This window comes from Thalassobacillus sp. C254 (assembly GCF_001310615.1).
The window spans coordinates 1-98,960 of the sequence record NZ_BAXQ01000014.1; the positions used below are offsets into that span (position 1 = coordinate 1).

Below are 98,960 nucleotides of genomic sequence, written 5' to 3' on the forward strand. Positions count from 1 at the left end.
AGGCTTTCCAATATTCCACAGTAGCTCAGTGGTAGAGCTATCGGCTGTTAACCGATCGGTCGCAGGTTCGAATCCTGCCTGTGGAGCCACGGAGAGCTGTCCGAGTGGCCGAAGGAGCACGATTGGAAATCGTGTAGGCGGTTTAAACCCGTCTCGAGGGTTCGAATCCCTCGCTCTCCGCCATTTTGGATATTATATATAGTGGCCCGTTGGTCAAGTGGTTAAGACACCGCCCTTTCACGGCGGTAACACGGGTTCGAATCCCGTACGGGTCACCACTTATTTGGAGGATTAGCTCAGCTGGGAGAGCACCTGCCTTACAAGCAGGGGGTCGGCAGTTCGATCCTGTCATCCTCCACCATATTTTTTAATAATATCGCGGGATAGAGCAGTCTGGTAGCTCGTCGGCTCATAACCCGGAGGTCGGAGGTTCAAATCCCCCTCCCGCAACCAAAATAATTCCCGCTACTACGTCGAGAGACCTCAGCGGCAAGGGAATATCAATAGTACCCGCCAGGGTGCAACCAATTAAGTTTTGCTGCAACGTTGAGTAAGCGTCAAAGCAAAAAAACATGAGTAGTACTCGAAAGAGTGCAACCAAAATAATTCCCGCTACTACGTCGAGAGACCTCAGCGGCAAGGGAATATCAATAGTACCCGCCAGGGTACAACCAATAATTCTCATATCTATATTTATAATATCGCGGGATAGAGCAGTCTGGTAGCTCGTCGGGCTCATAACCCGGAGGTCGGAGGTTCAAATCCTCCTCCCGCAACCAATTAAGTTTTTGCTACGACGTCGGATAAGCGTCAAAGCAAAAAAACATGAGTAGTACTCGGAAGAGTGCAACCAAAATAATTCCCGCAACTACGTCGAGAAACATCAGCGGAAAGGGAATATCAGTGGTACCCGCCAGGGTGCAACCAATTAAGTTTTTGCTGCGACGTCGAATAAGCGTCAAAGCAAAAAACATATGAATGCAAACAATTTAATAGGGGCCTGTGGTGTAGCGGTTAACATGCCTGCCTGTCACGCAGGAGATCGCGGGTTCGATCCCCGTCAGGCCCGCCATTTAAGGCTCGATAGCTCAGTCGGTAGAGCAGTGGACTGAAAATCCACGTGTCGGCGGTTCGATTCCGTCTCGAGCCACCACTTTCATAGTAGGCCGGTCTAGCTCAATTGGTAGAGCAACTGACTTGTAATCAGTAGGTTGGGGGTTCAAGTCCTCTGGCCGGCACCATTTTTACTATAAGCATACTGGAAACCAACTGATCGAAGAAATCATAGGTTAGCCAATTATAGTAAATCTACCAAGAAATACACTTGACGATAAAGTAAATGTTTTGTAATATATTTATTGTCCCTTTTGGAGGGGTAGCGAAGTTGGCCAAACGCGGCAGACTGTAAATCTGCTCCCTCTGGGTTCGGCGGTTCGAGTCCGTCCCCCTCCACCATCTATTTAATAGGGGTATAGTTTAATGGTAAAACGAAGGTCTCCAAAACCTTTGATGTGGGTTCGATTCCTACTACCCCTGCCATTATCTTACTCATATGGCGGTTGTGGCGAAGTGGTTAACGCACCGGATTGTGGCTCCGGCACTCGTGGGTTCGATTCCCATCAATCGCCCCATAGATTTTGGGCTATAGCCAAGCGGTAAGGCAGCGGATTTTGATTCCGTCATGCGCTGGTTCGAATCCAGCTAGCCCAGCCATGTCGCGGAAGTAGTTCAGTGGTAGAACACCACCTTGCCAAGGTGGGGGTCGCGGGTTCGAATCCCGTCTTCCGCTCCATATTCATATTGTATAGTCCTTGTGCATATAATGAAAACATGCACATGGCGGCATAGCCAAGTGGTAAGGCACGGGTCTGCAAAACCCTTATTCCCCGGTTCGAATCCGGGTGCCGCCTCCAACTTAGGTAACAGCTGCCGGGGTGGTGGAATTGGCAGACACACAGGACTTAAAATCCTGCGGTTGGTTTCAACCGTGCCGGTTCGAGTCCGGCCCTCGGCACCATTTATTTAACTGAATATGTATATTAAGCCGGTGTGGCGGAATTGGCAGACGCGCACGACTCAAAATCGTGTTCCTTATGGAGTGTCGGTTCGACCCGACCACCGGTACCATACATATTACATAACTCTTTAATTCAAGGCTTCTCACAATAGTGGGAAGTCTTTTTTTGTGTCCCGGCGTGTCTGGCAGCTATGTGGTGAAAGTCCACTTTGGGCTTGGTAATGGGAACCGTTAGCGAATGGGAAGGGTGTTCGGGGCGACCCGGAATCTGAAGAAAGCCGGACGTAATCACACGCGGTAACGAACAGAAACAGGATACAAGGCTGAAGCGGAAAGGATGAGTTTGCACAACAAGATAAAATCCTACATTGCCCGAACTCCGCACAGTAAATACCGCACCCACGGGTGGAAAGCGGTCAGACTTACCCGGGGAGGTCTTATCAGGGTTTCTACGAAGGAGAAATTCCTTACAGGGATAACGATGCCAGCGATTCAACAGAGACCATAGTAGTCACATACACTTCGTAACGAAGGGTCGAACAATAAGAATCACTGACAAGCTTGGAGGTGTGGAGAATGCAACGAGCAAAGACAACATCGAAAGATGGATGCCTGCGGGAGGGTACGCTGGAAGCGAAGAGTAATGCTTGAGTGTGCAGTGTTCTTCGCGGCTTGGTTGCATACCATGGGGGATCTCCAGGATGATGAACTATGTTCATAATATCTCCCAGTGGGTGAGAAGAAGGATCAGACAGTTAATCTGAAAAAGGTGGAAGAAAGTGAAAACCAGATATCGAAGTTTGATCAAGCTGAAAGTTCCCAGAGATAAGGCATGGGAATGGGCTAATACCCGCAAGCTACTGGAGAATATCAAAGTCCTTTACTCTACATTGTGCCATCACAAAAGAAGCCCTGCAAAAAGCAGGACTTCTAAACATGGAAGCTTTCTATAAGAAAATGCATGAAAGGTATCATTCAACTTATTGAACCGCCGTATACGAGATCCGTATTTACGGTGGTGTGATAGGATAGAGAGGCAAATCCTCCTCCTACTGTTTCATTTGAATCCATTTTAAACGTTTCAAAGTGAATCATTAAGTGTAGCAAGTGGATGGTAACTGGTATAACACCCCATAACTAAAATGAGAATATATAAATTTTTATGTGAGGAAATCTAACATCTGGAGACCCTGAAAAATAGGCAAATGTGTATTTTTATATATAATTATTCTAAAAAATATCAAATGTTTTGTTTAAAGTGTACAATGACTTTCGTTTTCCTCCCCAGTATTATGAACACTAATCAAGGACAACAACATTAGAATTCTACTGGGGGATATAGAAATGAATACAGAAAGTGAAACAAAAAAGTGAAACAAAAAGAAAAAAAGTTTCAGATGCCGCACATCTATGTTATATTATTCATTCTTATGGCTCTTGCAGCTATTTCAACACATCTCATTCCCGCTGGTGAGTTTGAACGGATCACTGGACCGGAGGGAAGGGAGTCTATCGATCCAGATTCGTATACTCAGGTAGATGCATCACCTGCTGGTCTTGAGGAGTTCATGCTCGCCATACCAAGAGGATTAGTGGAAGCAGGAGAAGTAGTGTTCTTTACTCTTATTATTGGCGGCATGTTTATGGTTCTTCGTAAAACCGGTATAATTGAAATAGGTGTAAATAAGCTGACAACAGCTTTTTCAACGAAAAGTACTGCAGTAATTCCAGTTCTAATGATCGCTTTTGCTGCCGTCTGCGGAGTTATCGGGACACAGGAGCTAAGCTTAGTGTATGTTCCAGTTATTATTCCGCTTTTAATAGCTTTAGGCTATGATTCTATGGTTGCAGCCGCAGTAGCTCTTATAGCAACGACTGCTGGGTTTATGACTGGATTTCTTAATCCAATTAATACTGGGCTTGGACAGCAAATAGCGGAAGTTCCTTTATATTCAGGCATAGAGCTTCGGCTGATTGCTCTTGTAGTTATCTTAGGAGTGGGAATTATCTATGTCATTCGTTATGCTAAAAAGGTACAAGCCAATCCAGAAAGCAGTCTGGTCTATGACGAAGATAGAGAAAAACGTGAAATTTACTCAAATCCAGATGAATCAAAAAGTAGAAGATTTACTCCAAGGCAGAAAGCAGCTGGTGTCTTTTTAATTGGCTTTTTTGCCATTCTGATATATGGAGTCATTGCTCAAGGTTGGTTCATGCTGGAAATGTCAGGCCTTTTCATTGTTATGGGAATTGTGGTAGGTATGGCAGCCGGTTTAACAGCAGCTCAGGTTTGTGAAGGCTTTAATCAAGGATTTCGCGAGGTATTAGTGGGAGCAATTATCGTTGGAGTCGCCAGATCAGTCGCAGTTGTTATGGAGGACGGCCAGGTGATGGACACGCTCATTTATAACTTAGGAGCAGTGGTAGGTCAATTTCCTGGAACCTTAAGCGCAATGGGGATGTTTATGTCGCAACTGCTGTTTAACTTCCTCGTACCTTCTGGCAGCGGTCAGGCTCTGGTAACGATGCCTATTATGGCTCCTCTTTCTGATATGATTGGGGTGACCAGACAAACGGCTGTACTTGCCTTCCAATTTGGCGATGGCTTAGGAAACATTCTTTTTCCTACTTCAGGTTATTTTATGGCTACTCTTGTTCTGGCAGGGGTAAGCTGGCATAAGTGGGTAAAGTTCTATTTTCCTTTATTCTTAATATGGGCCGCGATTGCAGCTGTATTTCTCATTATCGCCCAAGTCATTCAATGGCAGTAACCTTACGCCCTAGAAAGAAAGAACAGCCTTTTTGATAGATTATTAAAAAATTATATTAAAACCCGTTCCTGATTATAGGAACGGGTTTGTTTTTATTTACTGTTAATTACTTTAATAGTCTGTGGTCCGGCAACGCATCGACTTTCAACTTGTTGGCTTTTTGGAAGCTCTTCACTGCCGCTTCTGTGGCAGGACCGAATTTCCCGTCAGCACCTCTTGTGTTAAAGCCAAGACTGGTCAGTTTCTGCTGAAGCTTTTTCACTTCGCTTCCGCTGCTTCCTTTTCTTAGTGTACCGCTTTTAATCTGAGTGGAAGTGGATGGAGACTTATTGACGGTTTTACTCTGGTTTGCTAAAAGGTTTTTCGTCTGAGTGCCTACAACCCCATCGGCTTTGAGCTTATTAGCCTTCTGGAACTTTTTCACAGCATCCTCGGTTCCTTTTCCAAATATGCCATCTGCAGAAACCTTGTAACCTGCAGCACTCAACTGTCGTTGAATTTCTTTTACTGCTTCTCCTTTGCTTCCTCGTTTAAGTGTTCCGCTTGTAGTGCCTCCTGGACTGGAAGGGCTGCTGTTTCCATTTATTTTGTACCCATTATTCTTTGCAATTGTATCAAAAGACTGGCTGGATGTAGTAATGACAACAGGAGTGTTTACTTTTACCCGGCTGAAAAGCCATTCCACTTCATTGTTATGCATTCTGACACAGCCTGCGCTTGCATAAGTACCAATGGAAGAGGGATTGTTATTTCCGTGGATGGCATATGTGTTTCCGTTGGTTCCTCTGGCGTTAAGGCCAATCCAGCGCTTTCCTAAAGGGTTTTTTGGATCGCCGCCGGCAATATTGCTTTATAATACGGGCGGTTCACAATTTTATTGACTACTTTGTGTTTTCCTTCAGGTGTTAAATTAGAACTCCGTCCGGTAGCTACACTGAACGTCCGGACTAATTTGTTGCTTTCATAAAATGCGAGCTGATTCGTTGCTTTGTTAATGACAATCATTTGACCAGTAGATGCTGATGTAGTTGGAACTTGCCACAGTAAAAACAGAAGTCCAACCAGTATGCAGGCGAGAACCTTTTTCAACCTACACCCCTCTTTTCCTATTTAATAACCACACGTCAATGTATGCATAAAGGCAGATAGAATTGTCATTTTACTAAAATAAAATAAAAACTATATAAAGAACAAAAGCATAAAAGTCACAAGGAAGGATTCTTCTGTCATTAAGGGGCGTTCGATTTAGGAAAATGAAGGGATTGATTCATGGTAGCTGCTCCTTTCTAAGGGTGATTCTATCACTTTTGTTCTACAACAAGAACTGAACAAGTTCATTATATGGCACAATATGAGCAATTTCAATGAAAAAAATAAGTTAAAAATCTAGTGGTTTTTGCAAAAAATTACAAGGCGCAGCGGGGATTTTAGCTTATTATGGTTATTAAAAAGAAAAAAGAAGAATCCTGAAAGCATGAAACGAGACCCAGCCTCTAATGAAAGGAGGCTGGGTCATTTATATTACATCTATGTTACAAATGAGAGTGGTGCCAGGCACCCTACATTGGGTAATTTTTATGTTTTTGGTTACTCTATGAAGACTTGATAATTCTTTTATGGAAGGAGTTCATGTTATGAAGCAAAAAACCGGTGGTTGATTGCGTTGTCTGCTGTATTTATACACCTCTCCATTGGATCTATTTATGCGTACAGTGTGTTCCAAACCCCCTTGTATGAGGAACTGGGCTGGGGCGGGGCAACAGTGACGATAGCCTTTACGCTGGCCATCTTTTTCCTTGGCATTTCAGCTGCCTTTTTTGGAAGGTTTGTTGAAAAACGTGGTCCCAGGGTATCGGCCTTTTTAGCAGCTGTTCTATTTGGTGCAGGCTTAATTGGCGCAGGATTTTCCATAGGAATCGGATCGTTATATGGCTTTTATTTTACCTACGGGATCCTTGGAGGGATCGGTCTTGGCATTGGATACATCTCTCCGGTGTCTACTCTGGTGAAATGGTTTCCTGACAGAAGGGGGCTTGCTACAGGGATGGCGGTGTTTGGTTTTGGAGCAGGCTCTTTAATTGCCAGTCCAGTAGCTGCAAGGCTCATTGAAGGAATGGGGGTGGCCAATACTCTGTACCTGTTAGGAGCTGTTTATTTTGTTTTGATGTCTCTGGGCGCATGGTACATTGCCCGGCCTCCAGAGGATTGGATGCCTGCAGCAGCTAAAGAGAAAAAAGACGACGGCGAGGTTGAAAAAAGAGAAGATCTGGCTCAGTTAACAGCTAATGAAGCCATAAAAACAAAACGTTTCTGGCTGCTATGGTGGATGATGCTTATAAATATATCCGCAGGAATCATGTTAATTGCTGTGGCTTCACCTATGGCTCAGGAGTTAGTTGGAATGACGGCTATGGCAGCTGCTACTGTAGTTGGGGTTATGGGGCTCTTTAATGGTGGTGGTCGTATTATTTGGTCTACTCTTTCGGATTATATCGGGAGGCCTAATATATTCTTAATTTTCTTCGGTGTTCAGCTGGTTTCCTTTATGATCCTGCCATGGTGGGTAATGCTCTTATCTTCCAGATTTTAATGTACCTTATTGTTTCTATATACGGAGGAGGCTTTGCCACACTGCCGGCATTTATAGGTGACATGTTTGGTACAAAACAGCTTGGAGCCATACACGGTTATCTCCTGACTTCATGGGCAGTGGCGGGTGTTGTAGGCCCTATGATTGTTTCATTTATAAGGGAAGCGACAAACGCTTATACTACGACCTTCTATGTCTTTGCTTTTTTAATTGCAACTGCTCTTGGTACAGCCTTTTTGATCAAGCGGGATATTCAAGGAATTCAGAAAGAAAAGCTGAAATTAGCAAATCAGAGCTGATAGCTTTCATTGTATAATGCAAAAAAAACAGGGAAATATTTTACTAAGAAATTGTTGGAAAGCAGGTGATGAGACTGGACAGTCAGACTTTTTCCATACAAATCAACGGTGAAGAGTTTACGGCAAAACCAGGCCAGTCAATCTTTGAGGCAGCAAAGTACGGAGATCTGTATATTCCTGCCATTTGCTCCTCACAGCCTGATTTAGGCTTTGGAGTTATTGAAACATGTGATACATGTTTTGTTGAAGTAAACGGAGAACTGAAACGTTCCTGTTCGACAGAAGCAGCACCTGGAATGGTGGTTAAAACGGTCTCTGAAAAGGCAAAGGAAGCTCAGGAAGAAGGTATGCAGCGAATCCTTAAAAACCATGAGCTGTATTGCACAGTATGTGATAACAACAATGGTAACTGTGTAGTGCACAATACAGCAGAATATTTAGAAATTGAACACCAAAAGTATGAATTTAAACCAAAACCTTATCCTCCTGATAATTCACATCCTATGTACCGGTATGAGCCTGACCAGTGTATCCTTTGCGGCCTTTGTGTAGAAGCTTGCCAGGACTTACAGGTGAGTGAAGTGCTTAGCATTGACTGGAAGCGGGAAACCCCACGTGTCATTTGGGATAATGACGTTCCCATTGATCAATCGTCTTGTGTGTCGTGTGGTCATTGTGTCACTGTCTGTCCATGTAATGCATTGATGGAAAAATCAATGCTCGGGGAAGCTGGATATATGACAGGGATGCCAAAGGATGTTCTTGGCCCGCTTATTGAAACAACCAAAGAGGTAGAGCCGGGATATCAAGAGATCTTTACAATGTCAAACATTGAAGCAACGATGCGTGAGGATCGGATAAAACGCACCAAAACAGTTTGCACCTACTGCGGGGTAGGTTGCAGCTTTGAAGTATGGACGAAGGAAAGAGATATTTTAAAAATCCAGCCTCAGCCTGATGCACCTGTCAACGGTATTTCGACGTGTGTTAAAGGAAAATGGGGATGGGATTTTGTAAACAGTGAAGAGAGGCTTACCAAGCCTTTGATTCGAAAAGAAGGAAAGTTTGTAGAAGCTACCTGGAATGAAGCATTAACGCTCATTGCTTCTAAATTTACTGAATTAAAGGACACGTATGGCCCAGATTCCATGGGGTTCATTGCCTCCTCTAAATGTTCGAATGAAGAAAATTACCTTTTTCAAAAGCTTGCCCGCGGGGTAATGGGCACAAATAATGTAGATAACTGTTCCAGGTACTGTCAGTCCCCGGCGACAGCGGGACTTATGAGGACAGTTGGGTACGGAGGGGATGCAGGAACCATAGAGGATCTTAAGACGACTGACTTAGTCTTTGTAATTGGAGCAAATCCTGCTGAATCACACCCTGTTCTTGCAACGAGGATAAAAAGAGCCCATAAGCTTCATGGGCAGAAATTGATTGTCGCTGATTTAAGAAAACATGAATTAGCTCAGATGGCAGATCAATTTCTCCATCCTGTTCCATCTTCAGATTTAATATGGATCTCTGCGGTGACAAAGTACATCATCGATCAGGCTGGGCGGATGATGACTTTATCAAGAACAGGGTTAATAATTTTGACGAATACGTCGATTCTTTAGACAAGTATACGTTAGAATATGCTGAACAAGAAACCGGATTAAAGAAAGAGGAGCTTATTGAATTAGCGACTACGATCAATGAGGCTGAAACGATGTGCATATGCTGGGCGATGGGGGTTACACAGCATATTGGAGGCACTGAAACGAGTACAGCCATCTCGAACCTTTTGTTAGTAACCGGAAATTACGGCAAGCCAGGTACAGGGGCTTATCCGTTGCGAGGACATAATAACGTTCAAGGAGCCTGCGATTTTGGGACGATGCCGGCTTGGATGCCAGGTTATGAGCCTGTGGAAAATGAAGAAATAAGAGCAAGGTATGAAAAGGCATGGGGTGTTTCACTGCCTCGAAAACCAGGTTTAAACAACCATCAAATTGTTGAAACCATTCACAGTGGGAAAGTAAAAGGAATGTATTTATTTGGTGAAGAGATGGGTCTGGTTGATGCCAATATTAATCACGTCCATGCCGCTTTTGAAAAGCTTGAGTTCTTTGTAGTCCAGGATGTCTTCTTCTCCAAAACGGCCGAGTTTGCAGATGTTGTTTTGCCTGCTGCTCCCAGCCTTGAGAAGGACGGAACATTTACGAACACGGAACGAAGAATCCAGCGTTTTCATAAAGTTTTTGAACCTCTTGGTGACAGTCAGCCAGACTGGAAAATATTCCAGGCCATTGCTAATCGTTTAGGGGCTAAGTGGAATTATAAGCACCCAAGCGAAATCATGGATGAGGCAGCAAGTCTGGCACCGCTTTTTGCCGGAGTGAGCTATGAGCGGCTTGAGAAATGGAACAGCCAGCTTTGGCCTGTCCAAAAAAGTGGAGAAAGTACACCTCTTTTGTACACTGAGAAATTTCCATTTGCAGACGGGAAAGCGAAGCTCTATCCTGTGGAATGGAGAAAGCCTTATGTGCCCGACGAAAAAGAGTATGATTTACATTTAAATAACGGAAGATTGCTTGAGCATTTTCATGAAGGGAACTTAACGTACAGGTCTAAGAGTATTACTCACAAAGTTCCTCAGCCTTGGCTTGAAGTGTCTCCGGAACTGGCAGAAGAACGCGGAATAAAAACGGGAGCCCTTGTTAAATTAACGTCCCCGTATGGCGAAGTGAAGATAAGAGTCTGGGTGACCGAGCATGTCTCTGGGAAAGAGCTGTATCTGCCGATGAATACAACGGATGAAATGGAAGCCGTAAACATGCTGACGAGCAGCTACCATGATAAAGTGACTCATACTCCAAACTATAAGGAAATGAGTGTCAAAATGGAGGTCATTGAAGCGGATGGGGAGTCTCCGCTCCCACGGCATAATTACAGGTTTGGTAACCGCCAGCCGCAGTTTGGAGTAAAAGTGGAAGACAAGTGGTCAAGGGACGACTTTACCCCGATTGCTGATCTTATTGAAGGAGAGGGGATGAATGATGGCCAAACAGATCACGCAAATTGAAAAGCATAATCCAAGTCAGGCAGAAGAAAGAGAAGAAGCAATCAGAACACTTGTGGACATGACAGCTGATAATCATGAGTCACTCATGCTTCTTCTGGAGGTTATTAAAGAAGTTAAGGATGCAGAAGTGTTAGATATGGCACGGGGATTTTTGAGAACCCGGGATAAAATTGGTGCTATTGCCGTAGAACAGATTAATCAGCCGAATGTGCACCGCGTGGTACAGGCAGGAACCCAGGCTTTTCAATTTTTAGGTAAAGTGGACCCGAAGGATATGGAGATATTACTTGCAGGGGTTGCTAATGGTCTTGACCGCACAAGTAAAGGGATAGAAAGCGATGAGAAGCTCTCCCTCTGGGGAATGGCAAAATCATTGAGAGATCCTGATATCAATGCTTCTATGCAAACGATGTTCGGTTTCTTAAAAGGAATGGGAGAGGCGTTGAACAACCATAAACCTGAAGCTGATCGATAAGAGGAAGAGAGCTACGATCCCACTCTCCCTGTGTTTTTCATACTTGTAGGTAAGGAGAAGTCACAATGGAAACCCAAAAGCTTGTCATAAATAATTTGAGCAATCAAGAGGATGCCCTGAAAGTGGAAAATATTCTTAGAGATGTTTGGGGCATAAGAAAAGTCAATGTAGATGTGGATAAGCAGGAAGCGGTATTTTCATATGATGAAAAAGCAGCATCATACATCGATTTTCAGCAGGCCGTTGTTGATGCTGGCTATAGAGTGGAAGGCGACGAAGGGTCTTAGAAAAACATACTTCTGAGGAGGTGCACGCCGATGCCACGGGTGTGCGAAATATGCGGCAGACGTGAGGAAGAAAGAATGGAAGAAGCAGCAGATCACGAACTTCTTGATGTATGCCACTCTTGTGCAAAAGATTTTCAGCAGCCTCATCCGGTAAGTGACTCGTAAACAAAGAAAGGACTGCACCCCACCTATAAGTTGGGGTGCTTTTATTATGTAATGATGGATGAAAAATCCACAAGAAAGTGGGACTTTGGTATAATGGCGTAAATGAATACTAAAGGGTGACTAATGGTGGATGCAAATACAGTAACCTTGCTTATTTCCCTGCTGTCTTTAACTATATCAGGGGGAGTAGCTGTTATTACATACCGGTATAATAATATCACAATAAGAAATGAGGCCAGAGTAGAACATAATAAGTTAATGCTTGAAATTGACAAGATGTACATAGAGGATCCGGATTTATGGAGTATTTATGACGATCATCCTATTTCGCAGCATATAGAAAAAACCCCGTTAAGAAAAGGAAAAAAAGAGGCTTTTATTTATTATTATATTAACTTCTTTGACATCATTTTTGATTTTTACCACAAAAAGATCTACAAGAATAAGAACGACAAAGAAGATTGGGAATCCTGGGTAGCTTTTATCAAACACTTTTTTAAAGGCTGCTCTCTGGCCAGAGGGATGTTTAAAGATTCCGCTGCATGGTATGACAAAGAATTTGCTGCCTTTGTATTATCTGTAATAAACGAAGTAGAAGAAGAGGAAAAAACAATCGCTGTAGATTGGAGCAATAAACATGACCCGGCATAATAACGGTGAAATGGTAACACCAGAAAAAGAAGACATAAATGAAATGTTAGAGCTGAACTATAAAATTTACCCAAAAGAGTGGCACGTTTCAAAAGAGTATGTCCTTTCTATTATGGAAAGAAACCCTTTTGTTTACAGGGTGTATAAAGAGAATAAACAGGTTAAAGGGATTCACAGTTTATTCCCTCTTCCCAAAACGGTGTACGAACAGGTCCTGACCGGTGAAATATCGGAAAAGAGCTTATGCGAACATATTATAGATTACAAGAAACCAGGTGATGTATATCTTTACTTGATTTCTATTATCGTTGATATTCATAGTCAAAAGGCAAAGGAATATACGAAACACCTTTTGTATGATATGGTTTCACAGCTTCATTGGATTGAGAAACAGGACCAGAACATTAAAGAGATTGGAGCTATTGCCATTTCAAAGGATGGAGAAAGGATATTACAACGTATAGGATTTTCCCACAGCCATTCAATGAAAGAGGAAGGAATATCCTACCCGGTCTTTCGATCTTCCAAAGAAAGCATTTTACAAGCTATTACTCTATAAGAAGCCAGCCTGAAGTAACATCAGGCTGGCTTTCTTTTGTTTCCCTGACTTAGACAACCACAGAGGTCCAAAGCTCTAGTCATATAAAAGTTTTTTACGGAACCTGCTTCAGAATCTAAAGCAGCAATACCGGCGGAATAACAACGGTCAGCCTGGTTTATTGGGCAGCTGATCATGGTATAATGGAGAGGGTGTCTTAACAAGCCGCACAATTAGCGGTCTGATTAGACCCCTCGATTTTTTTGGTCTTATTGTAAAAAAATGAGAGAAAACGTAAATGCTGTATAGTAATAAAAAAGGTTGAACGTTAAGGGATGCAAGACTCCTGCAAACGATAGCAGAAAAGAACCCTGCAGGGGGTTGTTCCCGAAGAGTCTTCATGCATTTTCGGCAAAGAAAACAGTGAATGGATATGAAGTGAAGGCGAAATGGCTGTCGCACTTGTACCTTTGGTGAAAGAGAGCTTCCATGCCATCGTTTAAAAAAGAGGCTGCCCAAAAAGCTTATGGGACAGCCTCTTCATAAATGAAGGTAGGACTACTCTAAGAGAAACCATTCAGCATCACCGCTATGAAGCTGGGTGAACATTTTTGCCAGAGAGCTTAACATCTCATTGGCTTCTGCAGACGCATCGACGGCCGAAGGTAAGCAATATGTAACGCATTTGCAGTGGTATTGTCTACTTTCGTTCTTGCCGAGTCTACAATAGGACTGCCAAAGGGCCCTTGAGCATCAGCGGAGACAAGGCGGCCTTGTAAGGAATTTTCCCGGCCGTTTCAGGCTTTATAACTTTCGCCTTCATTACCAAGGCGTAATATGATAGAATCTTGAAGTTGGTCCAAATTATAAATTCCAAATGGGATTTCATATTGCAGAGAAAAGAAATTATTTAGATCCACTGCTGAGTTTATAAAGCCCATTTTCTGTTTTCGCCCTACTTTTCGAAAGAGGCTTCATGAGACGGCCTATACCTGCCGGGATCAATGCCAAGAGTCTTGAATACCTTTCTCCATTCTTTCACGCCTTGATACCTGGTTACAGAGTCGTTTTCTAAATCAACCTGAATTTTTCCTGAAAAAACTCGAGCCGCCCTTTTAACATTTTAGGGGACTCATCAACCACAATATCTTTATAGGTAAGGATACCGATTTTAAAATCAGGCACTCGTTTTTTGATGTCCTGGTGAATAGATATGTTCATTGCCTTCCTCCTCTTGCATTTATTTGTTGCTTAGTTTATCACAACTTAGTCCAGGCCGCCTATACAAGTGCTTTATTGAGATAGGAGTGAGAAGAATGGCAGATGCCCAGTTGAAAGAAGAAATTATTGCATATAGTAAAAAGATTGGAATTGATAAGATTGGCTTTGCTTCTGCAAATCCCTTCTTATCCTTAAAAGACAGGTTGTTAAAGCAGCAGGAGCTTGGATATCAATCTGGATTTGAAGAACCGGATATCTATAAACGAACTCACCCTGATATGGTTCTCCCGGAAGCTAAAACAATCATAGCAATTGCTTTGGCCTACCCATCAAAAATGAAAAACCCTCCAAAAAGCAAAAAAGGCGACCGACGAGGCGTGTTTTGCCGTGCTTCCTGGGGGAGGATTATCATAGAGTATTGAAAAACAGATTAGAAAAGCTGCAGGAATTTATCCAGGAAAAAGCTCCGGCCGCCAGGATGAAATCAATGGTAGACACTGGGGAATTATCTGACCGGGCTGTGGCAGAGCGGGCCGGCATAGGATGGAGCGGAAAGAACTGCGCCATTATTACTCCGGAATTTGGCTCTTATGTTTATTTAGGAGAAATGATCACTACATTATCCCTTCCTCCTGATCAGCCAGTTACTGATCAATGCGGTTCTTGTAATAAATGTGTAGAGGCTTGCCCGACAGGGGCGTTAGTTCAAGGAGGCCAGCTTGACTCTAATAAATGTATTGCTTATCTGACACAAACAAAAGACTTTTTACCGGATCAATATAGGAAAAAGCTTGGCAATAGACTTTATGGCTGTGACACATGCCAACAGGTTTGCCCAGAAAATAAAGGGATCGATTATCATCATCAAGAAGAGTTTGAACCAGATCCTGAAATCGTTAAGCCGAAACTCATTCCCTTGCTTCAAATCAGCAATAAAGAATTTAAGAGAAAGTTTGGTCCAATTGCTGGTTCTTGGAGAGGGAAGAAACCTATACAGAGAAATGCTATTATTGCTTTAGGCCATTTTAAAGAAGAAAAGGCTGTAGACGATTTAGGGAAATTGCTTATTGATGATCCTCGTCCAGTCATTCGTGGCACTGCTGCCTGGGCATTAGGTGAAATAAATAATAGAGAGTCCAGAGATTATCTTAATCAGGCGCTTAAACAAGAAATCGACAGCAATGTAAAAAAAGAAGTTGATAATGCCCTAAAATAAGCTAATATAGCATAAAATAGCTTTGGAAAGTTCCATAATAATTATGTAGTATTAAGGACAAGAATGGCATGGAAGGATGTGGTATCTGTGTCTGAGAAGCGATCAGTCTTCTATTCAGAGATGGACAGTTTCATAGGTCCAATAACGCTTGTAGGTACCAATCAGGGGGTTTGCATGCTCCAATATGGGTCTGCCGAACACTCTCTCCCCTTGGTTAAAACATGGTTGAAGAAAAAGAATTTAAAAGTCGACCTGCTTCAACAAAACAATGAAGCTCTTCAGACGGTTGTTACCCAGCTGGAAGAATATTTTTCAGGTGAAAGAAATACATTTGATGTTGAGATAGATCTCTATGGAACTAAATTTCAAAGGCTTGTGTGGGAAGCGTTGAATGCTATTCCATACGGCCAAACAAAATCTTATAAACAAGTAGCTTTGGAAATAGGAGCCCCGAAAGCCGTCAGAGCGATAGGGGCAGCAAACAACCAAAACCCACTCCCTATTATCCTGCCATGTCATCGCGTAGTAGGAAGCAACGGGGCGATGGTTGGTTACGGAGGAGGCCTTCGCAAAAAAGAGCAGTTATTAGTGTTGGAAGGAGCCTTGCAGAAAGTTTCCTCTTAAACCTGTAAGAATAAGAGGACAGCACTACGACTGACTAAATGCTTAGACCTAAAAAAGAAGTGGCTGTGCGCAAAAGCTTTGCTTTTGAGACAGTCTCTTTTTTTGTCTTCCTGTCTTCAAAGAGGGTGCATTTTTATCTATGAGAGGTTAACAAGTGTGATAAAGTGATATAAAGTATTTCGATAAATGAACCATGTACTTTGTCTTTTGTTGAAGGTGGGAACTTCGATGAGAAAGGTTTTTTCATTTATGAAGCCATACCGGCTGGCAGCTTTTGTTGCTTTGCTGTTAATGCTTATAGAACTTGGGGTTGAATTGGTACAGCCTTTTTTAATTTCACGAATTATTGATGATGGCATTATGGAAGGGGATCTTTCTGTTGTTCTTCAATGGGGAGGGGTCATGGTGGGCCTTTCTCTAGTTGCTTTTACTGCAGGTATTATCAACTCCTTTTACGCCGCTCATGTCAGCCAGAGTACTGGACATGACATTCGTAAAGCCATATATACAAAAGTCCAATCCTTTTCATTTTCTACGTTTAGCCTTTTTCCAACCTCTTCCCTGGTGACAAGAATGACCAACGATATTACTCAATTGCAAAATGTAATATTTATGTGTCTTCGAATCATGCTGCGAGCTCCTTTGTTAGTACTCGGAAGCATAACTATGATTTTTATTGTAAATGCTCAATTAGGGATAATCTTTGCAATTACTGTTCCTATACTTCTTATATTTTTAATAGGAGTCATGAAAAAAGCGGGGTCACTATTTAAAATAGTCCAGGAACGATTGGATAAAGTCAACAATGTAATGTATGAAAGTTTAGCGGGGATCAGGGTCATTAAAGCGTTTTTACGGAGAACACATGAGATTAATCGATTTATACACGCCAGTGACGAACTTCGGGCGAAGGTAATTAAAGCCCTTCGCCTGACAGAAATCGCCATGCCCGTCATTCTTCTGCTTATCAATGGCAGTGTCTTGTTTGTCCTATGGTATGGAACAATTGAGGTGAATGCAGGAGGGGCTACGGTAGGGGAGGTTGTTGCCATTGTTAATTACGCGGCTAGAATGACAGGAGCCCTTTCTATTTTTACGATGATTATTATGATGTTTTCACGAGCCCGGGCATCAGCAAGCCGAGTTGCGGAAGTATTGGAATCTGAAAAAAATGAGGTAGAAACCGGTAAGGACGAGCCTACGGAAATCGGCCGTGGAGAAATAGAGTTTCAACAAGTTTCCTTTCGTTATCCTGAAAGCAGGGATTCCGTGTTGGAGAACCTTTCCTTTGTGATCAAAGGAGGGGAAAAGGCTGCCATTTTAGGAGCCACAGGTTCAGGGAAAACCTCCTTGTTCCAGTTGATTCCCAGGTTATATGAACCAGAACAAGGCTCTGTACTTATAGATGGAAAAGACATAAGGCAAATGGATTCGTCCCTTTTAAGGAATAACATAGGGTATGTTCCTCAGGAGGCCCTCCTTTTTACCGGGACGATTAAAGAAAATATTGCATGGGGCAAAGAAAATGCTTCTTTGGAAGAAATTAAGGAAGCGGCAAGGAAAGCTCAAATACATGAAACGATATTATCCCTGCCACATCAATACGACACCATCTTAGGTCAAAAGGGTGTTAATTTATCAGGCGGCCAAAAGCAGCGCCTTTCCATAGCAAGAGCTCTTATTAGAAAGCCTAGAATTCTGTTGCTCGATGATAGTACGAGTGCCTTGGATGTGAAAACGGAGATGAAGCTGTTGCAGGAGCTGGATGACTTATCATGTACAGTGTTAATGATCACTCAGAAAATAAGCACTACCATGGAGCTGACACGATTTTACTTCTTGATGAAGGACAGCTGACTGCCAAAGGAACGCATGAAGAATTAATGAGCATGTCTTCTTTATATTATCGTATAAACAAGTCCCAGGCGGGAAAGGAGGCTTAGCACATGTTTTCTAAACTTAAGGAGCCTTTTTCATACGAAAAACGAGCACTTAGCCATGGTAATAAAAATGCTTTAGTAAAGAAGCGTCCTCAAGCTGATAATTGGAAAGATACGTTAAAAAGAATCTGGTTATATCTCTCTTACCGGAAAGGGAAGCTTTTTTTCGTATTATTTCTTGTATTGCTAAGTTCTGCTTTTGCACTTCTGGGGCCATTTATGATTGGAATGGCTATTGACAATTATGTGGTTACAGGTGACCTGGGGGCTTTACGTTCTTTCCTTATTGGCCTTGTTTTTGTCTACCTCATCCATTCGGGCTCACTCCTTCTTCAAAACTTTTTAATGGCAGGGATTGCCCAGCAGACAGTATATACAATGAGAACCGACTTGTTCACTCATCTTCACAGCCTCCCTATCCCTTTCTTTGACAAAAAACAGCACGGTGAGTTGATGAGCAGGGTTACCAATGATATGGAAAATGTAAGTAACACTCTTAATAGCTCAGTCATTCAAATTTTTTCAAGCCTGCTAACACTTATTGGCACAATTAGTGTCATGCTATGGCTTAGTCCCCTTCTGACTTTGATTACCTGCTCATTGTACCGGCAATGGTATACGGGATGAAATGGATCACAAAACGGACAGGAAGGTTATTTAAAGAGCAGCAACGTGATCTTGGGGATGTGAATGGGTATATTGAAGAAACCATGTCCGGGCATAGCATCGTAAAGACTTTTTCTCTTGAAAAACGAGTGATTGACTCATTTATGGAGAAAAACGGGCGTTTACGCCAGTCTGGTTTCTGGGCTCAAACGATTTCCGGCTTTATTCCAAAGCTGATGAATATGCTGAATAATCTCAGCTTTGCCGTCATTGCAGGGGTGGGAGGTATTCTTGCTTTGCAGGGTGTGATAACCATCGGGGTAATCGTAATTTTTGCAGAATATGCAAGACAGTTTACCCGGCCACTAAATGACCTTGCAAACCAAGTAAACACCCTTTTATCTGCAATTGCAGGGGCGGAGCGTGTTTTTGAAGTGATGGATGAAAAAGATGAAAGAAGTGATGAAAAAGGGGCGGCAGTATTGTCAGAAGTGAAAGGGAGATTACCTTTTCAAACGTATCCTTTGCTTATGAAAGGGATGAACAGACGCTGACTGAGGTTACCTTTACCGCTCATGCAGGTGAGACTATAGCATTTGTCGGGCCGACAGGAGCCGGAAAGACAACAATAATAAATCTGTTATCTCGCTTTTATGATCCAGACAAAGGGGAAATTCAGTTGGATGGCCGGAATATGGCTCACATAAAAAGAGAAAGCGTGAGAAGCCATATGGCGTTTGTATTACAGGATTCTTTTTTGTTTCAAGGGACCATCAGGGAAAATATACGGTATGGAAACCTTTCTGCTTCAGATGAAGAGGTTGAACGAGCCGCCAGACTTGCTAACGCTGATGGATTCATACAGAAGTTCCTGAGAAATATGAGACAACCTTAAAACAAAACGGTCAGGGCATCAGTCAGGGGCAGAAACAGTTACTCTCTATTGCCAGGGCGATTTTGGCAGACCCAGCCATTTTAATTTTGGATGAAGCGACGAGCAGCATAGATACTGTCACTGAAATCAAAATACAAGAAGCACTGCAAAGGCTGATGAAGGGACGAACCAGCTTTGTTATCGCCCACCGCTTAAATACAATCAGGCAGGCAGACCAGATTATTGTGCTTCAACATGGAAAAATAACAGAAAAAGGTTCACACGAAGAATTAATGAATAATAAAGGTTTTTATGCTGAGCTGCAGGCAGGGCAGACAAAGGAACAAGCAGTCTAGTATGATTTCTTATTCGTATCCGATCACCCTCCTTCATATCTTTAAAGGAGGAGGATGATAGTGTGAGAGAATGGGAGTCCACATTAACTGAACATAGTGATCAACTGTTAGCTTACATGGTAGCTGGGGACACGAAAAGACAAAAAACATTGATAAGTAAATTAGAAAATCAAGAACTTGCAGCTTTGAGAAGGGGAGAGGAGCGCAACAGCAAGAGAAAGGCTGAACGAGTAAAAGGCAGCGGTGAGATTCTGCCTTACAGGGTATTTTCAAAGAGCGGGGAGAAGGCTGTAGATTACTTGTTTGTGACTTCATTTCTCATTCGTTTAAAGAAAGATTTTTACATGGAAGAAATCATGCAAAAGAGAAGAGCCACTTTTGATGGGAAGAAACTGCTGGAAGATAAAATTATTAGTGTACCGTATTTGTTTGAAAATAATGATTCTCCTTCCCGTTTTTTTTCACAAGAGAGACGCTCCTTTCAATATGATCGAAGAGAAGCAATTCGCTATGCTGAACGATGGTGGAATGATTACAATCCTCAATATGAAAAATTCACAGATAATTGTACAAATTTTATTTCCCAATGTTTACGAGCTGGGAATGCTCCTATGAGAGGGTACCCTAACCGGTCACAAGCTGGTGGTATCAAAATAACAACTGGAGTTACAGCTGGTCTGTGGCTCACTCAATGAGGTGGTACTTAAGCGGGTCAACCCAGGGTTTGTCAGCTTCCGAGGCAGAGAGGCAGAAGATCTCGAGGCTGGCGATGTGATTTGTTATGATTTTAACGGGGATGGGCGCTGGCAGCATACAACCATTGTTACGGCTAAAGATGCAAATAATGAACCGCTGGTAAATGCCCAGACAACAAATAGCAGAATGAGATACTGGCATATGAGGATTCAACAGCCTGGACGCCTAACGTAAAATATAAGTTTTTCCGCATCGGGGTGTGACACTGTCAGCCTTTTCTTGTGTCTTTTTTAAGTACTGAGCGGGGAATAGGAAGGGCGGGAGTAATATGATATAATATCCCATGTTATTGAAGAAACGAGGTGCAAATAGCCATGGCAATCCATGTCGTTTTATATCAGCCAGAAATTCCTGCTAACACCGGCAATATTGCAAGAACCTGCGCGGGGACTAATACGTCTCTTCATTTAATCAGGCCATTAGGTTCTCTACCGATGATAAAATGTTAAAAAGAGCAGGTTGTGATTATTGGCCGAATGTTAAGATTAATTATTATGATGCTATTGAAGAATTGCTTGAAAGCTATCCAGAAGGAAATTTTTTCTTTGTGGAAACTATTGGGACAAAAACATACAGTGACTTTGACTATACTGATCCAGCAGAGGATTATTTTTTTGTCTTTGGAAAGGAAACGACAGGACTTCCTGGTGAAATCACAGATAAGTATAAAGAACAATGTCTTCGTATTCCCCAGACAGATAAAGTAAGGTCATTAAACCTTTCAAATACGGCTGCTATTTTAGTGTATGAGGCAATGCGCCAGCAAGGGTTTAAAGGGTTGTCTTAAAATAAAAAAGGAGCTTTTTTGAGGAAAAAAGCTCCTTTTTCTTAATTCTTATTCATACTCACTGGCTGTGTGGCTTCTCTTCTACACCTGCTGTCAGGATGGAAACGAGGAACGCTACACAAACACCAAGAATTAAGACTAGTCCCATTGTGAAAGCCTCCTTTGTTGGTGGATGGATAGTCTAACCTATATTATAGACGAAAATACAATCAATGTGAATGTTCAATGCTTTCGATTTTGTGGCAATTCAAATCCCATGTATAATAAAGGTATGATACATATTTAGGAGGGATAGCAAATGTACGTAGTTATGAATGAGCTTCACGTGCCTAAAGAAGCAAAGGATGCAATGAAGGGGCGTTTTGCCCAAAGTGCTGAAAACATGAAGAAGGTTCCTGGATGTCTTGAATATTTATTCCTCGATAATGAAAACCCGGATGGGAAGCTGGTTGTGTTTACGAAATGGGAGACAAAAGAGCATTTCGAGGATTGGAAAAACAGCGATGCCTTTAAGAATGCCCACAAAGAAAAAAGAGAGTCTAAAGAAAAAAGCCCGGCTTCAGGCAGTGAACTGAATGCTTATGAGGTTGTTTACCAGACGTGAGAATAGGAAGATCAACAGAAAAATCTGTTGATCTTTTTTTATGCTTGCTATGATTAGAAAGAGTATACTAATATAGAATTCTTTAGGAGTCATCAATGAAAAATACATATATCACAAGCCACTTTCCTTTGTTTTCAATCCTGTTGTTCAGCTGCTCACTTGCTATATATACGGAAGGCCTCATCACAGGGTGGTTAAATGAGATCGGGCTGTACAGAGGAATGATGGAATTCTTCTCTGAAGCAGGAATCAAAGGCACACTTCTCTTTTTATTTCTTTTGTTTTATTTTATGGTCTTTTCAGCGTTGAAATTAATCTCCGATACACTTATTCAGCTGTCTCTATTATTTTTTTCAAACGATCAGGAAGGGGAGGACCTTTACAAAATTAGAAAGGGTTCCTGGATTTTTCTCATTGCAAGTGGCCTATCACTGTTTTTCATAGCTATGCCGGAAGTCATTATCATGTTATTTATTTCAGCTTCAGTTATTTACTTTACTTTTTTTGTGTATAAAATCAGCGGTTCCCTTTCTTTTAGTCGAATGACAGGGGTCATCTTCTTCCATCTTATGTTCTGGTCCTCATTCAGCTTGGTTGTTATCTATACCTGCACTGTTTTATATAATAGTTTTATCGCAAGCCTGCCGATATGACGTCTAAGAGGCCGGGACCAATTTTCCCGCAGGCGTCTCGTAATTTTGAACAGGTTCTCACATTGTGTATGCAAAATGGGTACCTTCCGATAAAGTTACATCACCTCAACAAAACGCTCGCCGTAGATCTCGTTTGTTTCTGTTTCCGAAAGCACTCCCGGCGGTGACTTAAGAAAGTATATCGCCTGGACGCATAACCAGAAAGGCTTGAATCCAAATATAAGGCACCAATTATCAAGAGAAGATAATTGGTGCCTAATTTACTTAAATGAAACAGCTTTGTCCTAGCCTCATGTAATTATTACATTTGTAGCTTAATGATGGCAGCAATATTTCGCGAGAGGTCTTCTAAGTAGTGTTCTCCGTGCTTCATCGCATCGTCCAGTGAAATAGGGCCAGGCACGAGGCTGAATGCAGCATCAATTCCACGGTCTAACACTGGTTCATATCCGTGCTCAAGCTTGCCGCACAAAGCTACAACATAACAACCATGTTTCTTTGCGGCTTGTGCTACTCCTATTGGAGTTTTTCCGTATATGGTCTGGCTGTCAATTTTCCCTTCTCCTGTGATCACTAAATCGGCGTCTTTCACTCTATCATGAAAGGAGGTTTCTTGGAGAGCAATGGTCACACCAGACTCTAACTCTGCCTGAAGACATGCAAGCAGACCAGCTCCTAAGCCCCCTGCAGCCCCGGCACCTGGAATGTCTGAAACAGGCTTACCAGTGCTGGTTTCCAGTATCATTCCAAAATTCTTTAAAGCTTCATCCAGTTCTTCTACCATTTCTCCTGTGGCTCCCTTTTGAGGGCCGTAGACAGCACTAGCTCCTTTTGGACCAGTCAAAGGGTTGGTTACATCACAAGCCACAGTAATGTTAACATGTTTTAATCTTGGATCCAGACCTTCCAAATCAAGGCGGGTAAGCTTCTTTAAAGCAGCTCCTCCTTCTTCGATCTCATTGTCTTTATAATCCAGCAGCTTTCCGCCCAGGGCCTTGATCATCCCGGCTCCGCCATCATTTGTAGCACTGCCTCCAATTCCAATAATAATTTTAGAAACATTATGGTCTAACGCAGCTTTAATTAATTCTCCAGTTCCGTATGTAGAAGTAGTAAGAGGGTTTCTTTCCTCAGCCGGAACAAGTGAAAGACCTGATGCTTCAGCCATTTCCATAATTGCAGTTTCCTTGTCGCCTGACACAGCATAGGAGGCCATCACTTTTTGTCCCATAGGGCCAGTAACCTCAGTAGTGTAAATCTTTCCGTTCAGAGCGTCGGCAAGTGATTGCGTTGTCCCTTCACCGCCATCAGCCATAGGGATTTTATCAATGACAATGTCCTTTTCAAAGACTTGCTGAAACCCTTTTTCAATGGCAGTAGCGGCCTCTTGTGCTGTCATGCATTCTTTGAACGAATCCGGTGCAATGACTACTTTTACCATGTGGATCACTCCTTTTCTAAAATAAGCGAAATACTCCAGATATTGATGGGGAGGTCGAATCAACAAGGCTTTCCTAGGCCATCACTTTAAGTACGATTGGAATTTCCCTGCTGACATCCCCGTTTATGAGGGGTTTCTCTATCTCTAGGGTAACCGTTTACAAAGTAACTTTCATTAGGCAACTGAATAGAGAAAAGTGAAAAATAAAGGATTTTATCGTGCAGCCGCACAAAAGCGGGCCTTTTTTTAGAAAAGAAATTTACCTACTGCGAGACACTGTTCTCATCGATTAATGCGAATAGCAGGCTCACTTTAAGTTCAAACAGGTCATTGATTAATTTAGGGTTTTTTCCAGTTATGTTTTGTATTTTTTCAAGACGATAGGCAAGGGTGTTCCTATGTATATAAAGTCGTTCTGCCGTTTTCATCATCTCACCGTTTTCCTCAATAAAGGCGAATAAAGTTTTATGCAACTCATCACCGTTTTCATTTAATAAAACCTTTTGATAATTTTGTATCAAGGGGAAAGATTCTTTAGGGAAATTTTGATAAAATCCATAGCACATGGCCTCTGTATGTAAGGATTCCATTGTCCATACCGTGCTCCATTTCTTTAAGGCGGCAGCTGTGTTATTGAGCAAACGAGCAACCTCAAAGGAGTGGCGCCATCCTTTATAACCGTACTCAGCAGGCCCGCATGAAGCTGTTACTCCCTGAAAGGATGAGGAAGACAGCCAGTGATTTATTTCCTTTCTCGCTGAATCAGCTGCTTTTGTGCTTCCTTTTCTTAAAAAAATTAACTCTGATGTATATAAGGGAATGAATTCGTCTCCTTCTTCTGCAATACGTTGCTCGAGCCAGTTTTTGAAGGTTCTAGACTGACGAGAGGGTAATGAAAATAAAAACACAGTTCCATAAGCATGTATATTAATTCCTAAAGACCGCGCTCTCTCTTCTACAAAGGTGTCATCTGTCTCAGTACCCAGCAATAAATGGGAAAGAGTACTTTCTTTGACACTTTTATCACTTTGAATCTCTTGCGCTAAAGCAGCGTGTTCTAATGTTAACTCGGCACCCATCTGTACCAGCTGGGCAAACCCTCTTATTTCTTCGGGTTCACCCGTTAAACCGATGACACCGACGATGGTCCCCTGAAATCTGATTGGAAGATTTATACCCGGGAGAGTACCATCTAATTCATCAATTTCTTTTCTGGAAAATTCAATAGCAGTTTGTTTTCGGATGACCTTTTGTGCTCCTTCATGAACCTGGTTCAGGCGTTTTGGTTCACCTGAGCCAATGATCCTTCCTTCTCTATCCATGATGTTCACATTACAATCAATAATACCCATTGTCCTTTGGACAATCTCAGAGGCAAGCTCTTTATTTAACATATTATCCACCTTCCGTTTATAAAAGCCGTAGCGGCTTTATTGGATCTGACTCATAATACTGCGCCAGACAGCCAGGTGAGTTCCTTCCGAGCTTAAGGGCTGGATAGAACCAGGTTGATCTTTGCCTATCCACACACCAGTTGTATAGGCTTCATTATAACCAACGAACCAAAGGTCATGGTAACTATTGGTGGTCCCTGTTTTTCCGCCAGCCAAATGAGACCCATAGGATGCGTTTCTTCCTGTTCCTTCTTTTATCACGTTTTGGAGAAGGACTCTCATCTTTTCATTTGTCTCTGTGCTCCACATTTTCGTTTCTTTGTGAGGCCACTCAAGGAGTATATTCCCGTCATAATCAGTGACTTTGTGAATTCCTCGCGGGGGAGTGTATATGCCATTATTAGAAAAAGTAGTATACGCTCTAGTCAGCTCTAAAGGGGTAACACCTTGATTTAAACCTCCTAACACAGAGGGATAGGAATAATCATCCTCTGTGACTTTAGAGAAAGAAAAAGGTTCTAGGTAGGAAAAGGCAGTTTCAAGGCCAGTTCTTTCTGCCAATCTTAAAGCTGCTGTATTAATGGAGTGGGTAAACGCATGGTTCAAAGAGACATGTCCATATGACGCTCCGCCAAAGTTGCGGGGACAGTATCCCTGGGCACAAAACCGGCCGCCGTTGACTAAACTATTAATGGATGCCCCGTGCTCTTCGATATAAGGAGCAAAAGAGAGAAGAGGCTTGATTGCTGAGCCTGGCTGGCGGTATGCCTGGAAGCCTCTGTGGAAATCATATTTCTTATAGTTCTTTCCACCGGAAACTGCTACAATGTTGTGATTTTGATGATCAACCACCACAGCCGTTCCTTCGGCTTCACGTGCACCCAAATGACTTGATAAGGCGTGGTTAACCTGATCTTGTATAGAGGGTTGAAGATTGGTTTCAATTTTCAGTCCTGAACGCAGCCACTCCATTGTACGTCCTTGAAGTTCTCTTTCTATTTCAATTCTTTCTTCTCCTTCTGCATTGGTAAGTCTTTTGGTAAATCCTTCGGTTTCTGCAATCAGCTCTTTAAGCTCATATTCTATGTAGGTGACGTATGAAGGGTATTGATCCACTCGGTCCTTCACCTGAAGAACAACCTCAGCTGCTATTGCGCTGTCTTTCTTTTCTTCACTGATACTTTCGTATTCTGTCATTTTTTCAAGGACCCATTCCTGGCGCTGTTTCGTATTTTCAAAGTTAGTTAAAGGATTATAGAATGTAGGATTGGCCGGAATACCGGTGAGAAAAGCTATCTCGTTTACAGCAAGCTCCTGGCTCGGTTTATCAAAGTAAAATTCACTGGCAGTTTCAATGCCGTACACTCCATTGCCAAAATAAATTGTATTTAAGTAGAGTTCCAGTATGTCTTCCTTGCTGTATTCCTGTTCCATTTGATAAGCGTATAACACTTCTTTGAGCTTTCTATTATAGGATTGTGAGTGATCCAAGAATAAATTTCGGGCGAGCTGCTGTGTGATTGTGCTGGCCCCTTGTTCAATGGATTGAGATTGAACGTTAGTTACAAAAGCTCTGACCACAGAGGACATATCGAGGCCTTGGTGTTCATAGAAGTGTCGGTCTTCTGTTGCCAGAAAAGCGTGTTTAAACATAATCGGTATCTCACCATGAGGAAGATATTTTCTTTTCTCTTCCCCGGCAATCTCTGAAATAAGATCGCCATTTGTATCATACATATAGCTAATATTCATTAACTCCACATCAGTGACATCAATTTCCTCTGCTAAAACTGCTGGAAATGGACGAATACTTTTTGCTTCATCAATCACGTGCAAAAATACAACAATAAATATTGCAACAAAAAGAAAAATGACTGTATAGCCGGTTGCAACTCTCATGCTCGCGTTCCTTCTTTCTACCTGTGTCTGAATGCAGAAACTGGTTAATGAACCTTTATTTTACCATGAATCACCAGACTGGATTCTATTTTCTTTATCCAGTGTGGCTGGCTGCTCAGGAGGTCCAAGCTGGTAAAGAAATACGGCAACGATATTGCCAGTAGTGCTGGAAACCATTGAATATCAGGAGTCGGACCCTAAATTTATTAAAGGAATAAACAGAGACAGGTTATCTTTTTCATAAGACCGCATAAAAATGAGTAACAGAACAACATAGGCGGAGGTCAAACGTTCCGGCCTGCGCCCCCCTTTGCAGCCAGCAAAATTTTAGAAGTTTAAGAAAGGGAGGCTTTTATCAGGTGGACATTTTAAATAAAATTCGTAACTCCAGGGAAGAAGAAGAGAAGCTTAAGTGGAGAGGTACATTTGCGGAGTATTTAGATATTTTAAAAGAGAACCCTCACGTTGCCCAAACTGCTCATTCACGGGTGTATAATATGATAAAAGACGCTGGGATTGAGGAAATAGATGGCAAAAAACATTATAACTTTTTTAAAGGAGAAATCTTCGGGGTTGAAGATTCCCTTGAGAAACTGGTAGAAGAATATTTTCATTCAGCTGCTAGAAGGCTTGACGTAAGAAAGAGAATACTTCTTCTTATGGGGCCGGTCAGCGGGGGGAAATCCACGCTGGTAACAATGCTGAAAAGAGGATTGGAAAAGTATTCTCATACGGATCCAGGAGCCGTCTATGCAATTTCCGGGTGTCCGATGCACGAGGATCCCCTTCATTTGATTCCTCACCATTTACGTGAAGATTTTTTTAAAGAGTATGGAATCAGAATAGAAGGCAATTTGTCCCCTCTCAATTTAATGAGGCTTGAGAAAGAATACGGGGGCCATATTGAAGATGTAATAGTCGAAAGAATCTTTTTATCAGAAGATAAAAGGGTGGGAATAGGAACGTTCAGTCCGTCTGATCCCAAGTCTCAGGATATTGCAGATTTAACTGGAAGCATAGACTTTTCCACGATCGCAGAATATGGTTCAGAATCCGATCCCCGTGCCTACCGATTTGACGGAGAACTTAATAAAGCAAACAGAGGTATGATGGAGTTTCAGGAAATGCTGAAGTGTGATGAGAAATTTTTGTGGCATTTGCTTTCTTTAACGCAGGAAGGGAATTTCAAGGCGGGAAGATTTGCGTTAATAAGCGCAGATGAGCTGATTGTTGCCCATACGAACGAAGCAGAGTATAAGTCCTTTATAGCCAATAAAAAGAATGAAGCACTTCACTCCCGTATTATTGTAATGAATATTCCTTATAACTTAAAGGTGACTGAAGAAGAGAGAATTTATAAGAAAATGATTGAAGAAAGCGACTTGTCTCACGTTCATATTGCTCCTCATGCTTTGCGGACTGCAGCCATATTTACTATCCTGACAAGGCTGAAAGATCCGAAAAAGCAAGGTGTGGACTTAGTTAAGAAAATGCGTTTATACGATGGAGAGGATGTTGAAGGCTTTAACGAACAGGATATCGAGGAGTTAAGAAAAGAGCATCAAGACGAAGGAATGAATGGAATCGACCCACGTTATGTGATTAACCGGATTTCTTCTGCGTTGATCAGAAAGGAGATCTCATCGATCAATGCCCTGGATGTTCTTCGTTCCTTAAAGGATGGGTTAAGCCAGCATGCTTCTATATCTCAGGAAGATAAAGAAAGATATATGGACTTCATATCTATTGCAAGAAAGCAATACGACGAAATTGCGAAAAAAGAAGTTCAGAAAGCATTTGTCTATTCCTATGAAGAGTCAGCGAAGACGCTTATGGATAACTACCTTGATAACGTAGAAGCCTACTGCAATAAGAATAAACTTCGGGATCCACTTACCGGTGAAGAAATGAATCCAGATGAGAAGCTGATGCGTTCCATTGAAGAGCAGATTGGGATTTCAGAAAATGCGAAAAGAGCGTTCAGGGAAGAAATCCTTATTCGGATATCAGCCTATGCCCGCAAAGGAAAGAAATTTGACTATAATTCTCACGAACGTTTGCGCGAAGCTATTCAAAAGAAACTATTTGCTGACTTAAAAGACGTTGTGAAAATTACTACCTCCACAAAAACGCCGGATGAGTCACAGTTGAAAAAGATTAATAGTGTCATAGAACGGTTAATTGATGAGCATGGATATAATTCTGTCTCTGCAAACGAACTGCTTAGATATGTGGGTAGTTTATTGAATCGTTAAATGTTAACAAAGCCTCTTGTACCCTGTGAAGGTACAAGAGCTTTTAGGTATTCCTGTTTTTTACCTTTCTAAATACTGGAGATAGGGAACCAGGAAAAAACGGCGCATGGAGTCTGCAAAAGGGTTGTTATACTGCAATGGAAAAAAGTAGTGGTCTTCGTTTATGGTTTCTGTACTGGAGGGAAAGGTTTTGTGTATAATAAATTCTCTTCCCTCTTCCCCTACAGTAAGGGGGATAATTTCAAATTCTTCCTCAAATATCGGCTTTGTAACTTCTTCTTCTTCCCCGTCATTAGCAAAGGAGATAAGGAGGTCGGTGTCACTGTCCTCATTGGATGCTTCTTCCTGCTGTCCTTGTGAGGTCTGTGGTCCAAGGATCGTTCCATCTTGAAAATTCAAGTCTATGTCACTTTTCAGAAGGCCCGCATAAAATGTCTGCTTAAAACCATGCTCCATTTCAACCCCATTTTGATTTGTGATAGAAGGGGCAACGTATAAGTTGTAGAGCTTATTTGGTGCATAGCCTCCTTCAGGGGGAAGAATTTTCACCTCTCTGTTGTTTGCTAAAAGAATAACTGTATCTACTGGATTATTGTCATCGTCAACTATGTAAACAGTTTCATTATTAATAGCAGAAGAAACAACTGGTGAACTAAAATCAATGTTCCAGATTTTGTTTTCTTTAATTTCTACCGGCGGTCTGTGTTCTTTAAAAACATAGGAATCCATAACTTCAAATAATTGTACATCTTCAATCTCTTCATCCGTTACTGGCAGCTCCACCGCTGCCTGAGGATATGTAGTTACCTGTAAAGGATTCGTCGCGGGATCAGCAAAGTGAAGAGAATAATACAAATGTAACGTTTCATCATTTATTTCATAATTTTCAATAGTAATCTGATAGCCCAGGCTGGTTTTGGCTGCCATGTTAAAGTTACATTATTTCCCTTAAGTTCATACTGAACAAAAGCAGGTTCTGCGTCGGCAGATGTCTCACTTTTGGCTGCAGTAGAAGAAGAGCACAAATGAAACACAGAAAGAGTAAATAAAAAGACTATAAATAAGTGCTTCATACTCCTCACTCCTCGCTTAATATCCCTTTGTAAAATGAATTCTGGATCTAGTAAAATAAGAAAAGATAATAATGCTTTGGGATAAAAATACTTATCAACTATTATATGCTAGTCAAAATATGTGAAAATGTCAAAGGTAGAACCTCTAATATTTACCCGTTTACATAGTTTGTAAACCACATTCTACGAAAACCATTTATTTCCTTCTTTTTTCTTGACCGATCTATAAAAAGGTTTAAAGGAGAAGCACACTGATGATTTTCTCTTTCTGCCTTCAAAACAAAATAAGATTTTTACTGAAGAAAAAAGGGTACATTCTTATAAGTTTTACGTAAAGAATACATAAGTTTACCCCTGTGAAATTTTAATTGTTTATCAAAACATTGAGTGGTAAAGTTAAGGGAAGAAATGGAGGAGTCGTTATGAGCAGTGTAGCAAGAGAGGTATTAGACTGGGTCAAAACGTTCGCTATTGTTATACTCATCGTGTTAATTGTAAGAACCTTTTTCTTCGCCAACTACATGGTCCATGGAGAGTCAATGATGCCGACCATACAAAGTGGAGAGAGGTTAATCATAAATAAAATAGGTTACGAATTTTCTGAGCCAACTCGCTTTGATTTGGTGGTTTTTCATGCTACAGAAGATAGCGATTATATTAAAAGAGTGATTGGTCTTCCAGGAGATGAACTAAGAGTGGAAGATGATATTCTGTATATCAATGGTGAGGCTTATGATGAAGAATACTTAGACGATTGGCGTGCCGGGTTTGAAGGGGAGACATACACCCCGGACTTCACGCTTGAAGAGCTGACTGGCCAAATAGAGGTTCCGGAAAACCATATCTTTGTTCTTGGAGATAACAGAAGAAACAGCCTGGACAGCAGGCAATTAGGATTTATCCCTTTTGAGGATGTAGTCGGCAAGGCAAATGTACGTTACTGGCCGGTAAGTGAATTTTCTTTTGTACGATAAAAAAACAGTTTTAAAATGGAAAAAAATAAAAGGTCAGTAAAGGATGGTCCTCACCAACGGTGGGGACTATTTTTTTCAGCTTTTCCTTGATACCGGGCTGTGTTCCCAATGCAGCTTATCTTATCTGGCAGAAACACCCTTATGCTCTGGACAGGTCTTCTTTACAGCGAGACTAAAGGATAAAAGCTTCATATCCAATTGAAAAAGGAAGCTTGTCTTGAGGAAATTATCTGAAATTTTAGCAACTCTCTTGTCTCTCTGCATAGGATAAAGTAAACCCTTTAAATGACATAATCGCTTTAGTGTATGAATCAAACTCATTTGTTGTGACCAGTTCAAATGAAAAAGTAAGGAGGGCGTAAGATGGGAAAAGAAAAAAGGCATAATTTTGTTGTATCTCAAGAAAATTGGTCCTCCATCGCAAAGGCCATCAAGACCAAAGGCGGCACCAGGAAAAAGTACAAGAGGCCATTAAGAAAAATCTTCCAGACCTTGTCAGTGAAGAAAATATCATTATGTCCAATGGGAGGGAAGTGGTCAGGATACCGATCCGCTCCCTTGATGAATACAAGATCCGTTATAACTATGATAAAAACAAACATGTTGGCCAGGGCGATGGAGATAGTGAAGTAGGGGATGTTGTAGCGCGTGAACCAGGAAGCGGCCAGAAAGCTCCCGGCAAGGGAGAACAGGCCGGTGACCAGGCTGGGGAAGATTACTATGAAGCAGAGGTTTCCATTGTGGAACTGGAAAACCTGCTTTTCAGTGAAATGGAATTACCGAACCTTCAAGAAAAAGAAGAGGATAATATCATTATAGAAGACATTGAATTTAATGATATTAGGAAACAAGGGCTCATGGGGAATATTGATAAAAGAAGGACTATTTTATCTGCAATTAAACGAAACGCTATGGATGGGAAACCCGGCATCAACCCGATCCATAACGATGATCTTCGTTTTAAGACGTGGAATGAGAAAATCCGGCCTGAATCCAAGGCAGTGGTCATAGCGATGATGGATACTTCAGGTTCGATGGGAAGATGGGAAAAGTTTATGGCTCGAAGTTTCTTTTTCTGGATGGCAAGGTTTTTACGAACTAAGTATGAAACTGTGGAAATTGAATTTATTGCCCATCATACAGAAGCAAAAATAGTGACCGAAGATGATTTCTTTTCAAAAGGGGAGAGTGGAGGAACTATTTGTTCTTCAGCTTACAGAAAAGCCTTGGAAGTAATCGACCAGAAATACAATCCGGAGCGCTACAATATCTATCCTTTTCACTTCTCCGATGGAGACAACTTAACCTCCGACAATGCCCGATGCCTTAATCACATCCAGGAACTCATGGAGCTATCGAGTATGGTAGGATACGCAGAAGTTAACCAGTACCACCGTCACTCTACATTGATGAGTTCATACAAGAACATTGAAGATGAACGTTTCAGGTATTTTATTTTGAAGCAAAAAGGAGATATATTCGAGGCTTTAAAATGGTTCTTTAGAAAAGAAGAAAATGAGCTGTATGCTTAAAGAAGGGGGGCTGTTCACCTTGAGCAGCCCTTCTTTTTCATGGAAACAAACTGGAGAAATTCTTGATTTATTTTTCATTCAATGAACAGTCTGTTGAATAAGAATGATACAAATTTTTTTAAAGAAATGTCAGTAAAACGTTTACATGAAAGAAAAAAAGAGATATAATTGCATACGTATTCAAAAAACTGACTTTTTTGAAGAATCGACAACATTGAAGGTGCAATGTTACTGCTTAATACTTATAACTAATGTAAATGAAAAGTAATCGAATAATCAGGGAGTCATTTTTTGTCACTTTTGAATGCGTATTCAAAAGTGTTGAGGATGCAGTAGCATGAAAGAGACGTGACCAACTCTCAAATTGCAAAAAAGTCGGGCAGTAATAATAAACTATATAAATTGAGGAGTGACACTTACATGGCAACGTTTATTAAAAAGGGAAAAAGCGAACAAGAAATCCAGGAAGCAGATACAAAAGTCCAGGAAGCAGTCAGCGGCATTATTAAAAATATAGAAGAAAACGGTGACTCTGCTGTCCGCGAACTATCTGAAAAATTTGATAAGTGGTCTCCAGAGAGTTTTCGTCTATCAGAGGAAGATATCCAAAAGGTAATTGAATCAGTCCCTGAACAAGTTAAAGAGGATATTAAATTTGCCCAGGAACAGATTAAAAATTTTGCAGAACACCAGAAGGATTCTATTAAAGATATTGAGGTAGAAACAAGACCGGGAGTATTTTTGGGTCATAAAAATATACCTGTTAACAGCGTAGGGTGCTATATTCCAGGCGGACGTTACCCAATGGTTGCTTCTTCTCACATGAGTATTTTGACAGCCAAGGTTGCGGGAGTGAAAAGAGTGATTGCCTGCACTCCTCCAGCACAGGGAGAAATTCCAGTATCCACCGTGTATGCTATGCACATGGCTGGTGCTGATGAAATTTATATTCTGGGCGGCGTACAAGCGATGACAGCGATGTCTGTGGGGACGGAAACAATCGACCCTGTAGACATGATTGTAGGACCAGGGAATGCGTTTGTTGCAGAAGCAAAGCGACAGCTTTATGGCCGTGTTGGAATTGATTTATTTGCAGGCCCTACTGAAACGTTGGTAATAGCTGATGAAACATCTGATGCTGAAATCGTAGCAACAGATTTACTGGGACAAGCTGAACATGGTCCGACATCTCCTAGTGCTTTGATCACTACGTCAAGAAAACTTGCTGAAGAGCTTGAGGACGAAATTCAGCGACAGTTAAAAGTACTTCCAACAGCGGATGTGGCAGAAGTGGCATGGAGAGATAATGGTACGATCATTCTAGTTGACAGTCTTGAAGAGGCTGTAGTGGAAGCCGATAAACTTGCCTATGAGCATGTAGAGGTACTGACAGAGGATCCAAATTACTTCCTGGAAAATTTAACGAACTTTGGCGGACTGTTCCTTGGACCAGAAACAAATGTAGCTTACGGGGATAAAGTAATCGGTACAAACCATACACTTCCAACCAAAAAGGCTGCCAGATATACTGGCGGATTATGGGTAGGGAAATTCCTTAAAAACTGCACGTATCAGCGTGTGACTCCAGAAGCCACTGTGGAAATCGGCGAATACGCAGAGCGTCTGTGTGAATTAGAAGGATTTATGGGCCATAAAGAGCAGGCTTCCTTGCGTGTCAGAAGATATGGAAATAAGCAATAATGAAAAAGGATCAGTAAATTTGGTATAATTCTCTCTGTCGACGGTAGTCAGGAGGAGAGAAAAGTGAGTAATGGAAGTAATAAAAAAGTAACTGCTACAGATGTTGCTCGTCTTGCAGGCGTCTCTCAATCTAGTGTTTCCAGAGCTTTTAGCAAGAGTTCGAGCGTATCAAAAACGAAAAAAGCACGAATATTAGAAGCTGCGGAGAAACTTGGGTATCAGCTAATGCCTTTGCAAGGGGACTTACTACGAATAAATCAAGAATCATTGGAATTGTTATGAGGAATGTTGGGAACCCCTTTTATCCGGAAGTACTTGAAAAGTTCTATAATAAGCTTTCGGAGAGAGGTACCAGCTTCTCTTCATTAACTCAGAGAACAATGAAATTAAAGAAGACGAAATCAGCCAGCTTATTGAATACAGCGTCGAAGGGGTAATCATTACTGATGCCCTTCTCGCTTCTTCAGCGGTGCAAAGGTTTTTAAGAAACGGGATATCAGTTGTGTTATTTAATCGTTATATCTACTTTTCTGGCTGCAGCGCAGTATATTGTGATAACTATTCAGCTGCAAAGAAAATAGGCTCATATTTGCTTGAAAAGGGCCACCAAAAGCCTGCATTTATTTCAGGCCCTACGAATACTTCTACAACTATAGACCGGGAGAAAGGTTTTAAGGAAGCCTTACTGAGGGGGAATTGTAACTTTTCCTTCTGAAGATGGAAATTATTCCTATGAAGGCGGTTTTGACGCAGCAATCAGGTTGTTGAAAGACAATCCAGCTGTTGATTCAATTTTTTGTGCCAATGATGTATCAGCTTTTGGAGCTATGGATGCGATTAAAAAAATGGGATACAGGATCCCAGAGGATATATCCATAATTGGTTTTGATAACGTAAAAACGTCCGGATGGGCTTCTTATGAATTAACAACTTGGCTTCAGCCAGTTGATGAAATGGTTGAACATTCTATCAAGCTGTTACTTGAAGAGGAAAATAAAAGCAGTGATCAGCCTATCATGAAAGGACTGCAAGGAAGCCTTGTAGAAAGAAATTCAGTAAGAGACAGAAATAACGGATGAAAAAGCAGCATCAATTATGATGCTGTTTTTTTCTGAAATGAATATGCTGTTCAACAAAAGAAGGGGCAACGTTAAACATGTCAGGTGTCCACATAGAACCAAAACGAGTGTGAGGAGTACAAATTTGTATAGTAAATTGAACTCTTTCAATTGTAAGAGTATTCCCCCTTCACCGTGCACAAACGCTCTTTCTTGACTCAAAAAACAGGATGAGGTATCGTTACTAACGAACGTTAGTTTCCCGTGCTGGACATTAAGGGGAAAGGAGAGAGAAAAGCAATGAGAATAGATGAAATTAAAGAGGCTGCAAGGGCCTTGTTTGCTGAACACGGGTACAATGGAACAAGTTTGGCAGACATTGCTGACCAAGTCGGTATTAAAAAGCCATCCCTGTATAATCACTTTTCAAGCAAAAAAGAATTGTTCTTAGTAATTGTAGAAGATGTTTTCACGTCTTACATTACCTATGTCCATGACTCTCTCTCCGCTCTTGGGGAAAGCAACGTAGAAGACAAATTAAAGCAAGTGTTATATTCCACATGCCAATTTTTAAGCAGTCATGATGTAGGTGTTCTTTATATGCGCGTATTAATGTTTCCTCCAAAGGAATTGGAGAACGAAATTAAAACACGCTTTTTAAGATGTGAGGGAGTAACAGACGACTTATTTAATAACCTGATAATTGAAGGTATTTCCAATAAAGAAATAAGAGAAGGTCCTGTAGATACGTATTTAAAAGCGTACTATTGCTTAGTGGACGGTGTAGCAACAGAAATGTTTATATATGAGACTTCCAAAGTGAAAGAAAAAGTGGAGGCTTCCTGGGAAATTTTTTGGCAAGGAATCACAGCATGAGAGCAGGTGGGATAAATGTTAGAAGTGATAGGCTGGTACTTTAGTATATTCATAATGGCTGCTACTCCTTGGCTTGAAATGCTTGTGGTTATCCCTATAGGAATAGGAGCAGGATTGAACCCTGTCGCTGTAGGATTTATTGCGTTTCTGGGAAATGCCATTCCTGTGTTTCTTCTTCTGTATAAGTTTCATTGGCTTACAAACAACCGATGGTATCTTGCGTGGAAGAAGAAGAGGGAACTGAACAAACAAAGAAAGAACGAACAAATAAATGAGGAAAAGCTTCAAAAGAAGCAAGCCAGAAAAGAAAGAATGCAAAGGATATTCGAAAAGTATGGGCTGGCTGGGCTCGCCATTACAGGCCCGGCGATTACGGGGATCCATCTTGCGACTTTGTTTGCGATGGCTTTCAAAGCAAATAAAACGAAAATAGCTCTGTGGATGAATGCAAGTTTGGCATTATGGGCTGCTGGAATGACCGTTGCATCTTTTTATGGAATTGAATGGATGATGTCATGGTTCGGATAATCCATCCGAACTTTTTTATTTACTGAGTTAGACGAGAAGACTTCCAGCTTCGGATTTTTCCTTCCTGTAGAGGTTCTGACAGTTATCTTTCTATGTAAATAAAAGAATTAAAAGACTCCTTAGTGGATGGCCCATTAAGGAGTCTGGTTTGGTTTAATAAGTGGTGGCTGGTCGGGATGACAGGATTTGAACCTGCGACTCCAGACACCCCATGCCTGTGCTCTACCAAGCTGAGCTACATCCCGCCTTACATTTATATTGTAATATGGAAACGAAGCATTGACAACGCCTCCACCAAAAAAGTATGCATGATCAGCTACATTCGCAAAGCGAACACAGCTTTTTCTTTTTTCTTTGCTTCAAGCATTAGATCGATATTTGTATCGGGCAAAAGGTCTATAAAAGAATGAAAATCTTCATCGCTTATATAATTGGCATGAGAGGTATCAACTTGATGAGCTTTACCAGAACTAATATGCATTTTAGGACGGATGCTCTTATCCTTCCAAGTTAAAAATACGTCTTCAATGTAGCTCCTCGTCTCATTTTCCCCAGGTGGATTGCAACGGTGATGGTGAATATCAAAGCAAGCGGGTACCTTAAGATGGTTGGAGACTTCTAGTACATCTTCAATGTGGTATGTTTTATCGTCATTTTCGAGACGAAGGCTTTCTTTAACAAAAGGGCTTACTTTATCAAAGTTGGTGATAAATCTTTCTTTGGCAGATTCTTTATCTCCATATCCGCCCCCAATATGAAGAATCATATCCGTTCCTCCGCAAAGAGAGAGTAAGTGCCCGTGATACTCAAGATCCGAGACAGCATTTTCCACAATATTGTCTTTGGGTGAATTTAACACAGTATATTGTCCTGGATGCACACTTAAACGCATATTATGCTTTTGCTGAAGTTTTTTAATAGAGGAGGCAGCGGCTAAGATATCATCATCTTTCCACCATTCCCATTCCAAAAGGGGATGACTGCCAAACGGGACAATATCACTGCTGATACGAAAGAAAGTAATATTTTCTGTAATATTCCATTCCAATACTCGTTGGAGTTCTTTGAAATTGTGAAGTGCCAGCTCTTTTACCTTTTCTTCTCCTTCTGTTTTCATTGTTTGCAGCCGGCACGTTCTAAACCGGCTTGGCAGAGTCAAGTTTTGGCAAGGGTATCCAAGCCTCATAGCTGTGCCTCCTCCTCTCTTATGTAGACAGTAGACAGTTATCCCCAATGTTTCGTCATAAATTCATCTCTTCCTGATTTTGCACGGTCTTCTTTATACTCTTTAGGATTTTTCTTGTGGAACTTCTGATGATAGTCCTCTGCAGGATAAAAGGTTGCTGCAGGGAGTATAGGGGTTACTACAGGCTTGGAAAAACGACCGCTTGTTTCAATTTTCTTTCTTGACAGTTCGGCTAGTTCTTTTTGCTTTTCATTATGGTAAAAGACTGCAGGCCTGTATTGAGGACCACGGTCATGAAATTGCCCTCCATTGTCTGTCGGGTCAACCTGGGGCCAGTATATATCCAATAGTTTTTCATAAGGGAAAATAGTTGGGTCGTAAGTGATCTGAACAGCTTCATAATGGCCGGTGGTTCCGGTTTTAACCTGTTCGTATGTTGGATTTTCTTTATGTCCTCCGGTATAGCCGGAAACGACTTCAATTATGCCGTCCATTTCTTCAAATGGCTTAACCATGCACCAAAAGCATCCTCCGGCAAAGGTGGCTTTTTCTATTGTGGAATTTACAGCTTGATCCCCCACAAGTCTCACGTCCTTTCATCAATCAGTAGAATAACATTATAACAGGTGCATGAAAAACGAGGAAAGGAAGAGTGTTGAGAAGATAGGAAAGGAAGCAATTCAGTATATAGAGTGGAGGGGAAGGGAGGAGGGACGGATTTTGTCGAATTAAGTCAGTTGACCGGAAAGTTATCGATTTTGACCCAATTAGTGAGAGAATTGACCCAATTAATGATGAAATTGACCCAAATAGCAACAAAATTGACCCAAATAACGACAGAACGACCCAATTCCTAACTGAATTGACCCGAAAAGCTGCCATCTGGACCGAAAAATCACACTAAACATACGAATGATTAACAATAGGGGGCACTACAATGCTAAGTTTATCAATAAAGGGCTGCCCCTTTGACAAGCCTGACGTAGACTTAGGGAACAGCCCTTCCAGATTTTATCCGTTTACTACCATACCGCCGTTTAAGTGGAGAACCTGTCCTGACATGAATGAGGAATCTTCACTTGCCAGGTACACGTAAGCAGGAGCGAGCTCTGCTGGCTGACCTGGACGGTCCATTTCCGTATTGCCGCCAAATTTGTCCACATGATCCTCATCAAAGGTAGCAGGGATTAGTGGTGTCCAAACAGGTCCAGGGGCTACACCGTTCACTCTGATCCCTTTTTTGGCTAATGAAACAGCCATTGAACGAGTAAATGAGGTAACGGCCCCCTTTGTTGCAGAGTAGTCGATTAACCCGGGTTGCCTCGATAAGCTACGACAGATGTCGTATTGATGATTGAACTTCCTTCTTTTAAGTGAGGAAGAGCTGCTTTTGTCAAATAAAACATGGAGAATATATTCGTTTGAAAGGTCTGCTCCATGTCATCAAGGTCGATTTCCTCTAAGCCGTCTTTAGGATGCTGTTCTGCCGCATTATTTACCAGGATATCCAGCTTTCCGAACTCATTGATCGTGTCATCAATCAGTCTTTGACAATGGGAGCGGTCCCCCACATGACCTGGGATGAGAACAGCTTTTTGACCAATTTCTTCTACACGATTTTTGGTTTCTTCAGCGTCCTTGTGCTCATCTAAATAAGAAATCACCATGTCAGCACCTTCCTTGGCAAAAGCAATGGCTGTTGCCCGGCCAATGCCGCTGTCTCCGCCTGTAATTAAAGCAACCTTGCCTTTCAGCTTGCCGGCTGGTTTGTAATCTTTTTCTTCCGGATAAGGCTGAGGTTCCATTTCAGATTCAATACCTGGCTGACGATCCTGATGCTGAGGGGGTTGAATATCAGGTTGTTCTTCATAAGCGTGGTCAGGCTGATTTGGTTTTTTTGACAAGAAACACACCTCCAAGAATAATTCGTATGAGACTAGTTTTTTCTACCCGCAAAGGATAGTTTTAAACATATACTTTGAAGACAGAAAAACGGTAGGAGGCACTTCCTTTATCTACAGGCAGGCTAATATGCGTAAAGAATTGAGGAAGAGAATGTGTTCAGATGAAATAAACCTTAGCCTTCGAGAGAATAAATAAGGAAAAGATTGCTTTTTTACTTTAATGTTGTAAAAGGTTGAATTAAAAAGTTTGAAAAGTTAAAATAAAGACCTGTGAAATAATACATAAAGGGTGAGAGAGATGAATAGTTTGGAAAGGACGAGTAATTTTTTCAGCAAATATTTTGCAGTGTTTGTTATTCTCATTGCACTTATTGCTTTTGCTGTGCCAGAAGGCTTTGTCTGGATTGCTCCATATATTACAATTCTTCTTGGAATTATAATGTTTGGCATGGGCTTGACGATGAGGGTGTCAGATTTTGCGGTAGTGGCTAAAAAACCTCTGCCGGTATTTGTTGGAATAGTTGCACAATTTGTTATTATGCCGCTGGTTGCTTTTGGGTTAGCCATAGCTTTGCAGCTTCCTCCTGAACTTGCAGCGGGGCTTGTTTTAGTAGGAGCGTGTCCTGGCGGCACGGCATCCAACGTAATGGTTTATCTGGCAAAAGGTGATGTGCCAGTGTCGGTTGCCATGACTTCCGTTTCTACAATGCTGGCTCCTTTTTTGACGCCGTTCATTTTATTGGTTCTTGCAGGGGAATGGCTTCCTGTTGATGCAGGTGCAATGTTTATGTCAATTATCCAGGTTATTATCATACCTATTGCATTAGGTATCCTTGTTAGGCGTTTTATGCCTGAAACAGTAGAAAAGGGAACAGCCGCCCTCCCCATTGTTTCCATCGTTGCGATTCTGGCTATCGTTGCAGCTGTCATTGGAGCAAACACAGAGAACTTGATAACTTCCGGCCTTGCTATATTTGCAGCTGTCATCCTGCATAATGGTTTTGGTTATTTGCTTGGGTATGCAACAGCGAAAGTCTGCGGTCTGGATGAGACAAAAAGAAGAGCGATTTCAATTGAAGTGGGCATGCAGAATTCAGGCCTTGGAGCTACACTCGCTACCGTGCATTTTACACCGCTTGCTGCTTTGCCAAGTGCCATCTTTTCCGTTTGGCATAATATTTCCGGACCGGCTCTCGTATCCTTTTGGTCAGGATCCAAGAAAAAGACCAGTAAGGACAGTGAGGGGATGGATATAAAATCCTAAAAGGAAAGAACGCAGATCCTGCGTTCTTTTTATATAGAGCAAATAATCATGAAGGCAAGGCCCTTTTTTAGAGAATACTATTTTTCTTTTCGACAAAAAATGAGAATAATAGGTATTTAAAAGAGGAGATACATAAAAAACATTGAAATAGTAGAGAAACTCTAGTTATTTGATTTACATAAAATAGATACGTAGGAGACGGCCCCATGAATGGTATCGAAATCTCAGCCTTAGGAACGTTACTGGGCCTTGGGCTGACTATTTTTTTCATTATAAAAAAAGTAAGTCCCGCTTATGCAATGATGATAGGAGCTTTATTTGCAGGCATAGCAGGAGGAATAACAATTGAAGACACTGTACTGGTAATGATAGACGGTGCAGGTGGGATGACTGGTGTAGTGTTAAGAGTACTGGCAGCCGGAGTGTTGGCAGGGGTGCTGATAGAATCGGGAGCTGCCCGGACAATAGCTGAGCAAATTTTTAACCGATTAGGGGTATCCAAAGCCTTGCTCGCTATTGCTGGGGCCATGATGGTTCTGACAGGTGTTGGTGTGTTTATAGGGGTTGCTGTCTTAACTGTGGCTCCGATAGCATTATCCATTGCCCACAAAGCCAACCTTTCGAAAATGGCTGTACTTCTTGCTATCACATGCGGAGGAAAGGCCGGAAACATTATATCTCCCAACCCTAACACGATTGCAGTAGCTGATGCATTTCAGCTTCCTCTGACGACAGTGATGTTTGCCGGGATTGTGCCCGCTTTAGGGGGATATGGATAACCTATATCATCGCCAGGCATCTTCAGCATAAAGGGAGAAGGTAGACAAGAAGGAGACAGAAAAAGTGAATACCTCTGAGCTCCCTTCACTGACGGCTTCTTTGTCAGGGCCTGCAGCAGCTATTGGTCTTCTTCTCCTTCAGCTTATTCGGTATTGCGATAGACCCTTTGTTTGCTTTACCGGCAGGGGGAGCAATTGGAGCATTTATGATGAAAAAGGGAAAAGACCTGAATCATTTTGCACATGAAGGACTTAAAAGAATGAGCGGGGTTGCCATCCTTTTGATTGGCACAGGGACGCTGGCAGGTATTATCGCTCACTCTGAACTGATAGAGATAATTATTACCGGTATTGATCAATTAGGGATGCCTGCTTATATGCTTGCTCCCGTAGCGGGGATGAGCATGTCTGTCGCAACAGGCTCTACTTCGGCAGCGGCAGCTGTAGCCGGAAATGTGTTTGCTCCATCAATACTGGAGCTGGGAGTGCATCCTTTGGCAGGGGCAGCTATGCTTCATGCCGGAGCCGGGATGTTTGATAATATGCCACAAGGCACGCTTTTTCATATTTCCAGAGCTGCAGTGGATATGTCATTAAAAGAAAGATTTCAGCTGCTTCCGTATGAATTTTTAGTCGGGGGAGTGATTACGTTGATATCAACATTATTGTTTGGGGTGATGGGACACATCTTTTTAACGTAATGTAATAGGTATAGAATGACAGATGAGTTTTGTTCTTTTCTCTTTATTTAATAAGGGGCGTCTCTACAATCCTATTTACTAGTGAGTCGATATTTTGTAAATCAGTCTATGTATGGCATAAGTTTAGATATTGTATTAGTTCATCAAAAAAGACAAGCGATAAGCTTGTCTTTTTATTGAGAAGGGTGACTATACGGTAGTGGATCGAAGCCCCATATTTCAGCTGCATATTCAGAGATTGTCCGGTCACTGGAAAACTTGCCCGAGTGAGCAATATTGGTAATGCTCATCTGCATCCATTTACTTCGGTTACGGTAGGTCTGATCTACAAGTTCCTGTGCTTCCTCATAGCTGTCAAAGTCCTTCAAAACAAAGTACTCATCATTATTTGAAAGGATGTTATAGTAAATATCTTTAAACTCCATTTCATCGGAACCAAAGAATCCATTGATCAATTGATCCATGACTGTACGAATTCGGTCATCTGTGTTGTAAATATCTCTTGCAACATATCCACCGTGGTTGTAATAATGAAGAACTTCATCAGCACTGAGGCCGAAAATAAAGCTGTTCTCTTTTCCAACCATATCTTTAATTTCAATGTTTGCCCCATCAAGAGTCCCTAGAGTCAGGGCCCCGTTCATCATTAATTTCATGTTGCCCGTGCCGGATGCTTCTTTGCTTGCTGTAGAAATTTGTTCACTTACATCAGCTGCCGGAATGATCTTTTCAGCCAGGCTTACACTGTAATTCTCCATAAAGACGACCTTGATTTTATTTTTAATCAATGGATCACTATTGATCATGTCCGCCACAGAGATAATGAGTTTGATTACCTGCTTAGCGAAGTGATACCCGGGAGCAGCTTTTGCTCCGAAAATAAATGTACGGGGTGTAATATCAAGAGACGGGTTTTCTCTTAAAGTATTATAAAGATAAATAATATGGAAGATATTTAAAAGCTGTCGTTTGTACCCATGAAGTCGTTTAATATGAACATCAAAAATGGAATGGTCATCAACTATGATTCCTGTTTGATCTCTAATGATCTTGGCAAATTGTTGTTTGTTGTATCGTTTTACGCTATCAATCTTCTCTTGAAAGGATTTATCATCTACGTAGCGAAGAAGCCCAATCAGATTTTTCGGGTGCTCAATCCATTTATCACCGATTGCTTCACTTATGGCAGCTGAAAGCTCTGGGTTGGCATGAAGAAGCCAGCGTCTATGTGTGATGCCGTTTGTTTTGTTGTTAAATTTTTGCGGATAGAGAGAATAGAACATTTTCATCTCTTTTTTCTTTAAAATATCTGTATGGATCTTAGCAACACCATTGACGCTGAAACTTCCTACGATGGCAAGATGAGCCATTCTTATCGTATCGTAAGCGATAATGGCAAGTTCAGGTATTTGGTCCCGGAGTTCAGGGTGGTCAAACCATAGACCTTTACAGAAACGTTCATTGATTTCATCTATAATCATAAAAATACGAGGGAGAAGATCTCTTACCATTTCAGTCGGCCATGTTTCCAGTGCTTCACTCAAGGTTGTATGGTTGGTATAGGCAACTGTTTTCCTCGTTATTTCCCATGCTTCCTCCCAGGTTAATCCTTCTTCATCCAGCAAAATCCTCATGAGTTCCGGAACGACCAAGCTCGGGTGCGTATCGTTTATTTGTATCTTTATTTTTTCTGGCAAAGAGGATAGGGGCAGGCCAAGCTTCTTTTTATAAGAACGGAGGATACTTTTTAAGCCGGCGGCCACCAGGAAATATTGCTGCTTTAAGCGCAATACTTTGCCTTCAAAATGAGAGTCGTCAGGGTATAGAAATTCGGATATTTGTTCGATTGACCTTTTGTATTCAAGGTAGTTATAGTAGTCAGTCCTATCGCTTCCAAAAAAATTAAAGTCATCCGATGAAGACTCTGCGCTCCACAGCCGGAGTGTATTTACGGTTTTGTTCTGATATCCTACAATGGGAACGTCATAGGGGACGGCCAGTACAGTTTCATAATCTTTATGGTGGAATGTTAATTTGCCGTTATTGTCATTCATCTCAACGGTTCCGCCAAAACGCACCTCTACCGCCTGCTCTCCACGTCTGGTCTCCCAGGCGTAATCTTCTTTCAGCCAGTAATCAGGCAGTTCTACCTGGTGACCGTTAACAAAACGCTGGCGAAACAACCCATACTTATAACGTATCCCGCAGCCGTGGCCCGGCAGCTCAAGGGAAGCAAGGGAATCCAGGAAGCAAGCGGCTAATCTGCCAAGTCCGCCATTTCCTAACCCAGCATCATGTTCTTGAGAGTAAATTTCTTCAGGCACAAAATCTAATTCCTGCAAAGCTTCATTGCAAACATCAAGGAGACCTAGGTTAAGAAGATTATTCTCAATTAAACGTCCAAGTAAAAACTCCATAGAAAAATAGTAACTTGTCGTTCTTGCTGTTTTTTATATGTTTGAGTGGTGCGTGTCCAATTTTTACTGACCTGTTCTTTTACAAGAGTACTTAAAGCCACATAGATATCACGTTCTGTTGCTTGGTCAAAAGGAATTCCTAATGTCGTTTCGAGTCTGTCAACAATGGCTTCTTTCATGCTTTCAGCCGTCATAATCATTGGAAGGCTCCACTCCTTTTTTTCTGTTTCTTTATTGGCTGGCAACGAGTGACGAATAGAGATAAATATATTGATGGGCTGAATCTTTCCAGTCATATTGACTGTGATATACGTTTGTAAGCAGGGTTTGTCGTTTTTCAGGAACAGCATAAACTGTTAAAGCATACTTAATTGTATTAAACATGTCATGGGCATTATAGTTGCGGAAGGTGAAACCATTTCCCTCTCCGGTGTATTCATTGAATGAAGCAACAGTATCTTTTAAACCTCCTATCTCCCGGACAATAGGGATCGTTTCATATTGCAGCGCAATAAGCTGTCCTAAACCGCATGGTTCAAAGAGAGACGGCATAAGAAAGAAATCAGAACCTGCATAAATCTGATGAGCTAACCCTTCATCAAAGTAAAGATTAGCAGAAATTTTGTCCGGATAGAGATAAGCTGCATGGGAAAAACCATCCTCAAGCTCCTTCTCGCCAGTGCCAAGTACTACAATCTGAACGTCCTGTTCCATTAATTCGGGCATCATATGAAGAACGAGAGGAAGACCTTTTTGTTCCACCAGGCGCGAAACAATGCCTATGACAGGTATATCCTTGTTTACTGGAAGGTCCAGCTTTCGTTGAAGAGCCTCTTTATTGGTCTGTTTTGCGTCTGGATCCTGCTTATAGGGAGCTTCCAAATAGGGATCTGACTCAGGATTATAAGCTTCACCGTCTATGCCGTTAATGATTCCTTCTACATCCTCTTGCCGGTCGCGAAGGATAGAGTCCAGCCCTTCACCGAAGTAAGGATACTGGATTTCTTTGGCATATGAGGGACTGACTGTAGTAATTTTGTCTGCGTGGAAGAGAGCGGCTTTCATACAATTGAGCATCCCGTTCCATTCAAAACCAAAGAGGTGTTCTCCAGGAAGATTTAACATGTCATGAAACATATCAATCCCCATGACTCCCTGGTATTTCAAGTTATGTATCGTAAAAACTGTTTTTATCCCCGGTACGCTGAAGGATATTAAACAGGGCGATAGCAAGGCCTGCCTGCCAGTCATGACCATGGACAATATCAGGAGTAAAGTCAGTAAGGGACAGACATTCTATGACAGCTCTGCTGAAATAAACGAACCTCTCGCCATCATCGTAATATCCATAATACCCGTTTCTGCCAAAATAGTATCCGTTGTAGATAAAATAGTAGGTGATGCTGTCATGAGTTAATTTATAAAGAGTTGCTTTTTGATTTCTCCAGCCGACTGGGACGGTAGCAGATCCAACTTTTTCCATTCGTTCTTTCCATTCATCTGCTATATCCTCATATAAAGGAAGAATCACCCGCACGTCTGCACGGTGATTCTTTTTTAGTTCTTGAGGAAGGGAGCCGATGACATCTGCAAGTCCCCCGGTTTTAGCGAATGGGGTACATTCTGAAGCGACAAATAAAACGTTCATTGTAAGGGAACTCCTCTCTGATATTTATTACGATAGTTTTATAACGTTTTGCTTTTGGCAACAACAAAAGGCTGCTCTGAGCCGCCGATTAATGTTCGTTCCGTTGAAACCGCTGCGTCCTTATCTAAAATGACATTTTCTAAGTGTACTCCTTCTTTGACCTTGCATTTCTGCATGATGATAGAATTTTTGACCTTTGCCCCTTTTTCAACTCTGACGCCCCGGAACAAAATGCTGTTCTCTACTTCTCCATCGATTTTGCAGCCATTGGCAATTAATGAATTGCTGATTGAGGAAGAGGGCGAGTACTCAGCGGGTGGTTCGTCTTTTACTTTTGTGTATATTAATTGATCTCCGTAAAAAAGGTTTTGATAGACCTCTGGGTTTAAAAGTTTCATATTATGCTTATAAAAACTTTCCACAGAATTAATGATTGCTGCATATCCATCGAACACGTAAGACTGGACATGGAGACGGTCTAAGTTCCGTTTAATTCCGTCAAGGAAGAAGCTGCTTTTTCGTAGGCAATGCACTCATCGACCAGGCTCAAAAGCAAACGTTTCCCAATGATATACATGCCAGAAAAAACATGAGAATTATTTTGGTCATGAGTTATATCCGTAACCCAGCCCTGTTCATCTGTTTCGAGCTTCAAGCAGGGGGCGTGTTCAGGTTCTCTTTGTTCAAATTGCTTGCTGATCAGGGTGACATCAGCTTCTGTTTCTAAATGATGCCTGAAGGCCTTTTGAACATCCACGTTGCCAATGAACTGGCTTCCGCTGATTAATACATACTGAGCATGCCCTCCCCGGTATAGGAAGTCTCTGTTATTGTGGAAATGCTGAAGATCTCCTCTGGAAATATCGGAGGGATCATTCCAGTCTGGGGGAAGAATAAACAGCCCGCCTCTTTTTCGGTCTAAATCCCACTCTCCACCTGTGCCTAAATGATCCATAAGAGAACGGTATTTATACCGGGTGAACAAAGCCACATCATGGATTTGGCTATTAACCATATTGGAGAGAACAAAGTCGATGAGCCTGTACCGGCCGCCGAAAGGAACAGCGGCCCCGCACCTGAAATAAGTTAACTCCTGCAAAAAATCGTGTTCATGATCTAAATTTATAATGCCCATCATGCGTTCCATCTGCGAGCCTCCTAACGAATGTCAATGTATGAATGTTTAATATCCAATCATTACTTATTTACTGACCGCAAAATCTTCAAGCATCGTGTCTTTATCTATGACTCTTAACTCTTCATTTGGGCCTGACTGAATCGTGCAGTTATCAGGGATAATCGTTCCCTCTTTTATAATAGCCCTTTCAATTTTTACATTCTTGCCTATCTTTACGTTTGGCATAATAACAGAGTGCTCAATCGTTGAGTTATGGCCAGCTTGTACGCCATGGAATAAGATGGAGTGGTGGACCTTTCCGTATATTTGACACCCTTCATTTACAAGGCTGCTCGTAACCTGCGCACCAGGACCGACGTAGTGAGGAGCTGATTGTGATTGACTGAATAAATCCGCCAGTTGTAGTCCGTTAACTGAAGAGATGGACTTTCTTTAAGTAAGTCCATATTGGCTTCCCAGTAGCTGTTAATAGTTCCAACGTCCTTCCAATAACCCTTAAATGGGAAGGCAAAGAGTCGCTTTTGATCTCTCAGCATCGCCGGAATAATGTCTTTTCCAAAGTCATGGCTGGAAACCTCGCTTTTTGCATCGTCCAATAAATATTGTTTCAGGACACTCCAGGTAAAGATATAAATTCCCATAGAAGCAAGATTATTTTTAGGCACAGCAGGTTTTTCCTGGAATTCAGTTACTGAGTAATCGCTCGCCGTGTTCATAATCCCAAAGCGGGAAGCTTCTTCCATGGCACCTCTATTACGGAAATAGACGTATCAGCATTCATTTCCTTGTGAAAATCAAGCATGGCTGCATAATTCATCTTGTAAATATGGTCTCCTGAAATAACCAGAATGTATTGAGGGTTAAATTGCTCGATAAACTGGATATTTTGATAAATCGCATCAGCTGTTCCTTTATACCATTCCCCTGCTTCACCTTTTCCTGTAAAAGGAGGAAGCACAGAAACTCCGCCGTGCTTTCTATCCATATCCCATGGTCTCCCGATGCCCAAATGCTTGTTTAATTCCAAAGGTTCATATTGGGTGAGGACTCCGACTGTATCAATGTTAGAATTTGTGCAATTACTTAATGTGAAATCTATAATGCGGTATTTCCCGCCAAAATAAACGGCTGGTTTTGCCGTATCTTTCGTGAGAAGTCCTAATCTTTTTCCTTCTCCTCCTGCTAAGAGCATTCCGACACATTCTTTTTTCATTGTTCTTCCTCCCTTGCTTGTTCCCCCTCGGGAAAGCGCCTGTATACAGTGATGGCTAGAGGAGGTATTTTCAACGATATATATTGATCTTGGCCGTTCCAATGTTCAGGAACAGTAAAGTGGGGGGCTGAGCTCGTTTGCCGGAACCTCCGAAAGCTTCAGAGTCAGAGTTGAATATTTCCTTATAGGTGCCTGGTTTAGGCACTCCTACGCGGTAGTCATATCGCACCACAGGTGTAAAGTTGCATACAATAAGAAGTTCATCCTCAGGATCAAATCCTTTTCTTACGAAGGAAATAATGCTTTGCTCGTAATCATTGGCGTTAATCCAAAAAAATCCTTCACCTTCGTGGTCTTTTTCAAACAATGCTTTTTCTTCACGGTAAAAGTGATTCAGCTCTTTTACATAACGATGGACTTTATTGTGCAGAGGATAGTCTAAAAGGTTCCAATCCAGGTCATCTAAATCTTTCCATTCATCATATTGGCCCAGTTCGCCTCCCATAAAGAGTAATTTTTTTCCAGGGTGGGTCATCATATAGCCGTAAAGCAATCTGAGCTGAGCAAACTGCTGCCATTGGTCACCTGGCATTTTATTAAGAAGGGAACGTTTCCCATGGACCACTTCATCATGAGATAAAGGTAAAATATAATTCTCTGAAAAGGCATACATTAAAGAGAAAGTAATGAGTGAGTGATTCCACTTTCGATGGACGGGGTCCATCTCCATATATTCAAGCATGTCATTCATCCAGCCCATGTTCCATTTGAAATTAAAGCCAAGCCCGCCAACATGAATAGGGGAGCTGACAAGAGGCCAGGAAGTACTTTCTTCAGCCATCATTAATGCATGAGGCTGGTATTTAAAAACCGTTTCATTCAGCTTACGTAAAAAAGCAATGGCTTCAAGGTTCTCTTCTCCACCGTACGTGTTATAAATCTTTTCTTCTCCATCATGCTTATCAAAATTTAAATAGAGCATGTTAGCTACTGCGTCCACTCTCAATCCGTCGATGTGGAACTCCTTCATCCAGAAAACAGCGTTGGATATAAGAAAACTCTGAATTTCAGGCTTACCAAAATCAAAGGTTAATGTCCCCCACGAAAGCTTTTCAGCCTTCCTTGAATCTTCATATTCAAATACGGGACCGCCATCAAAGAGCCGAAGACCGTGACTGTCTTTACAAAAATGGCCAGGTACCCAGTCCATAATGACACCAATTTGATGCTTATGGCACGTATCAACAAAGTAACGGAAGTCATCAGGAGAGCCAAACCTGCTTGTGACAGAGAAGTACCCTGTAATTTGATAGCCCCATGAACGATCATATGGATGTTCTGCTAAAGGAAGAAGTTCGATATGGGTGAACCCCATGTCCTTCACATATGGGACCAGAGTTTCAGCAAGCTCCCGGTAGGAATAAAGAGTTCCATCATCTTTGCGTTTCCACGTACCTAAATGCACTTCATAGACTAGAAGAGGGGAGTCATAAGGCGCTTGCTTCTCTCTTTCTGAAAGCCACTCCTGATCACTCCATTTATAGGTGGATGGAGCTGGTGCTACTGAGGCAGTGGCAGGCCGAACTTCGGAAGTGAAAGCATAAGGATCTGCTTTTAATAATGTTTCGTCGTAAGAAGTGGTGATTTTGTACTTGTAGGATGTACCAGCTTCAATGGAAGTGAAAAAGCCAGCCCATACTCCCTGGTCATTAATCCGGTGAAGGGGATAATCATCCCCGTTCCAATAGTTGAATTCTCCCACCACACTCACCTGTTTTGCATGAGGAGCCCAGACAACAAAGCGGTACCCAGATTCTCCGTTAAGTACCAAGTGATGGCAGCCAAATGTCTCGTAGCTTTGAAAAAAAGTTCCTTGGTGAAATAAATACAAATCGTGTTCAGAAATCCCTAAATTATCCATTGCAATCCCCCTGGTGAAATGAAAAAGTTACTGGCTGTCAACTACAGAGCCGTTTTGAGTTAGTATAAGTTTCTCTTTCATAGAGAAATAAACCTTCTAACTGCTTAGAAAACTTTGCGAAGTTTTTTGACAAATTTTTTCTGCAAAACGCGTAAAATATTTATATGCAGGGTACATGATTATATGATTCTTACAAAACACTGCATTCTCACTACATGCACCTGAAATAATAGGGTAGATAATAAAGTGCAAACAAAAAGCGTAGTGTTTAACTATATTATTTATTACATCGGCCTAGAACATTTGTCGGACGTGGAAAACAGGCAAAACAACCTGAGACTCAACAAGGAAAGTGCTTAGTCATTTCATTCCCTGTCCAATCAGCAGAAAAAAGATTATTTTTGTTGAAAAGGTTGTAGTTTTGTCGCATTTTTTAACCCGGAAAATTACTATTACGTGATTTAGTAAAAAGGGTCTTGTTAACATCAAGGAAATCCTGCTGTTTTTAGCAAAGGGTTTGATATTATCAGTGGTTCTCGTTATAATAGAACTAAGTTAATAAAACGGTCGGAGTTACAGAGAGACCACAATACCCTGCTACGCAACAGCAGGTGTATTGTGGTCTTTTTTATTCCTAATTCTGACAATAGAAAAAGGAGAGATACCTATGAAACAATCACGGTTTTCTGCCATATCTAGAACAGAGCGGTTAGAAGAAATGTCAGGTAGGGAGCTAGACTTGCTTGTCATCGGCGGTGGGATTACTGGTGCAGGCATAGCCCTTGATACAGCTGCCAGAGGAATAGATGTAGGTTTGATTGAAATGCAGGATTTTGCTGAAGGAACGTCAAGTCGGTCTACAAAACTAGTACACGGAGGGCTTCGCTACTTAAAACAATTTGAAGTGAAGCTTGTGGCTGAGGTGGGAAAAGAAAGAGCAATTGTCTATGAAAATGCTCCCCATGTTACAACTCCTGAATGGATGCTGCTTCCTATCATTGAAAACGGCACCTTTGGTAAATTCTCAACATCTCTTGGTTTAAAAGTTTATGATACCCTTGCACGAGTAAAAAAGAGTGAAAAGCGTTACATGTTAAATAAAGAGGAAACGTTAAAAAAAGAACCGTTATTATTAAAGGATAAAGTAAAAGGCGGCGGTGTTTACGTAGAATATCGCACTGATGATGCCCGCTTAACATTAGAAACGATAAAGAAGGCAAATGATTTAGGTGCCAACCTGTGAACCATGCGAAAGCAGAATCATTTATTTACAAAGGAAGTAAAGCAGTGGGAGTAAATGTTAAAGACCTGGTTAACGACAAAACCTATGAAATTTATGCCAAGCATATTGTAAGCGCGGCGGGTCCCTGGGTCGATGAGTTAAGGGAAAAAGATGGCTCCAAAAAGGGGAAACAGCTTCATTTAACAAAAGGTGTTCACCTGGTGTTTGACCGGGAAAGGTTCCCGCTTCAGCAAGCTGTTTACTTTGATACGCCTGACGGAAGAATGGTCTTTGCCATCCCCCGGGACAAAAAGGCGTATGTAGGCACGACTGATACGGTATATAAAGGAGATATTGCTAGTCCAAGAATGACCGAAGAAGACCGGGACTATCTTCTTCAGGCAGCAAATGAGATGTTTCCTGAAGTGAACCTGTCAGCAGAAGACGTGGAATCTAGCTGGGCAGGTCTCCGTCCGCTTATTTATGAAGAAGGCAAGAATGCTTCTGAAATCTCCCGAAAAGATGAGGTGTTTATCTCTGAGTCTGGATTAATATCCATTGCAGGGGGAAAGTTGACAGGGTATCGGAAGATGGCAGAACGAATTGCTGATATTGTTACCGAAAAGCTTAACATTCACGCCCCGTGCCCGACTGAACATATAAAACTATCAGGCGGGGATGTAGGTGGAAGCGCAGGGTTTGATCGTTTTATTGAAGAAAATCAAGCTAAGGGACTATCACTTGGATTATCCGAAGAAGAGGCAAGGGAGATCGTACGTTTTTATGGATCAAATGCTCCCCGTCTTTTTGAACTAGTGGAAGAACAAGGGGAGATTGCAAAGGAATATGGACTGCCTCTTCACATAGCTGGGAAACTTCTGTATGCTCTTCAGGATGAAATGGCAGTGACTCCACTTGACTTCTTTAATCGCAGAACAGCTTATTTGTATTTTGGAATGGAACAGTTAATCGCTTATAAGGAGAAGGTCGCTGCTTTTATGAAAGATCACTTACGTTGGACAGAGGAGCAAGAAAGACGATTTACTAGAGTGCTAGAAGAAGAAATAAAGTGGGCTCAGGTACCCTTAGGAAAGGAATCCGGTCCTGAAGCAAAAAAAGTGGTGTGATAATCAACGAAGGAACAGGCTGCCTGTTCCTTTTTTGTGAGAAAAAATTGCTTTTTTCCCTGTAATTTGAGAGAACTCACCCCAGAACACGTTGGGAAAAAGAGAAATTTGACGAACCACATCTATAAATGTTGGAGGAAAAAAGAAGGAAAAAGAAAAACTTTTCTATAAAAATAATAATGTACATGATACTCTAAAAATGGAAGAGATAGTAAGCTTTACTACTGGAAAGAGACGAGGAGGAAAGGTATGGTTTGGAAGAAACATTATGAACGCTGGAGTTCATTTGAAGGCTTAGATCAAGATTTAAAGGACCTGCTGAAAGAAATAACCAAAGACGAAAAAGCGACGGAGGATTGCTTTTATAAATATCTGGAATTCGGTACAGGCGGGATGCGGGGAGAAATTGGCCTGGTACTAACCGTATGAATAAGTATACGATCCGCAGAGCAGCCGAAGGACTGGCAAGATATATTGAAGAAGCAGGAAAAGAAGCAAAAGAGCGCGGAGTAGTGATCGCTTTTGATTCCCGCCACCGCTCACCCGAGTTTGCTTTGGAAACAGCATTAACCCTTGGGGCTCATAATATTAAATCTTACATATTCGAAGAGTTAAGGCCTACTCCAGAACTTTCCTATGCAGTAAGACATCTCCGTGCGTTTGGAGGAGTAGTGATTACAGCGAGCCATAACCCGCCGGAATACAATGGTTTTAAAGTATATGGCGAGGATGGGGGCCAGTTCCCTCCAGGGCCGGCAGAGGACTTAATTACAAAAGTAGAGGAAGTAGAAGATGAGTTGCAAATACCTGCTGCAAGCCAGGAAGAATTAAAAGCAAGTGGTCTTCTGACAGTGATTGGAGAAGAAATCGATGAGGCTTACAATAAAGAGCTCCAAACCATTGTAGTAAATCCGGATCTAACAAAAAAAGAGGGTAAAGACGTTACCATTGTGTTTACTCCGCTCCATGGTACAGCGAATCTCCCGGTTGTACGGGCCCTGGAAACGAGTGGTTTTACAGATGTGCACATTGTAAAAGAACAGGAACTTCCAGATCCTGAATTCTCTACTGTAAAGAGTCCTAATCCTGAGGAAGAAGCAGCTTTTGAGCTGGCTATCGAAGAAGGAGAGAAGACAGGGGCAGATGTCCTTATTGCTACAGATCCCGATGCAGACAGGGTGGGAGTGGCTGTCCGGAACAATGACGGGAAGTATCAAGTATTAACGGGTAACCAAACCGGAGCTCTTATGTTGGAATATCTTTTATCTCAGAAAAAAGCAAACGGAGTTCTTCCGGCAAACGGCGTCGTGTTAAAAACGATCGTAACTTCGGAAGTCGGACGCGCTGTAGCAGACGCTTACGGACTGACAACCATTGACACTCTTACCGGCTTTAAATTTATCGGCGAGAAGATTAAACAATATGAAGAGTCAGGAGAGTATTCATTTCAGTTTGGATACGAAGAATCCTATGGATATTTAGTCGGATCATTCGTTCGTGATAAAGATGCAGTCCAAGCTGCCTTGTTAGCCGCAGAAATTACTTTATGGTACAAGAAACAAGGGTTAACGTTATATGAAGGGTTGATGAACTTATTCAGCCGTTATGGATATTACCTGGAAGGTCTTGAATCTCTTACTCTCAAGGGGAAAGAGGGAGTCGAAAAAATCGAAGAAATCATTAAAGACTTTCGCAAGTCTCCTCCTCGGACAGCTGGTGGAAAGCAGGTTGTCACAGTAGAGGATTACAAAACAAGCGAAAGAAGCTGGCTGGAGGGCAGCCAGCGTGAAGTGATTGAACTGCCTGTTTCTAATGTATTAAAATATTTCAGAGAAGATGGCTCCTGGTTTTGTGTGCGGCCTTCAGGAACCGAACCAAAGGTTAAATTTTATTTTGGGGTTCGTGAGGAAAGCATGGAAGAAGCCGAGCGAGAACTTGCCTTGCTGAAAGCAGATGTGATGGGAAAAGTAAATCAACTGGTTTAATAATGAAATAATAGAGGAAGAAGCATAGCCTGCATCTGCGGACCTATGCTTCTTTTTAACGCAAGGCTTGTTTACCGTACTTGGGAACGGCCTATAACCTGCATTAATATTTAACTTCAAAACTGTTTTCGTGATCTATTTCTTTTGCTTCATTAATATCAAGATGATCTACCTTGGAAAAAGAATTACCTTCAGCCAGGGAATCAATAAACTCCTCCATATTTTTATTATCCCCCTCAGCTTTTAGTTCAACGGTTCCATCGGAATTATTTTTCACCCACCCAAAGACATTTTTCTTGTTCGCTTCTTGTCTGGTGAAATCTCTAAATCCGACTCCTTGCACTTTTCCATGGACAATAATATGTTTTTTCAACTATCCCACCTCCTGAAAATCTCATACCTTTTTAAAATGAAGACGAAACCACGGGTCTTCTTCAGGGTTATTGATGGTCTCCGATACCACATGAGACTGTCCCTCTTCATCAGTGGCGAGCAGCTTCCGTACTTGTCCTGATAGGCAGGATAAATATACCCCTCTTTAAACAATAACCTGGGAGGATAAATTTCGACGAAATCATACCCCAGGTGTTTACATACGTTTTTTTGGCATTTCACAAGCTCCATATTTATCACCTTTTGGATGTTATTTTATCTATACCTTTCCCAATGGTGTAGAAATAAAAGAGGGATAGGTTTTTTGAAAGGAACCTGTCTATACGTTTTAAGAGGTGACGCATAGAGTGGTAACAGTACGAGGAAAGGAGGGAGACTATGAGCATTCACAGAAAGCATAGGGATGACAGAGTTGACGATCAAGTACAGGCAGTCAGTACTGGCAGAAACAAACTGGATAACGAAAATTTTATTAAAGATAAAAACTATAACGTGGCAGAAGCAGTGATTAAAAACAGCGGAAACTCTTATGTAAATGTTCACGTAGATGCTGAATCCTTTGCTAAAGGCCGTGCTAAGTCTTTTGCAGATGCAGACGCTAAGCAGGCACAAGAAACAGGATTTCAGGATGGGAGAAGAAAAAGATAATAAATGATGACGGGAGGTAATCACAATGAGATTGCTTCCCTTGCCTTTACATTTGAATAAGGGGGACGTTGAAATGGAGAAAAAGCCTTTCCCGGTTCAGCATGTTTCCAGTGTAGACCGCAGTGGGAACTCAGATGTTGACGTAACCGTTAATATTGATACATCATCTCTGGCATATGCCTACGCGTGCCTGCTTTATGCAGAAGGGAAACTTACCAGAAAGCAGCTGGATACCATGGTAGAAGAAATGGATAGAATCTATCAAAAAAAGGAGCATAAGCAAAAGTTCTTACCCTCTTCACAAGAATATGGAAAACAAAAAGATGCCTGGTGGTTTGTATAACATGAAAGATAAAGCTCCCAAGCTCTGCTGTCTGCCTGACAAACGTAACCGTCAGCAGTAAGCAAAGATTGGGAGCCTTTTCCGTTAATTAAATTCCATCATTTTAATTCTTCTTTGAATATAAACTTTACCGGCAGTCTCTCTCATTTCATCCCAGTCTTCAAAAATAGTTGTCTCTCCAATATATTCATTCCACTTCTCAGTTTCTGTAAGTTTATTAAACTCCTCTTCAGATTCGAATACAAAGCCGCTTTGGGCAATGAATACTTCAAAAGAGGAAACAGAAGTATATTGTTTCATAAAACTTTGGTCAAAGAGGTCAGTGATAGTTACGGTATTTTCTCTGCTTATTTCTTCGATCTTTTCTGCAGTTCGTCCGATGCAGAATGATTTTCCTTCACGACCCTCACTCCTTCAATAATATATAAATTAAAAATAACACAAGAAAGCCGCTTTTAAAATAAAGGATTATGTGAACTCGTTTTTGAAAACTATCCTTGTGAAGGCCGAAATAAAATCAGACTGAGAGAAAAAGGCTTACGCACTACTCCTTCAGAAAATAGGTGTCAGCAAACCTCCCATATTTCTACATGAAAAAAACTTTTATATATAATATATTAGAGGAATATAGTGGAAATGAACATAAAAAGAAAAGCGGTCAAATACTCTCTTAATAAGTGGGTAATTGACTTTTCGATAAAGGGGTAGTGTGGATCATGGAAGCAGCTGTTATGGTTCAAATGGAAGAAAAGATGTATTATGATAAGCTTCTTACAATTGTTAGAGAAGCAAATCAATTTCAAAGCTATATTGTGTTTGAAATGAATGGTATGGTTATTAATGGAAAAAGCCTGATAAGTGTCAGCACCTTTTTAAAGCAGAAGAATCAAATGACGGTAAGAGCAGTTGGAAACGATGCAAAGGATGCTGTGGAAGCAATAAAAAAGTTAATATAAAAAATCGCCTGGTTATTTTTCAGGCGGTTTTTAGTTTGTGTTTGTGTAATTGAGGGAAATTACATATACATAAACTAATGTCCAGGTTTGTTTCTTGCTCAATGTAAATGCGGGTAAATCTAAGAAGCAAGGACAAGAGTTACTATTAATAGGGGCCAGGCCTATGGACAACAAAAGCCGCAAAAGGTCAAATCCGTAATGAGAGTCACTCTCTCGATTGCGATAACAAACATAAGGAGAGATGATATGTATACCAAGCAAGCAGAATATGACCGGTTATTTACGATAGGAGAACAGGTGTTATATAAAGGAGAAGCAGCTCAGGTTACCGCAGAATATAAGCACGCCGTTTGTATTGAATTTGTTCATTATCCAATTGCAGAGAAAAAAGAAGAATTTCCTGACCCGCGAGTAGTTATTAAAAAAGATGCCTGCGAAAGAACATAACATTTGATAAATAAACATATCGTACAGTATAACCAGGATTAAACTCCCGGTTATTTTTTTTGTTTACATAAAGCTGATGCCTGAATGTATGTGTCCCTTGTACTTCCAAGCGTGGCACTTAAAGTTATTTTGGTATATAATAATCTCGCTTCACCTAAAGAGGCCAATTAACATGAACGGGAATGGTGGATAGATGGAAGAAAAAGTATTTCATTTGGCTTTTCACCACTTAGTAAAAATGATTACACCGGAATTAAAACAGACTATAACATTTAAAGTAGACTCTTCGATAAATACTCAGGCAGCGGCGATCCGCTCAAAGGAAAATCACTATGAAATTAACGTGAATTCAAAAAAAGTGGTAGAAAATTATAAAAAAGTTATCGTCTCTCATGGAATAAGGCTCGCTCAATTTAAAACCTATGTTTATATCATACTTCTTCATGAATTAGGTCACTGTACGAAACAAAAAACAGGAAGACCCTTTAAAAAATTTTATAAAGGATCACAAAGAGGCTCTAAATGTTGGTGATAAAGTTCGTTATGTAAAGTCTTTAGATTTGTTTATCAATGAATACATAAAGGAGGAAAAAAGGGCATGGGAGTGGGCCATAAATCATACCCCCGAAGCTGTCTGTGAAAAACAAACAGTCGAGAATTTAGCAAGGATTTTCGTTGAAGCATCGGCTTATAGGAAAAATGAATGGAAAAAAGATAGAGTTTCTTTTTTTCATAGATTTTATTGAGTAACAGCTGAATCAATCGCTGAGAGTTTGTTTAGGGAAGGATAAGGGGAAAGGTTACCAACACTTTAGAAAAGGGGAGTAAAAATGCTCGAAGAGGTAGATCTTTCTCTTAAAATGGATGATGAAGTCTACAAAACGGAATTAAAAAAAGAGCAAATGAAATTACTAGCCCTGCAAAGAGCACTGGTTGAGCATAAGTTAGGCTGTATAATCGTATTTGAAGGCTGGGATGCAGCGGGAAAAGGCAGTGCCATAAAACGAGTTGTAGAAAAGATAGATCCTAGAGGGTTAGAAGTTCATGCTACTGCAGCACCTAACTTGGAAGAAAAGCAGCACCATTACCTTCAACGGTTTCTTGACAGAATGCCTAAATACGAGAAAATCGGAATATTTGATCGATCATGGTACGGACGTGTGCTTGTAGAAAGAGTGGAAGAGTTGGCTGAAGAAGAAGAATGGACAAGAGCTTATGACCAAATTAATCAAATGGAAAAAATATTTGCTCAAGAAGATTTTTTCATTATTAAATTCTGGTTTCATATTTCTAAGGAAGAACAGTTAAAGCGGTTTAGGGAAAGGCAGAATAACCCTTTAAAGCGCTGGAAAATAACAGAGGAAGATTGGCGTAACAGAGAAAAGTGGGATGAGTATAAAATAGCAGTGGAAGATATGCTTTACAAAACGGATACAAAACATGCTCCTTGGCATATTATTGAAGGCGAGGATAAAAACTTTGCCAGGGTAAAAACCTTAAAAACAATCATAGCGACAATCGAAGAAGGGTGTAAAGGGCGGGAGATTGACTTAGATCAATATTTTTAAATATTACCTCATAAAACTTTTAAGAGGAAAGCAAAAGAAAAAGGGACTCATGAGAGTCTCTTTTTATGGGGAAATGAAAGGTTATTTGATTCTAGAAGTTTCTTGCTGCTCCAGCCATTTTACAAAATGAGAACCGTGGAAGACTGAGTTAGCTTCTTTTAAGAAAGTCATCAGGTCTGCTAGAAACTTTTGTTCTGATTCGCCCTTATTAGCGTATTCCTGGATAAAGTCGTTAAACCGATGGGTTTTACCAGCTGATTCTTCGCGTAACTTTTCCCCTTGATTTGTTAAAGTTACATAAGAAACTCGTAAATCATTTGCTTTCTTTTCTGTTTTGACAAGCTCTTTGCTTTTCAGTCTTTTCATGATTTGCATCACAGTGGAAAGGTCCCATAAACCGACTTCTGCTACACGTGACATTGTACATCTTCCTTCTATGTGAAGGATCCACAGGATATGCTGCTCTGCTAGCGTAATTCCTATTTCCTGTGCTGACTTTTGCCAGTCTTCTTCGATAACTTTATAAGCTCCCCTAAATAGATTTAAGTATGTATGAAAATTCTGTTGTGCTTCATTCATACAAAGTCCCCCTCTTATATTTATGTAATGGGTTTGGAAATCTTCAACACCTGGAAGTAATTCGTTTAATAAAAACATGATATCAAACTTACAGGAAATCTAGTAGCATTTAACATTATTTTGTAGAGAAATGCAGTTCTTTTAATAATATTTCCGTTACATACGTAATTACAGGTTGTGTACCACAATTTTAAAAGAAAAAATTCATTTACGGTAAATTTATGTTTTAAAGCGAGGAAGTCAGGTAATGTAAGTGGTTAGTGCAAAGTGTTGTGGAGGTGCAAGCCATGGAGGGAGTCTCTGTTCACACTCTTCTAGAAGCATACCGCTTAGCCTGTGAAAATGAGTTAGAGGAAGAGTTTTTAAAATTGTTAGAAGAAGAAATAAGAAAAAGAGGAGAAGAAATCCCTATAACTGAAAAAGAAAATAGATAATGAAACTGAAAGAGAGGGAAATAATATAAACCTCTCTATTTTTGTGTCCCAAAAAGGATTATAATCCGTGTTGTAAGTCGTTATAATAGTGATTACCTAAAGCAGGAAATGAAACAGGAAGCGGTGGGAAAAAGGAAATGAACGAAACGATAGTGATAGATTGGATGACAGAAAAAGACTGGGAACAGGTAAGGACCATATACGAAGAGGGAATTGCAACCGGAAATGCAACTTTTGAAACAAATGCACCCGCGTGGGAGAAGTGGGATGAAAAACATGCTAGAGAATGTCGACTGGTCGTACGCAGCGCCACTGCCATCCTTGGCTGGGCTGCCTTAACGCCGGTTTCAAATAGGAATGTATATGCCGGGGTAGCAGAAGTAAGTATTTATATAAGTAAAAAGAGTAAAGGCATGGGAGTAGGAAGCAGACTTTTGGCTGCTTTAATTGCAGAGAGTGAAAAGCAAGGGTACTGGACTCTTCAGTCCGGAATCTTTCCTGAAAATACTGCCAGTCTCAGGCTGCATAAGAAACATGGTTTTCGTGAAGTAGGCAGGCGGGAGCGTATCGGGAAAATGAACGGAGTCTGGCGGGATACAGTACTATTGGAGAGGCGAAGCGTAAAGATAGGCATGGATGATGAAATATAATAATTACAGGTTCATACGTAATTAATTGATCGTGAAAAGGAATCCAACGTAAAAAGGCCAGCAATCCTACTTATGCTGGCCTAGTGGGTATCCCACATCTTCTTTCTTTAAATCAATTTATTAATAACATTGGTAAAAATACAGCAGTGATTCATAAAACAACAAAAGCCCTTCCTACTCTTTCGTCCTTGCGGCTCCAATGACCGCTCCAGTGTGATTTGGTCTACAACCATACTTGTTCTTGTTACACATAATTATAAATTGGGTATCCAGCGTGAGAAGTGAAAATTAGAGGCTAATGATGTGGGAGTAAACAAATACCTCCTGTTAGAGGGTGAGGTGGTATTCGATCTATTATACCGTGAAAGAATTTAAAAAGCAATGTTGTTATTTCATGGAGGTTTTACGTAGAATCATTTTTCTTTGTACTCTAAGCAAATCGGTCTGCAAAAAACATGGAAACCATTTTAGTTGACTGACCCTTGCCAGATTACAGCAACAGTGTTATGGTGTTTATGTTGATATAAACACCATAACATACAGGGGGAGTTAACATGGATTTTGCGACATTGCTGTGGGCATATATTCTGGTATTTGTATTATCTGCTATTCCTTTTTTTGAAGCTTATGCGGTTATACCTCTTGCGATCATAGCTGGTTTATCGACTGTACCATCCATTGTCATTGGTTTAGCTGGAAATCTGTTGACAGTGCTTCTTTTAGTCCTGTTTATTGAACAAATTAAAGCATGGAGGAAGAAACGCAAAGGAGTGGAACAAGAGCAGCAGCAAAGCAAAAGGCACAAGAGAGCACAGAAGCTCTGGCAAAGATACGGGCTTCCTGGCTTGGCTGTCATCGGGCCGCTTTTTGTCGGCAGTCATCTTACTGCTTTTATGTGTGTGACTCTTGGAGGCTCAAAACAAAAAACGGTTTATTGGGTGTTAGGAAGCATTTCTCTCTGGAGTATTGTTTTTTCCGTTTTGGCTTATTATGGAATTGATCTTTTAGGAAATCAGGAAAATGGCTTTATTAGAGGTTTTTTTGAATAATTACAGGTCAGAGAGATATGAAGAGAAAGGAGAGGTTAGGATGATAGGGCAAGCCTTCTGGCTGGTGAGAAAGGAATTGAAACATAACCTATGGGCATTTGTTTTTACCCTTGTTTTCACCGCTCTCTGTGGCGTCGTAACGATGTTTTTTCTCAACCAGCTGGCAAGAAATGAATTTGTTACGGAAGCTGGGAATATCAATGGCATCCTGCTTGATGTTATATTTGTAGGGATGACTCCATCTTTAGCAGCCCTATACATGTCAAGTCCATACTTAAGCTTTCGGACAGTTAAAGAGGATCCCTTTAACAAAAAGATGGCATTGCTTAGAGCTCTGCCCATTCCGGTAAGTGTACTTACACTGAGCAGAACCCTTGCTATGGTAATAATCTTAACGGTCATGTCTATTGTTTTTTACCTCATTATAACAGTAGGGTTATCGAATGAGTTTTTCACATACATAACGAGGCAAGAATTTATTCTATTTATTCTTTTTTGGTTTGGCTATGCCTTATTGTTAGGGGGATGGAATCCCTTTGTAGAATATGGTTTAAACGGCATCATGCTCTATCTTTCACCCTATATTTTTTTACTTGTTTTATTGATCGCTATTATAATAATTTCCGTTTTTACAGGCCGTGGATTTGTCGAGTGGAGTTTTTTGTTAATAAGGGAGTATGGATGGATAGCAGCTTTATTTTCTTTAGGGGCAGGAGCAGCAGGAGTGGTTTTCTGGAACCAGCTTCTTAAACAGCGCCTGCTGAAAAAAGATTTCTTATAATATCTGAGGGAGGAGGCATTATGAAATTACCGATACGTGTTTCTGAGGAGAGCAGGGAGCCTCTTTACCATCAAATTGAAACTCAACTTCAATCGTTAATTGTCAGTGGTAAATTGCCTCCAGGAACTCCTCTTCCATCGATTAGAGCCCTGGCCAGTGAACTTTCCTGCAGTGTCATCACAACAAGGAAAGCATATCAAAATCTTGAAGGCAGAGCCTTGATCAAAACCATACAGGGAAAAGGCACATTTGTAAAAGAAGTAGAGAAGCAAAGAAAAGAAGATACCAAACAGCAACTAATAGTATCTGCCTTTCTAAAGGCGGTTGAACAAGCTGACCAAGTAGGCTCTACTCAAGCTGAAATGAAAAGCCTTTTTAATCAAGCGCTTCTCCAATACTTTGATAATAAAATCAATAAGAGTAAAGGGGGAAAGGAAGATGAGTGATCATTTAGTGGTAGAGCTAAATAATGTAAAAAAATCATTTAAGAAATTCACCCTAGGACCAGTGAATTTAACTTTGGAAAAAGGGTTCTCACTTGGTATAGCAGGAGCTAATGGTTCTGGAAAAAGCACACTGTTTCGTCTCTTAGTGAATATTCTTCAGGCTGATGAAGGTACTATCCATTTTTTCGGGAAATTCGCTGCAGCAAGTGAAAGTCAACATAAACAAAACATAGGGTTTTCGGGAGAATTAGTAGAGGCGTTCTCTCACTTGACGATTAAAGAACTGGCTTCCTATATTTCTTATTGGTACCCACATTGGATCATGAAAAGTACTCTTATTTCCTCCGCAGATATCTCATTGATGAAAAAGAAAAGTTTGGGAAATGCTCAAAAGGAACAAAGAAAAAGGTGGAATTTATTTTCAGTCTTTGCCATAACCCAGATTTGCTATTACTTGATGAGCCATCGGCAGGAGTGGATATCAGTTCACAAAAAAAGATGAAAGAAGACCTTGTCGCTTTTATGGAAGGTGAAGGAAAGTGTCTTGTAATAGCTACACATAATGTGGCTGAAATCGAATCCCTTTGTGACTTTATAGCAGTTCTTCATAATGGCAGTCTTCTTTATCACGACAACAAAGACAGCTTTTATGAAAATTGGGCATGGCTTTGGGTCGATAACGTGCCAGAGAGCATTCTAAAACACCCGAATATCCTCAAGATTACACACTCTTCCCCGATACAAATTCTTACAGACAATGTACAAGTAATTGAAAGTGAGCTTCTGCAAGAAAGTACAACACCATCACAGATTCAAAGGCTGTCCATTGAAGAGCTTATTGAATATTTTTCCGAGAATGAGTGCACGTAGGAAACTAGCGAATAGAGAGTGGATTAATCTAAAACCTCCCGTTATTCATGGTGTTTAATGACTGCAGATTATGGTTATATGATTTGTACAACTCCCTTACAAAGAAAGGAGTCATGTTTCGTGCAGAGATATAATCTAGAGAACATCAAGGTGCAGGACGAACCAGAGTTAAAGTTTAGTTCAGCCCATGCAGTCGTTAGAGAATCAGGTGAGCATAAGTCCTGGGAAGTAGTTGTTAACTCTGAGTCCTCTGAGAGATTAGAGAAATTAAAGAACAACGATGAAAAAATTACAGTAGAAATGACCGAAGAAAATGGAAGAGTGTTACGAGGAGACTGTTATGTGACTGAGGCTTCAGAAGGGTCTGAGGTTACCAGTTATTACCTTTCTGGTGAAGGGCAACTTCAAGGAGCATTATAAGAAGGAAAAGAGGATGTCCCTATAGGGGCATCTTTTTTTATAAAAAAGCAATTGTTGATTTTTGATTAATAAAGTCGCGAAGCGGTGTCTTCGGAAGGGGGTGCCCGAGTAAACCGAGACAACACATGGGCGTGGCATAGAGACCGTGAATGAGAATGAAGTGAAGCATGAAAGGATGTTATCCTGTACCTTAGGTGCAAGCGAGCAACCTTTAACAAAATCAGCAATGACTTTATGTGGACTGAGGAGCTGATGTATAAGTGAAAACTACACAAGTAATATCTTAAATCCTTGAATAGTGATAGTATATTGTTGACTTGACTGTAAAATAAGCCGTTAAGGTTTTGGCGTATTAACAATTTTAAATTATTGTATTATACTAAAAATCGTAATCATTACGATTGTAGGATGACAATTATACGAATTAAAACTACTAAATAGGAGAAAAAGGGAATGGCACAGCGAGAAGCAGGGATCCATAAGGAGGAGCAAAATGAAAAAATATTGTTTATTGCCGTTGGCTTTTTTAATTTTTATGAGCGGATGTGCAGCAAACGAAGGTGAAGATCTGCAGCAAGGTCATGGAAAGGAACCAGACGATAAATCGATTACTTTGATGTTCAGCTTTGGTTCAGAAACTCTGGACCCTCATTTGGACTGGGTTCCTGTAAGAGCAGGAATCACAGAAACTCTGGTTAAAATTAACGAAGACCTTGAACTAGAACCATGGCTTGCGGAGTCATGGGAGCAAGTCGACGACAATACCTGGGAGTTTAAGATTAAAGAGGATATTACCTTTCATGATGGAGCCCAACTGGATGCTCAAGCCGCGGCTGATTCCTTAGAAAGAGCTTTTGAAGTTAATCCATCTATAGAAGCTGCGCTACATATTGAAGAAGTGGAAGCCACAGACCAAACATTGGTCATTCATACTACGCAGCCCAACCCAATGCTTGTATCTGAATTAGTGAACCCGAATACTGCAATTACGCAAGTGCAGACTGAGGAAGATATAAAAACCAGGCCGGTTGGCACGGGACCATTTAAAGTGAATGATTTTGAGCCTAATAATTCAGTTCATCTAATTCGTTTTCATGAGTACTGGGATGGAAAAGCCAAAGTGGAGGAAGCTTATTTTACTTTTAATGAAGATAATAATGTTAGAGGCATGTCCCTTCAAACAAATGAAGCAGATATCGCGTATCATCTATCACCTGAAAGCCTGGATCCTATTGAACAGGACGAAAATTTATCGGTCCATTCTGTTCCCAGTATGAGGACTCATTTTTTAATGTATCAATTTAACAATCCTTTGCTTCAAGACCAGACAGTGAGAGAAGCATTGGACTTGCTAATTGATAGAGAGAGTGCAGCTAATGACATTATGACCGGCCATGCGGATACTGCAAGCAGTCCATTTCATCCTTCCTATTCTTTCGGTGTGTATAATGAAACAGTTCACTCTTTAAACGATGCAGAGAGCTTATTACAAGATGACGGATGGCAACAAAATGAGGAAGGAATTCTGGAAAAAGAAGGACAGGTTCTTGACTTTACTTTAATTACCTATGGAGGGCGTCCGGAGCTTCCTCTAATTGCTCAAATCCTGCAAGGAGAAGCTTCAAAAATAGGGATTAATATTGAGATTCAAATGGTGGAAAATGTGGATGCTACTTAGAAGAAAATGATGATTGGGACTTGGCGACTTATAGTAACCTTACAGCCCGAGAGGCGATGGCGGGTACTTTTTAAATGCAGCATGATGCCTGACGGAGCCTTAAATTCAGGAAATGTAGAGGACCAGGAGCTAATTGATTTGATAGAAGAGTTAAATAAGACTACTGATGAAGAGGCGAGGAAAAAGCTGGTCAAACAAGCTGTTTCTGTTATTGAAGCAAATACTCTTCAATCTTACATTATCCATCCAAATATTGTTGTCGGTGTAAATGATAGGGTGAAGAATTGGGAACCCGGCTCTGAAGAATATTATATGTTAAACAATGAGCTGGAAGTGGAATAAATGACGAGATTTATTGTCTCTCGCCTTTTACAAACAGGTTTGGTTCTCTTCATTTTGACTGTTATAACTTTTATCTTAATGAAACTGGCCCCGGGAGACCCAGTACGTTCCATCCTCAGAGTTGAGGAAGTCGCAATCACGCGAGAACAGGAGGAGGCGTTAAGAAATGAATTACTTCTTGACCAGCCCTTTTTACAGTATTTCGCCTGGCTGAAAGGGATTTTCCAGTTTGATCTTGGGACTTCCCATTCTTTGAATGTTCCGGTGATAGAGGTATTGTTGGGAAGACTTCCCAATACCCTTTTATTAACTGCAGGCGGATTATTGGTCATGATGGTTATTGCATGCGTTTTAGGAGTAGGATCTGCTTATTTCTATAACCGCCCTTTTGACCATATAAGCCGGATTTTCGCTTTATTAGGTGCTTCTCTTCCTTCTTTCTGGCTTGGACTCCTTTTAATACAATGGTTTTCGTTACATCTTGGCTGGCTGCTTCATCAGGGAGCAGCAGCCTTTTGCACCTTATCCTGCCCTCTCTTACGTTAGGAATTGGAATGTCAGCTGTGTATGCACGGCTTTTGAGGTCAAGCTTAGTGGAGGAATACTCACAGCCTCATATCCAGGCTGCACGAGCTAAAGGCATGACGAAATGGACACTCTTAACCAGGCATTCTATGAAAGCTGCTGTAGTCCCTGTTTTATCAATGTTTGGGTTAAGTATAGGAAGCCTGCTTGGCGGCACAGTCGTAGTAGAGACAGTATTTTCATGGCCGGGGATTGGCAGCATGATAATAGAAGCGATTTTAAGAAGAGATTACCCGCTGATTCAAGGATACATACTACTTACAGGTGTATTTGTCATAACGGCTAACTTTATTGCCGATATCATTATGTCTATGTTGGATCCGAGAATCAGGATGGGGGAGGAGAGCTTTAGAAAATGAAGGATAAAATCACCAAAGGAGTCCTCTTCCGGCTCGGAGTGTTTTTTTTAGCAGGATTAGGGGTGTTAATGATCATCGGTGTATTTGTTTTTACTAATGAATCCCTTCACCCTGATATGAGTCAACGATTTCTTGCGCCAAGCAGAGAATATCCTTTTGGAACCGATCATTTAGGAAGGTGTATTTTTTCTCGTATAGCTGAAGGCGGTTTACTTACTCTTCAAGTAAGCACCTTAAGTTTGGCAGGAACTGTCTTCATTGGAGTACCGTTAGTTGATCAGTGCTTATGCCGGAGGGAAGATAGATACAGTTATTATGAGGATTGTTGACGGTTTTGCTATCCTGCCCGATTTTATATTAGCGATTGTGATTGCAGGATTGTTAGGACCCAGTTTACAAAATGTACTTATTGCCATTGTCGCAGTAAAGTGGGTTCAATACGCAAGGCTGACAAGAGGAACAATTCTTTCGGAAAAACAAAAGGAATATATTCTCTCGGCAAGATCCATAGGGTGCAGACATGTAAGAGTACTGTGGAAACATCTTCTTCCTGCTGTTGTTCCGCAAACGATCACATTAGCTTCTTTAGATATGGGAAAGATTATTTTAATTATTGCATCGCTCTCTTATTTAGGTCTCGGTGCCCAGCCTCCTATTCCTGAATGGGGAGCCATGCTTAACGATGCACGCCCTTATTTTCAAACAGAACCTTTGTTGATGATCATTCCTGGCACAATGATTTTTTTAACAGTTTTAAGCTTTAATTTAATAGGAGACGGTCTTCGTGAATCGTTAAAAATTAATAGCCTTTGACGCGAGAGAAGGGGTAAATACTATGAGTGAAATTGCTTCTGGCAAGATATCTCATAAGCAATACATCATGCTGGCGCTGCCTTTAACGTTAGCTACCATTTCCACACCTCTTCTTGGCGCCGTTGATACGGCAGTGGTTGGCTATTTGGCTGATCCCTCCTACCTGGGGGGAGTAGCTGTTGGAACGCTTATCTTTAACACCTTATACTGGCTTTTCGGTTTTTTACGTGTGAGTACCTCTGGCTTTACTGCCCAGGCTGCTGGAGCCGGTAACAACAGGGATATTTCCTTACATTTCATAAGACCCGCTCTTTTGGCAGCAGCCATAGGTTTCCTGTTCATTCTGTTTCAGTGGCCGATTCGTGAAGGAGCAATGTTTTTCATTCAGCCGCCTGAAAGTGTTGCTGCCCAGGGAATAAGCTACTTTGACATTCGAATATGGGGCGCACCTTTTGCCTTACTGAACTTTGTCATACTAGGATGGCTGATTGGCCAATCCAAAGTGAAATTCACCCTTGGTTTGCAATTTGGCTGTAACCTGCTGAATATGATCCTGGATGTCCTTTTTGTTTATTCCTTTCAAATGGGTGCTGCGGGGTGGGTTTAGCAACCTTGCTGTCAGAGGTACTTGCTGTTGTGATTGGTTTGCTTTTTATCCTAAAGTACACCGGTCTTCATATTCGTATTTTAAAAGATGTAGAAGCATTAAGTGTGAAACCAATGATGAAAATGTTAAAAGTAAATAAAGATTTATTTATTCGCACTGCCTGTCTCTTGACTGTGTTTGCTATATTTACATCAACAGGAGCTTCCATGGGCGAGAATGTCCTGGCAGCGAATGCCATTCTCTTTCAAATTCATTTAATAATGGCTTATTTTTTTGATGGGCTGGCGAACGCAAGCAGTATTCTGTCGGGAAAGGCAGTGGGAGCCAGGGACGAACAATTGTTTAACAAAACATTATACATGGGTTGTTTATGGTCAACCCTGCTTGCTGTTTTATTAACCATTGGAATGGCTGTAGGGGGCTCTTCAATTATTTCATTGTTTACAAACATATCAGAGGTACAAGAAATAGCAGTGTTATATGGCGGTTGGATCGTTTGGTTTCCTATTGCCTCATTTGCCAGCTGCAATTGTACGGATTTTATATAGGGACGACGCAGGCAGCCCCCGTCCGAAATTCACTTATTATTTCTCTTATCGTGTTTCTGTTGTGTGTTTGGGTAACCGTTCCTTTGTGGGGGAATCATGGTTTATGGCTTTCGTTTCTTTTATTTACAGTCACTCGTTCAATGACGCTGTGGATTTTTTTCCCGCAAATCAGACAGAGGGTTTTTAGAAAAGAATCACCTAAGGTGCTTCACATGACATAAACTATTATAGATAGGTTACTTTAGTGAGAGCTCTACGCTCTCTTTTTTTTGATTATTTTCATCACTAAAGAAAAGAACTATTCAATATTAGAGCGGACTGGACTGAAGAAAAGATTCTTGGATTATTCCAATTGAAACTGACAAAAAATGAAACAATGACTGATTTTGTTGAATTCCGCAACCTGGTAAAATAGTATAATATACATGGACAACACTACGTTTTTAATAGGAGCTAAAATATGTTTCAAAATATAGAAGAATGTGTAAAAGACCTGGAAAAAAGCGGACAACTTGTAAGAATTAAAGAAGAAGTGGACCCCTACCTTGAAATGGCGGCTATCCATCTAAAGGTGCATGAAGCAGGGGGACCTGCTTTGTTGTTTGAAAACGTAAAAGGAACGAAGTATCAGGCAGCCTCTAACTTATTTGGGACGGTGGAAAGAAGCAAGTTTATCTTTCGCGATACGCTGGAGGCTACACAAAACGTAATCGCAATGCGGAATGACCCTATGAATGTGTTGAAAAATCCATTCAACACATTGGCACAGGGCTGGCAGGCTCAAAAGCACTTCCGCAGAAAAGATCAAGCAAAAAGGGAATGGAGGAATTTGACGAAATCCAAATTTCAGATCTTCCGATGATTCATCACTGGCCAGACGACGGAGGGGCATTTGTCACTCTCCCACAAGTCTATAGTGAAGACCCTGAAAAACCAGGCATCATGAACGCTAACCTTGGGATGTACCGAGTACAGCTGAGCGGGAATGATTATGAAATGAATAAGGAAATTGGTCTTCATTACCAAATTCACCGTGGAATTGGTGTCCATCAGGAGAAAGCGAACAGACTGGGTGTTCCGTTAAAAGTCAGCATCTTTATTGGCGGCCCGCTGCCCACACCTTATCATCCGTCATGCCTCTTCCTGAAGGCTGAGTGAAATGACGTTTGCAGGCCTTCTTTCTGGCCGGAGATTTCGGTACAGCTATGTCGATGGGTATTGCATCAGTCATGATGCTGATTTTGTTATCACCGGGGAAATTCACCCGGAAGACACAAAGCCTGAGGGGCCATTTGGAGACCATTTAGGTTACTATAGCCTCGTGCATCCTTTTCCAGTCATGAAGGTACACAAGGTATACGCAAAGAAAAAAGCGGTATGGCCATTTACAGTCGTAGGCCGACCGCCCCAGGAAGATACTGCATTTGGCGATTTAATTCATGAATTGACTGGCGAAGCTGTGACACAGGAGATTCCTGGTGTAAAGGAGGTTCATGCGGTAGATGCTGCAGGCGTTCATCCTTTATTATTTGCTGTCGGCAGTGAACGGTACACTCCTTACCAAAAAGTGAAACAGCCAGCAGAACTTCTTACGATTGCTAACCGCATTCTAGGCACAGGACAGCTCAGTCTGGCCAAGTATTTATTTATCAGTGGCGATGAAAAAAGAGAATTAGAAACTCGCAGAGAATCAGAGTTTCTTGCCTATATGTTAGAAAGAATTGACTTGCAAAGAGACCTTCATTTTCAAACCAACACAACAATTGACACCCTCGACTATTCAGGTACTGGTCTGAATACAGGAAGCAAGGTGGTGATTGCTGCCTATGGCGACAAGAAAAGAGACTTGTGTACACAAGTCCCTCAACCGCTGAAGGAGACTAAGGGATTTGTAAATCCTTTATTGGTTATGCCTGGAGTCATAGCCATTCAGGGTCCTGCTTTTTCAAGTTATGAAACTGCAGAAAAGGAAATGCAACAGTTTACTGCAGCGATTGAAAAGCATGATTCGGTTCTTACTTCACCTATGATCATCGTGTGTGATGATAGTGAATTTGTCAGCCATACGATTAGTAATTTCTTATGGGTAACGTTTACAAGGAGCAATCCTTCTCATGATATTTATGGGACAAACAGCACTTATAAACATAAGCATTGGGGATGCGACAGCATGATCATCGATGCTCGCCGCAAGCCTCATCACGCTCCACCTCTTATTCCTGATCCCTCAGTGGAGCAAAGGATCCAGAGGTTTTTTGAAAAGGGTGCCAGCTTAGAGAAAGTAAAGGTGGATTGACGACGATCCCCTTCACCGGTACAACAGGAGGAGTTTGTACTGCCAGGTTACATGCCGTCATGTAAGGCTGCCTCCGATTTCCTGGACCCCTTTTGCGTGTTTTTCTGGACGAAAGAAGGTCGCGAGTCCTCTCATGGGCTGCGGTCTTCTTTATGTTCTGTGGGAAATCTCCCTTAATTTGCGACTATAACCTGCAGAAAAAATCATGGGCAGCGTTCATAGAGAATAGTTTACACCTGCAAGCTTTTGAACAGGGAGTCCTTGTTTTTTGACGGTTATTTCTAACACCTCATAAAAAACAGAGAAAAGGAGTGATAGTATGCCGAAAGTATTTAAAGTACCCTACAAAGGGCACGAAGTGAAAGTGGAAAATAGGTGGTTTGCTGGAGAAAAGCTATATATTAATGGCCAGCTTCAAGACGAAAATGTTGGTTTGGCGTTAAGGGCGACATTGAGAGGAAAAATACCTTCTGAAGGTGGGAATGGTGAGGAGATTAAAGTTGTGCTTGGAGGTATTATGAAAATAAAGTGCCGGATTTTTGCTGATCATGTGTTGATATACCCTCGCAGCATTTTACGACTGACAGGTAAATGAAGGAGGGGAAGTCGTCCGCAAGAGCTCAAAGGGGGATAGATTGAGTAATAAATATTACGTGTTTTATTTTCTACTTATAGGAGTTATTGCTGTTTTTACAGGAGAAATTGTAACATTTTTGATGCTTGGGTTTATTCTACTGGCTTTACAAAATATAAATTCGACCTTAATCAAAATACATAGAACATTAAATGAAACAACCAATAAATAGGGGGACATATGATCCATTGATGCTTTGCCAAAATGAATTCAGGGTATGTATAAAAAAGCGGGTGTTAAGTGGGAACTACTTCTTCCGGGAGGGAGGTACTTATGAAAGACAACTCTTCTATAGAGACGAACCGGCAACAAAGAGAAGAAACTGAAGAAGAGACCAAACGTTTAGGGCTTGTGTCTTCTCCCGAGCTTCCAGAGGAAATTGCGAATTCAGTGTCTGAGGATTTGCCGGATCTTTTTTCGCGATATGTGGATGATCGAGTTTCCTGGGAGGTTGAAGTGGTAGCGGATCCTTTAACAGGAGTGGCAGGTGATTCGCTGAAAATCCTGGATGAAACAGAACGCTGCAAACAAGAGGAAGGATGGGAGTATGCTGTTTGTATTACAGATCTCCCTATTTTTCATAATAGGCGTCTCGTCGTAGCAGATGCGAGTGTAAAGCGTAATGTAGCAATGATTTCTCTTCCTTCTCTTGGAGCAACGCCAATGAAAAGAAGAGTCCGTGAAGCGATTATCCAGCTTGCCAATGAAATGTACCATGGCAGCTCTGAACAGGCTCGCAGTAGCCAAGAAAAGCAGACAAAAAAGAGAGACAGTGAGGATGACAGTCAGAATATACGGGGACAGGGTGCTAAACAACTGATGGGACAGCGTCTGGCCGAGCGGTTGTCACCGATTAAGAGAAAAACATATGACGAAGACTCAGAATTTGATGTACGCTTTCTCGTAGACTCAAAGATCAGCGGGAGCATCAGAATGACTTCAGGAATGGTTCTTGCAAACAGGCCCTGGACCATCTTTCCATCCTTTAAAAGAGTTGTGGCAGGAGCTTTTGCCACAGGAGCCTACGGCTGATCTTTCCTACCTTGTGGCTTCTTAGCGGTGCATACGGGACTCCTAGATTTATGATTCTTATGATTACTGCAATGAGTGCTATGGTTATTTGGATCATTGTTGCTCATCATCTCTGGGAAACGGTTAAAGAGGGAAGTTCTCGATATCTGGTAAGGTTATATAACGTTGCAACGGCACTTACTCTTATTGTAGGGGTTCTCTTTTATTACTCCGTCCTTTTTCTTCTCTTTTTAATAGCTGTATCGATATTTGTGCCGGCAGGATTGCTTGAATCTGAGCTAGGTCATGAGGTATCTTTTGCTGACTATGTTTCCTTGGCCTGGCTGACAACATCGATTGCTACAGTAGTAGGGGCAGTTGGAGCGGGCCTTGAAAGTGAAGAAACAGTGCTCAAAACCACTTATGGATACCGACAGAGAAGAAGAAAAGAATGGCAGAAACAACAAGAAAAAGAAAGCAAATAATAATGCCAGCAGTGAGTAGTAAACTGCTGGTATTTTTTATATATGATCACTTGTATTTTTAGATAAATTGAATGGTTTCATGACAGATGAAGGGTGAATGCAGTCATGACAAGAGAGTCTTTCTTTTTATTTTACATCATATAGAAACCATCTCACTCGTTAGTCGTATAACATATGAACAGGGGGTTACATAGAGTATGATTGCTTCGCTTATTATTATTGGAGTGTTTATTGTGCTTGGGATTATTCTGTTGAATGGCAAAGGTTCCTTCCTGATTGCTGGTTTTAATACGTTGCCCAAGGAAGAAAAGGAAAAATATGATACGACGGCTTTGTGCAAATTTATGGGGAAAATGATGATTGCGCTTTCATTTAGCATGTCTCTTTGGGTTTTCAGTGAAGCATTAAAGGTAAGATGGTTATTTATTATTGGTGTTGTTCTCTTTATCAGTCTCGTTTTCTTTACCCTTTTTTACGTTAATACAGGTGACAGGTTCAAGAAAGAGAACCATTGATTAAGTAAAAAAGATGCAAAGGAAAAGGTGAAAAGTAAAATGGAGGTATCTGACCGTTGGGCTCTGAAACAAAAATAAAGTCTGTTAATGTAAGGGAAGTAACAGTAAAAAGAAAATACATAGTAAGTCCACCAAGTACCAAACTCTAAGTAAATTTATCGCTGATATTATTAAGTGAAAAGGGAAAGAGGGGAAGAACTAGTGAACGTAAATGATATGAAAATCAAAATGTCTGTAGAGGGGAAGAATGGGATTTCTTTTTTGCTTTCTGGCTTAGGGGTATGGGCTGCCATAACCCTCATATTTGTACTGCCCCTGGATTTATATCACAAAAATATTTTGATGCTGTTGTCTACTGGATTGATGTTTCCCCTATCTATAGCTATCTCAAAAGGATTAAAAGCAGATTGGAAGTTTCTAAATAACCCGTTAGGTGATCTGGGAGTTTATTTCAATGTAGGACAATTTCTTTATTTTCCTATCATTTTCTGGGCTTTTGCACATAACCCTTCTATGATGGTTACCTTTTTTTGCAGTTATTACAGGTGCACACTTTTTCCCTTATGGCTGGTTATATGATTCCAAACCTTTCTATGTTCTATCACCAATCATGTCAATTACGCCAATAGTTATTGGATGGAATATAAATGAAGGAGCTTTATGGTATGTTCCTTTGACATTTGCCATTCTATTAGCTTTACTTATTTTCCTGCTTATTAAGGATTACAAGAAAAAAGAGTTGCTCCTTCAGGAAGAACCTTCCATTTAGATGGGTACTCCTGCAAAGCTATACTTTTGTTCAGAGATCCTTTATTATTATAATAGTGAAAATAGTCTGATTGTCGTCCATTTTATTAAAGTGGACGTTTTTTGAGAAGAAATCTCAAATTTAGGGTTATCATATTCCAGCTGTTCTTTAAAGTGAACCACCAAAATTAGGAGGATTTATCATTGCATTTAAAGGAAGTGCCAACGGAAGTACTGCTTGCTGCTTATCGTTCTGCTCAGCATTACGAATTAGATGAGGATTTTTTGAATATTTTAAAAAGCCATATTAGAGAAAGAGAAGCAGAGACAGTCATTGACATGGAAGAAGAGATGAGTTTGCGGTAACTACATAAATATTTACTGAGAAAAGTGTTTTTGTTCACTCAAAAACGCTTTTTTTGCTTTGTCATTTCCTGTAAGAAAACCATGGTATACACATGCAACTTGTTTATTTCAACAAATCAAAGGTTAGAGGGGAGGGAAATACTCCTCAATTGTGGTGCTGCTTGGAGGAGATACCTAAGCAGATATAGTAGGACTTCGAAGCGATAGAAAATCATCACGCTGGAGATATAGGAAAACATTTTTTATTTTCTCTCAATGTTGTTTATAATATTAGCTTTAGTGAAAAGTTACATAGAAAGGTTAAAAGCCACGTCTAATAAGTTGGAGTGAAATTAATTGAGTATGGAAAATAAGATTGCGGGTTACGTAGGCAGGATGATTAGAAACCATTTTGGAAAGGGACCTAAATCAGTCTATGTTACAATTTCTTATCCCTACATCACTATATATTTAGAAGACTTCCTTGGCCAAAATGGAAAATGTTTTACTCAGGAAAAACGATCAAATGACCGTTTTACACATTCGGGAAAAGTTGATGGCCGCACTCTTACCGGAAATTAAGACATTTGTCTATGGGATTACTGATCTTGAAGTCTACGACTTTTATTATGATTGGAATCTGGATAATAGAACAGGAATGTTCATGGGGACGTTGGCAAAAAACGAAGAAGCAGAAAGCATCAGTCAAGACTTTCAAAAAAAGAGTTACTGGAACAAGAAGTGATAGCTGTGAGTAATGAAGTACAGAAACCCCTGAGAGAATATATTCAGCGCAAGTCAACGACCTTTCATTTCTGGTGATAAGGGAAGGTATTCTACTCCCTATTGAAAAAGAAATGATCTTCTTAGGGTTTGGAGAGGATTTAAAGGTAGCAAAACGAAGATTGGAAAAAAGAAACCTTCACGAAGGACACCGCTTTGAAAAAATATTAAATAAAAAAATTAGTGATATATTTGTGGACTGGGAAACAGAACTGGATAAAAGCATAACTACATTCATTATTGATTCTAAACAATAACATGTCGCGAGGAGCAGCTAAACCAAAGAAAATCCTTCTTTGGTTTTTTTGCTCCAACCCCTTTATTAGAGTGCTATATACCTTTGAGCTGGTAAATGATTTTTAGCGTAGAGATGAGTATAAAATAATCCCGGGTTGTGTGCTGGCAAAACTTAATTTCTTGTCGAAATGACCCAACAGGTTGAAGTCTGACTACGATCAGAGCCGTAAAAAGGTGAGGACGGCTTATTTCCAGGTTCAAAAATGAATACAAGCCACTGAGTTAACAAAAATGACAAATTTCCAACTTGCACAAAAGAGAAGTGTAGCGTATAAAGAATAATAGATTAATGAAAATGTTTGAAATTTAGTTTAATCTAGATCTATTTTTTCTTAGTAAATTGTTGGAATTTTTAAACGTGTTCCTTGGATGTTGTCGAATAAATCAGTTACAACAGGGTTTGATTAATTATTGTTTACTGAAAATTAAACATATATTTATAAAACCAATTGAATTTATAGGAATAATAGAGATATAATAAGAAATAATCATTTCTTCTTTGTTTAGAAAAAGAGGATTATGTCGAACTCAGTCATTTTACATACAATGACACATAATAAGTTAATTCCTTTGTGAGGTGGGTTTTGTTGCAATTTCAGGTAATGAACAGTCCGTTTACTCAGGAGCAGGCAGAGCTCCTCAATCGTTTACTGCCATCATTAACAGAAGCTCAAAAGGTGTGGCTGAGCGGGTATTTAACAGCCACTAGTCAGTCAGCAGCGACAGCTGAAGCACCAGAGGCGCCGGCACCACTGGCTCCAGAGGCGTCCCAGGCTGTCAGTGAAGCACCGCCAATTTCTAAAGAAGTGACTATTCTTTACGGCTCTCAAACCGGGAATGCTCAAAGCTTGGCGGATAATGCCGGAAAAACACTTGAAGGTAAAGGTTTTGAAGTAACTGTCTCTTCCATGAGCGACTTTAAACCGAAGAATCTAAAGAAGGTTGAAAACCTTCTTATCATAGTAAGTACACACGGAGAAGGCGAGCCGCCGGATAATGCAATTTCCTTTCATGAGTTTCTTCATGGACGCCGTGCTCCGAAGCTTGACGACTTGAGATTTTCAGTACTGGCCCTTGGAGATACGTCATACGAATTTTTCTGTCAGACAGGAAAAGAGTTTGATCAGCGTCTTCAGGACCTTGGCGGCACACGTCTATATGACCGAGTGGATTGCGACCTTGACTTTGATGAACCGGCTGCTGAGTGGCTCGAAGGAGTCATTGCAGGTTTAAATCAAGGACAGGGCGGCAGCATTGAAGCTACTCCTTCCGCAACAGCTGCAGCACCGCAGGCTGTTGAAACGAATTACTCCAGGTCAAATCCGTTTCAGGCAGAAGTGCTGGAAAACATTAATTTAAATGGCCGCGGTTCTAATAAAGAAACAAGACATCTGGAATTGTCTCTTGAAGGCTCTGGGCTTGTTTACGAACCAGGAGACAGCTAGGGGTATATCCTGTCAATGATCCTGCTCTTGTTAGTGAGCTTTTAGAAGAACTGAAATGGAATCCTGACGAGACAGTGGAAGTAAAAGGGGAAAATCTAACGCTCAAAGAAGCCCTTACTAAGAACTTTGAAATTACAGTGTTGTCAAAGCCGCTTCTTGAAAAAGCAACTGGCTTTTCTGATAATGAGAACTTGAATGAGCTTTTAGCTCCTGGAAATGAAGACAAAGCAAAAGAATATATTAATGGCCGCGACTTATTAGACTTAGTCCGTGACTTTGGACCATGGAATGCATCTCCTCAAGAGTTTGTATCGATCTTACGGAAAATTCCAGCCCGTTTGTACTCTATTTCAAGCAGCTTGAACGCATACCCAGATGAAGTGCATCTGACAATTGGCGCTGTTCGTTATGAAGCCCACGGGCGTGAGAGAAACGGCGTATGCTCTATTTTATGCTCCGAGCGTCTCCAGCCGGGAGACACTGTTCCGGTTTACGTTCAGAATAACCAAAACTTCAAGCTGCCAGAGAACCCGGAAACGCCTATCATTATGGTGGGACCTGGGACAGGCATTGCGCCTTTCCGCTCCTTTATGCAGGAAAGAGAAGAAATCGGTGCGGAAGGAAAGTCCTGGGTATTCTTTGGAGAACAGCACTTTGTTACGGATTTCCTTTATCAGACTGAATGGCAAAATTGGCTGAGTGAGGGAGTATTAACAAAGATGGATGTAGCATTTTCACGGGATACCGATGAAAAAGTATACGTTCAACACCGGATGCTTGAAAACAGCAAAGAATTGTTCCAATGGCTTCAAGAAGGGGCAGTGTTCTATGTGTGCGGAGATGAGAAAAAGATGGCTCACGACGTCCATAGTACACTCATTGAAATCATTGAAAAAGAAGGCGGTATGAGCGTGAAAAAGCGGAAGAGTACCTGGCCGATATGCAGCAGCAAAAACGTTATCAACGAGATGTATATTGATTTGGGATTGAAGGGAGTAATATCAACATGGTGAACGATAGATTAAAAGCACCAGACGGACCGCCAAGTGATGTGGAACGTATTAAGGAAGAAAGCAACTATTTACGCGGAACATTAAAAGAGACAATGCTGGATCGCATAAGTGCAGGGATCTCAGATGATGATAATCGTTTAATGAAGTTTCATGGGAGCTATCTGCAAGATGACAGAGACTTAAGAAATGAGCGTCAGAAACAAAAGCTTGAACCTGCTTATCAATTTATGCTTCGGGTAAGAACTCCTGGGGGAGTTTCTACACCAAACCAGTGGCTGGTTATGGATGAGCTGGCTCAGAAATACGGGAACGGCACATTGAAGCTTACGACTCGCCAGGCGTTTCAAATGCACGGTATTTTAAAGTGGAACATGAAAAATACGATTCAGGCATCCATAATTCATTACTGGATACCATTGCAGCCTGTGGTGACGTAAATCGTAATGTGATGTGTAACCCAAACCCTTATCAATCTGAAATTCATTCAGAGGTCTTTGAATGGTCCAAAAAGCTGAGTGATGATTTACTGCCGCGAACGCGAGCGTATCATGAGTTGTGGCTGGACGAAGAAATGGTAGCCGGCACGCCAGACGTGGAAGAAGAAACAGAGCCAATGTATGGTCCTTTGTATTTGCCAAGGAAATTCAAAATTGGTGTAGCTGTACCTCCTTCTAACGATGTTGATATCTTTTCTCAAGATTTAGGCTATATTGCAATCGTAGAAGATGGAAAGCTCATTGGATTTAATGTAGCAATTGGCGGAGGCCTTGGGATGACTCATGGCGATACAGAAACTTATCCCCAGGTTGCTAAAGTGATTGGCTTTTGTACACCTGAGCAGATTTACGATGTAGCAGAAAAGATTATTACCATTCAGCGTGATTATGGTAATCGTTCCGTCCGTAAGAATGCACGCTTTAAATACACAGTTGACCGTCTTGGTCTTGATACCGTAGTTGAAGAGCTTGAAAATCGTCTTGGATGGAGCCTGGAAGAGGCAAAGCCTTATTCCTTTGACCATAACGGAGATCGTTACGGCTGGGTGAAAGGTATCAGAGGAAGATGGCACTTCACGTTGTATGTAGAAGGCGGGCGCATCGCTGATTATGAAGATTACAAGCTGATGACCGGTCTACGTGAAATTGCGAAAGTCCACAGAGGCGATTTCCGCCTTACGGCTAACCAGAATCTTGTCATTGCGGACGTCTCCAGCCAGAAAAAGAAAGAAATTAATGAGTTGATTGAGCAATATGGTTTAACAGAAGGAAAGCATTATACTGCACTCCGTCGAAGTTCAATGGCGTGTGTAGCCATGCCGACCTGTGGATTGGCTATGGCTGAGGCAGAGCGTTACTTACCTTCTATGATCGATAAAATTGATGAAATTGTGGATGAAAATGGTCTTCGCGATGAAGAGATCACCATCCGGATGACCGGCTGTCCAAACAGCTGCGGCCGTCCTACCCTTGCAGAAATAGGATTTATCGGTAAGGCACCAGGAAAGTACAATATGTACCTAGGTGCAGCCTTTGACGGCAGCCGCTTAAACAAAATGTACCGGGAAAATATCGGGGAAGAAGAAATTCTAAGTGAGTTGAGAGTACTTCTTTCAAGGTATGCTAAAGAACGCAGTGAAGGCGAGCATTTTGGTGATTTTGTGATTAGAGCAGGCGTTATTGAAGCAGTGACCGATGGCACGAACTTTCATGCTTAATTAGAATTAATCAAGGTCCTTATTCTCTATACAAAAGAGTATAAGGGACCTTTTTTGTAAAGGAAGATGGTATTTATTAATAGTACTTTTCCTCAATTATCGTCTTCCTTTCTCTGATAAGACCGTAAGCAAGCATACCAAAGCCTGTGATAACGAGCAGAAGTTCAATAATAAAAGCTTCCGGGCCATATGTAAGACGATGAAGATGAAATATCCAATGTATGACGATAATATCAAACGTCGCAAAAAAGCCTGAGGCAATGAGGACACCATGGAAAAAAGAAGGCGGAAAGAAACGCCAGGAGATAAAATAAAAAAGCAATGTGACTGCTCCGGCAAAAGCCAAAACCCCCAGCCTTTCTCCCGTCGTTTGGGCAGGAAACCCAAAAGCTTGAGCCTGATATTGATGAAACAGCAAGTCTACAAAAAAAACACCAAAGAAGTAACTGATGAAGCGAGTCAACATGGTACCTCCTTTCTCTTGTTACTATTTACCTGTGCTTACATTTAATTTTCACATCCCCCTTAAATCTTTTCTTTATCTTTTCCGGCAATCCTTCATGCATTTCGATCACTTACCTGAATATGGATTGATCCTCTGGCAGGAACATGAAATAATGTTTTGAACAAAAGAAGAAATACTATTTGATAACCTGATAACAGGCTTTGTCCGGCAGTGAAATACAACGATGATAAATGTCTACGCGTGGTATATACTGGACGACATTTACAATCTTCATGACACCAAAAAGGCTGCCCCGTTAATGGGACAGCCGCAGAAGACACTAATCTATTTTTACTAACTCTACAGGTCCGTGGTCATCACAGTGGTCGCCATGTACATGGTGCAGACGTCCATTGACAAGAAAGTCATAGTGATCGCCATGAGGAACAACCTCGTGACCGCAGTCATCATTGTGAGTACATCCGCAGTTCATGGGGGCACATTCGTCAGGGTTACTTTCTGTTACTGAAATTTTACATTCGTCCCAGTGGCCGTTGTGCTCGCGATGAAGGTGACCGTCATGAACATAATCAATATGGTCACCATGTTTAATTTTAGTGTGCCCGCAAGACAAGCTGTGCTCGTGGGAATGTTTTTCATGAACAGAGTGATCGTGCGCCATTCCTATTACCTCCTTTTTATTATTATTTCACCTTTTTAAACTCATTATCCGAAACAGACGAACATAAAACTTTAGATTGGGATAAGAGAAGATGGACAAGGCAAGGAATCAATGATACGATTTACTAAAATTATACATGCAATGGAAATAGGTGCAAGGCAAATACTGCCTGCTTAATAGGGAAGTCCGGTGAAACTCCGGCACGGACCCGCCACTGTAAGGGGGCCAATGTAATGATTGGCTTTCTCGAGTAATCTCACTGGGTAACACCGGGAAGGGACGAGAGGATAACCCCCAAGTCAGGAGACCTGCCTATTTCAACATCACTGTTGACCTACGGGAATTAGGGAGGTGGTTAGATGCTGCACCAAAGTGTGCCTTCACTTGAATATACCCTTAATAGGCGTGACAAGCCTTCCAGATATATTTGATGAGAAGTAAGCGTTTCTAACCCGATCCCCGGGGTAGAACCGCTTATTTTTTTGGTAAAGGAGTGGTTGCAGTTAATGAAAAAAGTACACAAGTAACACGCTTTGGTATGAAGAGGAAAGAAATCTTTACAAAAAGAGGAAGTGTCCTTATAATTCAAAATATAAATCGTAATAATTACTATTTATGATTACTGAGGAGGAGAAATAAAATGAAGTGGAGCAAAACATATCCGTTGTCTTTTTTATTGACCGGAACTCTTATTATGGCAGCATGTGGAGCAGAGGGCGATACTGAAACCGGAGCTGCTGAAGCGGAGGCTGATTCTTTGTCCCAGGATGAAGCAGTGGTCATTGAGAACAATGGGGAAGAACTTACATTTGAAGAAGCACCCCAGCGTGCAGTGACATTAAACCAGCACGTAACAGAAGTTATGCTCGCTCTAGGGCTTGAAGACCATATGGCAGGGACTGCATATTTAGATGACGGCATACATCCTGAATACCAGGATGCCTATGAGAGTGTACCTGTTTTGGCAGATCAATACCCTTCCCAGGAGCCTTTTTTAAATGTTGAACCTGATTTTGCTTACGCAGGATGGGAAAGTGCTTTTACAGAGGACAATATAGGAACCTTTACTCAGCTCCTTGAGTACGGGATCACCCCTTATCTTCATGAGTCTTCTTCAATGATTGGCCCGACGCTTGATGATGTATATCAGGATATTACTAATATAGGCCAGATATTTAGAGTGGAAGAAAGAGCTGAGGAATTAATCTCTGCTATGGATCAGCGGATTGCTGACGTTCAATCGCAAATAGACCCGGATACAGATGATCCTTTAAGGTATTTGTATATGATAGCGGGGAACAAGAGCCAATGACTGGCAGTCAATTTTTATGACAAACTTAATTGAAATGGCAGGCGGGACTAACATATTCTCTGATGCTTTGGACCAAAACTGGGGGAACGTAAGCTGGGAAGCGGTGATTGAGGAGGACCCTGAATGGATCGTTATTGTTGATTACGGGGAAACAACAGCAGAGCAGAAAAAAGAATTTTTGTTATCATATGATGCCTTGGAAAGTGTGACAGCAATACAAGAAGAGAATTTTGTAGTCGTTCCCTTATCTGCTGCTGCTGAAGGAGTCAGAGCTCCTGAAGCGTTTGAGTTGATGGCAGAAGGATTTTACCCGGATATAGCTAACGAAAATTAGGGGACTTTCTTATGAGCGGTATAGCAAAAACTTATGAGACCACCCCTTTACCAGGGAAAGATAAAATGGAGGAGAAACAGCTAAAAAGGAATAAAGTTACCTACATGCTTTGGCTCAGCGGTCTTCTAGGATTACTGTTGATATCGATAACTGCAGGGGTAATGCTGGGACCAGTTGCTATTTCCCCTGAAGCAGTATGGGGAATCATTGTTTCGAAGGTTCCGTTTGTGAATGCATGGATCACATCCGAGTGGACTCCTGCTCATGATCACATCGTTTGGGATATCCGCTTGCCCAGAGTGCTTTTGGGCGCTGTTGTAGGAGCAGGACTCTCAATTGTAGGTGTGGCTATCCAGGCCCTTGTTCGAAACTCCCTGGCCGACCCTTTTATTCTCGGTGTGTCTTCAGGTGCTTCTGTTGGAGCTACCTTGGTGATTCTGTTTGGAGCTTTCAGTGTATTTGGCCAATATGCTCTTTCACTTGCTGCGTTTTTAGGAGCATTAGTTTCCATTGTTCTGGTTTTTTTGTTAGCGCAAGTAAATAAACGAATTTCTACTGCGAGGCTCCTTCTAGCCGGCATAGCCATTTCTATGATATTGAGTGCAGTGACGAGCTTCATTGTTATTTCTGCGCCTAGAGAAGAAGGAATTCGAAGCGCTCTTTACTGGTTGATGGGCAGTTTAGCCGGAGGAACCTGGGGGAACCTGTGGATTCCTTTAGCTTCTCTTGTTATTGTGTTTCTTTTTCTTTGGTTTCAATCACGTTCATTAAATCTTCTCCTTATGGGAGAGGAGACGGCAGCTACGTTAGGGATGAATATTGATCAATTCCGAAAGATCCTTTTAGTTATTACTGCTCTTCTTACTGGGGTTTTGGTAGCTGTCAGTGGAGCCATTGGCTTTGTAGGGTTAATGATTCCCCATATTGTGAGGCTGCTTATCGGCTCAGACCATAAAAGGGTGCTGCCGGTCAGTGCTTTGCTTGGAGCTGTATTTCTAATATGGGCTGATATTGGAGCAAGGCTGATTGCTGCACCGGAGGAAATGCCTATAGGTATTCTAACCGCCTTATGCGGAGGACCGTTTTTTATTTGGCTCTTGCGAAGAAGTACATACTCGTTTGGGAGTGAATCATAATGCATGTAAAAGTAGAAGATCTTTCAAAAGATTTATCAGGTGAAAAAATACTGCAAAATATTAATTTACATGTAGATACAAATGAATTTGTCGGGATTGTGGGACCTAACGGCAGCGGGAAATCTACGATGTTAAAAAGCATTTATCGGCACCTTAAGCCTGACTTTGGCGTTGTGGAAGTAAACGGTGAAAATATATATAATTGGACGGCTAAAAAAACGGCGAAACATATGGCCGTTGTCAGCAGGAGTCAAGTGTTCCGTTTGATTTTTCGGTAAAAGAAATGGTACTTATGGGCAGATCCCCTCACAAACGTTTTCTGGACAGAGATAACATAGAGGATGAAAAAATTGCAGAAAAAGCATTATCAGAAGTGGGGATGCTTTCGTTTTCCAGAAGAAGCTTCGCCTCGTTATCAGGTGGGGAAAAACAAAGGGTTATAATAGCCAGAGCGTTAACACAAGAGGCTGATGTCCTTGTTTTGGATGAGCCGACGAATCATCTCGATATCCAGCACCAGCTGCAAATATTAGATCTGGTTAAGCGTTTAAAGCAGACGGTAATAGGAGCTTTACATGACTTAAACCTGGCTGCAGCATACTGCGATAAGATCTACGTGCTTAACCATGGGGAGATCTATGCATCAGGAACCCCACAGGATGTATTAACCACTGAGCTAATGAGAGAAATTTTCGGCGTTGAAACTGTAGTAATGGAGCACCCCATAACCAAGAAACTTGCTATTACTTATTTATCTGAAGGGATGCATTCTTAACAAAGGGGGCAATTTATTTATGGCGACTTGGAATTTATCAGAAACTTCCCACCACATTCTGATTTGTAACGGGGGAAGCTGTATGAAGCAGGGTGGAGAAGAAGTTACTTTAGCAATCAGGGAAGCAATTAAGGACCTTGGAATAGACGACATGGTTCATACGACAAGAACACGGTGTAATGGAAGATGTGAGGACGCTTGTGTGGTCATTGTTTACCCAGAAGGTATATGGTATCAAGGTATTAGTAGACAAACAGGAAAAGAAATTATAACAAAGCATATACAGGAAAAAACGATTTTGGAAGACTCATTAGCTTATCAATATAGTGATGGTGGTTTCTTGCGGCAGCAAGAAGCACCAGTAGGGATATACAAAAGAGATATAAGATGAAAAGGCTACCTGTAAATATACAGGTGAACCGTTTTCTTCTGTCCGTATTGTGGCTAGAGAAGCAGATTTTATGAGAGCTTATAAAGGATTTGCATCTTGGGAAGACGGACAGGAGTTTGTTTAAAATAATAACGGCTCAAAGTCGTTTTTTTCACTTTTATAGAAAAGGAATAAGTAACGGGGAACGCCACTCATAATAAACTTGTAAGAAGCCTTTCTTTATATCGTGAAGTTGGGTCTCTTAACAATATGGTCCTCCCTTTTGGTAAAAGGGAGGCTTTTTTTGAAAGCATATTTAGTTACGTTAGGAGCTCTGATGCTCTGCTTTACCTGTTTTTTCAGGAGCAAAAGAGCCGGTTGCAAAGGTCAGGAGAAATCCCCCAAAAAGCAGTGTGCCTAATACAAGGATGGATGGCAGGTATCCAGCGGTCTTCAAGAGATATGCTGAAAGGATGGGCCCCAGGCTTGCCCCAAGGAAAAGGACGAAGGCATTAAAAGATATCGCGCTGCCTTTTGCCGGGCCAGCAAGTTGGCTAATCAGAGAAATCACCACAGGGGTGACAATGGCAATGCCGGCTGTAAACGCCACGCTCGTTATAATAATCAGCGGAAGAGACGGACTGACACTCAAAGCCAGCAGTCCAGCGGAAGCAAGTCCTAAACCAGCTCTAAGAACAGTAAGAACCCCAATATTCTGGGCGATTCGCCCGGCAAATGGAGCAAGAAGCATGTCCAGGATTCCAGCTGCCCGTATGGATAAAATCTGCTGATCAGATAAACTGAATTCTGACCTTAAGTAGGTTCCCAGCACAGAGTACATACCGATAAGAGAAAGGAGGAGCATGAAAGTAATAGAAAAAGCGCTTATGAACTGTTTATGTTTTATAAATGTAAACATATACTTATATGTTGCTAGTATACTTTCTTCTTTTCTTTCAGTAATGTCTTTAGGCAGGAGTGTGATAACGAGTATAGTGCTTATGAAATAAATTCCACCAAGAATGAAAAAAATTGAGTGCCAGCCGTAATATTCATTTATCACTCCGCTTACTACCTGACCGATGATTCCGGCCATTAGAAGCCCGGAGCTTATATATCCTACAGTAGTCAGCCTCTTTTGCGGCGGGAACATTTCACCAGCGTAAACTAAAGAAATTGGAGCAAAAGCTGCAGCTGCTAGTCCTTGAATGCCCCTTAATAAGACCAACACATAAAAGCTCTCTATAAAGCCTAAGGTAATAGTGACTGCTGTTAATATACTAATGCTTGAGACCAAAAAAACCTTTCTGCCGTAGCGATCGGACAAAGGGCCGTAAAGAAGGCATCCAATGGCATAGCAAAGAGAAAAAGAACTGCCGATCCAGGCTGCCTGAGTCAAGCTTACACCAAAGGTATGAGACAGGTCATGTTCTAAAGGGATCGTTAGATACATGCTCGATAAGATAACCAGGCCGCACCAGAACAATATAAAAGTGGAAATGAATTGTTTGGAAGATTCATTGATATAGGACAAGGACATAAGTTGACTCCTTTCACAGTTTACCAGTCTTTTAGGCCAGCAAGTCGGGATAAGAAAACATGAGTATTATTAGTATGGCAGGAAAGAAGGAAAAAGTGGAAGGGAAAGTCTGTGAATGCGATAGGGTCAACAATGTTCTCCAATAAAAAAAGCATTCCGAAGAATGCTTTTTCACTAATTTACGATAAACGTTCAATTTCAATTTCAGTACCGTCTGCAAAAGTGATTTCAAGGCCGAAGTCATTAATCTCTTCTGGAACAAGTCCAAAAATAGCTAACACCTCATCAGCAATTTGAGCCTCGCTCATTTGACTGGAAACATTCAATTGCGCCAGCATTTCCTCCATATGCTGTACAGCCCAGTCACCGCCTTGATCAGCTTCTTCTCCATGTTCGTGCTCCACTTTTGCATCTACATCATTGGTGGTTCGTTTATATTCCCATTCTACTTCATCGTCGTATATCGTTCTAACCTCAAGGTCAAATTCCCGAATGTTATCAACGTTCGTTTGAAAAGCTTGACCACCGAAGTTGTCTTGTGCATTCATGCCGGTCTGATTTCCAGCCTGGTTTCCGGCTTGGTTTCCTCCTTGACCTGCTGCATCGCCTCCATTACATCCTGTACTCATAAAAGTTAACATTACAGCTAGAAAGAAAACGGCACCACGGGTGAATTTCTTCAATGTCATCGCTCCTTTGGCATATTTATACTTTTAGAGTGTCTAGAAATTAATAAATTATGCTCACAAAAGGAGGATGAGGAAAATATAGCTGGGGTGCCAGGCACTGAAAAGAGGAGGAGAGCCTAAATCAATGGAAACCCTTGTTATATAGGGGAAGTATCATTACAAATGTTACAAACCTAGATGGGGTGCCAGGCACCCCCCTATTCGTTTCGTCCTGCTTCGATCAGTAAAAAGGTAGCGGTTATGATGTGCATAATCATTCCCACAAACGGAATCCATGCTATGCAGGAGGTGACAATCCCCAAAATATGTCCTGTTTTCTTTCTGCCTTCATTCGTTGTGATCACTAACGCTACGATATGTAATGCAAGCATAATTAATAATGGTACCCAATAGAATCCTAAAACGATCGTTGCCCCGAGAATGGGAAAGCCAAGCAATGCTTCTAATCCTCCTGCTACCCACTTTAATACTCTACCTGCCATTCCAACACCTCCTTTTCTGCTTTTTCCATTATACTCACAGCACTTATTGTATTTAAACAAAATGAGTTTGGCCTTTTATCAGATTTATGAACAGGTAAGGAGCAATATGTTTTTAAGTAGCTTCCAATACAGCAAGAGGGCATCAATTTTTTAACAACTTGTTATGAGCAGAAGACAACACAAGTGATGATCAGTCCTATATGATAAAAAGGAAGGGACGTCAAAGTAAGAATAATACTTATTGATTGGTGTTGAACAAAGTGGGCTTAGAATTATTATTTGTCTTTGTTATCGTTGTGATTGGGGGATTTATTCAGGGGGCCAGCGGTTTTGGCTTTGGATTAGTTGCTATGGGATTCTTGCCGCTTTTTCTTACGTTAAAAGAAAGCACGCTGATTGTTATTGCGTTACTATTTGTGGCTTCGTTGAGCATTGTTCGAAAAATGTATCAGTACATAGAACTGAAGGGTCTTCTACTTATTATCCTTCCTGCGATGGCAGGAAGGGTGTTCTCTTTTTTTATTTTGACAGCTTACGGAGATATGGATGTGTTGAAACAGGTGCTTGGTTTCTTTTTGATTGGAATGGTTATTTACTTACTTCTTAAAAAGAAAGCCTCTCCTTCTGCAGAAATGAAGCTAGTGACACCGTTGGTACTTGGATTTTTAGGTGGGTTTATTGGCGGGATTTTTGCAGTAGGAGGCCCATTTTTTGTATTTTACTTTTTTGATGCTTTACCAGGACAAGTATAAATACAATGCCAATCTGCAAGTCACTGTAGTCATAACAAGTTTATTTACCCTGCTCCTCCACGGCCTGAATGGTGATTTTGATGTTTCGCTGTTTGGGTATATTTTGGCAGGAATTCTGGGAGTGTTTTTAGGAACAGCACTAGGATTAAAGTGGTTTGAAAACCTTCCTGCTGCTTTTATCAAAAACCTTGCATGATAATGGTTTTGCTGGCAGCCATTAATTTAATCCTGTTTAGTTAAGAACACTTTAATAGGGTACAGTATATGTGCCAAAAAAGGACAGAAACTGTACCTATTATCCATTAACTATTTGTCCGAAAAGGGGAGATTTTTTAATTAACATTCAAACATTCATTTGAATATAATCATGTAATATAATATTATTGTAACAATCAAATTAATATTTGAATGATAGGTGGGAGACATATGACACCAAAGGATCAATGTGAAATATTTTGTTATGACGAGGAAAAAGTCAACAGATTAAAAGAAACAATTATAGCTGAAGATATGCAACATATGGCTCGAATGTTTAAGGCGCTTGCTGATGACACAAGAATGAAGATTGCTTATTCCCTGAGTCAGGAAGACGAATTATGTGTTTGTGATGTGGCCCATATCATTGGAGCTACCACCGCCACGGCTTCTCATCACCTCAGGCTCTTACGTAATATGGGGCTGGCAAAATACCGAAAAGAAGGCAAATTAGTATTTTACTCCTTGGATGACGATCATATTAAACAATTGATCCTCATCGCCTATGAACATAAGCAAGAAGAAAAAGGTGAGTGATATGGCTGAAAAAAAGACTTACAATGTTCAAGGATTTACCTGAACTGACTGTGCTGCTCAGTTTGAGCAGAATGTAAAGAAGCTGCCAAGCGTAAAGGACGCCAAAATAAATTTTGGAGCTTCAAAAATTACAGTGTACGGTAACCCTTCTATAGAAGAAGTAGAAAAAGCAGGGGCTTTTGAAAACTTGAGGGTAGTGCATGAAAATGAACAACTGACCCGTATTCCCTTATGGAAAAACCAGGGGGCAGTAAAAACGATTATCTCAGGGATATTACTCATTCTAGGATTGATATTGTACCTCGTGATGGATGATGAAACTCTTCTGCCAGTCATAGCTTTTGCTTCTTCCATTCTTATTGGGGGATACAGCTTGTTCATCCAGGGTTTTAAAAACCTTGTCCGACTTCGCTTTGACATGAAAACGTTAATGACAGTAGCTATCCTTGGTGCTGCAGCAATTGGGGAATGGGCAGAAGGAGCAGCCGTAGTATTTTTCTTTGCGATCAGTGAATGGCTGGAGATGTATTCAATGGATAAAGCCCGTCAGTCTATTCGGTCACTAATGGGTATTGCCCCCAATACTGCCACCATTCTACGAAACGGACAGGAGATTGAAATTCCTGTGGGAGAAATAGTGATTGGGGATATAATGATCGTGAAGCCAGGGCAGAAAATTGCTATGGACGGTATTGTGGTAAATGGATATTCCTCTGTCAACCAGGCGGCTATTACAGGTGAATCGATACCCGTTACAAAAGAGATTGATAGTGAAGTCTTTGCCGGAACATTAAATGAAGAAGGGCTTCTGGAAATCAAAGTCACCAAGAGAAGCGAAGATACAACGATCGCAAGAATTATTCACATGGTAGAAGAAGCTCAATCAGAACGTGCGCCTTCACAGGCTTTTGTTGATCGATTTGCCAAATATTACACACCAGCTGTGATGGCAGTGGCTCTAGTGATGGTTACGGTTCCTCCGCTGCTGTTTGGCGGGAACTGGAGCGAGTGGGTCTACCGAGGGCTGGCACTGCTTGTTGTCGCATGTCCATGTGCTTTAGTTATCTCTACCCCTGTTTCTATTGTGACGGCTATTGGAAATGCAGCCAGAAACGGTGTGTTGATTAAAGGCGGAGTCTACTTGGAGGAAGCAGGTGCGTTATCTGCTATAGCTTTTGATAAAACAGGCACATTAACAAAGGGAATACCAGAGGTAACAGACATTATTCCTTTACAAAAAGAAAATACGACAGATTGGTTTACAATTACCGCAGCCATTGAAAAAGGGTCTAAACACCCGTTAGCTGCTGCCATTGTTAGAAAGGCAGAGGAAAATGAGAGAGAACATTCTCCGTATGAATTGGCTGACTTTACATCTGTGACAGGTAGAGGCATTCAAGCATCAGTAAACGGTCAAATATTTTACGTAGGAAGCCCGGAGTTTATAATGGAGCAGGTTTCACCGTTATCTGAGACTGCAATGAAAAAGGTTAAACAGCTGCAGGAAGCAGGAAAAACAGTTATCGTTACTGCTGATAAATCCACTGTCCTTGGACTGATAGCTGTCCGCGATGAAGTTCGTGAAGGGAGCCGTGAGATTATAAGGTCACTGCATCGCCTGGGAGTAAAGAACACAATCATGCTGACAGGTGATAATTCTTTAACTGCGAATTCAATTGGAGGGCAACTAGGTATCACAAAAGTTCAAGCAGAATTACTTCCACAAGGAAAGCTAGAAGTTGTAAAACAGCTGAAGGAAGAACAGCAGAAGGTAGCCATGATAGGAGATGGAGTAAATGATGCCCCTGCTTTAGCTGCTTCCACAGTGGGAATCGCCATGGGAGGGGCAGGCACTGATACTGCTCTTGAAACAGCAGATATTGTATTAATGGCTGATGATATCAGCAAATTGCCGTTCACTATTCAACTCAGCAGAAAAACTATACAAATTATAAAGCAGAATATTGCATTTTCTATTGGTATAAAGCTTATTGCCATGGCATTCATTATTGCTGGCTGGCTGCCTCTGTGGCTGGCGATTTTAGCAGACGTAGGTGCCACTCTTCTTGTGACATTAAATGGTATGAGGCTGACCAGAATAAAAGTTAACAAGTAATTTTCCTCCTAGTAGAACGGTAACTAGGAGGTTTTTGTCATGATGCAGAGGGAATCTCTAATTATAAAATGATTCATGGAAAAGAAGTAAGAGGATAAGTTTATTATAATAACGAAATAAGGAACGATGGAGAATAGATTTTTATCCTTGCTTCACTTTTTGATGATGGCTACTTCATGAAGAGTATCAAGAGTTTTGATTATTGCTTGGTTCAATTTGAAAAGGGAATAAGTTTACAACTGAAAAGTTGGAAGGTTTAAGGCAGCTGCATGTCGCACATCACATGCATGCGCTACAAGGAGGCATTTAATTCCTTGCTTGAAGCAAGAGAGGAGTGGTAAGAGAAAGGTGATTTCGCCGACTGTGATTCTTTCTAATATCGTCGTCAATCGTATTGAAAGGAAATACCTTGCTCACTTGCCGTGACTTTGCGGACAAACGGTGAATACCTGTATAAGAGGGCCGTAATCCTTAGAAAGAAATTATTTTATATATCGTATTCAGAAAAAACAAATAAATAGGTCTGACATCAAGTATAATGGACAGGAAAAGAAATAAGAAACAAAGGAAATCCTCTTTTTCCCACCCTACGTAAAAAGGAGAGAAGACGATGAGAGAAAAGTGGACAAAAGCTGCTTGTCAAGCCATTGAAGAAGCTCTTTCCCACCCACCGTTTTTTCAAGACTCCTTGCGATGCGGAGTGGTCAGTTGTCGTCTGTCAGAAGGGTACAGGCAGACCTACGTGGATGTCTTTATTAAAGAGCGCCACATGATCCGCGTGGTTCTTTGCGAACGAGAAAAAAAGGTTACCCATGTCATGCGGGCAAGCACGATGGAAAAAGTGCCCGAATCCCTTTGCCGAGTGATCAAAACCCGCTTACCAAATCTTGTTTGGGGATCGTCCAACCCTTCAAAAGAAGCCAGTTAACAGGAGGGATATTATGAAAAAGAGAGAGAGAAAGCGTAGTCTAATGTATCCACTCTTTGAGCAAAGGAGTAAAGAAATAGATAATGACCCGAAATACCTGAAATGGCAAAAAAAAATGAGGAAACTAGAAAAGAAACTGAAGAAGAGACCATGGTGGTAAGGTCCTGAATCGAATGATCAGGATCATTTTTTTGTGCTTCCTGAGGCACCACGGAAAAGTCGAACGAGGGGGCCTCTCTACCTTGTATTATTCAGCTCTTAAAGGGCTCTGCTAGAATGTTTTTTGTCATGCCTGTCTTTGACAAATCATAAAGATAAAAGAAGACGCATGATTAAGGGGGCGCCTAAGAATGACCGATGAATTTAAGGATTTAAATCGGGCGATTGAGGAAATTACGGAGATCGCAGAAGGATTCGGGCTTGATTTCTACCCAATGAGATATGAAATTTGTCCAGCGGATATCATTTATACATTTGGAGCATACGGTATGCCGACGAGGTACAACCACTGGAGCTTTGGGAAGCAATTTCATAAAATGAAGCTTCAGTATGATTTGGGACTAAGCAAGATTTATGAGTTAGTCATTAACTCAAATCCATGCTACGCTTTCTTGCTAGGAAGCAACAGCCTGATCCAAAACAAGCTGATTGTCGCTCACGTGCTGGCACATTGTGATTTCTTTAAAAATAATGCCAGGTTTGCAAACACCCGCCGTGACATGGTGGAGAGTATGAGTGCCACTGCAGAACGAATCTCTAACTATGAAATGATTCACGGTAAGGAAGAAGTGGAAACATTCTTGGATGCAGTCTTGGCGATCCAAGAGCATATTGACCCAAGCTTGGTTCGACCAAAGTTGTCCTGGTCCCTTGACGATGTGTATGAGATAGATGAAGATGAGCCAAAGGAAAGAAATACTCCATACGATGATTTATGGAAAATGGATGTGAAAAAGAAAGAAGAACCGCAACGCAAACGTAAAAAAGCTTTCCCTCCACAGCCGGAAAAGGATATTCTTCTTTTTATTGAAGAATACAGCCGAGAACTAGAACCATGGCAGCGTGACATCTTAACCATGATGCGGGAAGAGATGCTTTATTTCTGGCCGCAGCTTGAAACAAAAATCATGAACGAAGGCTGGGCTTCGTACTGGCATGCAGGATACTCAGAGAGATGGACTTAACATCCGATGAAAGTGTGGAATTTGCAAAGCTTAATGCTGGAGTGGTTCAGCCATCTAAAACCTCAATCAATCCCTACTACTTGGGGCTGAAGATTTTTGAAGACATCGAGGAGCGTTATAATAACCCAACCGAAGAATGATGCAGCGAGGAGTGGAAAAGGGAAGCGGACGAGAAAAAATGTATGAGGTAAGAGAAGTAGAGTCTGATATTTCCTTTATCCGCAACTACTTAACAAAAGAGCTGGTAACGAGAGAGGATATGTACTTGTTCCAGAAAAAAGGAAAAGAGTATAAGATCATCGATAAAGAATGGAAGGAAGTGCGTGACCAGCTCATCTCATCTAGAGTAAACGGCGGCTTCCCTTATCTGACAGTAACTGATGGAGATTACCTCAAAGCTGGGGAGTTATTTATCACCCATCACTTTGAAGACACAGAGCTTGATGTGAAATATTTGGAAAAAGTACTTCCTTACCTATATCAACTTTGGGGACGTCCAGTGCATATTGAGACAGTTGTTAATGAGAAAGATACCGTTTTTACGTATGATGGAAGAAGAGTGCACAGAAGGTATTTATAACTCATGTTAACCGAGCTCAGGTCAATGACCGTACCGATGATTCGGCTGTTCAGACGGTGAAAATCAACGGAAAAGGTGGTATGGCAAGGCTTTTCTCCACCCACCCTGATCTTGATGAAAGAATTGCGCGTCTTGAAGAGAGATAATAGTAAATGTAAAAAGCTGGTCTATCTACTTTGTAGATAAGACCAGCTTTTTTTGAGGCAGGTATTGTTTTTTCTGTTATCTCATGTGCCAGAGCCAATTAATTAAGGAGTATACGGGTAATGAGAGCCGTGAAGAACAATTTTCAGGTCGCCATCATTATTTCTTGTATGAGCGAAATTGTATTCTACTTCAACAGGTTCTCCTCCATCAGCTGGTGTAAAATAATACACACCCATACTTAGAGCTGTATTTCCTTCAATTATAACTCCTTCATTTTCCCACTGTACATCTGTCCAAGGTGCAATGGCAAAACCATCATCCTCTGGATACGCTTCATTTCCTCCTATGAAATAAGACAACGCTCCTTCAAAGGTGTCGCGGAAACGTTCCTCACTAGCTAAAGTTGGTTTGAAAAGGACATCGCCGGTATCATAACCATAGAAACGTTCGATATGCTCAGAAGCAGCGGCTTCATAGTCTTCACCCTCGCTGTATACTTCTCCGATATGAACAATTCCTTCTCCCCAGCTTTCCTGAAATTCCAAAACTTCCTCCTCAGTGATCTCCTGTACTACTTCTTCCTCCGCTGATTCACCCTCTACTGGTTCAGTAGAAGAATCTGTTGAACATGCAGCTAACATTGCAGTGAAAGATACTGCTCCCACTACGCTTCCAATTCTTTTTAATTTGATAATAATAATAACTCCTCTTCTACATTATGTATCTATTTTTTCCTACAAATGGGATTATAATTCCTTTATAGTGAATTGTCAATATAATCCTCAGTGCATATAGATACAGGAGAAAGTGGTAAGGATACCGTCTTTACGGATGGTTGGAAAAGAGTGCTCCAGAATATTTATGCACAAAAAACCCACGAGAGAGGAAGGGCTTTCCTTATAGATAACTAGATGAAGGTTTGACTTTACTAAAATAACCTATTTACAGACATTATTCCTTTCGAGGTTTTTTTAAGTATTTCTATTTCTAGAAGTGAATAGTAACAGCTGAGTAATGATAGCCAAAATAGGAAGTTCCAATAACGGTCCTATTACTAATGTTAAAGCGATTAAGGTTGATCTGGAAAGGCGGTCATAGCAATTGCTAAAGCAATTGGCGAATTTCTTGCTAGAGTAGTTAAGCTTAAACTTGCTCTGTCGGAGTTTGAAAACCTCATTACCTTTCCAATTCTTTGACCGACAAAGAAATTTACTATGAAAAATAATAGAATAGGAATAATAATTTTCCACATTACATCTAAATTATCAAGAAGTAATTGGCCTTGTGAAGCAAACATAGCAACGATTGCAAGGCTTAGAAAAATGATAGGTAACACGCTGAGAGTGGATATAAGGTTATCCCTTACCTGTTGCCTTTTTCTCAAGAACATCTTTGTTAGAAGAGACAAAATTAGTGGCATGAATAAAACAACCAAGATGCTTTCAATGAGAAAAGAAAGTTCTATAACCCCTGTTGTTCCTCCAAATATAAGAAGATAAACAGGAAGCAAAATGACTTGGAGAATTAAGTTTAGAGGTAAGATGGCCGTTGATAACGCAACATTTCCTTTTGCCACCCCTGTAAAGATCAAGTACCAGTCAGTGCATGGTGTAACCATAAGCATAATAAATCCAAGAAATAATGCTGGGTTATCACCTAAAAATACCATTGCCAGAAGCCATGCCAGGATGGGGGTCCAGACAAAGTTTATAATCACTGAAGTATATGTAAACCTAATGTCTTTAAAAGCTTTTTTAATTCTTCCATAGGAATTTGTAAAAAAGTAATATAAAGCATGGCTACTAGTAAAGGAACAATAAAGCTTTCCGCATTAGCTCTTATTAACTCTGTTTGTCCTATACCTATTCCAATCAATACTGCTAAGAAAATAATAAAAGTATATAGTTTTTCTAATAAGTTCATTGGGTATCACAGCCTGCTAAAGAATAATTTTTGAATGACGTAATTTTATCATAGTTTAACTGTTCAGTAAGTTTTCCTTATTTGTATCAGCTTTGGGGGGAGGCCAGGCATTAAAACGGTGGTAATGGTTACGCAGTGCAATTTAAGAAAGTCAGCCTGTAAACGTAGGCTTTCAAACGGTTAGATGGTACATAAAGAGGGAATATACTGTTAAAAATTCAGAGTATGTAACTTACTATTCAGAGGGTGCATTGTTATGTTGACAAGTAACTTTATTAGTGACTATATGGTACTATTCATTGGGTTGATTTTGGCTTTGGGTGTAATTGTCACTAAGTTTTCAAGCCGGTTAGGAATCCCATCCCTCATCTTTTTTATTGGCTTAGGGATGGCTTCTGGTACAGATGGAATTGGTTTCATTGATTTAACTGACGTAGAGTATGTTCAAGTCATAGGGATTGTGGCCCTTGTAATTATTCTATTTGAGGGAGGCATTCATACCAATTGGTCTACTGTACGACCCGTGATTGGTACCGCCATTTCCTTGGCCACCGTAACTGTGCTTCTTACATCAGTGATTCTTGCTTTTTTTGCTTATTGGATTCTAGATCTGACTTTGTTTGAAGCTTTCTTGCTGGGAGCCTTGGTTGGTTCCACGGATGCTGCCGCCGTATTTGCCACATTAAAAGGAAAAAACATAAAAGCCCGGTTAGGTGCAGCCATGGAAGGGGAATCAGGTGCCAACGACCCTATGGCTGTGTTTTTAACCTTGGCAGCGATTGAACTCATTACCATAGAAAACAATGATTACTTGTTTATGATAGGAGCATTTTTCTGGCAAATGCTCTTTGGGGTTGTTTTAGGCCTGGTTTTGGGAAAAGGGGCATCTCTTCTCATTAACCGTATTAATATTGATATAAGTGGTATGTATCCCATTTTTGCCATTTCATTTGCCTTTATTACTTATAGTGCAGCAGAATTTTCCCAGGCCAGTGGGTTACTTGCTGTATATGTATCGGCATTAGTAATTGGAAACTCTGAACTCGCGTATCGGTACACCATTTCACGTTTTCAGGAAGGTCTGGCTTGGATGGCTCAAATTGTTATGTTTGTGATCTTAGGCCTCTTGGCTTCTCCACAGGATATTTTCTCCTGGTATGTCATTTGGACCGGCCTTCTTCTATCCATTTGTTTAATGTTTGTTGCCCGGCCTGTTGCAGTATTTATATCTACCATAGG

Annotated in this window: 84 protein-coding genes, 18 tRNA genes, 22 pseudogenes and 1 riboswitch; of the genes and pseudogenes, 96 read left to right on the forward strand and 28 right to left on the reverse strand. The window is 41.1% G+C overall.

Going from position 1 to position 98,960, the window contains the following annotated elements:
• The first annotated feature begins 14 nt into the window (after positions 1 to 14).
• The 18 genes from JCM19033_RS13340 to JCM19033_RS13425 all read left to right on the forward strand — a co-directional run bounded on the left by JCM19033_RS13340 (position 15) and on the right by JCM19033_RS13425 (position 4,788).
• Positions 15 to 89 (forward strand) — tRNA-Asn (locus tag JCM19033_RS13340).
• 1 nt (position 90) lies between these two features.
• Positions 91 to 183: transfer RNA gene (locus JCM19033_RS13345), tRNA-Ser, on the forward strand.
• Between the two features lie 20 nt (positions 184 to 203).
• Positions 204 to 278 (forward strand) — tRNA-Glu (locus JCM19033_RS13350).
• Between the two features lie 7 nt (positions 279 to 285).
• Positions 286 to 361 (forward strand) — tRNA-Val (locus tag JCM19033_RS13355).
• A 16-nt stretch (positions 362 to 377) separates the two neighbouring features.
• Positions 378 to 453, forward strand: a tRNA-Met gene (locus JCM19033_RS13360).
• A 249-nt stretch (positions 454 to 702) separates the two neighbouring features.
• Positions 703 to 779: transfer RNA gene (locus JCM19033_RS13365), tRNA-Met, on the forward strand.
• Positions 780 to 996: 217 nt separating this feature from the next.
• Positions 997 to 1,072: transfer RNA gene (locus tag JCM19033_RS13370), tRNA-Asp, on the forward strand.
• A gap of 5 nt (positions 1,073 to 1,077) precedes the next feature.
• Positions 1,078 to 1,153: transfer RNA gene (locus JCM19033_RS13375), tRNA-Phe, on the forward strand.
• A gap of 12 nt (positions 1,154 to 1,165) precedes the next feature.
• Positions 1,166 to 1,241 (forward strand) — tRNA-Thr (locus JCM19033_RS13380).
• A gap of 128 nt (positions 1,242 to 1,369) precedes the next feature.
• A tRNA-Tyr gene (locus JCM19033_RS13385) sits at positions 1,370 to 1,455 on the forward strand.
• Positions 1,456 to 1,465: 10 nt separating this feature from the next.
• Positions 1,466 to 1,539 (forward strand) — tRNA-Trp (locus JCM19033_RS13390).
• A 16-nt stretch (positions 1,540 to 1,555) separates the two neighbouring features.
• A tRNA-His gene (locus JCM19033_RS13395) sits at positions 1,556 to 1,631 on the forward strand.
• A gap of 7 nt (positions 1,632 to 1,638) precedes the next feature.
• A tRNA-Gln gene (locus JCM19033_RS13400) sits at positions 1,639 to 1,713 on the forward strand.
• Positions 1,714 to 1,717: 4 nt separating this feature from the next.
• Positions 1,718 to 1,792 (forward strand) — tRNA-Gly (locus JCM19033_RS13405).
• A gap of 46 nt (positions 1,793 to 1,838) precedes the next feature.
• Positions 1,839 to 1,913 (forward strand) — tRNA-Cys (locus JCM19033_RS13410).
• Between the two features lie 15 nt (positions 1,914 to 1,928).
• Positions 1,929 to 2,017 (forward strand) — tRNA-Leu (locus tag JCM19033_RS13415).
• Positions 2,018 to 2,043: 26 nt separating this feature from the next.
• Positions 2,044 to 2,127 (forward strand) — tRNA-Leu (locus tag JCM19033_RS13420).
• A gap of 1,287 nt (positions 2,128 to 3,414) precedes the next feature.
• The gene (locus JCM19033_RS13425; protein ID WP_054636719.1) at positions 3,415 to 4,788 is read left to right on the forward strand and encodes a YfcC family protein; all 1,374 of its coding nucleotides are present in this window, start codon (positions 3,415 to 3,417) and stop codon (positions 4,786 to 4,788) included.
• Between the two features lie 106 nt (positions 4,789 to 4,894).
• On the opposite strand, the gene JCM19033_RS13430 is transcribed toward JCM19033_RS13425, so the two are convergent.
• Positions 4,895 to 5,632: a peptidoglycan-binding protein gene (locus JCM19033_RS13430; protein ID WP_306301357.1), complete on the reverse strand. Its 738-nt coding sequence runs from the start codon at positions 5,630 to 5,632 to the stop codon at positions 4,895 to 4,897.
• The gene (locus tag JCM19033_RS25915; RefSeq protein WP_269758210.1) at positions 5,602 to 5,877 is read right to left on the reverse strand and encodes a L,D-transpeptidase; all 276 of its coding nucleotides are present in this window, start codon (positions 5,875 to 5,877) and stop codon (positions 5,602 to 5,604) included. The genes JCM19033_RS13430 and JCM19033_RS25915 overlap by 31 nt, the downstream gene beginning before the upstream one ends.
• 565 nt (positions 5,878 to 6,442) lie before the next feature.
• On the opposite strand from JCM19033_RS25915, the pseudogene JCM19033_RS13435 reads away from it, so the two are divergent.
• From JCM19033_RS13435 to JCM19033_RS13460, 7 genes and pseudogenes are all read left to right on the forward strand, one after another.
• A pseudogene (locus tag JCM19033_RS13435) lies at positions 6,443 to 7,677 on the forward strand (OFA family MFS transporter).
• Positions 7,678 to 7,745: 68 nt separating this feature from the next.
• A pseudogene (fdhF, locus tag JCM19033_RS13440) lies at positions 7,746 to 10,744 on the forward strand (formate dehydrogenase subunit alpha).
• On the forward strand, positions 10,716 to 11,219 hold the full coding sequence (locus JCM19033_RS13445; RefSeq protein WP_054636666.1) for a DUF1641 domain-containing protein: 504 nt from the start codon (positions 10,716 to 10,718) through the stop codon (positions 11,217 to 11,219). Before fdhF ends, JCM19033_RS13445 begins: the two are co-directional and overlap by 29 nt.
• 65 nt (positions 11,220 to 11,284) lie before the next feature.
• Entirely contained in the window at positions 11,285 to 11,506 is a 222-nt protein-coding gene (locus JCM19033_RS13450; protein ID WP_054636667.1) for a heavy-metal-associated domain-containing protein, read from the forward strand.
• Between the two features lie 30 nt (positions 11,507 to 11,536).
• A complete protein-coding gene (locus JCM19033_RS25920) occupies positions 11,537 to 11,671 on the forward strand; it encodes a hypothetical protein (protein ID WP_269758211.1) in 135 nt (44 codons plus the stop codon).
• A gap of 123 nt (positions 11,672 to 11,794) precedes the next feature.
• Entirely contained in the window at positions 11,795 to 12,322 is a 528-nt protein-coding gene (locus JCM19033_RS13455) for a hypothetical protein (RefSeq protein ID WP_157049882.1), read from the forward strand.
• On the forward strand, positions 12,309 to 12,881 hold the full coding sequence (locus JCM19033_RS13460) for a hypothetical protein (protein WP_054636669.1): 573 nt from the start codon (positions 12,309 to 12,311) through the stop codon (positions 12,879 to 12,881). The genes JCM19033_RS13455 and JCM19033_RS13460 overlap by 14 nt, the downstream gene beginning before the upstream one ends.
• A 776-nt stretch (positions 12,882 to 13,657) precedes the next feature.
• Here the strand turns inward: JCM19033_RS13460 and JCM19033_RS27540 are convergent.
• Both JCM19033_RS27540 and JCM19033_RS27545 read right to left on the reverse strand, forming a co-directional pair.
• Entirely contained in the window at positions 13,658 to 13,801 is a 144-nt protein-coding gene (locus JCM19033_RS27540) for a phenylalanine--tRNA ligase beta subunit-related protein (RefSeq protein ID WP_306301349.1), read from the reverse strand.
• A gap of 130 nt (positions 13,802 to 13,931) precedes the next feature.
• On the reverse strand, positions 13,932 to 14,081 hold the full coding sequence (locus JCM19033_RS27545) for a hypothetical protein (protein ID WP_306301350.1): 150 nt from the start codon (positions 14,079 to 14,081) through the stop codon (positions 13,932 to 13,934).
• 278 nt (positions 14,082 to 14,359) lie between these two features.
• Here JCM19033_RS27545 and queG point away from each other — a divergent pair.
• The 8 genes and pseudogenes from queG (at position 14,360) to JCM19033_RS13510 (ending at position 22,497) form a co-directional block, all read left to right on the forward strand.
• Positions 14,360 to 15,297 (forward strand): annotated as a pseudogene (gene queG, locus JCM19033_RS13470) (tRNA epoxyqueuosine(34) reductase QueG).
• Between the two features lie 63 nt (positions 15,298 to 15,360).
• Complete coding sequence (locus JCM19033_RS13475) at positions 15,361 to 15,921, forward strand: methylated-DNA--[protein]-cysteine S-methyltransferase (RefSeq protein ID WP_054636670.1); 561 nt, start codon at positions 15,361 to 15,363, stop codon at positions 15,919 to 15,921.
• A 228-nt stretch (positions 15,922 to 16,149) separates the two neighbouring features.
• Positions 16,150 to 17,864: pseudogene (locus JCM19033_RS13480) on the forward strand (ABC transporter ATP-binding protein).
• 3 nt (positions 17,865 to 17,867) lie between these two features.
• A pseudogene (locus JCM19033_RS13485) lies at positions 17,868 to 19,697 on the forward strand (ABC transporter ATP-binding protein).
• Between the two features lie 116 nt (positions 19,698 to 19,813).
• Positions 19,814 to 20,656 (forward strand): annotated as a pseudogene (locus JCM19033_RS13490) (amidase domain-containing protein).
• Between the two features lie 111 nt (positions 20,657 to 20,767).
• Positions 20,768 to 21,240 (forward strand): annotated as a pseudogene (trmL, locus tag JCM19033_RS13500) (tRNA (uridine(34)/cytosine(34)/5-carboxymethylaminomethyluridine(34)-2'-O)-methyltransferase TrmL).
• 298 nt (positions 21,241 to 21,538) lie between these two features.
• Positions 21,539 to 21,844 carry an antibiotic biosynthesis monooxygenase gene (locus JCM19033_RS13505; RefSeq protein WP_054636673.1) on the forward strand — a complete coding sequence of 102 codons (306 nt, stop codon included), beginning with the start codon at positions 21,539 to 21,541 and terminating at the stop codon, positions 21,842 to 21,844.
• Positions 21,845 to 21,939: 95 nt separating this feature from the next.
• Positions 21,940 to 22,497 (forward strand): DUF5366 family protein, encoded by a 558-nt coding sequence (locus JCM19033_RS13510; RefSeq protein ID WP_054636674.1) that lies wholly within the window; start codon positions 21,940 to 21,942, stop codon positions 22,495 to 22,497.
• Positions 22,498 to 22,798: 301 nt separating this feature from the next.
• On the opposite strand, the gene JCM19033_RS13515 is transcribed toward JCM19033_RS13510, so the two are convergent.
• The 3 genes from JCM19033_RS13515 to JCM19033_RS13525 all read right to left on the reverse strand — a co-directional run bounded on the left by JCM19033_RS13515 (position 22,799) and on the right by JCM19033_RS13525 (position 27,231).
• Complete coding sequence (locus JCM19033_RS13515; protein ID WP_054636675.1) at positions 22,799 to 23,938, reverse strand: glycerate kinase; 1,140 nt, start codon at positions 23,936 to 23,938, stop codon at positions 22,799 to 22,801.
• A 263-nt stretch (positions 23,939 to 24,201) separates the two neighbouring features.
• Positions 24,202 to 25,332 (reverse strand): sugar diacid recognition domain-containing protein, encoded by a 1,131-nt coding sequence (locus JCM19033_RS13520; protein WP_054636676.1) that lies wholly within the window; start codon positions 25,330 to 25,332, stop codon positions 24,202 to 24,204.
• A 36-nt stretch (positions 25,333 to 25,368) separates the two neighbouring features.
• On the reverse strand, positions 25,369 to 27,231 hold the full coding sequence (locus tag JCM19033_RS13525) for a transglycosylase domain-containing protein (protein WP_054636677.1): 1,863 nt from the start codon (positions 27,229 to 27,231) through the stop codon (positions 25,369 to 25,371).
• Positions 27,232 to 27,590: 359 nt separating this feature from the next.
• Here JCM19033_RS13525 and JCM19033_RS13530 point away from each other — a divergent pair, with 359 nt between their 5' ends.
• Complete coding sequence (locus tag JCM19033_RS13530; RefSeq protein WP_054636678.1) at positions 27,591 to 29,486, forward strand: PrkA family serine protein kinase; 1,896 nt, start codon at positions 27,591 to 27,593, stop codon at positions 29,484 to 29,486.
• Between the two features lie 60 nt (positions 29,487 to 29,546).
• Here the strand turns inward: JCM19033_RS13530 and JCM19033_RS13535 are convergent, their stop codons facing one another.
• The gene (locus JCM19033_RS13535; protein WP_054636679.1) at positions 29,547 to 30,413 is read right to left on the reverse strand and encodes a hypothetical protein; all 867 of its coding nucleotides are present in this window, start codon (positions 30,411 to 30,413) and stop codon (positions 29,547 to 29,549) included.
• 568 nt (positions 30,414 to 30,981) lie between these two features.
• On the opposite strand from JCM19033_RS13535, the gene lepB reads away from it, so the two are divergent.
• The 8 genes and pseudogenes from lepB to JCM19033_RS13570 all read left to right on the forward strand — a co-directional run bounded on the left by lepB (position 30,982) and on the right by JCM19033_RS13570 (position 37,228).
• Positions 30,982 to 31,533, forward strand: a complete 552-nt coding sequence (gene lepB / locus JCM19033_RS13540; RefSeq protein ID WP_054636680.1) for a signal peptidase I — start codon at positions 30,982 to 30,984, stop codon at positions 31,531 to 31,533.
• Positions 31,534 to 31,896: 363 nt separating this feature from the next.
• Positions 31,897 to 33,065 (forward strand): annotated as a pseudogene (gene yhbH, locus JCM19033_RS13550) (sporulation protein YhbH).
• A 420-nt stretch (positions 33,066 to 33,485) separates the two neighbouring features.
• On the forward strand, positions 33,486 to 34,766 hold the full coding sequence (gene hisD / locus JCM19033_RS13555) for a histidinol dehydrogenase (RefSeq protein ID WP_054636682.1): 1,281 nt from the start codon (positions 33,486 to 33,488) through the stop codon (positions 34,764 to 34,766).
• 63 nt (positions 34,767 to 34,829) lie between these two features.
• Positions 34,830 to 35,048, forward strand: a complete 219-nt coding sequence (locus tag JCM19033_RS25925) for a LacI family DNA-binding transcriptional regulator (RefSeq protein WP_269758212.1) — start codon at positions 34,830 to 34,832, stop codon at positions 35,046 to 35,048.
• 130 nt (positions 35,049 to 35,178) lie between these two features.
• On the forward strand, positions 35,179 to 35,481 hold the full coding sequence (locus tag JCM19033_RS25930) for a hypothetical protein (protein ID WP_269758225.1): 303 nt from the start codon (positions 35,179 to 35,181) through the stop codon (positions 35,479 to 35,481).
• 49 nt (positions 35,482 to 35,530) lie between these two features.
• Positions 35,531 to 35,845 (forward strand): substrate-binding domain-containing protein, encoded by a 315-nt coding sequence (locus JCM19033_RS25935; protein WP_269758213.1) that lies wholly within the window; start codon positions 35,531 to 35,533, stop codon positions 35,843 to 35,845.
• 279 nt (positions 35,846 to 36,124) lie between these two features.
• The gene (locus JCM19033_RS13565; protein ID WP_157049883.1) at positions 36,125 to 36,700 is read left to right on the forward strand and encodes a TetR/AcrR family transcriptional regulator; all 576 of its coding nucleotides are present in this window, start codon (positions 36,125 to 36,127) and stop codon (positions 36,698 to 36,700) included.
• Between the two features lie 15 nt (positions 36,701 to 36,715).
• Complete coding sequence (locus JCM19033_RS13570) at positions 36,716 to 37,228, forward strand: small multi-drug export protein (RefSeq protein WP_054636684.1); 513 nt, start codon at positions 36,716 to 36,718, stop codon at positions 37,226 to 37,228.
• A gap of 168 nt (positions 37,229 to 37,396) precedes the next feature.
• Here JCM19033_RS13570 and JCM19033_RS13575 read toward each other — a convergent pair.
• From JCM19033_RS13575 to JCM19033_RS13590, 4 genes and pseudogenes are all read right to left on the reverse strand, one after another.
• Positions 37,397 to 37,473, reverse strand: a tRNA-Pro gene (locus JCM19033_RS13575).
• A gap of 71 nt (positions 37,474 to 37,544) precedes the next feature.
• On the reverse strand, positions 37,545 to 38,414 hold the full coding sequence (gene uvsE, locus JCM19033_RS13580; protein WP_054636685.1) for a UV DNA damage repair endonuclease UvsE: 870 nt from the start codon (positions 38,412 to 38,414) through the stop codon (positions 37,545 to 37,547).
• A 38-nt stretch (positions 38,415 to 38,452) separates the two neighbouring features.
• Positions 38,453 to 38,968 (reverse strand): peptide-methionine (S)-S-oxide reductase MsrA, encoded by a 516-nt coding sequence (gene msrA / locus JCM19033_RS13585; RefSeq protein WP_054636720.1) that lies wholly within the window; start codon positions 38,966 to 38,968, stop codon positions 38,453 to 38,455.
• Positions 38,969 to 39,425: 457 nt separating this feature from the next.
• Positions 39,426 to 40,318: pseudogene (locus JCM19033_RS13590) on the reverse strand (SDR family oxidoreductase).
• A gap of 298 nt (positions 40,319 to 40,616) precedes the next feature.
• On the opposite strand from JCM19033_RS13590, the gene JCM19033_RS13595 reads away from it, so the two are divergent.
• Both JCM19033_RS13595 and JCM19033_RS23560 read left to right on the forward strand, forming a co-directional pair.
• Positions 40,617 to 41,582 carry a bile acid:sodium symporter family protein gene (locus JCM19033_RS13595; protein ID WP_054636686.1) on the forward strand — a complete coding sequence of 322 codons (966 nt, stop codon included), beginning with the start codon at positions 40,617 to 40,619 and terminating at the stop codon, positions 41,580 to 41,582.
• 206 nt (positions 41,583 to 41,788) lie between these two features.
• Positions 41,789 to 43,062 (forward strand): annotated as a pseudogene (locus JCM19033_RS23560) (GntP family permease).
• A gap of 173 nt (positions 43,063 to 43,235) precedes the next feature.
• Here JCM19033_RS23560 and JCM19033_RS13605 read toward each other — a convergent pair.
• The 6 genes and pseudogenes from JCM19033_RS13605 to glgB all read right to left on the reverse strand — a co-directional run bounded on the left by JCM19033_RS13605 (position 43,236) and on the right by glgB (position 51,399).
• Positions 43,236 to 45,679 (reverse strand): annotated as a pseudogene (locus JCM19033_RS13605) (glycogen/starch/alpha-glucan phosphorylase).
• A gap of 31 nt (positions 45,680 to 45,710) precedes the next feature.
• A pseudogene (glgA, locus tag JCM19033_RS13610) lies at positions 45,711 to 47,127 on the reverse strand (glycogen synthase GlgA).
• A 38-nt stretch (positions 47,128 to 47,165) separates the two neighbouring features.
• Positions 47,166 to 48,274, reverse strand: a pseudogene (gene glgD, locus JCM19033_RS25940) (glucose-1-phosphate adenylyltransferase subunit GlgD).
• 54 nt (positions 48,275 to 48,328) lie between these two features.
• Positions 48,329 to 48,490, reverse strand: a complete 162-nt coding sequence (locus tag JCM19033_RS28280; protein WP_374701247.1) for a hypothetical protein — start codon at positions 48,488 to 48,490, stop codon at positions 48,329 to 48,331.
• Between the two features lie 95 nt (positions 48,491 to 48,585).
• Positions 48,586 to 49,478: pseudogene (locus JCM19033_RS13620) on the reverse strand (glucose-1-phosphate adenylyltransferase).
• Positions 49,479 to 49,548: 70 nt separating this feature from the next.
• Entirely contained in the window at positions 49,549 to 51,399 is a 1,851-nt protein-coding gene (gene glgB, locus JCM19033_RS13625; protein WP_157049886.1) for a 1,4-alpha-glucan branching protein GlgB, read from the reverse strand.
• 667 nt (positions 51,400 to 52,066) lie between these two features.
• Between glgB and JCM19033_RS13630 the strand changes: the two are divergent.
• Together JCM19033_RS13630 and JCM19033_RS13635 are read left to right on the forward strand one after the other, a co-directional pair.
• Positions 52,067 to 53,748: pseudogene (locus JCM19033_RS13630) on the forward strand (glycerol-3-phosphate dehydrogenase/oxidase).
• Positions 53,749 to 53,997: 249 nt separating this feature from the next.
• A pseudogene (locus JCM19033_RS13635) lies at positions 53,998 to 55,733 on the forward strand (phospho-sugar mutase).
• Positions 55,734 to 55,836: 103 nt separating this feature from the next.
• Here JCM19033_RS13635 and JCM19033_RS13640 read toward each other — a convergent pair.
• Entirely contained in the window at positions 55,837 to 56,106 is a 270-nt protein-coding gene (locus JCM19033_RS13640) for an acylphosphatase (protein WP_054636687.1), read from the reverse strand.
• 398 nt (positions 56,107 to 56,504) lie between these two features.
• On the opposite strand from JCM19033_RS13640, the gene JCM19033_RS13650 reads away from it, so the two are divergent.
• Positions 56,505 to 56,774: a hypothetical protein gene (locus JCM19033_RS13650; RefSeq protein WP_054636689.1), complete on the forward strand. Its 270-nt coding sequence runs from the start codon at positions 56,505 to 56,507 to the stop codon at positions 56,772 to 56,774.
• 73 nt (positions 56,775 to 56,847) lie between these two features.
• Positions 56,848 to 57,117: a hypothetical protein gene (locus JCM19033_RS13655; protein ID WP_157049887.1), complete on the forward strand. Its 270-nt coding sequence runs from the start codon at positions 56,848 to 56,850 to the stop codon at positions 57,115 to 57,117.
• Positions 57,118 to 57,201: 84 nt separating this feature from the next.
• On the opposite strand, the gene JCM19033_RS13660 is transcribed toward JCM19033_RS13655, so the two are convergent.
• Positions 57,202 to 57,417 carry a hypothetical protein gene (locus tag JCM19033_RS13660; protein WP_054636691.1) on the reverse strand — a complete coding sequence of 72 codons (216 nt, stop codon included), beginning with the start codon at positions 57,415 to 57,417 and terminating at the stop codon, positions 57,202 to 57,204.
• Positions 57,418 to 57,833: 416 nt separating this feature from the next.
• Between JCM19033_RS13660 and JCM19033_RS13665 the strand changes: the two genes are divergently transcribed.
• The 5 genes from JCM19033_RS13665 (at position 57,834) to JCM19033_RS13685 (ending at position 60,088) form a co-directional block, all read left to right on the forward strand.
• Positions 57,834 to 58,073: an HPr family phosphocarrier protein gene (locus tag JCM19033_RS13665; RefSeq protein ID WP_054636692.1), complete on the forward strand. Its 240-nt coding sequence runs from the start codon at positions 57,834 to 57,836 to the stop codon at positions 58,071 to 58,073.
• A 246-nt stretch (positions 58,074 to 58,319) separates the two neighbouring features.
• Positions 58,320 to 58,520, forward strand: a complete 201-nt coding sequence (locus JCM19033_RS13670) for a hypothetical protein (protein ID WP_054636693.1) — start codon at positions 58,320 to 58,322, stop codon at positions 58,518 to 58,520.
• Between the two features lie 193 nt (positions 58,521 to 58,713).
• Positions 58,714 to 59,052, forward strand: coding sequence for a hypothetical protein (locus JCM19033_RS13675; protein WP_054636694.1), 339 nt, complete (start codon positions 58,714 to 58,716; stop codon positions 59,050 to 59,052).
• Positions 59,053 to 59,080: 28 nt separating this feature from the next.
• Positions 59,081 to 59,266 (forward strand): hypothetical protein, encoded by a 186-nt coding sequence (locus tag JCM19033_RS24310; RefSeq protein ID WP_054636695.1) that lies wholly within the window; start codon positions 59,081 to 59,083, stop codon positions 59,264 to 59,266.
• A gap of 84 nt (positions 59,267 to 59,350) precedes the next feature.
• Complete coding sequence (locus JCM19033_RS13685) at positions 59,351 to 60,088, forward strand: polyphosphate kinase 2 family protein (RefSeq protein ID WP_054636696.1); 738 nt, start codon at positions 59,351 to 59,353, stop codon at positions 60,086 to 60,088.
• An 81-nt stretch (positions 60,089 to 60,169) separates the two neighbouring features.
• Here JCM19033_RS13685 and JCM19033_RS13690 read toward each other — a convergent pair whose 3' ends face one another.
• A complete protein-coding gene (locus tag JCM19033_RS13690; protein WP_054636697.1) occupies positions 60,170 to 60,667 on the reverse strand; it encodes a MarR family winged helix-turn-helix transcriptional regulator in 498 nt (165 codons plus the stop codon).
• A gap of 287 nt (positions 60,668 to 60,954) precedes the next feature.
• On the opposite strand from JCM19033_RS13690, the gene sda (JCM19033_RS22380) reads away from it, so the two are divergent.
• The 29 genes and pseudogenes from sda (JCM19033_RS22380) (at position 60,955) to cysI (ending at position 81,534) form a co-directional block, all read left to right on the forward strand.
• Complete coding sequence (gene sda / locus JCM19033_RS22380; protein WP_083465451.1) at positions 60,955 to 61,101, forward strand: sporulation histidine kinase inhibitor Sda; 147 nt, start codon at positions 60,955 to 60,957, stop codon at positions 61,099 to 61,101.
• 137 nt (positions 61,102 to 61,238) lie between these two features.
• Positions 61,239 to 61,751 (forward strand): GNAT family N-acetyltransferase, encoded by a 513-nt coding sequence (locus tag JCM19033_RS13695; RefSeq protein ID WP_054636698.1) that lies wholly within the window; start codon positions 61,239 to 61,241, stop codon positions 61,749 to 61,751.
• A 554-nt stretch (positions 61,752 to 62,305) separates the two neighbouring features.
• Positions 62,306 to 62,800, forward strand: a complete 495-nt coding sequence (locus JCM19033_RS13700) for a small multi-drug export protein (RefSeq protein WP_083465452.1) — start codon at positions 62,306 to 62,308, stop codon at positions 62,798 to 62,800.
• Between the two features lie 40 nt (positions 62,801 to 62,840).
• Positions 62,841 to 63,581 carry a hypothetical protein gene (locus tag JCM19033_RS13705; protein WP_157049889.1) on the forward strand — a complete coding sequence of 247 codons (741 nt, stop codon included), beginning with the start codon at positions 62,841 to 62,843 and terminating at the stop codon, positions 63,579 to 63,581.
• Positions 63,582 to 63,601: 20 nt separating this feature from the next.
• Positions 63,602 to 64,027, forward strand: coding sequence for a GntR family transcriptional regulator (locus JCM19033_RS13710; RefSeq protein WP_054636700.1), 426 nt, complete (start codon positions 63,602 to 63,604; stop codon positions 64,025 to 64,027).
• Positions 64,020 to 64,529, forward strand: coding sequence for an ATP-binding cassette domain-containing protein (locus tag JCM19033_RS13715; RefSeq protein WP_054636701.1), 510 nt, complete (start codon positions 64,020 to 64,022; stop codon positions 64,527 to 64,529). Before JCM19033_RS13710 ends, JCM19033_RS13715 begins: the two co-directional genes overlap by 8 nt.
• Positions 64,526 to 64,897 carry a hypothetical protein gene (locus tag JCM19033_RS13720; protein WP_054636702.1) on the forward strand — a complete coding sequence of 124 codons (372 nt, stop codon included), beginning with the start codon at positions 64,526 to 64,528 and terminating at the stop codon, positions 64,895 to 64,897. The genes JCM19033_RS13715 and JCM19033_RS13720 overlap by 4 nt, the downstream gene beginning before the upstream one ends.
• 120 nt (positions 64,898 to 65,017) lie before the next feature.
• Positions 65,018 to 65,317 (forward strand): hypothetical protein, encoded by a 300-nt coding sequence (locus JCM19033_RS13725; protein WP_054636703.1) that lies wholly within the window; start codon positions 65,018 to 65,020, stop codon positions 65,315 to 65,317.
• A 493-nt stretch (positions 65,318 to 65,810) separates the two neighbouring features.
• Positions 65,811 to 66,995, forward strand: coding sequence for an ABC transporter substrate-binding protein (locus JCM19033_RS13730; protein WP_269758214.1), 1,185 nt, complete (start codon positions 65,811 to 65,813; stop codon positions 66,993 to 66,995).
• Positions 66,996 to 67,001: 6 nt separating this feature from the next.
• Complete coding sequence (locus JCM19033_RS25945; protein WP_269758215.1) at positions 67,002 to 67,337, forward strand: hypothetical protein; 336 nt, start codon at positions 67,002 to 67,004, stop codon at positions 67,335 to 67,337.
• Entirely contained in the window at positions 67,338 to 67,883 is a 546-nt protein-coding gene (locus JCM19033_RS25950) for an ABC transporter permease (protein ID WP_269758216.1), read from the forward strand.
• Positions 67,802 to 68,281: an ABC transporter permease gene (locus tag JCM19033_RS25955; RefSeq protein WP_269758217.1), complete on the forward strand. Its 480-nt coding sequence runs from the start codon at positions 67,802 to 67,804 to the stop codon at positions 68,279 to 68,281. The genes JCM19033_RS25950 and JCM19033_RS25955 overlap by 82 nt, the downstream gene beginning before the upstream one ends.
• Entirely contained in the window at positions 68,278 to 68,610 is a 333-nt protein-coding gene (locus tag JCM19033_RS25960) for a hypothetical protein (RefSeq protein ID WP_083465453.1), read from the forward strand. The genes JCM19033_RS25955 and JCM19033_RS25960 overlap by 4 nt, the downstream gene beginning before the upstream one ends.
• Positions 68,555 to 69,094 carry an ABC transporter permease gene (locus tag JCM19033_RS23575; RefSeq protein WP_269758218.1) on the forward strand — a complete coding sequence of 180 codons (540 nt, stop codon included), beginning with the start codon at positions 68,555 to 68,557 and terminating at the stop codon, positions 69,092 to 69,094. Before JCM19033_RS25960 ends, JCM19033_RS23575 begins: the two co-directional genes overlap by 56 nt.
• 22 nt (positions 69,095 to 69,116) lie before the next feature.
• A complete protein-coding gene (locus tag JCM19033_RS27555) occupies positions 69,117 to 69,701 on the forward strand; it encodes an MATE family efflux transporter (protein ID WP_306301353.1) in 585 nt (194 codons plus the stop codon).
• Positions 69,692 to 70,249: an MATE family efflux transporter gene (locus JCM19033_RS27560; RefSeq protein WP_306301354.1), complete on the forward strand. Its 558-nt coding sequence runs from the start codon at positions 69,692 to 69,694 to the stop codon at positions 70,247 to 70,249. Before JCM19033_RS27555 ends, JCM19033_RS27560 begins: the two co-directional genes overlap by 10 nt.
• 460 nt (positions 70,250 to 70,709) lie before the next feature.
• A pseudogene (locus JCM19033_RS13750) lies at positions 70,710 to 72,545 on the forward strand (UbiD family decarboxylase).
• Between the two features lie 319 nt (positions 72,546 to 72,864).
• Positions 72,865 to 73,140, forward strand: a complete 276-nt coding sequence (locus JCM19033_RS13755; protein ID WP_054636704.1) for a hypothetical protein — start codon at positions 72,865 to 72,867, stop codon at positions 73,138 to 73,140.
• 312 nt (positions 73,141 to 73,452) lie between these two features.
• The gene (locus JCM19033_RS13760; RefSeq protein ID WP_054636705.1) at positions 73,453 to 74,211 is read left to right on the forward strand and encodes a hypothetical protein; all 759 of its coding nucleotides are present in this window, start codon (positions 73,453 to 73,455) and stop codon (positions 74,209 to 74,211) included.
• 50 nt (positions 74,212 to 74,261) lie between these two features.
• Entirely contained in the window at positions 74,262 to 74,675 is a 414-nt protein-coding gene (locus tag JCM19033_RS13765) for a hypothetical protein (RefSeq protein WP_157049891.1), read from the forward strand.
• A gap of 197 nt (positions 74,676 to 74,872) precedes the next feature.
• Positions 74,873 to 75,190, forward strand: a complete 318-nt coding sequence (locus tag JCM19033_RS13770) for a DUF3784 domain-containing protein (protein WP_054636707.1) — start codon at positions 74,873 to 74,875, stop codon at positions 75,188 to 75,190.
• Positions 75,191 to 75,391: 201 nt separating this feature from the next.
• Positions 75,392 to 75,769, forward strand: a complete 378-nt coding sequence (locus tag JCM19033_RS13775; RefSeq protein WP_054636708.1) for a hypothetical protein — start codon at positions 75,392 to 75,394, stop codon at positions 75,767 to 75,769.
• A complete protein-coding gene (locus JCM19033_RS28285) occupies positions 75,729 to 75,959 on the forward strand; it encodes a hypothetical protein (RefSeq protein WP_374701249.1) in 231 nt (76 codons plus the stop codon). Before JCM19033_RS13775 ends, JCM19033_RS28285 begins: the two co-directional genes overlap by 41 nt.
• Before the next feature lie 182 nt (positions 75,960 to 76,141).
• Positions 76,142 to 76,303, forward strand: a complete 162-nt coding sequence (sda, locus tag JCM19033_RS23580; RefSeq protein WP_157049892.1) for a sporulation histidine kinase inhibitor Sda — start codon at positions 76,142 to 76,144, stop codon at positions 76,301 to 76,303.
• A 342-nt stretch (positions 76,304 to 76,645) separates the two neighbouring features.
• Positions 76,646 to 76,864, forward strand: a complete 219-nt coding sequence (locus JCM19033_RS28290) for a Na-translocating system protein MpsC family protein (protein ID WP_374701250.1) — start codon at positions 76,646 to 76,648, stop codon at positions 76,862 to 76,864.
• Positions 76,767 to 77,027, forward strand: coding sequence for a Na-translocating system protein MpsC family protein (locus tag JCM19033_RS13780; protein WP_054636709.1), 261 nt, complete (start codon positions 76,767 to 76,769; stop codon positions 77,025 to 77,027). The genes JCM19033_RS28290 and JCM19033_RS13780 overlap by 98 nt, the downstream gene beginning before the upstream one ends.
• A 112-nt stretch (positions 77,028 to 77,139) precedes the next feature.
• Positions 77,140 to 77,322 carry a hypothetical protein gene (locus tag JCM19033_RS13785; RefSeq protein WP_054636710.1) on the forward strand — a complete coding sequence of 61 codons (183 nt, stop codon included), beginning with the start codon at positions 77,140 to 77,142 and terminating at the stop codon, positions 77,320 to 77,322.
• A gap of 627 nt (positions 77,323 to 77,949) precedes the next feature.
• A pseudogene (locus JCM19033_RS13790) lies at positions 77,950 to 79,786 on the forward strand (assimilatory sulfite reductase (NADPH) flavoprotein subunit).
• A 27-nt stretch (positions 79,787 to 79,813) separates the two neighbouring features.
• Positions 79,814 to 81,534 (forward strand): annotated as a pseudogene (cysI, locus tag JCM19033_RS13795) (assimilatory sulfite reductase (NADPH) hemoprotein subunit).
• Positions 81,535 to 81,610: 76 nt separating this feature from the next.
• On the opposite strand, the gene JCM19033_RS13800 reads toward cysI, so the two are convergent.
• Positions 81,611 to 82,000, reverse strand: a complete 390-nt coding sequence (locus tag JCM19033_RS13800) for a DUF2243 domain-containing protein (protein WP_157049894.1) — start codon at positions 81,998 to 82,000, stop codon at positions 81,611 to 81,613.
• Between the two features lie 319 nt (positions 82,001 to 82,319).
• On the reverse strand, positions 82,320 to 82,661 hold the full coding sequence (locus JCM19033_RS13805; RefSeq protein WP_054636712.1) for a hypothetical protein: 342 nt from the start codon (positions 82,659 to 82,661) through the stop codon (positions 82,320 to 82,322).
• Positions 82,662 to 82,793: 132 nt separating this feature from the next.
• Positions 82,794 to 82,992: riboswitch (cobalamin riboswitch) on the forward strand.
• A gap of 309 nt (positions 82,993 to 83,301) precedes the next feature.
• Between JCM19033_RS13805 and JCM19033_RS13810 the strand changes: the two genes are divergently transcribed.
• The 6 genes from JCM19033_RS13810 to JCM19033_RS13825 all read left to right on the forward strand — a co-directional run bounded on the left by JCM19033_RS13810 (position 83,302) and on the right by JCM19033_RS13825 (position 86,609).
• On the forward strand, positions 83,302 to 83,973 hold the full coding sequence (locus tag JCM19033_RS13810; RefSeq protein ID WP_269758219.1) for an ABC transporter substrate-binding protein: 672 nt from the start codon (positions 83,302 to 83,304) through the stop codon (positions 83,971 to 83,973).
• Between the two features lie 16 nt (positions 83,974 to 83,989).
• Positions 83,990 to 84,307 (forward strand): ABC transporter substrate-binding protein, encoded by a 318-nt coding sequence (locus tag JCM19033_RS25965; RefSeq protein ID WP_269758220.1) that lies wholly within the window; start codon positions 83,990 to 83,992, stop codon positions 84,305 to 84,307.
• A 104-nt stretch (positions 84,308 to 84,411) separates the two neighbouring features.
• Positions 84,412 to 85,443 carry an iron ABC transporter permease gene (locus JCM19033_RS13815; RefSeq protein WP_054636722.1) on the forward strand — a complete coding sequence of 344 codons (1,032 nt, stop codon included), beginning with the start codon at positions 84,412 to 84,414 and terminating at the stop codon, positions 85,441 to 85,443.
• A complete protein-coding gene (locus JCM19033_RS27565; protein ID WP_306301355.1) occupies positions 85,443 to 85,721 on the forward strand; it encodes an ABC transporter ATP-binding protein in 279 nt (92 codons plus the stop codon). The genes JCM19033_RS13815 and JCM19033_RS27565 overlap by 1 nt, the downstream gene beginning before the upstream one ends.
• 14 nt (positions 85,722 to 85,735) lie before the next feature.
• Positions 85,736 to 86,218, forward strand: coding sequence for an ABC transporter ATP-binding protein (locus JCM19033_RS27570; RefSeq protein ID WP_306301356.1), 483 nt, complete (start codon positions 85,736 to 85,738; stop codon positions 86,216 to 86,218).
• 19 nt (positions 86,219 to 86,237) lie between these two features.
• Positions 86,238 to 86,609 carry a ferredoxin gene (locus JCM19033_RS13825; RefSeq protein ID WP_054636713.1) on the forward strand — a complete coding sequence of 124 codons (372 nt, stop codon included), beginning with the start codon at positions 86,238 to 86,240 and terminating at the stop codon, positions 86,607 to 86,609.
• A gap of 304 nt (positions 86,610 to 86,913) precedes the next feature.
• Here the strand turns inward: JCM19033_RS13825 and JCM19033_RS13830 are convergent, their stop codons facing one another.
• The 3 genes from JCM19033_RS13830 to JCM19033_RS13840 all read right to left on the reverse strand — a co-directional run bounded on the left by JCM19033_RS13830 (position 86,914) and on the right by JCM19033_RS13840 (position 89,299).
• On the reverse strand, positions 86,914 to 88,128 hold the full coding sequence (locus JCM19033_RS13830) for an MFS transporter (protein WP_054636714.1): 1,215 nt from the start codon (positions 88,126 to 88,128) through the stop codon (positions 86,914 to 86,916).
• 179 nt (positions 88,129 to 88,307) lie between these two features.
• Positions 88,308 to 88,811 (reverse strand): YusW family protein, encoded by a 504-nt coding sequence (locus JCM19033_RS13835; RefSeq protein WP_054636715.1) that lies wholly within the window; start codon positions 88,809 to 88,811, stop codon positions 88,308 to 88,310.
• Between the two features lie 203 nt (positions 88,812 to 89,014).
• Positions 89,015 to 89,299: a hypothetical protein gene (locus tag JCM19033_RS13840; RefSeq protein WP_054636716.1), complete on the reverse strand. Its 285-nt coding sequence runs from the start codon at positions 89,297 to 89,299 to the stop codon at positions 89,015 to 89,017.
• Between the two features lie 260 nt (positions 89,300 to 89,559).
• Here JCM19033_RS13840 and JCM19033_RS13845 point away from each other — a divergent pair, with 260 nt between their 5' ends.
• The 7 genes and pseudogenes from JCM19033_RS13845 to JCM19033_RS25975 form a co-directional block, all read left to right on the forward strand.
• Complete coding sequence (locus tag JCM19033_RS13845; protein WP_269758221.1) at positions 89,560 to 90,051, forward strand: sulfite exporter TauE/SafE family protein; 492 nt, start codon at positions 89,560 to 89,562, stop codon at positions 90,049 to 90,051.
• On the forward strand, positions 90,011 to 90,247 hold the full coding sequence (locus tag JCM19033_RS25970; RefSeq protein ID WP_269758222.1) for a hypothetical protein: 237 nt from the start codon (positions 90,011 to 90,013) through the stop codon (positions 90,245 to 90,247). The genes JCM19033_RS13845 and JCM19033_RS25970 overlap by 41 nt, the downstream gene beginning before the upstream one ends.
• A gap of 230 nt (positions 90,248 to 90,477) precedes the next feature.
• Entirely contained in the window at positions 90,478 to 90,843 is a 366-nt protein-coding gene (locus JCM19033_RS13850; protein ID WP_054636717.1) for a metalloregulator ArsR/SmtB family transcription factor, read from the forward strand.
• A 1-nt stretch (position 90,844) separates the two neighbouring features.
• Positions 90,845 to 92,959, forward strand: a complete 2,115-nt coding sequence (locus JCM19033_RS13855) for a heavy metal translocating P-type ATPase (RefSeq protein ID WP_269758223.1) — start codon at positions 90,845 to 90,847, stop codon at positions 92,957 to 92,959.
• 610 nt (positions 92,960 to 93,569) lie between these two features.
• Positions 93,570 to 93,887: a hypothetical protein gene (locus JCM19033_RS13860; RefSeq protein ID WP_054636718.1), complete on the forward strand. Its 318-nt coding sequence runs from the start codon at positions 93,570 to 93,572 to the stop codon at positions 93,885 to 93,887.
• A 350-nt stretch (positions 93,888 to 94,237) separates the two neighbouring features.
• A pseudogene (locus JCM19033_RS13865) lies at positions 94,238 to 95,651 on the forward strand (SpoVR family protein).
• Between the two features lie 2 nt (positions 95,652 to 95,653).
• Positions 95,654 to 95,797, forward strand: a pseudogene (locus JCM19033_RS25975) (M48 family metalloprotease); the annotation flags it as partial.
• 102 nt (positions 95,798 to 95,899) lie between these two features.
• Here the strand turns inward: JCM19033_RS25975 and JCM19033_RS13870 are convergent.
• Both JCM19033_RS13870 and JCM19033_RS13875 read right to left on the reverse strand, forming a co-directional pair.
• On the reverse strand, positions 95,900 to 96,439 hold the full coding sequence (locus JCM19033_RS13870; RefSeq protein WP_054636723.1) for a hypothetical protein: 540 nt from the start codon (positions 96,437 to 96,439) through the stop codon (positions 95,900 to 95,902).
• A 330-nt stretch (positions 96,440 to 96,769) separates the two neighbouring features.
• Positions 96,770 to 97,721: pseudogene (locus tag JCM19033_RS13875) on the reverse strand (arsenic resistance protein).
• A 256-nt stretch (positions 97,722 to 97,977) separates the two neighbouring features.
• On the opposite strand from JCM19033_RS13875, the gene JCM19033_RS13880 reads away from it, so the two are divergent.
• Positions 97,978 to 98,960: potassium/proton antiporter (locus tag JCM19033_RS13880; RefSeq protein WP_083465458.1), on the forward strand; the 983-nt coding region annotated here is incomplete at its 3' end.

Coding starts and splice junctions, on each gene's coding strand:
- JCM19033_RS13460 (WP_054636669.1), top strand. CDS start 12,309: ATGACCCGGCATAATAACGGTGAAATGGTAACACCAGAAAAAGAAGAC.
- JCM19033_RS13650 (WP_054636689.1), top strand. CDS start 56,505: ATGAGCATTCACAGAAAGCATAGGGATGACAGAGTTGACGATCAAGTA.
- JCM19033_RS13425 (WP_054636719.1), top strand. CDS start 3,415: ATGCCGCACATCTATGTTATATTATTCATTCTTATGGCTCTTGCAGCT.
- JCM19033_RS13850 (WP_054636717.1), top strand. CDS start 90,478: ATGACACCAAAGGATCAATGTGAAATATTTTGTTATGACGAGGAAAAA.
- JCM19033_RS27555 (WP_306301353.1), top strand. CDS start 69,117: ATGAGTGAAATTGCTTCTGGCAAGATATCTCATAAGCAATACATCATG.
- JCM19033_RS13710 (WP_054636700.1), top strand. CDS start 63,602: ATGAAATTACCGATACGTGTTTCTGAGGAGAGCAGGGAGCCTCTTTAC.
- JCM19033_RS27570 (WP_306301356.1), top strand. CDS start 85,736: ATGGGCAGATCCCCTCACAAACGTTTTCTGGACAGAGATAACATAGAG.
- JCM19033_RS27545 (WP_306301350.1), bottom strand. CDS start 14,081: ATGAACATATCTATTCACCAGGACATCAAAAAACGAGTGCCTGATTTT.
- JCM19033_RS13830 (WP_054636714.1), bottom strand. CDS start 88,128: ATGTCCTTGTCCTATATCAATGAATCTTCCAAACAATTCATTTCCACT.
- JCM19033_RS27565 (WP_306301355.1), top strand. CDS start 85,443: ATGCATGTAAAAGTAGAAGATCTTTCAAAAGATTTATCAGGTGAAAAA.
- JCM19033_RS25945 (WP_269758215.1), top strand. CDS start 67,002: ATGATGATTGGGACTTGGCGACTTATAGTAACCTTACAGCCCGAGAGG.
- JCM19033_RS25955 (WP_269758217.1), top strand. CDS start 67,802: ATGGTTTTCGTTACATCTTGGCTGGCTGCTTCATCAGGGAGCAGCAGC.
- JCM19033_RS13510 (WP_054636674.1), top strand. CDS start 21,940: ATGAAAAATACATATATCACAAGCCACTTTCCTTTGTTTTCAATCCTG.
- JCM19033_RS13765 (WP_157049891.1), top strand. CDS start 74,262: ATGATTCTTATGATTACTGCAATGAGTGCTATGGTTATTTGGATCATT.
- hisD (WP_054636682.1), top strand. CDS start 33,486: ATGGCAACGTTTATTAAAAAGGGAAAAAGCGAACAAGAAATCCAGGAA.
- JCM19033_RS13825 (WP_054636713.1), top strand. CDS start 86,238: ATGGCGACTTGGAATTTATCAGAAACTTCCCACCACATTCTGATTTGT.
- JCM19033_RS25950 (WP_269758216.1), top strand. CDS start 67,338: ATGACGAGATTTATTGTCTCTCGCCTTTTACAAACAGGTTTGGTTCTC.
- JCM19033_RS13685 (WP_054636696.1), top strand. CDS start 59,351: ATGCTCGAAGAGGTAGATCTTTCTCTTAAAATGGATGATGAAGTCTAC.
- JCM19033_RS25965 (WP_269758220.1), top strand. CDS start 83,990: ATGACAAACTTAATTGAAATGGCAGGCGGGACTAACATATTCTCTGAT.
- JCM19033_RS13665 (WP_054636692.1), top strand. CDS start 57,834: ATGGAAGCAGCTGTTATGGTTCAAATGGAAGAAAAGATGTATTATGAT.
- JCM19033_RS13690 (WP_054636697.1), bottom strand. CDS start 60,667: ATGAATGAAGCACAACAGAATTTTCATACATACTTAAATCTATTTAGG.
- JCM19033_RS13805 (WP_054636712.1), bottom strand. CDS start 82,661: ATGGCGCACGATCACTCTGTTCATGAAAAACATTCCCACGAGCACAGC.
- JCM19033_RS13770 (WP_054636707.1), top strand. CDS start 74,873: ATGATTGCTTCGCTTATTATTATTGGAGTGTTTATTGTGCTTGGGATT.
- JCM19033_RS13840 (WP_054636716.1), bottom strand. CDS start 89,299: ATGGCAGGTAGAGTATTAAAGTGGGTAGCAGGAGGATTAGAAGCATTG.
- JCM19033_RS13810 (WP_269758219.1), top strand. CDS start 83,302: ATGAAGTGGAGCAAAACATATCCGTTGTCTTTTTTATTGACCGGAACT.
- JCM19033_RS13760 (WP_054636705.1), top strand. CDS start 73,453: ATGAAAGACAACTCTTCTATAGAGACGAACCGGCAACAAAGAGAAGAA.
- JCM19033_RS28290 (WP_374701250.1), top strand. CDS start 76,646: ATGGAAAATAAGATTGCGGGTTACGTAGGCAGGATGATTAGAAACCAT.
- JCM19033_RS13695 (WP_054636698.1), top strand. CDS start 61,239: ATGAACGAAACGATAGTGATAGATTGGATGACAGAAAAAGACTGGGAA.
- lepB (WP_054636680.1), top strand. CDS start 30,982: ATGAGCAGTGTAGCAAGAGAGGTATTAGACTGGGTCAAAACGTTCGCT.
- JCM19033_RS13675 (WP_054636694.1), top strand. CDS start 58,714: ATGGAAGAAAAAGTATTTCATTTGGCTTTTCACCACTTAGTAAAAATG.
- JCM19033_RS13815 (WP_054636722.1), top strand. CDS start 84,412: ATGCTTTGGCTCAGCGGTCTTCTAGGATTACTGTTGATATCGATAACT.
- JCM19033_RS13535 (WP_054636679.1), bottom strand. CDS start 30,413: ATGGCAGCCAAAACCAGCCTGGGCTATCAGATTACTATTGAAAATTAT.
- JCM19033_RS25920 (WP_269758211.1), top strand. CDS start 11,537: ATGCCACGGGTGTGCGAAATATGCGGCAGACGTGAGGAAGAAAGAATG.
- JCM19033_RS13800 (WP_157049894.1), bottom strand. CDS start 82,000: ATGTTGACTCGCTTCATCAGTTACTTCTTTGGTGTTTTTTTTGTAGAC.
- JCM19033_RS13785 (WP_054636710.1), top strand. CDS start 77,140: ATGATCTTCTTAGGGTTTGGAGAGGATTTAAAGGTAGCAAAACGAAGA.
- JCM19033_RS25960 (WP_083465453.1), top strand. CDS start 68,278: ATGAAGGATAAAATCACCAAAGGAGTCCTCTTCCGGCTCGGAGTGTTT.
- JCM19033_RS13525 (WP_054636677.1), bottom strand. CDS start 27,231: ATGAGAGTTGCAACCGGCTATACAGTCATTTTTCTTTTTGTTGCAATA.
- JCM19033_RS13565 (WP_157049883.1), top strand. CDS start 36,125: ATGAGAATAGATGAAATTAAAGAGGCTGCAAGGGCCTTGTTTGCTGAA.
- JCM19033_RS13715 (WP_054636701.1), top strand. CDS start 64,020: ATGAGTGATCATTTAGTGGTAGAGCTAAATAATGTAAAAAAATCATTT.
- JCM19033_RS28280 (WP_374701247.1), bottom strand. CDS start 48,490: ATGCCAAACGTAAAGATAGGCAAGAATGTAAAAATTGAAAGGGCTATT.
- JCM19033_RS27540 (WP_306301349.1), bottom strand. CDS start 13,801: ATGGGCTTTATAAACTCAGCAGTGGATCTAAATAATTTCTTTTCTCTG.
- JCM19033_RS13505 (WP_054636673.1), top strand. CDS start 21,539: ATGTACGTAGTTATGAATGAGCTTCACGTGCCTAAAGAAGCAAAGGAT.
- JCM19033_RS13445 (WP_054636666.1), top strand. CDS start 10,716: ATGATGGCCAAACAGATCACGCAAATTGAAAAGCATAATCCAAGTCAG.
- JCM19033_RS13455 (WP_157049882.1), top strand. CDS start 11,795: ATGGTGGATGCAAATACAGTAACCTTGCTTATTTCCCTGCTGTCTTTA.
- JCM19033_RS13655 (WP_157049887.1), top strand. CDS start 56,848: ATGGAGAAAAAGCCTTTCCCGGTTCAGCATGTTTCCAGTGTAGACCGC.
- JCM19033_RS13475 (WP_054636670.1), top strand. CDS start 15,361: ATGGCATGGAAGGATGTGGTATCTGTGTCTGAGAAGCGATCAGTCTTC.
- JCM19033_RS13450 (WP_054636667.1), top strand. CDS start 11,285: ATGGAAACCCAAAAGCTTGTCATAAATAATTTGAGCAATCAAGAGGAT.
- JCM19033_RS13755 (WP_054636704.1), top strand. CDS start 72,865: ATGCCGAAAGTATTTAAAGTACCCTACAAAGGGCACGAAGTGAAAGTG.
- uvsE (WP_054636685.1), bottom strand. CDS start 38,414: ATGAGGCTTGGATACCCTTGCCAAAACTTGACTCTGCCAAGCCGGTTT.
- sda (WP_083465451.1), top strand. CDS start 60,955: ATGGAGGGAGTCTCTGTTCACACTCTTCTAGAAGCATACCGCTTAGCC.
- JCM19033_RS13860 (WP_054636718.1), top strand. CDS start 93,570: ATGAGAGAAAAGTGGACAAAAGCTGCTTGTCAAGCCATTGAAGAAGCT.
- JCM19033_RS13570 (WP_054636684.1), top strand. CDS start 36,716: ATGTTAGAAGTGATAGGCTGGTACTTTAGTATATTCATAATGGCTGCT.
- JCM19033_RS13870 (WP_054636723.1), bottom strand. CDS start 96,439: ATGTTAGCTGCATGTTCAACAGATTCTTCTACTGAACCAGTAGAGGGT.
- JCM19033_RS13720 (WP_054636702.1), top strand. CDS start 64,526: ATGAAAGAAGACCTTGTCGCTTTTATGGAAGGTGAAGGAAAGTGTCTT.
- glgB (WP_157049886.1), bottom strand. CDS start 51,399: ATGGATAATTTAGGGATTTCTGAACACGATTTGTATTTATTTCACCAA.
- JCM19033_RS13515 (WP_054636675.1), bottom strand. CDS start 23,938: ATGGTAAAAGTAGTCATTGCACCGGATTCGTTCAAAGAATGCATGACA.
- JCM19033_RS13520 (WP_054636676.1), bottom strand. CDS start 25,332: ATGTTAAATAAAGAGCTTGCCTCTGAGATTGTCCAAAGGACAATGGGT.
- JCM19033_RS13705 (WP_157049889.1), top strand. CDS start 62,841: ATGATAGGGCAAGCCTTCTGGCTGGTGAGAAAGGAATTGAAACATAAC.
- JCM19033_RS13660 (WP_054636691.1), bottom strand. CDS start 57,417: ATGAAACAATATACTTCTGTTTCCTCTTTTGAAGTATTCATTGCCCAA.
- JCM19033_RS13595 (WP_054636686.1), top strand. CDS start 40,617: ATGAATAGTTTGGAAAGGACGAGTAATTTTTTCAGCAAATATTTTGCA.
- JCM19033_RS13730 (WP_269758214.1), top strand. CDS start 65,811: ATGAAAAAATATTGTTTATTGCCGTTGGCTTTTTTAATTTTTATGAGC.
- JCM19033_RS13700 (WP_083465452.1), top strand. CDS start 62,306: ATGGATTTTGCGACATTGCTGTGGGCATATATTCTGGTATTTGTATTA.
- JCM19033_RS13670 (WP_054636693.1), top strand. CDS start 58,320: ATGTATACCAAGCAAGCAGAATATGACCGGTTATTTACGATAGGAGAA.